Source organism: Pseudomonas sp. R37(2017) (assembly GCF_002113375.1).
Classification (GTDB): domain Bacteria; phylum Pseudomonadota; class Gammaproteobacteria; order Pseudomonadales; family Pseudomonadaceae; genus Aquipseudomonas.
Map to the genome: position 1 here is coordinate 1 of NZ_NEHO01000003.1, position 111517 is coordinate 111517.

Here is a 111517-nt window from a genome sequence, read left to right on the forward strand (position 1 = left end):
ACTCAGTAACCGAATTTCTTGACGACCATAGAGCGTTGGAACCACCTGATCCCATCCCGAACTCAGAAGTGAAACGATGCATCGCCGATGGTAGTGTGGTGTTTCCCCATGTGAGAGTAGGTCATCGTCAAGATTGAATTCCAAAACCCCTATCTGCGCAGGCAGGTAGGGGTTTTGTTTTTTCGCGTTGAAAAACAGGATGGGTCGTTGCACATTTTGCACAGTTATTTTCAGTTCATGGCACTAGAATAGGCCCAACTTCTTCAGAATCAGAGCCTTTATGCAGGATCCGGTTGACGCCGTTGGGCTGTCAGAATTACCACTAGAAAATCTGGTTGCTTGCCATGAGTGCGACTTGCTCATGCGTAAACCCGAACTCGCCCATGGCGAAAAAGCCGTGTGCCCGCGCTGTGGCTACGAGCTTTATGCCAATCGATATAACGTCGTACAGCGCAGTCTCGCCTTGGTCATTGCCGCTTTGTTGTTGTTTCTCCCGGCGAACTTTTTACCCATCATGCAACTTAATCTACTCGGGCAATCTTCGAACGACACTGTCTGGAGCGGCGTTGTCGCGCTTTTTGACACAGGCATGCAAAGCGTCTCGGTCATTGTGTTCCTGTGCAGCATGGGGATTCCGCTTCTCAAGTTGCTGTGCCAACTGACCGTTTTGTTGAGCATCCGTTTTGATGTCGGACGCAGCTACGGCTTGTTGCTCTATCGCATTTATCACCACATACGAGAATGGGGGATGCTCGAGGTCTACTTCATGGGCGTACTGGTGGCGATCGTAAAACTGGCAGATATGGCAGCCATCACCGTCGGCCTTGGCCTGGTGTGTTTCATTGGTTTGTTGCTGATACAAGTCTGGCTGGAGGTCGTAATGTCGCCTCACCAGATCTGGCAGGCATTATCAGGAGAGGATGCCCATGCGGGCGATTGATGCAGGCATTCTGATTTGCAAGGAATGTCATGAATTGAACAGGCAGGAAGCGGATACCGATGAACAAGTCTGTACGCGCTGCGGGGCGCTGGTGCATGCCCGCAGCCCGAATAGCCTGGTGCGCACCTGGGCATTGCTGATTACCGCCGCCATTATTTACATACCGGCCAATTTGTTGCCGATCATGACCATAAACTCATTAGGCAAAGGTTCGCCCAGTACGATCATGGCTGGTGTGATCGAGTTGGTGCACTACGGAATGATCCCCATTGCGGCCGTGGTGTTTATCGCCAGTATCCTGGTGCCCACCTTCAAGTTGGTTGGCATCGCCTTGTTGCTGTTTTCCGTGCAGCGCCGACAGCCACTTTCGGCCCGCCAGCGTATCTGGATGTACCGCTTCATCGAGTTCATCGGCCGTTGGTCGATGCTCGATATCTTTGTGATCGCCATCCTGGTGGCGGTCGTGAATTTTGGACGGCTTGCCAGCATTGAAGCCAATCTTGGTGCCATCGCTTTCGCCACTGTGGTGATTCTGACGATGCTTGCCGCTGTAACTTTCGATCCCCGACTGATTTGGGATAACACGGAGTCGGACGACGACCATGACTGATTTGCCTGTAGCGAAAACCCGACCGGCCTCGAACTGGTCTGCCATTTGGGTGTTGCCCCTGATTGCCTTGATCATTGGCGGCTGGCTCGGCTGGCGTGCCTACAACGAGACCGGCATCGAGATTCAGGTGCGTTTTGAGAGTGGCGAAGGCATTCAGGCCAACAAGACGGAAGTCGTCTACAAGGGCATGTCGGTCGGCAAGGTCAAAAGCCTCAAGCTCGACGATGAGGGCAGTTCCAAGGGGGTGATTGCCAGCATCGAGATGAACAAGGACGTGGAGCAATACCTGCGCACCAGCACACGTTTCTGGCTGGTCAAGCCGAGCGTAACGTTGGCTGGTATCACGGGCCTTGAGACGCTGGTTTCGGGCAACTATGTTGCGGTCAGTCCGGGTGAAGGCGAACCGGTTCGCAAGTTCAAGGCCCTGGCTCAGGAGCCGCCGCTCTCCGATGCCCAGCCAGGTCTGCACCTGACCATCAAGGCCGATCGCCTGGGTTCGTTGAACCGCGGCAGCCCGGTGTTTTACAAACAGATCAAGGTGGGGCAGATCAAGAGCTACGTGCTTTCCGAAGATCAGAGCACCGTTGAGCTCAAGGTTTTCATCGAACCGACCTACGCCAAACTGGTACGCAAACACACACGATTCTGGAACGCCAGCGGCATCAGCATCGACGCCAATCTGTCCGGTGTGAAAGTGCGCAGCGAGTCGTTGGCCAGCATCGTCGCCGGTGGCATCGCGTTCGCTACGCCTGAAAACCGCAAGGATAGTCCGCCTACCGACCCGAGCCTGCCATTCAGGCTCTACGAAGACTTCGATGCGGCGGCGGCCGGTATCCGGGTCAAGGTCAAGCTCAGCGACTTCGAAGGTTTGCAGGCCGGTCGTACACCAGTGATGTACAAAGGCATTCAGGTCGGCAATCTCAAGGCGCTGAAGGTCGATCCTGATCTGTCCGGGGCCACCGCCGAATTGACGATGGACCCGTTGGCCGAAGATTACCTGGTGGACGGTACGCAATTCTGGGTGGTCAAGCCGTCGATTTCCCTGGCCGGGATTACCGGCCTGGAAGCGCTGGTCAAAGGTAACTACATCGCTGTGCGTCCGGGCGACAAGGGCGCTGCACCGCAACGCGAATTCGTGGCACGGCCCAAGGCGCCACCACTGGATCTGCGTGCACCGGGCCTGCACCTGGTGTTGTTCACCGAAAACCTTGGTTCGCTGGAAGTCGGCAGTCCGGTGCTCTACAAGCAGGTCAAGGTCGGTTCGGTACAGAGTTATCAGTTCTCGCGTACCAAAAAGCAGTTGATCATCGGTGTGCACATCGAGAAGGAATACGAGGATCTGGTCAATGCCTCGACCCGTTTCTGGAATGCCAGTGGCATCACGCTCACGGGCGGACTGACCGGTGGGATTCAAGTCAAAAGTGAATCGCTGCAAAGCTTGATGGCCGGAGGTATTGCGTTCGAGACCCCGGAAGCCAAGGCACCACTGCAGAAGCGCATTCCACGTTTCCGCCTGTTTGCCAGTCATGACGACGCCACACAAAAGGGCGCGGTGATCAGCATCAAGGTAGACCGCGCCGACGGTTTGCGTACGGGCACGCCAATTCGCTTCAAAGGCCTGGATGTCGGCAAGATCGAGGACGTCGACCTCAGCGAGGACCTGCAATCGGTATTGCTGACCGCACGGATTACCGAAGTGCCGGAGCGCATCGCCCGGATCGGTAGTCAGTTCTGGGTGGTCAAGCCTGAACTGGGCCTGATCAAGACGTCCAACCTCGAAACGCTGGTGACCGGGCAATACATCGAAGTGCAACCGGCACCGAAGAATCTCGGGCCGCAGAACAGCTTTGTCGCTTTGCCCGCGGCGCCGGAAGCGGCCAAGCAGGAAGCGGGATTGAGTCTGGTACTGAGCGCCGCTCGTCGTGGTTCGCTGAAAGCCGGAGTGCCGGTGACGTATCGCGAAATCACCGTGGGCAAGGTGACGGGGTATGAACTGGGTCAGACCGCTGATCGTGTCCTGATCCATATCCTGATCGAGCCGAAGTACGCGCCACTGGTACGCAACGGCACTCGGTTCTGGAACACCAGTGGTTTCGACTTCGATGTTGGCCTGTTCAGGGGGGCGACGGTGCGTACCGAGTCCCTGGAAACGATGATTCAGGGCGGTGTTGCCTTTGCTACGCCGGACGGAGAGCGCATGGGCAGCCCGGCACTACCGCAGCAGACGTTTGCGCTGTTCGACAAGTTCGAAGACGAATGGCTGACCTGGGCGCCGAAGATTTCGCTGGGTAAATAGTCTGAGGGGTATGTGGCGTCTGTGATGACGCCTTCGTCGGAACGCCGCCCGGAGCAAGCCCGCTCCCACAGGGACTGGGTTGTTCCTGAAGAGACGCGATCAAATGTGGGAGCGGGCTTGCCCGCGAAGAGGCCCGGAAGTTCACTGCCAAGCTAAATGACACACCCATGAAAAAGGCCGCGATCCATTGGACCGCGGCCTTTTTATTACCATCAATCAGAACGAATCAGACTGCGTCCAACTCCGGCTCGTCCGCTTCGACATTCACCGTCGCCTTCACCTGGTCGTGACGACGAATGTACTTCCAGTCCGCCTCGTCGATGTAGATGCCGGCCGGGCCGCTGCCGCCTTCCAGGTCGATGGCGACACTGGCGCAGACCTGTGGCTTCACGCTCGCCAGGATGGGCACGAAGCCCAGTTGCAGGCTGGTTTCCAGCAGCGCGGCCTGGTTCTTCTCGTCGATGTCCGCTGCCTCGTCGAGGTAGTACGGCAAGCGCACGCGCCCGGCCAGGTCACGGTCCATCAAGTGCAGCAACAAGTACATGTTGGTCAGCGCCTTGATGGTCATGGTGGTGCCGTTGGACGCTGCACCGTCGATGTCGGTGTGGATCACCGGTTGGCCATTGACCTTGGTGATTTCGAACGCCAGTTCGAACAAGTCCTTGAGGCCGAGCTGGTTGTGGTTGGCCGCCACCAGGCGCGCCAGGTATTCCTTGGCCTCTTCGTTCTTGTTGTCCTGTTCCGCGCTCTGGCTCAGATCGAACACCGACAGGGTTTCGCCTTCCTCGTACTGACCGGCGCTGTGGATGATCTGGTCGATGTGCTTGAGCGCTTCCTTGTTCGGTGCGAGCACGATGCGGAAGCTCTGCAGGTTGGAGACCTGACGCTTGTTGATCTCGCGGTTGAACAGTGCCAGTTGGTGTTCGAGGCTGTCGTAGTCGCTGCGGATGTTGCGCAGGGTCCGGGCGATGTCCGTCACGGCGGCGCGGCGAGCCTTGCCCAGGGTCAGGGCTTCGTCGGTACGGTGCGCATAGGCGTTGATCAGCAATTGCAGGCGACGCTCCATGTCGTCTTCGCTGTCGAACTTGGCCACGCCCTTGAGGCGTACTTGAGCGTACAACGCCTCGATCTGGCCGTCGGCCCGCAGCAGGCCTTGCCAGCTGTCCTGATAGTCGTTGAGCAGTGGCAGCAGGTTGTCCATGGAGTCGTCGATCGGGTCCATGAACGGCGTGCCGAACGGCAGGTCCGCTGGCAACAATTGACGGCGGCGCAGGGCGTCGTCAAGGGTGCGTTGCTTGGCTTCCATGTCGCCGATCTGACGACCGACCAGTTGCAGCTTGGCCGACAGTTGCTGGACGCGCTCGGTAAAGGCATCGCTGGAACGCTTCAATTCGTCCTGCGCGGCCTCCATCTGCGCCATCTGTTCCAGCTTTTCGCCTTCCTCGGCGCTCAGGGTTTGCGCACGACGGAAGTCTTCCAGGGCTTTCTGCGCATCCAGCACTTGCTGGTACAGCACTTCGGTCTGGGTCTTGCTCGCGGCGCGGTCGGCGGCCACGGCTTGCTGGGTTTTCAGTTGCTTGAGTTCTTTGTCAAGGCGCTCTTTCTGATCGCGCAGGGCCGCGCGGTCAGCCAGGGCCTGCAAGGCCGGTGGTTCGATGTGCGAGATATCGATGGACAGGCCCGGTACTTCGAAGCGTTCGCCTTTGAAACCGTCGAGGATCAACTCCACGGATTTGACCCATTCGCCGTCGTCGTCGAGGGTGATGCCGTGTTCGCCCAGCGGCAGGCTGAACAGTGCGCTGTTGAACAGACGCATCAGGCGTTCGACGTCTTGCTGAGAAAATTCTTCGCGCAGGCGGGCGTAGCTGTTGTTGTCGGCGTGATCGAGTTGCTGCTTGACCGACTTCAAGCGTTTTTCCAGGTCACGCAGGCGTTCGTCCAGATCCTCGGCGCTGAACTGGCGGGACTGTGCCAGCGCACCGGCCAGTTCGTCGTGGGCGTCCTTGGCGGCCAGCAGTTGCTGTTCCAGTACCTTGACGTCATCGATCAGGGCAAAGCGGTGCTTGAGTACCGACAGCTCGCCGAGCCAGCGCTGGATGCCGGTGATTTCCCGTTCCAGACGCATCAGTTCTTGAGTACCGCCGCGCTGATCGTTTTGCAGCGCGTCTTGTTCGTTGCGGTAATGCTCGGCCTGAATGGTCAGCTCTTCCTTGCGCGCACTGGCATAGTCCGACCAGGTGCCCAGCAGCGAGTCGAGCAGCGGCGAGATCCGGTGCAGCTTGCCGCGCAAAATGTCGCGTTGTTTCACGCCGTTGGCCAAGGCTTCGACCAGCGGACCGGCGGCGACCAGTGAGTTGTAGTCCTGCTCCATGCGGCGTACGTCGCGGAACGCTTCTTCGCACGCGGCAATGTAATCGACGCTGCCGGAACGCAGGCTGTGTTCGAAAGCATCGAGGAACAGTTGCTTGAGCTTGGCCGCAGTGATTTCGCGCATGTGCAGCAGGTTGATGAACAGCGCGCGGAAGGTCTTCAGGCTCTGCTCGCTGGTGGAGCGCAGCGGGATCAGAGTCAGGTCCAGCGGGATCGAGGTGTGACCACCGACCAGCAGGCGGCGCAGTTCGTCCGGCTTGAGTTCGTAGGCTTTCAGGCCTTCGCGCTCAAGGTTGGTGAACAACTCCTTTTGACGCAGGCAGGTGTCGTTTTTCTGGTAGTGGGCCAGGTCCAGTTTGCCGGCATAGGCAAAGAACTGGTGACCGAAACCGCCACCCGGGCCGCGACCGACTACACCGATCACATGTGGGCCATGGGGCAGGTTCACTTCGACCAGGATGTAGCTGGTGTCCGAGGCGAAGTAGAAGCGCCGGGATTGCTCCAGGCTGTACTTGCCGAAGCTCATGTCCGACATGCGCGCCAGGATCGGGAACTGCAAGGCGTTGATCGAGGCGGATTTACCGAGGTTGTTCGCGCCGTACACCGACAGCGGTTCTTCCAGCGGGAACAGGCCGAGGCTGTAGCCCGCGGTATTCAAAAGGGCAAAGCGGCGGATGCCGTAACGTTCCTTGCTCATGCGTCGAGCTCCTGTTCTTCGGCGATGGCCCGGGCCAGGGCGTCTTCTTCGCTCTCGTCTTCAAACTCTGTCAAATCCAGCGGGTCGTCGGTCTGCAGCAGTTTTTCGTCACTGTCTTCGTCGATCAGCACGGGCACCGGCAACGGCAGGACGCTGTGCAGGCTGGCGGCCAGATCACGGTCCTGCTGCACCGACAGGCACACGTCGAGGAAGCGGTGCATCGGCGGCAGGAAACGGTAGATGCCGTTTTCTTCGCTGGCGAAACCGAGTTGGGTCATGCGGCGCATGATCTTTTCTTCGAGCTCGTCCTGGGTCTGTACTTCGGCCTGGATGAACAGGTCGCGGTACTTTTCCAGCAGCGACGGCAGTTCGTCGCGGCCGAGGCTGCCGCCATCGAGCACGGAGATCGGGTCGCGGCCCTGGTCGGCCAGGTGCTCGACGAGGATGAAGGTGAACAGCGCCAGACGCTGGGCGGTCTTGTTCACCGCCGCCGCCGCGAGGTCCGGAACGAAGTAGTAGAAGCCGCGGGTGTCGCAGACCAGTTCAAAGCCCAGGGCCTTGAACAGCGTGCGGTACTGGTCCTGGAAGTTCGACAACTGTGCGTACAGTTCCGGATCGCGGCGGCTGACGTGATAACCCTTGAACAGCTCGCGAAAGATCGGCGCCAGCTGGGACAGTTCGGATAGATCAAGATGCATGGGGAGTGCTCGCAGAATTCTCGGCGGCGTCATCGCTGACCGAAAGCAGGGCGAAGGAGCGCAGGCTGACCTGATGCTCGTGAGTATGGTATTCGCGACGTTCCAGACGCTCGCGCTTGAAACGTTTTTCCCGCGACAGGCGCGAGAACCAGTACAGCAATTCGTCGGTGGCGCCGTCCGGTTCCTGCTCCAGCAGCCAGGTCATCAGGTCCGGCATCGGCAAGGCGTCTTCACAGCGTTCGAGCATTTCCCGAACCGTGCGAGGCGCGCGGGGTGCATCACCACCCTTGTGGGTCTTGTGCGCCTTGGGGAAGCGCGCCGGTTTCGGTTCGAAGCGCGCCAGGGCGTAAACGTAGGCTTCGACCTGGCTGGCGCTGCCGAGGAAGGTGCTTTGCGGGCGGGTGAACATCGGCATGGCCGCTTGTGGCACGGCGTCGATGCCCTTGCGCCGGATCATCGACAGGGCCAATGCCGCGCCACGGGTCACGGCGTTGTGCCGGCGCGCTTCTTCCCGTAGCGGCAGCAGCAGTTCGCGGGCATGACGCAGAGTCAGTTGGGCGCTGGTCTGCATTTCGAGGATGCGCGCGTGGGTACGCAGCAGCATGTCATCGTCGACCAGATGGCCAAGGCGCTGCTGTTCGCTGAGCATCTTCAACAGGACGGTTTCGACCTTGCGCACGCCTTGTTCGAAGGCGCCGTCGGCGTTCACCAGATCAATCATCGGTTCGACGTATTCGTCCCAGGTCGCCAGCACTTCAGCGTAACGCTGGCGCAACGGAATCTGCCGGTCACTGGTTTTTGCCCGTTCGGCGACGGCCACCAGTGCCTGTTCGTCGTTATCGAGTTTTTTCAGTACATCGCGAACCCGCATGTCGAGCAGGCGCAACTGGCGCGCCAGGTCGTTGCCATCGCGAATCTCGAAGGCGTCCTGGATGTAACCGGCCAGGCGTTCGAGGTGGCGCAGGTAGGCTTCGATCTCCAGGCACAGGCCCAGGCGGTGTTCACGGCGCAGATAGGCGAGGAAGTCGTGAATCTGCGCATTGAGCTCGAAACGGTTCGGGCTTTTGGCCACGGGAACCAGGATATCGAGGCGAATCCACACGTCGAGCAGGCTGGTGATGTCCTGTGGCGTACTGTCGAGTTGCTGGGCGGCCAGTTGCGTGCGCAGTTCGTTCAGGCTCAGTGTGCCTTGGTCGAAGTGCTCGCACAGTGGCTCCAGAAGTGCCCAGTGTTCAGCGAGGGCGCGCAAGACGCGCTTGGGTTCGATCATCGGAATGGCCGGCTGGTTGGCGATTAAAAGCCGCGATTGTACTGCATCGGGGGCAATGCGATTCACTCTCGGGACGGGCTGTCGCATTCTTTCGGTAAAGCGCATCTGTCAAGGCTGTCGATCAACAGCAAGCGATCTTGTGCGAACGGCGGTAGAATCAGCGCACTTTAGTTATCCACAAGTGGCCGACCTTTGCTTATCGAGTCCCGTCGTCGCGCTTATCTGGCCGCCATGCAGGTGGTCAATTGGCTGCCGCGCACCGAATTGCCCTTTGCCGCGCCGTCGCGGCCCGAGCTGCTGGAGATCCCCCAGCCGGCTGAGGTCGCGCCTGTCGTGCCGGCTGTAGTGGTCGAGACACCCGTGGCTCCGGTGGTCAAGCCGTCCGAGCGGGTGAAGATCGAGGTGCCGCGGCCATCGGTGGCGAGCACTCGCAACGCTGCCAAACCGGTGGAAGAGGCCGAAGAGGCGCCGGTCGTGGTCAAGGCGCCTGTCGTGCCGCCGCCGCGTTTCGCCCTGCAATTGCTGCGGGCCGGGTGTTGCCTGCTGCTGGTGGAGTTACCCACAGGCGAATCCTTCCAGGCGCGCGATCCTGCTTACCTGCTGCTCAAGGACATGCTGCGCGCCGCCGGTCTGCCGGACAGCCCGCAGATTGTCGGCGAGCCGGTGCGCTGGCCGTTGCTGGTGCGTGGCACGATGGACCAGGGGCCGGAAGCGGCTCGTGACTTCGTGCAGGGCTTTCTCTCGGTGCGCATGGAAGAAGCGCCATGCGCCTGCCTGTGGCTGATCGGCCTGCCCGCCGTGCGGTTTGCCGGCGAAGCGGATGCCGAGGCGTTCAATCGCGAATTGCAGATCGAAGGCCTGGGCTCGGCCTGGGCAGTGCCGGGCCTGGAATTGTTAATGGAAGAGCCACAGCGCAAGGCTGCTGTCTGGCAAGCCATGCGTCGGCTGATGGCGCGCTGGAAAGAATCGAATGAGTGACGCAGTATCGTTTCGCCCGATGACCGAGGCGGACCTGGAAGCCGTACTGAAAGTCGAATACGCGGCCTACAGCCACCCCTGGACCCGTGGAATTTTCCTCGACGGTCTGGGCAAGTATCAGATCTGGCTGATGTTCGAAGGTCAACAGCAGGTCGGCCACGGTGTGGTGCAGATCATCCTCGACGAAGCACATCTGCTGAACATTACGGTCAAGCCGGAAAACCAGGGCCGTGGCCTGGGGCTGACTTTGCTTGAGCATTTGATGTCGATTGCCTACAAGGCCGACGCCCGGGAGTGTTTCCTGGAGGTGCGCGACAGCAATACCGCGGCGTTCAAGCTATATGAGCGATATGGTTTCAACGAAATCGGCCGACGTCGGGATTACTACCCGGCGGTGGGCGGGCGCGAAGATGCGGTGGTCATGGCCTGTACTTTGGTGGATTGAGCCTCAAAAGCTTCGCGAGCAGGCTCGCTCCCACGGAGATTTGTGTCGTACATAAAACCTGTGGGAGCGAGCCTGCTCGCGATGGCGATCTCTCAGACACTGAAATTCAACGTTTTTTGTCGAGAGGATCGCGCCGCGCCAGTTCCGCCTCGTCCAGGCCCTTGCCAGCACCAATATCGTCCTCATCGACGATGCTCAGGTCCCAATCCGCGCGGCTATCATTGCCCGCCTCATGGGCATCCCGTGCGCCGTCTTCACGGATCAGGGTTTCCGGGCTCAGGTCGTCGTCGGTAGGTTGATGGTCGCCGGTCGAGGCGCCAGTCAGGCCCGCTTCACGTCCGCGGCGGCGTGGCATCAGTTGTTCGCGCTCCTTTTCCGGTAGTTCGTCACCGATTCTGGCGCTGGGTTCTTCGACGTCGAAATCCAGCTCACGCACCGAGCCCATGCGGTCTTCGTTGTCATCGACGGGTTCCGGTTGCACTGCGTCGTACGGACGTCGTGAATCATTCATGGCAATTCCTCATACTGTAGGCCTTACTACGGTTGACCCAGGTGGGCACCGGGAATTCCACCGGCATGGAGCCCCGTATTCCGGATCAGGAAAGCATCTACATTTCACGCGTGACCCCGACGGACGGTTGTCAGTCAAAGCTGCGCATCATTCTTGAGGCTTCAGAGCATGAACGAATTACAAGATCTGATTGATAACAACGAGCGTTGGGCCGCTGCGATCAAGGAGGAAGATCCTGACTTCTTCGCCAAGCTGGCTCGCCAACAGACCCCGGAGTTCCTGTGGATCGGCTGTTCCGATGCCCGGGTGCCGGCCAACGAGATCGTCGGCATGTTGCCGGGTGATCTGTTCGTACACCGTAACGTGGCCAACGTCGTGCTGCACACCGACCTCAATTGCCTGTCGGTGATCCAGTACGCAGTCGATGTACTCAAGGTCAAACACATCCTCGTCACCGGCCACTATGGTTGTGGCGGCGTGCGCGCCTCGATGCAGGATCGTCAGTTCGGCCTGATCGACGGCTGGCTGCGCTCGATTCGCGACCTGTATTACGAAAAACGCGAAGAATTGGCCAAACTGCCGACGGAAGAAGAGCAGGTCGACCGTCTCTGCGAGCTCAACGTGATCCAGCAGGTGGCTAACGTCGGGCATACCAGCATTGTGCAGAACGCCTGGCACCGCGGGCAGAGCCTGTCGATCCATGGCTGCATCTACGGCATCAAGGACGGTCGCTGGAAGAGCCTGAACGCCACCATCAGCGGTTTCGAGCAATTGCCGCCGCAGTACCGCTTGCGTCCGTTCGAGCCGCTGTAAAACCCCTCAGCCCAGACTTTGCCGACGCCACTGTTGCAAAAACAGTTGGTCGTCGGCGTTTGAAACTTCGGGCGATCTACTGCCGTAAGCGACAGATTTGACCTCCGTTCATCGGGTTACAGCGGCGGAGCAGGTTTCGCCGTGGCTGGCGCAGGGGCCTTGAGCTGTTTGAGCTGGTTTACGATCGAAGCTGTCGCGCATTTGCCCACAGCCTGTTGGGGCGACAGGTTGCGGATCGAGGTGTAGAACAGCTCGCAGGTTTTTTCTTTCTGGGCCACTTGCCAGGTTTGTTTGCAGGTATTGAGCTCAACGTCCGGATTGCTGTCCGGTTGGCGACCCATGGCGGCTTGCCAGCACGCAGCACTCAAGTCCTGGCCCATGACTTTCAGGCCTGCCGCATCGGCCTTGGCCTGGGCGTCGCTGCCGGTATAGCTTGCCGGATCGGCGGCATACCAAATGTAGCTTGGGTGGTTGGAACCCAACACGGGGACTTTCACGCCGTTGTCCGGGGTGATCATAGCCAGGCTCAACACGTTCACCGTCTGCCCGTATTGCTCTTTGATCCAGTTACGTACCGGAGCGCCGAAGGCGACCGTTGGCAGGGCTGCGCCACTGGCGTTCAGGCTGACTTCCTTGACCATGGTGGTCTGGTAATCCTTGAAGTAGCCGTAGACGCCTTCGAGGTCCTTGCCCGCGTTGGACGGAGCGGCAATCGGGGCGATGTCGATGATTGTCTGGTAACCCGGTGTCTGCTCGGCCGGGATGCCGTTGGCGGTCAGGAGCGTGGCCCAGCGATCCGTGGTGGCGGACCTCAGGTAGTCCTGGGCCTGGGTCAGCGAATAGTCTGGCGGGAAGTGCAGCAGTTCGACGCTTTTGCGGTTTTCCAGGGCCATGCCCAGAGGCAGGAACAAGTACCAGTTATATGCCCATTTGCCATCGACATTCAGTTTGCTGGCGCCGTTGTAGGCCAGGTCACCGGCGTCGAGCAGTGCAGCCAAAGGTTTTTCATAGCCGTTGGGCACGCCGATGATTTCTGCGTGGAGCTGACCATTGTCGGTTTTGACCAACACCTTCGCGTCGCCATAGCCATCGCGCTGCACGCTCTGGGTCAGGTAATGCTCGACGGTTTGCTCCAGCGTCCAGTTGCGAAAGCAGATCACGTTGCAGTTGTTGGGGTAGGAGAAGAGGCGGGTAACGCGTTCGGCAGTGCCCAGTTTCAAATTGACATCGGCGTGGGCGGTGGTGCTCAGGGTGAGGGCTGCGAGAGTGAGTGCCGCGAGTTTGAACATGCTCAGATCCTTTTCAGCGTATAAATCCAGCAGAGACTGAAACAGACAGGGCAGAACAAAAAGGGCCGATATCAATATCGGCCCTTTTTTATGGTTACGGCATGACCGGCGGCAAATGTGCCAGCGTCGTTCCCAGTGCCCATAACAACACTAGCACCAGTGGCGTGTGTACCAGCAATTGAACGAACGAAAAGCCGATCAGGTCCCGCGCCTTCAACCCCAGCACGCCCAGCAGCGGCAGCATGTAGAACGGGTTGATCAGGTTCGGCAAGGCTTCGGCGGCGTTGTAGATCTGTACGGCCCAACCCAGGTGATAGTTCAGGTCATTGGCCACCTGCATCACGTACGGCGCTTCGATGATCCACTTGCCGCCACCGGACGGAATGAAGAAGCCAAGGATCGCCGAGTACACACCCATCAGCAGGGCATAGGTGTCGTGGGAGGCAATGCTGACGAAAAAGGTCGAAATGTGGTGCGCCAGGGTCTGCGTATCGGTGCCCTTTACTGTGGTCATCAGTGCGGCGATCGAGCCGTACAGCGGGAACTGGATTAACACGCCGGTGGTGGTCGGCACCGCACGGGATACGGCATCCAGAAGGCTGCGCGGACGCCAGTGCAACAAGGCACCCAGCATGATGAACAGGAAGTTGTAGGTGTTCAGCCCGGAGATCGCACTGATCGCCGGTTTGGTCGAAAACTCATGGAACAACCACCCGGCTGCCAGCAACACCAGCAGAATCGTCAGCAGCGGGCTGTATTCCAGCCATTCGCCGGGGCGGGTGCGTGGTTGCAGTGGCGGCAGGTTGAAACTCGGGTCGACACCACAGGCCTTGGCGTCACGTGCCGAATTCGGGCCGGGGGCGGTCGCGTAGGCAATGATCAGCGAGATGACGATCAGCGCCAGCAACATCACACCGGACTGCCAGAGAAAGATTGTCTGGGTGAATGGAATCACTCCAGTGATCGACAGAATCGATGGCGGCAGGCTCGCCGGGTTGGCCTGCAACTGTGCAGCGGACGACGACAGGCCCAGTGCCCACACAGCACCGAGACCCAGATAGGCGGCGGCACCGGCGGCGCGATAGTCCATTTTCAGGTCGGTACGACGGGCAAGGGCGCGTACCAGCAGGCCGCCGAACACAAGGGACAAACCCCAGTTCAACAACGAGGCGACCATCGAGATCAGTGCGACCCAAGCCACGGCGGAGCGGCCGTTTTTCGGAATTTTCGCCAGACGATCGATCAGTTTTACGGCGGGTGGCGAACTGGCGACCACATAGCCACCGATCACCACGAAGGCCATTTGCATGGTGAACGGGATCAGGCTCCAGAAGCCATCGCCAAAAGCCATCGCGGCATCGGTGGGCTTGGCACCCATGGCCATGGTGGCCAGGGCCACGATGATTACGGCCAGGGCGGCAAACACCCAGGAGTCGGGAAACCAGCGTTCGGCAAAACTTGAGCAGCGCAGGGCAAAGCGGGCGGAGCGGCTATCTTCGATATCGGCGGCCACGTGAGTACCTCGGATTTTTATGTTTGTTGTGGTCTGCGGGGCATCGGGGGCCTCGCTGGACAGACGGCAACATTAATTCAAGCGCGAGTTTTTTGCGGGGCTGATTCGTGGCTATGGGACTTTGGTCTAACGGGTTGTCCGCCAGCACGTTTGCGTAGACCATTGGCGCCTTGGTTTTTGCCTGTGCCAGAGTTCTTTTCATGACTAACACCGATTCGCGCCCGGCGCCGTTCAGCCGCTCGGACTACAAGACCCTGGGGCTCGCTGCCCTCGGCGGGGCACTGGAAATCTACGACTTCATCATCTTCGTGTTTTTCGCCCTGACCCTCAGTCAGTTGTTCTTCCCCCCGGAAATGCCCGAGTGGCTGCGCCTGCTGCAAAGTTTCGGGATTTTCGTCACCGGCTACCTGGCGCGACCGTTGGGCGGCATCCTGATGGCGCACTTCGCCGACCGGTTGGGGCGCAAGAAAGTCTTCAGCCTGAGCATCCTGATGATGGCGTTGCCCTGCCTGCTGATCGGGATCATGCCGACCTATGCGCAAATCGGATATTTCGCACCCTTGCTGCTATTGGGGCTGCGCGTCCTTCAAGGCGCGGCGGTGGGCGGCGAAGTGCCGAGTGCCTGGGTATTCGTCGCCGAGCACGCCCCCGTCGCCCATCGCGGTTATGCCCTGGGTTTCCTGCAGGCTGGGCTGACCTTCGGCTATCTGATCGGTGCATTGACCGCGACCTTCCTGGCGCAGGCATTCAGTCCAACGGAAATCCTCGATTACGCCTGGCGTTATCCGTTCCTGCTGGGCGGTGTGTTCGGCGTGATTGGTGTCTGGCTACGCCGCTGGCTCAGTGAAACCCCGGTGTTCATGGCCATGCAGGCGCAACGTGAGGCCGCCGGCGAACTGCCGCTGCGCACAGTCCTGCGCGATCATCGCCTGGCCATTTTGCCGGCGATGATCCTCACCTGTGTGCTGACCTCGGCCGTGGTGGTGTTCGTGGTCATTACCCCGACCATGATGCAGAAAACCTTTGGCATGACCGCCAGCCATACCTTCGCCTTGAGCGCACTGGGCATCGTGTTCTTGAACATCGGTTGCGTGCTCGCCGGGCTGCTGGTCGACCGCATCGGTGCCTGGCGTACGGTGATGCTCTATAGCCTGCTGCTGCCCCTGGGCATCGGCGTGCTGTATGCCTGCCTGATCATGGGTGGCGACTGGGTTGGCCTGGCCTACACCGTGGCAGGGCTGGCCTGCGGGGTGGTCGGCGCGGTGCCATCGGTGATGGTCGGCCTGTTTCCGGCGCGGGTTCGTGTCTCGGGCATCTCGTTCACCTACAACATTGCCTACGCAGCGTGGGCGAGTATCACACCGTTGTTGCTGATCGGCCTGATGCCGTGGAGCCCCTGGATCTGCGTGATGTTCAGCGCGGTGATGGGCGCGGTGGGCTTTGGCAGCGCGGCGTACTTCGGTACGCGGATGCCTAGAATTGCCGGTTGCTCTGTCGCTGGTGCGCATTGATCGAGCGCGCCCTGATTATTTTTGTAGGACAAGCCTGAAACACGCTTAAGTAAATGTTTCCAAGGCCGATGGTTAGGCTGCATATCGCTTTCTACCCCTGTCCATCGGTGCTTTCCCATGTTCAATAAACGCTTGAAGCAGGAGCTGTCGGCTCTTCGTGAAGAACTCTCCAGCCTCCAGCAAGTGAAGGAAAGTCTGGAAAGCGAGATGCTTGTACTGACCCTCGACATCGAAGGGCGGGTCCAGTCGGTCAATCAGAACTTTCTCGGCGAAATGCACTACAAGAGCGGCGACCTGATCGGACGACACATCGACGACCTCGTCCCGGATCACGTCAAGTCCGACGAATTCCAACAGCGCTTCAAGAACGCGTTGACCCGAGGCGAGCATTTCGCCGGCGCTGTGCGCCTGTTGCGCGGTACGGGCCAGGAAGCGTGGTTGCGTTCGATCCTGCAACCGGTGCGCTCGGCGGCCGGGCGGATCAAGCATTTTTCGATCTTCTCCAGCGACCTGACCCGCACCATCGAGGCCTCCCGCGAGCACGAGAACCTGATCGGCGCACTGGTGCGCTCCACGGCGGTGATCGAGTTCGACCTCGACGGCAATGTGCTGACCGCCAATGACCGCTTCCTCAGCGGCATGGGTTACAGCCTGGCGCAGATCAAAGGCAAACATCACCGCACCTTCTGCCTGCCGGAGGATTACAACAGTGCCGAGTACCAGAACTTCTGGCGTCGTCTGAACGCAGGCGAGTACGTGGCCGGCCGTTTCAAACGGGTCGACAGCCATGGTCGTCCGGTCTGGCTGGAGGCGTCCTACAACCCGGTGGTCGATGCCAACGACAAGCTCTACAAAGTGGTGAAGTTCGCCACGGTGATTACCGATCAGGTCAATCAGGAACAAGCCGTCGCCGAGGCGGCCAACATTGCCTACAGCACCTCGCAACAAACCGACCAGAGTGCCCAGCGCGGTAACGCCGTGGTGACCCAGGCCGTGGACGTGATGCGTGATCTGGCCAAGCATATGCAAACCGCCGGCGACGGCATCGAAGCCTTGAACGAGCAGTCTCTGGTGATCGGTACCATCGTCAAGACCATCAGCGGCATTGCCGAGCAGACCAACCTGCTGGCGCTCAACGCGGCCATCGAAGCGGCGCGTGCGGGCGAGCAGGGGCGAGGGTTCGCCGTGGTGGCGGATGAAGTCCGGCAACTGGCTTCGCGGACCAGCCAGGCCACCGACGAAATCGTCCTCGTGGTGCGACAGAACCAGGACATGGCGCGCAACGCCGTGGCGCTGATGACTGATGGCAAGCTTCAGGCCGAGCAGGGCCTGGCACTGGCGGCGGAAGCGGGTACGGTGATTGTCGAGATCCAGGACGGCGCGCAGAAAGTGGTCAATGCGGTGGGGCAGTTTGCCAATCAGTTGGTGAGTTGAGTCCAGCGTTTTGTCTGAAGCATGAAAAGGTCGCCATCGGCGATCTTTTCATTTCAGCGTGTTTTATCCCGTTACAATCGGCTCTTTTCCCCAGGAGCAGACTTCCATGAGCGTTTCCCACCGCCGTCCGGTTCCCTTGGCCAAGGCCTATCGTCTGCTCAATCATGGCCCGACTGTGCTGGTCAGCGCAGCCCACGGTGGCCAGCGCAATATCATGGCGGCAGCCTGGGCCATGCCGCTGGATTTCGAACCGCCGAAAATTGCCGTGGTGCTGGACAAGTCCACCTGGACTCGCCAGTTGCTGGAAGCTTCGGGCACTTTTGTACTGAACGTACCTTGCGCGGCCCAGGCCGACATTGTGCAGACCGTCGGTTCGACTTCCGGCCTGGAACTGACCCAGGGCCAGGGCCGGGACAAGTTCGAGACCTATGATTTGCAGACCTTCACCGGTGAATCGGTCGATGCGCCGATGCTCGAGGGCTGCGTGGCCTGGTTGGAATGTCGTTTGTTGCCGGAGCCGAACAATCACCAACAGTACGATCTGTTCCTGGCCGAAGTGATTGCCGCCCAGGCCGACGAACGCGTGTTCAGCGAAGGGCGTTGGCACTTCGAAGGGCAAGATGCCTTGCGCACCTTGCACCATGTGGCGGGCGGGCACTTCCTGACCATTGGTGAGCCGGTGGACGGCAAGACGTTGCAGGCGTAGGCCGGCCAGCACTCAAATCCACACATCATTCTCGGCCGTGCGCTCACCACCCTCGCTGCCGGTGTTGAGCACACCCTTGGGTTCGATCAGCAGGAGTTTTACCTCTTGCTCTGCACAGGGTTTGTGCTCGACGCCTTTTGGCACCACGTACATTTCCCCTGCGCTCACCAGCACGTGGCCATCGCGAAAATCGATGCGCAACTGGCCTTCGAGCACGATGAAGGTTTCGTCGGTATCGAGGTGGTCGTGCCAGATAAAGTCCCCCAGCAGTTTCACCACCTTGAATTGGTAGTCGTTCATTTCGGCGATGACCCGGGGCGACCAGTGGGAATCGATCTGGCTGATTTTTTCAGCGAAGTTGAGGCTTTTGTAAGCGTTCATGAAACAGCTCTCGCAGTGGTTGGTAACCCCACGATAGCCAGCGACTCAATGCACTTCTTGAACGATTGTGCGTGGCTCAACGACGCTGCATGTTCATCCAGCGAGCCGGTGACAGGCCATAGGCTTTGCCGAATTGCCGCGTCATGTGGCTCTGGTCGGTGAAGCCGGCGGTCAGCGCGGCACTGACCAGGCTCTGACCCTGAATCAGCAGCGCACGGACCAGGTCCAGGCGCCGCATGGTCAGGTAGCGATAGGGGCTGGTGCCGAACAACAAGCGAAAATCCCGGGACAGGCTCCAGCGATCCCGACCACTGTGCTGCGCCAGTTCATCCAGGGTTATGGTGCGATCGAGGGCACTGTGAATGTATTCCCGCGCACGCTGCGCGGCCACGTAGTCGAAACCCGAGCGTTTGCCCGGCGCACCGGAAACCGTGCTCATGGCTTGAGCCAGGTCGAACAGCGCATCCTGCTCCTCCAGTGGATCGAGCGGGCAATCCAGGCTGCGCAGCAACGCGCCCGTGGCGGCAAACAGGCGGGGATCGTTCGACAGTCCGGTCTTGATGAATGGCAGAGGTTGCCCGCCGAGCATCTGCTGGATCAGCGCAGGCTCGATGTACATCATCCGGTACTGGAAACCGGACTCGGTGCCGGCCTCGCCATCGTGGGCTTCGTCCGGATGCAGCACGATCGTTGCGCCTGGCAGGCTGTGACGCCAGCCGCCGCGATACTGAAAGCTCTGCACCCCGGCCAGGGTGTGGCCGATGGCATAGGTGTCGTGGCGGTGAAGGTCGTAGCCATGTCCGGCAAAAAACGCCTCGAAACGCTGCAGCCCGCCGACGTCGGGCGCGCGAAGGAACCAGTCATTGCGAGGCGGACGCTTGGCCATGGTGATGATCGTCTTGAGCTTGATGGGCAACACGGTAACCCAGCCGAGGCTTCTCTGTCTTCTGATCGGAAGGTGGCTTGTCCGCTAGAAAACCAAGGGCAAATACTGCACTGTGGGGCGCATTCGCTACAGGTTGTCTTTTATTTGTCAGGATGAGGCCAGGTCATGAGCAAGTTGCGCGTGGGGATCATTTTCGGCGGCCGTTCGGCCGAGCATGAGGTGTCGTTGCAGTCGGCGAAAAACATTGTCGACGCGCTGGATCGTTCGCGCTTCGAGCCGGTGCTGATCGGCATCGACAAACAAGGCCACTGGCACCTCAACGACCCTTCCAACTTTTTGCTGAACCAGGAAAACCCGGCGCTGATCGCCCTCAACCAGTCCAATCGCGAACTGGCCGTGGTGCCGGGCAAAGCCAGCCAGCAACTGGTGGAAACCTCCAGTCAGGAACTGCTCGGTCACGTCGATGTGATCTTCCCGATTGTCCACGGCACCCTGGGTGAAGACGGTTGCCTGCAAGGCTTGCTGCGCATGGCCGATCTGCCGTTTGTCGGCTCCGATGTGCTCGGTTCGGCCGTGTGCATGGACAAGGACATCAGCAAACGCCTGCTGCGCGATGCCGGACTGGCGGTAACGCCCTTCGTGACCTTGACCCGCGCCACGGCGGCGCACACCGGGTTTGCCGAGGTGCGGGACAAGCTGGGCTTGCCACTGTTCGTCAAACCGGCGAACCAGGGCTCGTCCGTGGGCGTGAGCAAGGTCACTGATGAGGCCGAATACACCACGGCGGTGGAACTGGCGTTAGGTTTCGATACCAAGGTGTTGATCGAATCTGCCGTCAGCGGCCGCGAGATTGAGTGCGCGGTACTCGGCAATGAAGACGCCGTCGCCAGTGGCTGCGGCGAGATCGTGGTGCGCAGCGGGTTCTATTCCTACGACAGCAAATACATCGACGACACGGCTGCCGAGGTGGTGGTGCCGGCCAATATCAGCGTCGAGGCCAGCGAACGCATTCGCGCCCTGGCCGTCGAAGCGTTCCAGGTGCTGGGCTGCTCCGGGCTGGCCCGCGTCGATGTGTTCCTGAAAGACAATGGCGAAGTGCTGATCAACGAAATCAACTCTCTGCCCGGCTTCACCCGCATCAGCATGTACCCGAAACTGTGGCAGGCCACCGGCATGACCTACAGCGAACTGGTGACGCGCCTGATCGAGCTGGCGCTGGAAAAGCACCAGGTTCGGCAAGGGTTGAAGATCAGTCGATAAGCGCAGTAGTGCATCGTCCGTATTGTCGGTGGATAAGCTTGCAAGAGCCGACCCCGGTCAAGCGTGCTTGACCGGTTTGATCAGGCTCTGTGCGGGTATCCCGAACAGCTCGTGCAGTTTCCAGATCATCGGAAGCGTCAACGCTCGCTTGCCATTGAGTACTTCATAAACACGATTTGTGCGGCCGATGGCGGGTGCAAGATCGGCGGCGGACAGCCCGGACTGCTCCATTCTGAACTTGATTGCATCGATAGGATTGGGCAAGTCGACGGGGAAGTGCTTCGACTCATACGATTCGATCAGCGTAATCATGATGTCAAAGTAGTCTCCCTCGGGAGTGCCAACTTCCGGTTCATTCTCAAACAGTGCAGACACGCTCTTGAGAGCGGCGCGGTAATCCTCTTCGGTGCGAATTGGATGAATGTTCATGGGTTACTCCATTTCGACGTTATCAGCGTCGACCGTGTCGTACTGTTTGTAAGTGCCGACAAATTTTATGTACACGGCGCCAAAGCGATAAGCCACGGCGAATATCAGCCTGTGGAAGAGCATAAACTCTAACCAGGAAGCGATGGATTGCGGGTAGGAAAGAGCAGCGCAGGAGAGGCGACCTGGACTCTTTACCTATAAAAAGGGCCTACCCACCGGTAAGCCCTTTCTCATTCCCGCGTATGACTCAATCCCCCAGCGCTTGCCCCTCACGCCGTGGATCGGCACCGCCTGTCAGCGACGCTTTCCCCTGGGCGTCCTTGACCCGAACGATCGCCTGGGTGCCGCTGGTCATGTCGATCTCGCTCACGCTATGCCCTTTGTCCTTCAGCGCCTGAATCAGCGTCGGGCTGAACTGCCCCTGTTCCAGTTCGGTCGGGCCGTTGCGGCTGCCGAAGTTGGGCAGGTTGATGGCGGCTTGGGCATCGAGGTTCCAGTCGAGCAGGCCGATGGTGGATTTCGCCACGTATTCGATGATTTGCGAGCCGCCGGGGGAGCCCACCGTGGCGAGGAATTCGCCGCTCTGGCGGTCGAAAATCAGGGTTGGGGCCATGGATGAGCGCGGGCGTTTGCCGGGCTCGACGCGGTTGGCGACTTTCTGCCCGTTTTCCTCGGGAATGAACGAGAAGTCGGTCATCTCGTTGTTGAGCATGAACCCCTGAACCATGATGTGGGAGCCGAATGCGGACTCGATGGTGGTGGTCATCGACACGGCGCCACCGGCGTCATCGACGGCCACCACTTGCGAGGTGGAAATCCGCAGCGGCGAACGATCCGGCGCGTAGGCCACCTGAATCCCGGGCGGCGTGCCAGGTTTGGCCATGCCCATGCTGCGTTCGCCGATCAGGGCGGCGCGGCTGGCGAGGTAAGTCGGGTCAACCAGGCCTTTGACCGGCACCGGCACGAAGTCGGTATCGGCGACAAATTGTGCGCGGTCGGCATAGGCCAGGCGTTCGGCTTCCGAGATCAGGTGCACGGCTTGCGGGTCGGGTTCGATGCCGGCTGGAGCGGTGGTCCTGGCCGGCTTCAGCGGCGCCAGCGCCAGGCGCTTGTCGCGAGCCTCCAGGGCTTGCAGCGTGCCGAGGATCTGCGCCACGGCGATCCCGCCCGACGACGGTGGCGGCATGCCGCAAACTTGCCAGCGCTTGTAGTCGGTACACAGGGGCGCACGTTCCTTGGCCTGGTAGTGGGCGAGGTCGCTCACGGACAGGCTGCCGGGGTTGGCGTGACCCTGAACCCTGGCTGCGATTTCCTCGGCGACCGGGCCTTTGTACAGGGCATCGGCGCCTTCATGGGCGATGCGACTGAACACATCGGCCAGCGCCGGGTTCTTCAGGTTTGTCCCGACCGCTTTCGGGCTGCCATCGGCATTACGAAAATAAGCCATCATTTCCGGCGAGCGCTGCATGGAGGAGTCCGCAGCGATCAGCTGATGCAATCGAGGTGAAATGGCGAAGCCTTGCCCGGCGAGTCGGATGGCCGGTTCAAACAACTGCGCCCAGGGCAGGCGTCCGTGTTTTTGATGGGCCAGTTCCAGGGCGCGCAATACGCCAGGCGTACCCACGGAGCGACCACCAATCTGTGCCTGGTTGAAGCCCATCGGTTGCCCGTTGGCTTGCAGGAACAGCTTCTCGGTGGCGCCGGCCGGGGCGGTTTCACGTCCGTCGTAGGTGCGCACGGCCTTGCCATCCCAGAGCACGATCAACGCACCGCCACCAATGCCCGAAGACTGTGGCTCGACCAGCGTCAATACCGCTTGCATGGCAATCGCGGCGTCGATGGCCGAGCCGCCCCGGCGCAGCATCTCCCGCCCGGCTTCGGCCGCCAGCGGGTTGGCTGCTGCTGCCATGTATTTTTCGGCGTGCTGGGTGCGCAGGTCGGTTCGGAACCCGGAAGCGCTTTCCGGTGCGAGCGGCAGCGTTGGCACCGTAGCGTTGTTGCATGCGGCCAGGCTCAAGGCACTGGCGAGCAGAACCAGGGCTGGCAGGCGATAGCGGCGCAAAGGGAAGGTTGAGAACACGTGGGGTACTCCATCCGTTGGATCTGCGATCAGTGGACTTTATCGGCCGACCAGAAGGGACGCAAACCGGGTCCTGCGGCATCGATGTTTTTGTCCTTCATCAATTGCAGGATTTTCTGTAGGGTCGATGCCAACAGGCAGGCCAGAAAATCAACAAGAGGCAGACATGCAAACCGAGTTCCCCACCCAGCCCAGTTATCGCACCCAGCGTGAACAGTTCCTGGCCGCCGCGACCGCGGCAGGCGCAACGCTGACTGAGTATCCGCACCCGCTCAACGGCCCGTTCGACGAACAACTGAGCACCGATGTGGCGGTGTTGGGTGATCCGGGCGCCAAGCGGCTGCTGGTCGCGTTGAGCGGCACCCACGGGGTCGAAGGCTTCTACGGCTCGGGTTGCCAGATCAAATGGCTGCAGGAGTTGGGTGGGCGCTCCCTGCCAGCGGATGTCGCCGTGGTCATGATCCATGCCATCAACCCCTGGGGCATGGCATGGCTGCGCCGGGTCAACGAAGACAACATCGACCTGAACCGCAATCACCTGGATTTCCAGCGCCCGCTGCCAGACAACCAGGCCTACAACGCGCTGCATGAAATCTATGCCTGCCCGCAGTTGCAGGGGCCGGATCGTGAGCGTGCCGATGCCTTGCTCGACGAGCAAATCCGCCAACACGGCTGGTCGGCGGTGATGTCGATTGTCGAGGGCGGTCAGCATGGGCATCCCGATGGCCTGTTTTTCGGCGGGCTGGCGCCGAGCTGGTCGAACCGCACGCTGCACCGGATCGTGCAAAAGCACGTGGCCCATGCCGAGGTCGCCATGTGTTTCGACTTGCACACGGGCGCTGGCGAGTACGGTCATCCGATGTTGTTGACCATCACCGAGTCCGCCTATCCGGCATTGCCGGATGCGCAGGCGATTTATGGACCGTGGCTCTACAGTCTGCAAACCGGCGCCGGCACGGTGAGCGAAACCGGTGTGGCGGCAACGGCCACCGGCTACACCTCGCAGGCGTTGATCGATGCGCTGCCGCAGGTACGGCTGATGCCTTTCGTCATTGAGTGCGGCACGTATCCCGGGCCGGATGTTCACCGGCATCTGCGCGATGACCACTGGCTGCATCTGCATGGCGACCCGAGTGATGCAACAGGGCGGGGGATCAAGTTGAACCTGCTGGAACAGTTCTATCCGGCGGATAGCGATTGGCAAGCGATGGTCTGGTTGCGCACGTGGCAAATCTGGGAGCGGGCGTTGTCGGCATTGCCGATGGTTCGCGTCTGATCGAGGCGCGCAAGCGGTGCAGGGGTTCCCTGTCACCGCCGCGCAATTTTCACGAGGCATAAAAAAACGGCTTACCTTGCGGTAAGCCGTTTTTAGTACTTGGTGGCTACACAGGGACTTGAACCCCGGACCCCAGCATTATGAATGCTATGCTCTAACCAACTGAGCTATGTAGCCAAGTGGCGCGCATTATTCACCGGTAACGGGGACGCGTCAAGCATAAATCTAAAATATTTCTCTGCGCTTTCAACCGTTTATCAAAATCTATCCTTTGAGCAGGGGTGAAGGGCAGCGCTGGAACCAGCGACTGGCCTGTTCATAGGCGTGCGCCAATTGCAGGACAGCGAAGTCGGCCTGGTGTCTGCCGATGATTTGCAGGCCCATGGGCAGGCCGCTTGCGCTGAAGCCGACCTGGACGTTCGCCACCGGGCAGCCGGACAAGGTGCCGGGAATGACCACTTCCATCCAGCGGTGATAGGTGTCCATGCTCACGCCTTCAATGGACGCGGGCCACGCCTGGGTTTTGTCGAACGGGAACACCTGGGCGCTGGGCAGCAGCAGGTAATCGTACTTTTCGAACATTCGCGAGATCGCCCGATACCAGTCGCTGCGCATCACCGACGCGGCAAACACCTCGGTGGCCGAGAGTTTCAGGCCGTTTTCGACTTCCCAGCAGGCTTCCGGCTTCAGCAGCGCACGCTTTTGCGGGTCGGCATAGGTCGCCCCCAACGAGCCGGCGACCATCCAGTGCCGCAACGTCCGCCAACTGCTCCAGAGCTTCTCTGGGGCGAATTCGGACTGTACGGGCTCGATATGGCAGCCCAGGCTTTCGAAGTCGCCAAAGGCCTTTTCGCACAGCGAGAGGATACCTTTCTCCATCGGCAGGTAGCCGTTGAAGTCGCCGAGCCAGCCCAGACGCGTGCCTTTGAAGTCCCGGTCCAGCGGTGCCGCAAATGGGCTCCCGGGCTCGGCAATGGACAGCGGCGCCCGCGCATCGGCCCCGGCCTGTACCGACAACAGCAATGCAGCATCGCGCACGCTGCGCGCCATGGGGCCCTCGTAGCCGAGTTGGTCAATGAACAGGTCGGCACTGTCATCGAAGGGCACACGGCCCTGGGAGGGGCGGAAGCCGAAGATGTTGTTGAAGGCCGCCGGGTTGCGCAGCGAACCCATCATGTCGCTGCCGTCGGCCACCGGCACCAGGTGCATGGCCAGTGCCGCCGCCGCACCGCCACTGCTGCCGCCAGCGGTCTTGCTCGGGTCGTAGGCGCAGCCGGTCGCTCCGAAGATCGGGTTGTAGCTTTGCGAGCCGAGGCCGAATTCCGGGGTGTTGCTCTTGCCGATGATGATGGCGCCTGCCGCTTTGATCCGCTCGACCATGATGCCGTCACGCCCGGGGATGAAGTCCTTGTACAGCGGCGAACCCAGGGTGGTGCGGATGCCTTGGGTCAGGGACAGGTCCTTGATGGCGTGGGGCAGGCCGTGCATCCAGCCACGGTATTGGCCGCTGGCCAGTTCGGCGTCGCGGCTATCCGCCTGGGCCAGCAGGTCTTCCGGCGCTTGCAGGCTCACCAGCGCGTTGACCTGCGGGTTGAAACGTTCGATATGGGCAAGATAAGTCTGCATCACTTCCCGGCAGGAAACCTGACGCAGGCGGATACGTTCGGCGAGCTCGTGGGCCTGCAACAGGACCAGTTCGCTGATGTTGTTAGAGTTCATTGCAAGCGGCCTTTCAGACGGCTGGAAAAACGCCCCGCGATTGCGTCGGGGCGGTAGAGGTCAACGCATCAGGTTGGTCCAGAGACGGTCGGCCAGGCGGATCGCGCCTTCGCCGCAGGTCTTGCTGAATACCACCTGTGTGCCTTCGGGAATGTGCAGTTCCGGTGCGTCCTTGAGGCCCGCATCGAGGAACGGCTCCACGCCTTTGATCGGGCTCTGGTGCTTGAGGAAGTTCTGGGTCATCGCCGCGTTTTCAGGCTGGCTGAGGAACGCGATGAAGGCCTTGGCATTCGCCGGGTTCTTGCTGCCGGTCGGGATGACCATGTTGTCGACCCAGGCCAGCACACCTTCCTTCGGGTACAGGTATTTCAGGCTCGGTTTCATCTCCCGGGCGCGCATCGACGAACCGCCCCAGAAGGTCGACATGTCGATTTCACCCGAGGCGAGGTTTTCGCGGATCGAGCCCGCCTTGGAGCTGTAGGTTTTGACGAAGGGTTTCTGCGCCTTGAGCAGGGTCAGGATTTGCTGCATCTGCTTCGGGTCTTCGCTGCACAGCGGGATGTTCAGGTACAGGCTGGCCATGTCCACCACGTCACTGACCGAGTCGAACAGGTTGATCCGCCCTTGCAGCTCGACCGGTGGCTCGTAGAGCACCTTGAGGCTGTCGGTGGGGCCCTTGTAGCGCTCGGTGTTGAGTACCACGCTGGTGGTGCCCCAGATGAACGGCACGGAGTAGGCGCCTTCCGGGTCCCAGGTAGGTTTCTTCAGGTTGTCGACGACGCTGGCGTAGTAGGGCTCGTTGACCGGGTCGAAACGTTCCAGCAGTTTTTCCTTGATCAGGATCGGAATGAACTGGTGGGACGGGATTGCCACGTCGTAACCGGCACCGCCCTGTTTCAATTTGGCCAGCAGGGTTTCGTTGGAGTCGTAGGAGTCGACGGTGACTTCAATGCCGGTCTGTTTCTGGAACTTGGCGAGAATCTCCGGCGAAAAGTAGCCGCTCCAGCTCACCACGTTGAGTTTTTCCGCGGCCTGAACGCTGCCGGCCATGGTCAGCGGCAAAGTCAGGAACAACGAAGTGCCGATGCTTTTAATCCACTTGCTCATGCTATTTCCCCACAGTACGTAGAAGGTTCAGGATTTCTTTTTGCCCAGCAGAAAGGAAAGGCTCACGAACAGCACCGAGACGCCCAGGATCAGGGTCGACACGGCGTTGACGTCGGGTGTCACGCCCATGCGCAACAGGCCGAAGATGAAGATCGGCAGGGTCGTGGTGCCCGCCTGGGAGACCATCATCGAGATCACGAAGTTATCCAGCGACACGATGAAGGCCAGCATCAGCCCGGAGAAAATCCCCGGCATCAGCAGCGGCAGGGTGACCTTGCGGAAGGTCCGCCACGGGCCGGCATAGAGGTCGGCCGAGGCTTGCTCCAGGGACAGGTCCATGTCGTTCAGGCGAGCCCGAATCGGCAGAAAGGCAAACGGAATACAGAACACCGTATGCGCGATGATCAGGTTGCCGTAGCCCAGGGACAGACCGATGGTGGAGAACAGCGCCAGAGTGGCGACGCCGACCACGATTTCCGGCAGCACCAGGGGCAACATGATCGCGCCCATGGACAATTGCAGGCCCTTGAACTTCGCACCCCGTGAGGTGCCGAGGGCGGCGAGGGTGGCAATGGCCGTGGCGACCATGCTGGCGCAGACCGCGATCAACAGGCTGTTGCCGGCCGCCTGGCGCAGGGCCTGGTTGGCGAAGGCCGCGCGATACCAGTCGAGGCTGAACCCGGTCCACACCGTTGCCGATTGGTTGGCGTTGAACGAGAACACCACCAGCACCACGATCGGCGCGTAGAGGTACAGGTAGAACAGGAAACTGAATCCGCCGAAACCGGGGAAGTCCTGTACGCCCAGCGTATTGCGTTTGAACAGGTTGATCATCACGCACCTCCTTTGGCGATGCGCTGGCGCTCGGCACGCAGGGCATAGATCGTCAGAACCAACATCACCGCCGCCATCAGCACCAGCGAAAGCGCCGCACCGAAAGGCCAGTTACGCGCATCGCTGAACTGCCGGAAGATCAGGTTGCCGAGCATCATTCGCGTGCCGCCGCCGAGCAGTTCCGGGGCGATCATCGCGCCCAGGCAAGGCACGAAGGTGAGGATGGCGCCGGCTAGAATTCCCGGCCTGGCGATCGGCAGCACCACCTTGCGCAAGGTGCGCACACGCCCGGCGTAGAGGTCCTGAGCGGCCTCGAGCAGGCGGATGTCCATTTTTTCCAGGGTGGCGTAGATCGGCAGCACGACGAAGGGCGCGTAGGTATAAACCAGCCCCAGCAGCACCGCACCGTCGGTGTAGAGCAGTTGCAATGGTTGGTCGATGACCCCGAGGCCCATGAGGCTGTTGTTGATCACCCCGGTGTTGCGCAGCAGCAGAATCCACGCATAGGTGCGGATCAGCAGGTTGGCCCAGAACGGTACGGTGATCAGGAAAATCAGCAGGCCACGGCGATGGGCCGGTTGCATCGCCAGCCACACTGCCACCGGAAAGCCGATCAACAGGGTGATGAGCGTGGTCAGCCCAGCGATGCCGATCGAGCGCAGGGCAATGATCAGGTAGGAGTCGGCGAAGGCCAGGCTGTCGTCCAGTTGCCGTTCGAACAGCAGCGAGGTATAGGCATCGCTGCTGAATACTTTGTTCACCCCACCGTAGGGGTTGGCTTCCATCAGCGAATAGCCGATGACGATCAGGATCGGCACGATCAGAAACAGGCCGATGGCGATCAGTGCCGGGCTGACGCCGAGGAAACTCTGGAAGGCCCGCCGACGTTCCAGCGTGTTGGCAATCGGTAAAGCGTGCATGGCAATTCCTCGTGCTCAATCGTGCAGGACGCTGGCGCTGCCCTGGTCGAACAACAGACCGGCCTGGCTTCCTGGTGCGAAGCGTTTGCTCTGGTCGACGCAGTTGGGCGTGCGCACGGTGAGGCGCGAACCGTCGCTCAGGCTGACCTGGTATTGCAGGTCGGTGCCGAGGTAGATCTGCGCTTCGATCCGACACGGCAGAGCGTGTTCAGTGGTGGCTGGCACCAGATGCAAACGCTCGGGGCGCACGGACAATGCAACGCTGGCACCGACCCGTACATCGCTGCAGGGCTGCGCGGGCAGCGGATGTCCGGCGGGACCGGCGAACCAGGCCAGGCCGTCTTCGACGCGGGTGACCGTGCCTTCGATGAAGTTGGTTTCGCCGATGAAGTCGGCGACAAAGCGATTGCGCGGGCGTTCGTAGATGTCTTCCGGGCGGCCGACCTGCTGCACTTCGCCTTCGGACAACACGGCGATGCGGTCGGACATGGTCAGGGCTTCTTCCTGGTCATGGGTGACGAAGATGAAGGTGATGCCGGTTCGCGCCTGAATGGTTTTCAGCTCTTCGCGCATGGCCTGGCGCAGCTTGAGGTCCAGCGCCGAGAGCGGTTCGTCGAGCAGCAACACTTTCGGGTGCGGTGCCAGGGCGCGGGCCAGGGCGACGCGCTGTTGCTGACCGCCGGACAGTTGCGTCGGCTTGCGGTTGGCGAAGCGCTCCATCTGTACCAGAGCGAGCATCTCGCGCACCCGTTCGGCCATTTGTGTTTTGTTCAGGATCTTGCCCATCGGGTGGGACTCAAGCCCGAAGGCCAGGTTCTCGGCGATGGTCATGTGCGGGAATAGCGCGTAATGCTGGAACACCGTGTTGACCGGACGCTGGAATGGCGGGCGGTCGGCGATGTTTTCGCCGTAGAGCAGAATCTCGCCTTCGGTAGGGAATTCGAACCCGGCGATCATCCGCAGGAGGGTGGTTTTGCCACAGCCCGAAGGGCCGAGAAGGGTGAAGAACTCGTTGTCGCGAATGTCCAGGTCGATGCTTTTCAGCGCCACCGGGCCAGTCTTTGGATCACCGTAGACTTTGCGCACTGAGCGGATGGACACCGCCAGCGTTTGCAGCGAATGCAGGGCATTCATGCGTTACCTCCGATTCCCCCATCGTCCGCGAGCGCTGCAGGCAGCCGGGTCGTCGGACCATGGATTTTATTTTTCTGGGCAGGATCGAGATTGCGTTCGGGTGTTGTAACCAGCTGTTTTTTGTTCTGCTGTGGATCGATTATCAGCGAGGGGTTGCGGGGGCGAAACTTCAATTTTAACATAGGGGCTGTTAAAAAATTTAACAGCAAAAGGCGCCCGGAAACCATGCCCGACCACCGTTTGCCGCCACTCAACGCGGTGCGTGCCTTTGATGCCGCGGCCCGATTGGGCAGCTATGTCGAAGCCTCCAAAGCCCTGCACGTGACCCAGCCGGCCATCGGCCGCCACGTGAAGTTGCTGGAGGACTGGCTGGGCATTCAACTGTTCGAGCGTACCTCCCGCGGGGTCAACCTGACGCTGGCGGGGGAGAAGTACCACCGCAAGATCGCCGCAGCCTTGCAGCTCATCATCGAAGCGGGAAAAGAGGCGCAGCCCAAACACGCCGAGCGCTGGCTGCGCATCATGGTGGTGCCGGGGTTCGCCAAGCGCTGGCTGATGCCGCGCATCGAGGCCATGCGTCACCTGCGCCCGGGGTTGAAATTTGCCATTGAACCCAATTCCACCTTCACCGAAGTCGACGGTAAAAGCGCTGACCTGGGCATCGTCTACGGGTTGGACGGCCAATATGCCCACTCGCGCACCAGCCTGATTTGCCCTCGGGTGTTTCCGATCTGTTCCCCCGACTACCTGGCCGGCGTCGAGCCCATCGGCAGCCCGGCGGACCTGGTGAAGCACAACCTGATCCATGTCGATGACGGCGAGTGGTGGAACCTGTGGTTTGCCGCCAACGATCTCGACATCCACCTCAATTCGGACATGCTCTACGTCAACAACGACCACGCATTGTCGGTGGCCGAGAGCGGGCAGGGCATTGCGCTGGCCAACGAAGTGCTGGTGCGCGAAGAACTCCATAGCGGCAAGCTGGTGCGGGTGGTGGACGCGCAAGTGAAGTTGGAAAGTTATCGGGTGCTCACGCCATCCGCCGAGCTCTCGGCGGATGTGACGTGGTTTATCGACTGGCTCAAGACCGAGCTGGAGCAGGACTTCCCGGAAGCGGTGATCCGCGCCTGAGAAAGCCTGCCGGACTCAACTCAAGCGAAAGCGCCCGGTGTTGTCGCTCAGGGCTTTGCTGCCATGGCTCAGGGTGTCCGCGGCCTGGTTCACCGCGCGGGCGCCTTCGAGCAAACGCACCGCCGCTTGATCGACCTGCTGGATATTGCCGCTGACCTCGTCGGCGGTACTGGCCTGTTCTTCAACCGCCGTGGCGATTTGCGCCAGGGTATCGGTGACGCTCTGCACGGCACTGGCGATTTCCCCGAGTCGTTCACCCAGGCCTGTCACGGCCTGAGCATCGGATTGCGCCTGGCCACAGGCCGCTTCCATCAGGCTCACGGCTTCGTTCACGGTGTTGCGCAAGCTATCGACTGTGCCGGCAATCTGCGCGGTCGACGATTGTGTCCGTTGCGACAGGCTGCGCACTTCATCCGCCACCACCGCAAAGCCGCGCCCTTGCTCTCCCGCCCGCGCGGCTTCGATGGCGGCGTTGAGAGCCAACAGGTTGGTCTGCTCGGCGACGCCGCGAATGGTATCGACCACCAATTGAATCTGCTGTCCCTGCTCACTGACCCGGCCCAGCGCTGCTGCCGTTTCATTCAGGCGTTGGTTGAGTTGCTGGATGCTCGCGGTGGTGCGTTGGCTGTCGCGGCTGCTGTCGGCGGCAATGCGCCGGGTGTGCTGGGCACTGCCAGAGGCCTGTTCGCAACTGTGGGCCACTCCTTGTGAGGTGGCGGCCAGTTGCGTCGCCGCCGCAGCGATCTGGCTGATCTGCAACTGCTGAGCTTCGACTTCACCCAGGGCATCGCTGGAATGGTGATTGAGGGTTTGCACCGCGTGGCTCAATTGCAGGGTTTCGTGGTCGACGCCTTGCAGGCTGGTGCGCAGTTGCACCACGGCGACGTTCAGCGCGGTGCTGATCACCGCCAGTTCGTCCCGACCCTGGACCGGCACTTGCAGGCTCAGATTGCCGTCGCGCAAGGCTTCGGCCAGTACCGTGATGCCGCTGGCGCTGCGGCGGATCGAGGCCTGCAAGCAGATGAACAGATACAGGGCGGCCAGCAGCAGGCAACCCAGCACGGCGGCCACCACAATGAACTGGCGGATGGCCGAGTCGTGGTAGTAATCCAGACGTTGATCCAGCGACACCAGCGACTGTTGACGCAACGAGGCGAGGTCAGTGAGCAGGGCGTCGAGACTGCGTTCGAAATCTTCCGGCTTGAGGTTGATGCTACCGCCGAAAACGCCGTCATCCAGTACCTTCAAGCCTGCGTCGAGACGCTTGAGGCTGTCATGGTACTGACCGGCCCAGGTGTGCAGGGCGCTGGGCAAACGTGCTTCGAGCAGGCCCGCGGTTTTCACCAACTGCTCTCGCGCATCGCCGATGCGGCTGCGCAAGTCGCGCAGTTGCAGACGGCTTTGCAAGGTGAACTGCCCGGACACTACCGAAGCCTGGCCCACTGCCGCCAGGCGGCCGACTCGCTCGATCAGGTCGGGCGCATGCTGGGTGGAAATCTGCGTCAGTAAATAAGTCTCAAGCCACGGCGCCAGCGTCAGGCGATTGTCCATGACGATCTGCTCGCGCAAGGCTTGCAGGGCGCTCAAGGCATTGGTGAAACGATCGTAACCATCCGGCCACCAGCCGACACTGCTCAGGCTTTTTGAGTCGAGGCCATCGAGGACGGTTTGCAGGGCCTGGTAACGGGTCAGCGTCTCACCTTGTGCACTTTCTTTTTGCAGGGCATTGCCCAACTCGACAGTGGCCTGGTTGACGGCGGGTTGAATCGCATCGAAGGCGGTCATCGCGGCGAGCGTGGCAGGCGTTGGCTGGCGATTGGTTTCCGTGGCGCGCCAGCGGGCGGCGCGATCACGCTGGGCGGCGAGCAGGTCATCCAGCGCATCAAGCGCCAACAGTTGCCGCACCCCGGCGCGTTCGCCGGAAATCAGGCTGAGTTTGTCGCGATAGTCCTGGCCGATCATCCACAGACTGCCCGCCAGCGGCAGGATAAACAGCAGAAACAACAGCTGGAATTTGCGGGCAAAACCAAAACGTCCCAGCAGCCCGATCCCTGGTGATAAAAAAGCCTGCATGCCCCATGACTCCTCTGGGCACCACGCACTATTGGCGTGCGTCGGAGGCTGTTGTACCGCCGACTCGTGCCGTCTTAAAAGGCCTCGAAAGTTCACCCTTGCCCGCTCTGTAGGCCGACTCTGTGGCGAAACTTCCCATTGTCGGCCTCCTTTGTAAGGAAGCCGCGTTCAAGCAGGCAAGGAAGGCAAGATTCAGACCATGGCTTTGCGCCATCAACGTCGTGACGATGAAAGTCGAAGTCGTTAGCAGGCTAAGGGGATGGCGTTGCTGTACTGAAAAATGGCACATTGGCGCACCTGCCTGTTTGTACCCATCTGTCGTACGGAAAATTCCATGGCTATCAGCAACGCCCAGACCGGTTCAGTGCCGGCGTCCGTTACGCCCCAAAGCAGTCCGTTGGTGATGCGCATCATCGGCGCGGTGGCGCTGGCGCATTTGATCAACGACCTGATCCAGTCGGTGCTGCCGTCGATCTACCCGATGCTCAAGGCCAACTATGGCCTGACATTCACCCAGGTCGGCCTGATCACCCTGACGTTCCAGTTGACCGCCTCGCTGCTGCAGCCGTGGGTGGGTTACTACACCGATCGACATCCCAAGCCGTGGTTGCTGCCGGCGGGTACGGTCTGCACCTTGATCGGGATTGTGATGATGTCGGTGGTCGGCAGCTTCCCGTTGATTCTGCTGGCGGCGGGGCTGATCGGCATCGGGTCTTCGACTTTCCACCCGGAAGCGTCCCGCGTGGCGCGACTGGCTTCGGGCGGGCGCTTCGGGTTGGCACAGTCGACCTTCCAGGTCGGTGGTAACGCAGGCTCGGCGTTCGGACCGTTGCTGGCGGCGGCGATCATCATTCCCTACGGTCAGGGGCACGTGGCGTGGTTCGGCCTGTTCGCGGTGTTTGCGCTGTTCGTCCTCTATCGGATCAGCCGCTGGTACGCCAACCACTTGAACCTGTTCAAGCTCAAGCAGGGGCAGGCCGCGACTCATGGCCTGTCCAGGGGCCGAGTGACCAGCGCGCTGGTGGTGCTCGGGTTGCTGGTGTTCTCCAAGTATTTCTACATGGCCAGCCTCACCAGCTATTTCACGTTCTACCTGATCGAGAAGTTCGACCTGTCGGTGGCCAGTTCGCAGTTGCACCTGTTCCTGTTTCTCGGCGCGGTAGCGGCGGGGACGTTCTTTGGCGGACCGATCGGCGACAAGATCGGGCGCAAGGCGGTGATCTGGTTCTCGATCCTCGGCGTTGCACCGTTCACATTGTTGCTACCCCATGTCGACCTGTTCTGGACCAGCATCCTCAGCGTGGTCATCGGCTTCATCCTGGCCTCGGCGTTCTCGGCCATCGTGGTGTACGCCCAGGAACTGGTACCGGGTAATGTCGGGATGATCGCCGGGGTCTTTTTCGGTTTGATGTTCGGTTTTGGCGGGATTGGCGCGGCGTTGCTGGGGCATCTGGCGGACATCCACGGCATTGAGTACGTGTACTACCTGTGTTCGTTCCTGCCGCTGTTCGGGGTGCTGGCGATTTTCCTGCCGCGTACGAAGAAGTCTTGATCCAACACCGTCTCCCTGTGGGAGCGGGGGTGGCGAATGGACGTTTGAGCCAAACGAAAGCACCGTCGTAGCGGCGGTTTGGCAGCGCAAAGCTGCAGGCTCTATTCCTCTTCGATAAGGACCTCCAATCGCCCGGACTTTACCGCCTTTACCAGGGCCGCATGATCCTGCTCCGTCTGATCGGCGTAAGCGAGGGCAAAGTCGCCCACCGCCTCATCGAAGCTATCGCTGTTGCCCAGGTAACCCGTAATGGTCGCGCTATCACCGGACTTTGCATGGGCGCGAGCCAAGGTCAAGCCGCAGTGTCCGGCATAGCGCTTGAGTTGTGTGGCTGAAACACCCTCGATAGGCACAGACATTTTCATGTCGCGCATCTGGCGGACGTAGTAATCATGTCCGGCCCGGCCTTTCGTCCAGCCCAGGAAAATGTCACTGGAGGACTGCATGAGCCGCTGGCCCATGACGACGCGCTGCCCCTGGTTCGTATACTGGCTTTTCCCCGCATAGGGTTCGAGAACCGACCGACAGGATTCCTTGAACTGAAGCAGCAGGGGGTGGTTTTCTTCGGAAAACAGCAATCCGATGAAGCAGCGGGTGCCGACACTGCCAATACCCACGACCTTCACGGCCGCGTCCACAAAGCGATAGCGATCCAGCAGGACGCGACGTTCATCGGAAAGCGTCGAACGGTATTCTGCCAACGCCTGGTGGGCGTTTTTCATGAAGTGTGGGGCGTCGACGTGGAACAGGATCGGCGGCTGATCGACTATTCGGGGTTGCCCGGCAACCTCCTTGGTAATCTTGGGGAAAACGTTTTCAACTACTCGTGCACGGGCTTTATCGGCAAGTTGCTGGCGACTCTTTTTCAGCTTCTCATCGGGCGCCATCTCAATCAGGGTGTCCATGTCCAGGCGCGAATACCAGACCTCCAGCGGGCTCTTCCTGGAGTAGTTGCGCAGGTTGTCCCGATAGGCGCGCACACAGGCCACCGCAGCTTCTCGTGATTGGTCGTCGGACAGTCTGTTGTCGCGTCCGGCGACCACAAAACTGGCGGCCAGCCGTTTGACGTCCCACTCCCAAGGCGCCGGGAGGGTCTCGTCGAAGTCGTTGAGGTCGAATACCAGGTTGCGCTCCGGCGTGGCGAACAAGCCGAAATTCAAGAGGTGGCAGTCGCCACAGGCTTGCACCTGCACGCCGATGTTTGGTGTTCTGGCCAGATCATGGGCCATGAGCGCCGCCGAGCCTCGAAGGAAGGTAAACGGGCTACGGAGCATGCGGCCGTAGCGAATCGGCACCAGTTCCTGAAGCCGGTCCTTGTTCGATTGTTCGAGGATCGCAATCGGGTCCCTGCTCTTGGCCTTTGGTGTCCAGGCGGCGTGGCTGCTGCGCGGCACGCTATCGCGTAGCAACTTCCCGGCATTCACGCGCTCTTCACGGGAGCCGATTAGCGGTGCGGCCTCGCCTGCCTTGTTGGCTTTGGTCTTCGCTTTGCTGGTTGTTTTCTTGCGGGTTGTCATGATCTCGCTCCGTCCCTCCCCGCAGCGGCGTCACTCGCCACAAGAGTCGGCCATTGGCGCTCTGGCGCATGCGCGGCTCCCGTGTCGGTCCTCCCAAGTAAAGTTGAACTTGCGGCTTTATGCACGCTGCTGGCGCAGTTATCTCGGGCGGTCGAGCGCGTTTCTCGGAGTGCCGATCCTGTTGGCGAGGGGCGTTGAGGTGTTAGTCGATGAGTCGGTCCTTACATCACTGCGTAACGTGGCCTCGACCGGAGCGCGGACCCCAGGAAGTACAAGTACCGGGGGCATTCTTCACGCGATTGCTTGGTTTGGGCGCGTCAATGTCATGACTGCTCACGCGTACCTGGGAAAGATCATTTTCTATAACGCTTGCGACCCTGGCCCCTAAACTTATCTATTGGGATGGGGTTCTGTTGGCGTGTATTCCCGCGTGTGGTCGGCTTCGAATGGCCTGGTGTCGCAGGGCATCGTAGCTGCCGTGTACCCCTCACCTAAAAGAGTCGCTAAAGGCTCAGGGCGACAGCGTCGATCATCGCAGTAGCGGAGCCACTACCGTGTCGGAGCGCCATCATGTTGAAGAACCTGCCGCTGAATCTTCCCTCTCTGGCTCATCGCGCAACGCACCTGCGGCTGACCATTGCTGGTCTGGCGGCGCTTTTCTGGGCGTTGTCGATCAGTCCGGTCCCGGCTGCCGATGCGGTGAAATCCCCAGAGGCGCCGCAATCGGACATGCTCACCGTCGATCCGAATGAGGTCCAGAAACCGTGGACGGGTGACCTTGACGGGATGAAGCAGCGCAGGGTCATTCGGGTCCTCACGGCCTATAGCAAGACCTTTTACTTTACCGACAGGGGTGTCCAGCGCGGCGCCACCTACGATTTGTTCAGTCTGTTCGAGAGGGACTTGAATAAGCAGATGGCGGCTGCGAAGTCGGGAGCCGATAAACACCTGAAGGTCCAAGTGGTCTTTGTCCCGGTCCGGAGAGACCAACTGTTCACGGCGCTGATTGCCGGCAGAGGTGATATCGCCGCCTCCAACCTCACCATAACCCCTGCAAGACGGGAGTTGGTGGACTTCTCCGTGCCGGGGTACACCAATATCAGCGAAGTGATCCTGTCCGGTCCCGCCTCACCCAAGGTATCCACCATTGATGACCTGGCGGGAAAGGATGTCTTCGTTCGCAAGTCTTCCAGTTACTACGAGAGTCTGGTCGATCTCAACAAGCGCTTTGTCGCCGAGAACCGGCCCCCGGTCAACATCAAGCTGGCCCCCGAGGAGCTGGAGGACGAGGATTTGGTCGAGATGCTGAATTCCGGGCTGCTGTCGCTCATCGTCATGGACAAGCATAAAGCGGGCTTCTGGAAGCAGATCTTCCCTGCGGTAACGGTCCATGAAGGGATCGCCATACGCACGGGCGGGGAAATTGCCTGGGCCCTGCGCAAGGGGAGCCCGCAACTCAAAGCCGCTCTCGATGAATTTGTCACGCGTAATCGGCAAGGCAACCTGACGGGAAACATGATCCTGATTCGCTACCTGAAAAACGCCAAATACATCAAGGATGCTGCGTCCGAGGCCGAGCGGAAGAAATTCCTCGATCTGATCACGTTCTTCAAGCAATACGGCGACAAGTACAGCGTGGACTGGTTGCTGATGGCGGCCCAGGGATACCAGGAGTCGCAGCTCAATCAGTCCGTAAAAAGCCCTGTCGGAGCTATCGGCGTGATGCAGGTCATGCCGGCAACTGGCAAGGAATTGAAAGTTGGCGATATCCGGAAAACCCAGGCGAACATCGAAGCCGGGGTCAAGTACATGCGCATGATGATCGACCGGTACTACGGTGACGAACCGATGACCGAGCTGGACAAGGTATTGTTCACCTTCGCGTCGTACAACGCCGGCCCGGCCAGGGTGGCGCGGCTACGCGAAGAAGCTGCAAAGAGCGGGCTGGATCCCAATGTCTGGTTCCATAACGTCGAGTATGTCGCTGCCGACCGCATTGGAGCGGAGACGGTGACTTACGTCAGCAATATCTACAAGTACTACATCGCCTACCGGTTGATCATGGACGCACGGGAAGCGAAGCAAAAAGCTGCGGAGCAAGTCACGGCTCAGCCTGAATAGGGTGGTGTGTTTCGCCGGTGCATGCAGCGCGACAGCCGGGCCTTGGCGGGCATGCCTGACCCTGGCGGCATCGAGCATTGCCAATGCTCGTTCGTCAGCGTGTGCGCGTCGCCGTCGCGGACTGGTCGTTCGCAATCATTTGGCGATGCCGCGCAATCCACTCCGTAGGAGGCAAGCCAAATCGGGCACGGAACCAACGAGAGAAATCGGCTCCGCGCCGATGGACCGCAAGGCTGCGGGGCCGCTCATGGCTGAAGCTGATCTTGACGGGCTGAAAGGCGTCGCGCATCAGCATCCGCATCGCCCTGATCACGATGCCGACTGACTGTTCGGTCGCTTGCTGCCAGAGACCGTGCCGCTGGAATTGCATCTCCATATGCAGCAATGTGAATTCTTCCGCTGCCTCGATGCGCGGCTGCACCCCCAGCGTTATGCAAGCGGGTATAGCGTACCAAGGCCTGCATTACGGCGCGCAGGGTCGGTTCGCGCTGCGTGTCAGGTTGCCCATGGATTCACCTTTGTCCCAAATTCACAAGCAATTGTCCTGTTATGCAAAACCTGAAAGGCATCGCCTTGTCCAGACTATGAACTCACGAATCAGTGAGGACCACCATGAACATGAGCCGCCCCCCTGTCACTCTGGCACAACTGGACGCTGACGACCCTGATGCCTTCACTCACCGGTTTGCGGAAGTAAACGGGATCCGGATGCACTATGTCGAGGAAGGCCAGGGCCCGCTGGTGATCCTGCTCCACGGCTTTCCCTACCTTTGGTACATGTGGCGGCGCCAGATTCCTGCTCTGGCTGCGGCCGGCTTTCGGGTGGTTGCGCCGGATCAACGTGGATTCGGGAGGACTGATCGCCCCGATGCTGTCGAGGCCTACGATATCAGTCAGTCGGTCGGCGACGTGGTGGGACTGATGACGGCCCTGGGTGAGACGTCGGCAGTGATCGTGGGACACGACTTGGGGGCGTGGGTCGCACAGGCGGCAGCCATGCTGAGGCCGGATTTATTCCGGGCCGTCGTGATGCTCAATACGCCAGTACCGCCGCGCGGCAAGGTCAAGCCCACAGTCGCCTTGCAAGAGATGGCTAAGGGGAGGGTCTATCACCATCTTTACTTTCAGGAACGCGGTAAGCCGGATCGCGAACTGGCCAGTGATACCCGCAAGACGCTGCGCAGCGTTTTCTATTCGGTCTCCGGCAGTGCTGTCGGCGCTGAGCGCTGGCAGCTGTTCCTCGAAGCTGGGGAGCCGATTCTCAACGCCTTCACCGACCCGAAGGAGTTTCCGTCATGGCTGAGCCCGCGGGCGATTGACTATTACGTCGCCGAATACACGCGCAGCGGTTTCACCGGCGCCCTGAACCACTATCGCTGCCGTGATCGCAGTTGGGAGATCACTGCCTTTCTCGACGGCGCCGTAGTGCGCCAACCGAGCCTTTTCATTGGTGGCGCCGCCGACCCTTCCGGCGAATCAGCCGCAGTTCGTGGCGTCTATGACCAGCTTGAGGCGTACCTTCCTGCGCTGTGGAAGAAGGTATTGCTGCCCGGCATAGGCCACAGTGCCGCAGAAGAGGACGCCTCCCAGGTTAATGACTTGATCCTTCAATTCCTGGAGCATGTGCACACCCGGCAAACGGCGTAATCCTCGCCGATGGGCGTTTTAATCTAACCCCTGCAAGCCGAGGAATGAGAAGCCGTTTCGCCCCGAACAGGTCAATCGCCGCCAATACTCACTGGCGGTAATTGGCCGGTTTCTGCCTGTTGCGACCGGCAGAAACCAGCCCGATGCTGTCACCTGCGCTTGAAGTCGCCGATTACACGTTGAAGCGGAAGTGCATCACGTCGCCATCTTTGACGATGTAATCCTTGCCTTCCAGTCGCCATTTACCGGCTTCCTTGGTACCGGCTTCGCCCTTGTACTGGATGAAGTCGTTGTAGGCGATCACTTCGGCGCGGATGAAGCCCTTCTCGAAGTCGGTGTGGATCACGCCAGCGGCTTGTGGCGCGGTGGCACCGACACGGACGGTCCAGGCGCGGACTTCTTCGACACCGGCGGTGAAGTAGGTCTGCAGGTGCAGCATTTCGTAGCCAGCGCGGATCACGCGGTTCAGGCCAGGCTCTTCGAGGCCCAGGGCTTCGAGGAACATGTCTTTTTCTTCGCCGTCGTCGAGCTCGGCGATTTCCGCTTCGATCTTGTTGCAGACCGGAACGACCACGGCGCCTTCTTCGGCGGCGATGGCCATGACCACGTCCAGGTGCGGGTTGTTCTCGAAGCCGTCCTCAGCCACGTTGGCGATGTACATCACCGGCTTGGTGGTCAGCAGGTGGAAGCCCTTGATGATCGCCTTTTCTTCGACGCTCATGTTCTTCATCAGGCTGCGTGCAGGCTTGCCTTCGGTGAAGTGCGGGATCAGTTGTTCAAGCAGGGCTTTCTGCGCGACCGCATCCTTGTCGCCGCCCTTGGCGTTGCGCGCGACTTTCTGCAGTTGCTTCTCACAGCTTTCGAGGTCGGCGAAGATCAGCTCCAGGTCGATGATCTCGATGTCGCGTTTCGGGTCGACGCTGTTGGAGACGTGAATCACGTTCTCGTCTTCGAAGCAGCGGACCACGTGGGCGATGGCATCGGTTTCACGGATGTTGGCCAGGAACTTGTTACCCAGGCCTTCACCTTTCGATGCGCCGGCAACCAGGCCCGCGATGTCGACGAACTCCATGGTGGTCGGCAGGATGCGCTTTGGATTGACGATGGCTGCCAGGGCATCCAGGCGCGAGTCCGGCATCGGCACGATACCGCTGTTCGGCTCGATGGTGCAGAAGGGGAAGTTCTCGGCCGCGATCCCGGATTTGGTCAGAGCGTTGAACAGGGTGGACTTGCCGACGTTAGGCAGGCCGACGATGCCGCAATTGAATCCCATGGTGTTTCCCCTCGGATAAGAGTCAGGCCTTCTGGCTGTGCAGGTTTTTCATCGCGCGGTTCCATTCCCCGGCGAGAATATCCGGCAGCACGCCGAGGGCGAAGTCGATGCTGGCATCGAGTTTTTCCTGTTCGGCGCGTGGCGCACGACCCAGGACGAAGTTTGAAACCATACTGGCAACGCCCGGGTGGCCAATGCCAAGCCGCAAGCGATGAAAGGTATTCTGATTGCCCAGTTGCGCAATGATGTCGCGCAACCCGTTGTGACCGCCATGACCGCCGCCCACTTTGAGTTTGGCGACGCCCGGAGGCAGATCGAGTTCGTCGTGCGCCACGAGGATTTCTTCAGGCTTGATGCGGAAGAAACCGGCGAGGGCCGCTACGGCCTGGCCGCTGCGGTTCATGTACGTGGTGGGAATCAGCAGACGAACATCCTGACCCTGGTGCGAATAGCGCCCGGTCAGGCCGAAATACTTGCGGTCCGCCACAAGGTTCACGCCTTGTGCGTTCGCGATGCGCTCAACAAAAAGGGCCCCTGCGTTATGCCGGGTCTGTTCGTATTCAGCGCCTGGATTTCCCAGGCCAACGATCAGTTTGATGGCAGTCACGATAGGGGCCCTTCTTTGGAGTGGTGGATAACATCGCCGCAATCAGGGAGAGCGGCGAAAGTGGACGAAAATTGCTCATTTACCATGATGTAAACTCCGCGTTCTCGCCCGCTTTCTCGCTACGTTCCAGTCCGCGATGTTATTTGATCACTCCGGCGTACAGAGTGAATTACTCTGCAGCGCCTTCTGCAGCTTCTGGAGCAACACGTGGAGCGTGAACGTTGGCAACAGCCAGGTCGTTACCGTGAGCCAGAGCAACAAACTCAACGCCTTTAGGGGCTTTGAGGTCGGACAGGTGAATGATCGAGCCGACTTCGGCGTTAGCCAGGTCGACTTCGATGAACTCAGGCAGGTCCTTGGCTTCGCAGGAAACTTCGATCTCGTTGGCAACGTGAGAGATTTCGCCGCCTTTCTTGACTGGAGCTTCTTCGTTGATGAAGTGAACCGGTACTTTGGCGGTCAGCTTCTGGCCAGCGACAACGCGCACGAAGTCAGCGTGCATGATGAATTGCTTGGCTGGGTGACGCTGCATGGCCTTGATGATTACGTTCTGCTTGGCGCCGTCGATGTTCAGCTCGATAACGTGGCTGAAGGCAGCTTCGTTTTCGAACAGCTTGGTGATTTCCTTGGTCAGGATGGTCACGGATTCAGCAGGCTTGTTGCCACCGTATACAACGGCAGGGATGTTCAGAGCGTGACGCAGGCGGCGGCTCGCACCTTTCCCCAGGTCAGTACGCGCTTGAGCGTTCAGAGTAAAATCAGTCATTTTGTATCTCCAAAATAGCCATCACCGATTGGCGTTTGCGACCAGCGCCAAACACGGTATGGGCAAAAAAGCCCCGCCCCGACAGGAATGCCGGGGCGGGGCGCTTTTCGTCAACGAGACATTTCGAGAAGGGCAGGGCCCTTAGCGGAACATCGCGCTGATCGATTCTTCATTGCTGATGCGGCGGACCGCCTCGGCAACGACCGGTGCGATATCCAGTTGGCGGATACGCGCACAGGCTTGTGCTGCAGCGGACAGAGGAATGGTGTTGGTTACCACCAGCTCGTCCAGCACGGAATTTTCAATGTTTTCGATCGCCCGACCCGACAGCACAGGGTGCGTGCAGTAGGCGAAAACCTTGGCTGCGCCATGCTCTTTCAGGGCCTTGGCCGCGTGGCACAGGGTGCCGGCGGTATCGACCATGTCATCGACCAGAATACAGGTGCGCCCTTCGACATCACCGATGATATGCATCACTTCAGAGTGATTGGCTTTCTCACGGCGTTTGTCGATGATCCCGAGATCCACGCCCAGGGATTTGGCAACGGCACGTGCACGCACGACGCCACCAATGTCCGGGGACACGATCATCAGGTTTTCGAAGCGCTGATCTTCGATGTCATCCACCAGAACCGGGGAGCCGTAGATGTTATCTACCGGAATATCGAAGAAACCCTGGATTTGGTCAGCATGCAGATCAACCGTGAGAACACGGTCGATGCCGACTACGGTAAGCATGTCAGCCACGACTTTCGCGCTGATAGCCACACGTGCGGAACGCGGACGGCGATCCTGACGGGCATAACCAAAGTAAGGAATAACAGCAGTGATACGAGTAGCCGAGGAGCGGCGGAAGGCATCAGCCATCACTACCAGTTCCATCAGGTTATCGTTGGTCGGAGCGCAAGTCGGCTGAATAATGAAGACGTCTTTACCGCGGACGTTTTCATTGATCTCGGCTGTGATTTCGCCGTCGGAAAACTTGCCGACAGAGATGTCACCGAGAGGGATATGCAGCTGACGTACGACACGCCGAGCCAGATCGGGGTTAGCGTTCCCCGTAAAGACCATCATCTTGGACACGCGCAGTACCTGAAGGCTGAGGGTAACCTGGATGAGTATAGGAAAATGGCAGGGGCGGCTGGATTCGAACCAACGCATGGCAGGATCAAAACCTGCTGCCTTACCGCTTGGCGACGCCCCTGTATCTGTTGCACGATTACCCGGTAATCGATTCCTTTAGAGCAGACCTTTAAGCTTGCGATGCAACATCGAAACGTTGCTTCCTTTTGCTACAAAACCTGTAAGGGTCTCTGTAAGAAGGGCCGAGACTTTATCAGCTTCAGCTTTGCTTGGGAAGCCCCCAAACACACAACTTCCAGTTCCGGTGAGTTTTGCTTCGGTAAATTTACCTAGCAAATTCAAAGCGTTACGTACCTCTGGATAACGCCTTGTTACCACCGGCAAGCAGTCATTTCGACTGTTTCCCTTGGGAACGGGGCGCACTTTAATGGGAGGAGTGTTACGTGTCAACAACGGATCTGAAAAAATTTCTGCCGTACTTACAGAGACTTGCGGCACCAGCACGAGATACCACGGTTCTTCCGGGTCGACAGGGGTGAGTTTCTCGCCAACGCCTTCGGCGAAAGCCGCATGGCCTCGCACGAAAACCGGGACGTCTGCGCCCAGCGTCAACCCCAGGCCGGCCAGGCGATCTTCATCCCAGCCCAATTGCCATAGATGATTCAAACCAAGCAATGTCGTTGCGGCGTTCGAGCTGCCGCCACCGATACCGCCGCCCATCGGCAGGATTTTTTCAATCCAGATATCGATGCCCAGCGAACAACCGGATTGCTCCTGAAGTTTTTTCGCGGCCTTGACGATCAGATTGCTGTCGTGGGGAACGCCCGGGAATTCGGTGTGCAGTCGGATGATGCCGTCATCGCGCAGGGCATAGGTGATCTCGTCACCGTAATCGAGAAACTGAAACATGGTTTGCAGTTCGTGGTAGCCGTCTTCGCGGCGACCCAGAATGTGCAGCATCAGGTTGAGTTTGGCTGGAGACGGCAAAGTCAGGCGATTGGCTGGCATGTCATGACCCCAGTTTGCGCGGTTGCCAAGCCTTGATCACCAGTGTGACGTCAAGGTCGGTGCCATGCAGTTTGATTCGCTCTGGCAGCCAGTAACCGTTTTGCTGGGTGTAGTCGGTGTATTCGACCTGCCAGCCATCCTGCTCGAGGTTGGCCAGGCGACTGGAGGCATCCAGTGTCAGGCGACTTTTGCTGTCGGGCGCCGGGAGGCCACGCACCCACCAGGCCAGGTTGGACACTGGCAGTTTCCAGCCAAGCTGTTCTTCGAGCAGCACTTCCGGATTCGGCGCGTCGTAACGCCCCTGGTTGGCGACTTCCAGCGACACCTTGCCCGGACGTCCGGTCAGGCGAGCCGCACCGCGACCCAGTGGGCCGGACAGGCGTATGTCGTAGTAATCCTGGCGTTGCAACCAGAACAGCGTGCCGCTGCCCGAGTCTTTCGGAGCGCGAATGCCGATCTTGCCGTCGATCTGCCAGCCATCGAGGCCGGTCAGTTGCTGTTTGTGCTCGCGCCATTGGGTGGCGTTGCCATGACCCTCGACCGATTCGCGGGGACCCAGGCCGGCGCAACCGGCGAGCAGGGCGATAAAACTGAAAACGATGAAATGGCGCAAAAACATAATCTTAAAGAGTCTCGGATCCGGTCAGGCGTTTGATGGTGCCGCGCAGGGTCGGGCTGTCGGGTTGTTCCTTGAGGAACTTGCCCCAGACTTGTCTGGCTTCACGCTGTTTGCCGTTGGCCCACAGCACTTCACCCAGGTGAGCGGCGACTTCCTGGTCGGGGAAGCGATCCAGTGCCTGACGCAGCAGGCGTTCGGCTTCGTCGAGATTGCCCATGCGGTAATTCACCCAGCCAAGGCTGTCGAGTACCGCCGGATCTTCCGGACTGATCTGGTGCGCCTGTTCGATCAGGGCCTTGGCTTCGGCATAGCGCGTAGTGCGGTCGGACAGGGTGTAGCCAAGGGCGTTCAAGGCCATGGCATTGTCCGGATCGCGCTTGATGATCAATCGCAGGTCTTTTTCCATCTGCGTCAGGTCATTGCGTTTTTCCGCCTGCATGGCGCGGGTGTAAAGCAGGTTCAAGTCGTCGGGGTATTGCTGCAAGGCTTGTTGCAGAACATTCCAGGCCTTGTCGCCCTGATTGTTGGCGGACAGGGTTTCGGCTTCGATCAGGTACAACTGAATCGCATAATCCGGCTGTTGGTCGCGTTCCGCCGCCAGCTTGCGTTGCGCTTCGGCGGTCTTGCCGTTGCTGATCAGGATGTCGGCCTGGCGCAATTGCGCCGGCAGGTAGTCGCTGCCCGGGCCAACCTTGGCGTATTCGATCAGGGCGCCTTGCGGGTCGTTTTGCTCTTCGGCGATGCGGCCGAGATTCAGGTGTGCCGAGTCGACGTGGCTATCCCGGTCGATCAGGTCTTCCAGATAGCCCTTGGCCTCATTCCAGGCCTTGGCTTCCAGGCAAACCAGTGCCAGGGAATAACGCAGTTCGTCGTCTTCCGGATATTGCTGAACCAGGCTCGAGAACTCGGCCTTGGCGTCGTCCATGCGGTCCTGTTCAACCAGCATGCGCGCATAAGTCAGGCGCAGGCGCTTGTCATCCGGGTATTTCTTGATGCTTTTCTGCAGCAGCGGCAGGGCTTCGTCGCCACGATTCAGGGTTTGCAACAACCGCGCACGCAGCAGGATCGGCGCGATTTCGCCGTCTTCGGGCGGATTGTTTTCCAGCAGGGTCAATGCGCCTCTGGCGTCGCCGTCCTGTTGCATCAGCAACGCCTTGCCGAAAATCAACTGGCTGTTGTTCGGATGGCGTTGCAGCAAACGGTCAAAGCTTTTCATCAAGCCGTTGCGGGTGTCCTGGTCAGTGTCGGCCGCGGACAGCGCGAGGAAGTCGAAATGGGTGTCGCCCTTGCCTTGCAGGACTTTCTCCATATAGGCCATGGAGTCGTCATAACGCCCGGCGCGTGCCAGTTGCACGGCGGCGGCGCGTTGCGCTTCGAGGTCGTCGGGAGCGTTCCTTGCCCAGATCAGCGCAGTGTCCAGGGCTGCCTGATCGGCACCCAGATATTCGGCGATACGGAATGCCCGCTCGGAAATGCCCGGATCCTGAGTATTGATGGCCTGGGTCACATAGTTGTCCAAGGCAATGTCGAAACGATTGCGCTGGCCAGCCAATTCGGCGCTCAACAGGCTGAAAATGGTGTCCTCGCTGAACGAGCTGTAGACCTTGGGCTTTTCAGGGGCCGGGGTGCTGCCCTCCACCGACGGCGTACCGTCCGACGAGACGGGTGCCAAGGCCTGGCAGCCGCTGAGGAAGACAAAAGCGAGGAGCAACGCGGAAGATCTATTCATATGGGAAGAGGGCGACTAACCTGCGGTCGGATCATCATGACACAAGCTTTCGGCCAAACATAACCGGCCCGGCAATTTACCTGCCAGCCCGATAAATGACTCCGGGTGGCCCCGTAAACGAGAACCGCTCGCAACGCTGGCTCCACCTACAGGGGCGATAGACATCGAGTAGTTGTTCTGATTCCGTCGAAGTAGGACAATTGCCGGCTTCACGTCACCATCAGCGACTTTGAATGGCCTTCCTTGCACTCGGTATTAACCACAAGACTGCTTCAGTAGACGTCCGCGAGCGCGTGGCTTTTACCCCTGAGCAGCTGGTTGAGGCCTTGCAGCAGCTCTGCCGACTCACCGACAGCCGCGAAGCTGCGATCCTCTCCACCTGCAATCGCAGTGAACTCTATATAGAACAGGATCACCTGTCGGCGGACATCGTGCTGCGCTGGCTGGCCGAATATCATCATTTGAGCTTCGACGAGCTGCGCGAAAGCGCCTATGTGCATGAAGACGATGCGGCAGTTCGTCACATGATGCGGGTCGCTTCCGGGCTCGACTCGCTGGTGTTGGGTGAACCGCAGATTCTCGGCCAGATGAAGTCGGCCTATGCCGTGGCCCGCGAAGCCGGCACCATCGGGCCATTGCTCGGGCGCTTGTTCCAGGCCACGTTCAATGCGGCCAAGCAGGTGCGCACCGACACCGCCATCGGTGAGAACCCGGTGTCGGTGGCGTTTGCCGCGGTGAGCCTGGCCAAGCAGATTTTCAGCGACCTGCAACGCAGCCAGGCGTTGTTGATCGGCGCCGGCGAGACCATCACCCTGGTTGCCCGCCATCTGCATGACCTCGGTGTAAAGCGTATCGTGGTCGCCAACCGCACCCTGGAGCGCGCCAGCATTCTGGCCGAACAGTTCGGCGCACATGCAGTGCTGCTCTCGGATATCCCGGCGGAGCTGGTGCGCAGCGATATCGTCATCAGTTCCACTGCCAGCCAGTTGCCGATTCTGGGCAAGGGCGCGGTGGAAAGCGCCTTGAAACTGCGCAAGCACAAGCCGATCTTCATGGTGGATATCGCCGTTCCACGCGACATCGAGCCAGAAGTCGGCGAGTTGGACGACGTTTACCTCTATAGCGTCGACGATCTCCACGAGGTGGTTGCCGAGAACCTCAAGAGCCGTCAGGGCGCAGCCCAGGCAGCCGAAGAGATGGTTTCGATCGGCGCCGAAGACTTCATGGTCCGCCTGCGTGAATTGGCGGCAGTGGATGTGCTCAAGGCCTATCGTCAACAGAGCGAACGCCTGCGCGACGAAGAATTGCAAAAGGCCCAGCGCCTGCTGGCCAACGGCAGCAGTGCCGAAGAGGTGCTGGTGCAATTGGCCCGCGGGCTGACCAACAAACTGTTGCACGCACCGAGCGTGCAGTTGAAAAAGCTCTCTGCCGAAGGTCGCCTCGATGCGCTGGCGATGGCCCAGGAACTCTTTGCCCTCGGTGAGGGCTCATCGGATAGCTTTTCGGATAAAAAACCGCAATGAAAGCGTCACTGCTCAATAAGCTGGATGTCCTCCAGGACCGTTTCGAGGAATTGACCGCCCTGCTGGGCGATGGCGAGGTCATTTCCGATCAGAACAAGTTCCGCGCCTACTCCAAGGAGTACGCGGAAGTTGAGCCGATCGTGGGCGCCTTCAAAGAACTGCTCAAAGTGCAGGATGACCTCGAGGGTGCCCAGGCATTGCTCAAGGACAGCGACCCGGATCTGCGTGAAATGGCCGTGGAAGAAGTCCGCGAGGCCAAGGAACGCCTGGTTGCGCTCGAGGCCGACCTGCAGCGCATGCTGTTGCCCAAGGACCCGAACGACGGGCGCAACGTGTTCCTCGAAATCCGCGCCGGTACCGGCGGCGATGAAGCGGCGATTTTCTCCGGCGACCTGTTTCGCATGTATTCGCGTTACGCCGAGCGTCGTGGCTGGCGGGTGGAGATCCTCTCGGAAAGCGAGGGTGAACATGGCGGCTATAAAGAGGTGATTGCCCGGGTCGAGGGCGACAACGTCTACGGCAAGCTGAAATTCGAATCCGGCGCGCACCGCGTACAGCGGGTTCCGGCGACCGAATCCCAGGGGCGTATCCACACGTCGGCCTGCACCGTGGCGGTATTGCCCGAGCCGGATGAACAGGAAGCCATCGAGATCAACCCGGCCGACCTGCGCATCGATACCTATCGCTCCTCCGGCGCCGGTGGCCAGCACGTCAACAAGACTGACTCGGCGATCCGTATCACGCACTTGCCGTCCGGCATCGTGGTCGAGTGCCAGGAAGAACGTTCGCAGCACAAGAACCGTGCCCGGGCGATGTCCTGGTTGTCGGCCAAGCTGAACGATCAACAGACCTCCGCCGCGGCCAACGCCATCGCCAGTGAGCGCAAGTTGCTGGTCGGTTCCGGTGATCGCTCCGAGCGCATCCGTACCTACAACTTTGCTCAGGGCCGGGTCACCGACCACCGGGTCAACCTGACCTTGTATTCCCTCGACGAGATTCTCGCCGGTGGCGTCGAGGCGGTGATCGAGCCGCTGCTGGCCGAGTACCAGGCCGATCAATTGGCAGCGATAGGTGAGTAAATGACGATCATTGCCAGTTTGTTGCGCGCCGCCGAACTACCCGACTCGCCGACGGCGCGTCTGGATGCCGAACTGTTGCTGGCGGCGGCACTGGGCAAGTCCCGCAGTTTTCTGCACACCTGGCCGGAACGCATCGTGCCGAGCGAAGCGGCGCTGACGTTCGCCGAGTATTTACAGCGCCGCCGCAGCGGTGAGCCGGTGGCCTACATTCTCGGCCAACAAGGATTCTGGAAGCTCGATCTGGAGGTCGCGCCGCACACGCTGATCCCACGCCCGGACACCGAACTGCTGGTGGAAGCTGCGCTGGAATTGTTGCCGGCCACTGTGGCCAGGGTGCTCGACCTCGGCACCGGCAGTGGTGCGATTGCCCTGGCCCTGGCCAGTGAACGCCCGGCGTGGAACGTCACTGCCGTGGATCGCGTGCTGGAAGCCGTGGCCCTGGCCGAACGCAATCGCCAGCGTCTGCACCTGAACAATGCCAAGGTACTGAGCAGTCATTGGTTCAGTGCCCTGGAAGGTCAGCGTTTTCAGCTGATCATCAGCAACCCGCCGTATATCGCGGCGGCCGATCCGCACCTGGTCGAGGGTGATGTGCGCTTCGAACCGGCCAGCGCCCTGGTGGCCGGTGTCGACGGGCTCGACGATCTGCGCCTGATCGTCGCCCAGGCGCCAGACCATCTTGACGCAGGCGGTTGGCTGATGCTCGAGCATGGCTATGATCAGGCCGAGGCCGTTCGCGATTTGCTGCTGACCCGCGGTTTTGTAGAAGTCCACAGCCGCACCGATCTGGGCGGTCATCAACGCATCAGTCTGGGGCGCCTGCCGTGCTGAATGATCAGGAGTTGTTGCGTTACAGTCGGCAGATTCTGCTGCAACACATCGATATCGACGGTCAGTTGCGGCTCAAGGACAGCCGCGTACTGATCGTCGGCCTTGGTGGCCTCGGCGCGCCGGTGGCGTTGTACCTCGCCGCTGCGGGTGTTGGCCAATTGCATCTGGCGGACTTCGATACGGTCGACCTGACCAACCTGCAGCGCCAGATCATTCACGACACTGACAGTGTCGGCATGACCAAGGTCGATTCGGCGCTCAAGCGCCTGAGCGCGATCAATCCTGAAATTCAACTGATCGCCCATCGTGCCGCGCTGGACGAAGATTCCCTCGCTGCCGTGGTGGCGGGGGTGGATCTGGTGCTCGATTGCTCCGACAATTTCTCTACCCGTGAAGCGGTTAACGCCGCTTGTGTGGCGTCCGGCAAACCTTTGGTCAGTGGCGCAGCGATTCGCCTCGAAGGGCAGTTGTCGGTGTTCGATCCGCGTCGCCCGGAAAGCCCGTGCTACCACTGTTTGTATGGGCACGGCAGCGAAGCCGAATTGACCTGTAGCGAGGCCGGCGTGGTTGGGCCGCTGGTGGGGCTGGTCGGCAGTCTGCAAGCGCTTGAAGCGCTGAAGTTGCTGGCCGGATTCGGTGAGCCGCTGGTGGGGCGCCTGCTGTTGATCGACGCCTTGGGTACACGCTTCCGTGAGCTGCGGGTCAAGCGCGATCCGGGTTGCAGCGTCTGTGGGGCGAAACATGCGTGAAGCGCCGATTGGCGTGTTCGACTCCGGTGTCGGCGGGCTCTCGGTACTGGCCGAGATCCAGCGTTTGCTGCCCAATGAGTCGCTGATGTATGTCGCCGATTGCGGGAATATTCCCTATGGCGAGAAAACCCCGGCGTTTATCCAACAGCGTTGCAGCGTGATGGCCGACTTCTTTCAGCAGCAGGGCGCCAAGGCCCTGGTGCTGGCCTGCAACACGGCGACGGTGGCTGGCGTCGCCGACTTGCGTCGCGACTATCCGGAATGGCCCATCGTCGGCATGGAACCGGCGGTCAAGCCTGCCGCCGCCGCCACCCGCAGCGGCGTGGTGGGGGTGCTGGCCACCACCGGCACCTTGCAGAGCGCCAAGTTCGCCGCGTTGCTCGACCGTTTCGCCACGGACGTGAAAGTGATCACCCAGCCGTGTCCGGGGCTCGTGGAGCTGATTGAAAACGGCGATCTGCACAGCCCCGAACTGCGTCAGCTGTTGGCCGGGTATGTCGAACCCCTGCTGGCCGCTGGTGCGGACACCCTGATTCTCGGCTGTACCCATTACCCCTTTCTCAAGCCGCTGCTGCGGCAGATGATCCCCGAGGACATCAGCCTGATCGATACCGGTGCCGCCGTCGCGCGGCAACTGCAGCGGCTTTTGGCCGAAGGCGAGTTGCTCGCCCAGGGGCCGGCCCGAGAAGCGCAGTTCTGGACCAGTGCCGATCCGCTTCATTTCAGAAATATCTTGCCGATACTGTGGAATACCGCTGGCGTTGTGCGAAGCTTCAACAGGTAGAAGCCTGTCCGGGGGGAGAACGAAAAATCGGGGTGAACTTCTGATAAATCGCTGACTTCTATAGTTTTGCGGGGCTTGGTAACAAAAAAAACCATACGAAATCGTTCGGAAAAGGAAGTTTCTAGTGAAGCGACTATTCTGCTTGGCCGCGATTGCGGCCGCACTGATGGGGCACACTTTTACCGCGCAGGCGGCAGGTGTGGAATTCGCGGTTGGTCAGACCAGCGATTCGACCATGACGTATCGACTGGGCATGCAGTTCGATTGGGACCAGAGCTGGATGCAGAGTGACGTGGGGCGTGTGACCGGCTACTGGAGCGGCGCCTACACCTATTGGGAAGGCGACAAGACCTCGAGCAACAACAGCCTGTCGTTCTCCCCGGTGTTCGTTTACGAATTTGCCGGCCAGAACGTCAAACCGTTCGTTGAAGCGGGCATTGGCGTGGCGGTGTTCTCCAATACCCGACTCGAAGACAACAACATCGGCAGTGCTTTCCAGTTTGAAGACCGGATCGGTTTTGGCCTGCGCTTCAACGGCGGCCATGAAGTCGGGATCCGTGCGACGCACTATTCCAACGCCGGGCTCGCCAGTTCCAACGACGGTGTAGAAAGCTACTCGCTGCATTACACGTTGCCGTTGTAAGCGCCAACGCTGCACTAAATGTGGGAGCGAGCCTGCTCGCGAAAGCGGTTTAACATTCACCATTTATAGTGATTGTCAGACTGCATTCGCGAGCAGGCTCGCTCCCACATTTGTATTTGGGTGACTTCAAAACTAGCGATATGCCGTCGAAATCCCCTGGCGTTCGTCGATGCACTCCGGTGCGCCCATCTCGAACTCCCGGCAGATCAGTGGGCGTTTTTCGTAGATGGTGCACATCATCGTGTTGCGATCCAGTGCGGCGCACCAGCCGTCCTCCAGGCGCAGCATGACTTCCCCGCCCCAGTCATCGGTATCGATGAAGCGTTCAGGCACACCCGTATCGGTGATCAGCATGACTTCGAGCTGACAGCAGCAGGCAGCGCAGGTCGAGCACGTGACCTCGGGCTCCGCGATTTGCGTATGGGGGATGGTTTTCATGGCGTGCAGTGTAAGGCAGTCACCGGGGGCAGTGTGAAGGGGCTGACGGACGCTCGAGTATTGGAACGTCCGGGATACCGCCGCCAATGAGGGCGATTTTCAGGGTTGATCCTTGACCGGTGGCTGGCTGCGTACCATGGGTTTTCCGATCTCCAGTTTCACTTGGTCCGGCTGTTTGGAGAGCGGCCAGAGGGCGCCCATGAATGCCGCCGGGAAAGCGATTTCCAGCGGGCGGTCCTTGAGTTTTTCGAATATGTGCCGTGCGGCTTTTTCCACCGGCCAGCTCAAAGGCATGGAGAAATCGCTTTCCCCTGTCAGTGGCGTTTCGACAAAGCCAGGGCTGATCACCGTGAGTTCTATGCCCTCCGGGGCCAGGTCGATGCGCAGGGACTCCAACAGATTACGCAGCCCGGTCTTCGAAGCACCATACGCTTCTGTCTTGGGCAGCGGCAGATAAGTCACCGTACTGGCCATAGCCACCAAATGCGGTGCGGTGCCGGCACGCAGCATAGGCAGGGCCGCGTCGATGCAATAGCTGCTGGCCAACAGGTTGGTGCGCAGCACATGCTCGACAATTGATTCATCGAACTGCTTGGCATCCACGTACTCGCAGGTGCCCGCGTTGAGTATCACGGTGTCCAGCGAGCCCCAGTCCTCGGCAATCTGCTCGCCGATCTCGCGTACGGTCTGGCTGTTGGTCAGGTCTCCGGCGAGCACCAGCACCTGTCCCGGATAACGTTGCGACAAGACCTTGAGCGGTTCCACCGTGCGTGAGCTGACGGCCAGGTGCGCACCGGTTTTCAGGATTTCTTCGGCCAGGGCGGCACCAATGCCATTGCTGGCACCAGTCAGCCAATATCGTCGTGGGAGTGTGCGACTCATCCCAATCTCCTTTTCAACCGGGTCATTGCCCGGTCCAATACGGGTAAATGTTCATAAAGCAGAACTCCGGCATCGAGATAATCCCGATGGCGGTAACTCATGACCCAACGGCGGCGTATTGCCGCGAGGGAAGGTTTTTGAATGCCGTCAGCGCGCGCGCGCGGGAGCTGCTCAAGTCGACGATCGGTGAGGGGTAATCCACCGCACCGAACAGGCCGCCGAGATTGGCAGGGTTGTGCACGTCTTTTTTATTCAGCTCTGCCAGTTCCGGCAGCCAGCGTTTGATGAATACGCCTTCGGGGTCGAATTTTTCCGACTGGCTCAACGGGTTGAAAATCCGGAAGTAAGGCGCCGAGTCGGTGCCGGTGGAGGAACTCCACTGCCAGCCACCGTTGTTCGCCGCCAGGTCGCCATCGATCAGGTGACGCATGAAAAAGCGTTCGCCTTCGCGCCAGTCGATCAGCAGGTTTTTGCTCAGGAACATCGCTACCACCATGCGCAGGCGGTTGTGCATCCAGCCGGTTGCCAGCAGTTGGCGCATCGCGGCGTCGATGATCGGCAAGCCGGTGCGCGCCTGTTGCCAGGCGACCAGTTCTTCGGGGGCATCACGCCAGGCCAGTGCTTCGGTTTCGGGGCGAAACGCGCGGTGCCGGGACACCCGTGGGTAGCCCACCAGGATGTGTTTGTAGAACTCGCGCCACAACAACTCGTTGATCCAGGTGACGGCGCCGCTGTTGCCGCTGTCGAACTCACCTTGATTGCTGTTCAAGGCGGCGTGCAGGCATTGGCGGGGCGAAATCACCCCGGCGGCCAGATAGGCCGAGAGCTGACTGGTACCGGGCTTTGCAGGGAAATCGCGTTCGCTTTGATAGTGATCAATCTGCGTATCGGCAAAATGCTCGAGGCGATGCCTGGCTTCCGTTTCGCCAGCCGGCCACAGGCTGCGCAACGTGTCATCGGGCGTTGCGAAACCCTCGATGCTGTCGGGGATTGCATCGCTGGCAATGTTCAGCGGCGCTTGTTTTTGCGGTGCGCGGACCAGGCTGGGCAGCGAGTGGTGCAGTCGTTCGTAGCAGACTTTGCGAAACTGGCTGAAGACCTGAAAGTAAGTGCCGGTCCGGGTCAGCACACTACCGGGCTTGAACAGCAATTGATCGAGGTAGCGGTGAACCTCGATACCTACGGCCTTTAACGTCCGGGTGACCGCTGCATCCCGGCGGGATTCATGGATGCCGTATTCCTCGTTGAGGTACAGCGCGCTGACCTGCCACTGTCGGCACAGGTCCAGCAGTACGCCTGGCGCGTCCTCCCAGCGCGGTGCCCGGCGGATCAGCAGGGGAATGTTCAGTCGACCCAGTTCTCGGCTCAACTCGCGCAGGTTACGCAGCCAGAAGTCCACTTTGCAGGGCGCATCGTCGTGTTCCAGCCATTGTTCCGGGCTCAGCAGATATACCGCCACGCAGGGGCCGCGAGCCGCGGCGGCCGAGAGGGCGGTGTTGTCATGCAGGCGCAAGTCGCTGCGTAGCCAGATCAACTGCATTTTGGTATCCACGCGATTCATTTAAATCAGCCCGCGCTGAACGAGTGCCTGATGTGCCGACAACGGATCTTCGGCCAGGTACAAATCAGCGATCTCGGAAGTACTTGCGGACAACTCTGTCTGGTGGATGCAGACCGTTGGTCCGGCAATCATTTTTGGGCAACCGACGCCTTTGAAAAGTTTCGTCAGTTGCGCAAGGTTAATGGCCTTGCTTGAGTACAGCAGAACCCCACGGGGTTGCAGCAGTTCGACCGCCAATGCCAGTTCGCCGACAGGCAGTGGCCCGTCGAAGACCTCCACCGGGCAATCCGCACTGCTGACAAGCCAGGCTGTCAGCCATAGATGCGGTTCCATGGGCAGGTCCGAGTGGTTGATCAACAGCAGTGGCGCAGTGCGCAACTGACGATTGTTATGGTAGATGCGTGCGCCGAATTTGCTGCGTAACCAGGCACAAAAAAAGCGCTGTTCCATCTGAACTCCGAACTGGCCTTGCCAGCGATGCTCCAGGGCGGCCAGCAAAGGCATCAGCAACTGCTCGCACAGGGTGCGTGGCGGATACAACGCCATGGCCTGATTGACGCTGTCATCCAGGGCGCGCTCCTGCAATCCGCTGACAGCCTGCAGCAATGTTTGCAGCAAGATGTGCCAATCGTTGTCGACGCACTCGCTGAAGGCTTGTGGCGTATCGAGCAATTGCTTGACCTGGCTGACGGCAACGCCACGGTTGAGCCAGGTGAGGATGGCCTGGATCCGTTGTACATGGTCGACTGAGAACAACCGATGCCCCTTGGGTGTGCGATGCGGCACGATCAGGCCATAGCGGCGCTCCCAGGCGCGCAGGGTCACGGCATTGACACCCGTTTGCCGCGCCACTTCACGGATCGGCAACCAGCCTTCTTCCAGCGCCTGTTTCAAGTCATCGCCGAGGCCTTCGCGGGCGCTGGTGTCGAGTGCTTTTTTCATTAGATGGCGTTTCGCAGGCTGAGGTTTTCCGGGTGCGGTTGCAGGTAAGCCTGTTGTGTTATGTACGGATCGGGGTGTTGGCGAAAGTGATGTTTAAGCAGCGTCAGCGGCACCACCAGCGGCACGATGCCCTGGCGGTACTGGCTGATCACGTGCTGCATTTCCTGTTTGTCTTCGCGACTGATGGCCTGTTTCAGATAGCCACTGAGGTGTTGCAGGACGTTGGTATGGGTGCGGCGGGTGGCGCATTTTTTCAGCGCCGACATCAACTCGCTGAAATAGCGCGGGCCAAGTTCCTCTGGATCGGTATGTCCCATGTTGCCCAGCAGGCGCCCCAGGGTTCTGTATTGCACCGGGTTGTGGGCCATCAGCAGGTACTTGTAACGCGAGTGAAAGTCCGTGAGGCCGTGCCGGGTCAGGCCTTCCTCGCGTAGTTGCTGCCAGGCGCTGTAGGCGAACACGCGGGTGAGGAAGTTTTCCCGCAGCACCGGATCGTTGAGCCGGCCATCTTCCTCTACCGGCAAGTCCGGGCGTAGCAGGCAAAAGGCCCGGGCGTAGATGCCGCGACCGCCACCGTCAACCCGTGCACCGTTGGCGTGGTAGACCTTGACCCGCTCCAGGCCGCAGGACGGGGAGTTGTGCATGAAAATGTAGCCGCAGATATCCCCCAACTGCACTGCCATCTCCCGGCCGTAGGTAGCCAGCGGTTGAGTCACGTCAAGGTTGTGATCGAGGGTGCCCACGGCTTCGGGTCGGTCTGCACTGCCCACCAGCCGAATCGGTTGGCGGGGTACGCCCAAGCCAATGGCCACTTCCGGGCACACCGGGATGAAATCGAAGTAATCAGCGAGGGTGCGGCTGCACAAGCGCGATTCCTTGTGCCCGCCATTGTAACGCACGTCGAGCCCCATCAGGCAGGCGCTGATGGCGATTTTCGGTTTGGCGGGGGCGTGGAGCATAGGAGCACCTCGAATCAGAACCTGTACAAACATTTAGGTCTGTACAAGATAACTTCATCATAGATTCGAAGTTATACGAGTCAATTTTTTTGTATAAGTTTTTGATGGGCTGCTGTCCAGGGCGACAGCAGCGATTTGTTCGGATCGATGCGCTTTACTGCAGGTGCTCGTGCAAGCGACGGGCGGCTTCCTGGCCGCTGAGCCAGGCCCCTTCGACGCGTCCGGACAGGCACCAGTCGCCACAGGCGTACAGCCCCAGGTCGGCATCGGCCAGGGTGCCCCATTCGTGATTGCTGGCGGGGCGGGCGTAGAGCCAGCGGTGGGCGAGGCTGAAGGTCGGTGCGGGCATGGAATCGTGCAGCAGTTCGGCGAAGGCACCATGCAGCTGTTCGATCACGGCTTCCTTGGGCAGGTCAATGTGCTGGCGACTCCAGGCGCTGGTGGCGTGCAGGACCCAGGTATCGAGGGTGTTGTCGCGCCCGGGTTTGCTGCGGTTGCGCGCCAGCCAGTCGAGTGGGCTGTCCTGGACGAAGCAGCCCTCGATGGGGGTTTCCAGAGGCGTTTCGAAGGCCAGGGCGACGGCCCAGGTCGGGTCCATTTTCACCCCGGCGGCGGCTCCGGCGAGTTTCGGTGCTGTTGCCAGCAAAGCCGTTGCCTGTGGGGCTGGCGTGGCGATGACCACGTGGCTGAATGGTCCGTGGGTGAAGCCCTCGGCGTCCTGCAGATGCCAGTGTTCCTCACCGCGATAGACCTCGGTGATCCGACAGGCGAAATGCACTTCAAGATCGCCGAGCAGGGCGCGGGTGATGGCACTCATGCGGGGCGTGCCGACCCAGCGGGTCTGCTCGTCCGGCGACAGGTTGAGTTGGCCGCCATGGTAGGTATACAGCTGCGGCGCCCACTCGGCGACCCAGCCCTTGGTCTGCCAGCGCTGGACTTCAGTGACAAAGCGCCGGTCACGGGCGGTGAAATATTGCGCGCCCATGTCAAGAGCCCCCGCATCGCTGCGCTTGCTCGACATGCGTCCGCCGCTGCCGCGGCTTTTATCGAACAATTGAACCACGTGCCCGAGGTCAGTCAGGGCCTGGGCGGCGGAGAGTCCGGCAATGCCGGTGCCAATGATTGCGATAGGTACAGTCATAGGGGCCTCGTTTACCTTTCTGTACAGACTACGCCGGGGTTCAAACCTGTACAATATTGTCTTTTGGTATAACTTTTAGCGTTCTCGTTCTGGCAGCTTGGCCTATTGTTAAACACAGAGCCTGCTCGATACCAAAGATCCCTGCTTATAAAAATAGACTAACGGACAGGGTAAAACGCCACGCGAGGAAGAAGTCATGCACATATTGCTGACCGGCGGTACTGGTTTGATAGGACGTCAGCTTTGCCGGCACTGGTCTGGCCAGGGATATCGCCTGACGGTCTGGAGTCGCCGGCCTGAAAAAGTCGCGAAAACATGTGGTGCCCAGGTGCGTGGAATCGCCCGGCTGGAGGACCTGGGGCAGGAACCGGTGGATGCGGTCGTCAATCTGGCCGGTGCGCCGATTGCCGACCGGCCCTGGACGCACAAGCGTAAAGCCTTGTTGTGGAGCAGCCGCATCACCCTGACCGAAACCCTGCTGGCGTGGCTCGAAGGTCGCGAGCAGAAACCCCGGGTGTTGATTTCCGGTTCGGCTGTCGGCTGGTATGGCGATGGCGGCGAGCGTGAACTGACTGAAGATTCGCGGCCGATCAGCGAGGACTTCGCCAGCCAGTTATGCATCGCCTGGGAGGAGACTGCGCAGCGGGCCGAAGCGCTGGGCATTCGTGTCATTCTCATCCGGACCGGGCTGGTGCTGTCGGCCGAAGGCGGCTTTTTGTCGCGGCTGTTACTGCCATTCAAGCTGGGTCTGGGAGGGCCGATCGGCAACGGCCGGCAATGGATGCCATGGATTCACATCGACGATCAAATCGCCCTGATTGATTTTCTTCTGCATCGCAACGAGGCCGGCGGTCCTTATAATGCGTGCGCGCCCAAACCGGTTCGCAACCGCGAGTTTGCCAGGACGCTGGGCAGTGTGCTGCGTCGCCCGGCGTTCATGCCAATGCCGACCTTTGCATTGAAGGTGGGGCTTGGCGAATTGTCGCTGTTGCTGCTGGGCGGCCAACGGGCTACCCCGGTGCGTTTGTTACAGGCCGGTTTCACTTTCAAGTTCACGGATTTGCGCGCGGCTTTGGACGATCTGTCCGGTCGCCTTTGAAATAGGACGTTGCATGACCGATCACGCGTTGCTTCTGGTCAACCTGGGCTCACCTGCCTCCACCTCGGTGGCTGATGTGCGCAGCTACCTCAATCAGTTTCTGATGGACCCGTACGTGATCGACCTGCCATGGCCGGTGCGACGGCTGCTGGTGTCGCTGATCCTGATCAAGCGTCCCGAGCAGTCGGCCCATGCCTATGCCTCGATCTGGTGGGACGAGGGTTCGCCGCTGGTGGTGCTCAGCCGCCGCCTGCAACAAGCGATGAGCCGTCAATGGCAGCACGGCCCGGTGGAACTGGCGATGCGTTACGGCGAGCCGTCGATTGAATCGACGCTGGAGCGCATGGTTGCCGCGGGGCACAAGCGAATTACGCTGGCGCCGCTCTATCCACAGTTCGCCGACAGTACCACCACCACGGTCATCGAAGAGGCCAGGCGCGTGGTGCGCGAGAATAAGCTCGACGTGCAGTTGTCGGTGCTCCAGCCTTTCTACGATCAACCGGAGTACCTCGATGCGCTGGTGGCCACGACCCGGCCGCATTTGCAGCAGGGCTTCGATCACTTGCTGATGAGTTTTCACGGCTTGCCGGAACGGCATCTGAAGAAGCTCAACCCCGGTCACAGCTTCGACGGTGGCGGTGACTGCTGCGCCGGTGCGCCGCCAGAAGTGGTCGCCACCTGTTATCGCGGCCAATGCCTGCGTACGGCGGCAGAGGTGGCTAAACGCTTGGGGTTGTCAGAGGGCCAGTGGTCGGTGTCGTTCCAGTCGCGCCTTGGACGCGCCAAATGGATCGAACCCTACACCGAAGCGCGCCTCGATGAGTTGGCCAAAAGCGGCGTGAAAAAGATTCTGGTGATGTGTCCGGCGTTCGTTGCCGATTGCATCGAGACTCTGGAAGAGATTGGTGATCGCGGCAAGGAGCAGTTCCGCGAAGCGGGAGGCGAGGAGTTGGTGCTGGTGCCGTGCCTCAACGATGACCCACATTGGGCGCGGGCGTTGAGTGCGTTGTGCGAAAGGGCGCCATTGGCGCTTTAAAAGCTTCGCGAGCAGGCTCGCTCCCACCATTTGGAATACATTTCCTCCTGTGGGAGCGAGCCTGCTCGCGAAAGCTATTTCATTAACAGCAAAGCTCTTGAGGCATTACAGCAGCGGCTCATTCGTCTTCTTGTGCTTCCAGCTGTCATTGCCCGGCAGGATCAGGTTCAAGCCGATCGCCACCACCGCGCACAGTGCGATGCCTTTGAGGCCGAAATCGTCCGGTCCGGTGCCGGTGCCGATCAGCACGCCGCCGATCCCGAATACCAGGGTCACCGAAACAATCACCAGATTGCGTGCCTCGCCCAGATCGATCTTGTGGCGGATCAGCGTATTCATCCCCACCGCCGCAATCGAACCGAACAACAGGCACAGGATTCCGCCCATTACCGGCACCGGGATGCTTTGCAGCAGTGCGCCGAATTTGCCGATGAACGCCAGGCTGATGGCGAAGATCGCCGCCCAGGTCATGATTTTCGGGTTGTAGTTCTTGGTCAGCATGACCGCGCCAGTCACTTCGGCGTAGGTAGTGTTGGGCGGGCCGCCGAACAGACCGGCCGCCGTGGTGGCAAGGCCGTCGCCGAGCAGGGTGCGGTGCAGGCCGGGCTTCTTCAGGTAATCACGACCGGTCACGCTCCCCACGGCAATCACGCCGCCGATGTGCTCGATGGCCGGGGCCAGGGCCACCGGAACGATGAACAGAATCGCCTGCCAGTTGAATTCCGGCGCGGTGAAGTTCGGAATGGCGAACCACGGTGCCGCAGCAATCTTCGCGATATCGACCACGCCGAAGTAGAACGACATGCCAAAACCCACCAGCACGCCGGAGATGATCGGCACCAGGCGGAAGATGCCCTTGCCGAATACCGCAACGATCAGTGTGGTCAGCAGTGCGGGCATGGAGATCATCATCGCCGTCTGGTAATGAATCAATTCACTGCCGTCGCCGGCCTTGCCCATGGCCATGTTGGCGGCAATCGGCGCCATGGCCAGGCCAATCGAAATGATCACCGGCCCGATCACCACTGGCGGCAACAGGCGGTCGATGAAACCGGTGCCTTTGATCTTCACCGCCAGGCCGAGGAAGGTGTAGACGAAACCGGCCGCCATCACGCCGCCCATGGTCGCGGCCAGGCCGAACTGGCCCTTGGCGAGAATGATCGGGGTGATGAAGGCGAAGCTCGATGCCAGGAACACTGGCACCTGGCGCCCGGTGACGATCTGGAACAGGATTGTCCCCAGGCCGGCGGTGAACAGCGCCACGTTCGGGTCGAGGCCAGTGATCAGCGGCATCAACACCAGGGCACCGAAGGCCACGAACAGCATCTGTGCACCCGACAGCACCGTGCGCCAGAGCGGATCGTTGAACTCTTGCTGCATGGTCACGCGTCCTTCTGCTTGGTGCCGAAGATCTTGTCACCGGCATCGCCCAACCCCGGGATGATGTAACCGTGTTCGTTCAGTTTTTGATCAATGGACGCGGTGTAGATGATTACGTCCGGGTGAGCTTTTTCGACCACCGCGATGCCTTCTGGCGCGGCGACCAGCACCATGGCGCGGATGTCCTTGCAGCCGGCCTTTTTCAGCAGGTCGATGGTGGCAACCATCGAGCCCCCGGTGGCGAGCATCGGGTCGATGATCATCGCCAGGCGTTCGTCGATCTCTGGCACCAGTTTCTCGAGGTAGGTGTGGGCCTCGAGGGTTTCCTCGTTACGGGCCACGCCCACGGCGCTGACCTTGGCGCCCGGGATCAGGCTGAGCACGCCTTCGAGCATGCCGATGCCGGCGCGCAGGATCGGCACCACGGTGATTTTCTTGCCGGCGATTTTCTCCACCGATACGGTGCCGCACCAGCCTTCGATATCGTAGGCCTCCAGCGGCAGGTCTTTGGTGGCTTCATAGGTCAGCAGGGCGCCGACTTCCTGAGCGAGCTCGCGGAAATTCTTCGTGCTGATGTCTGCGCGGCGCATAAGGCCAAGTTTATGACGGATCAGCGGGTGGCGGATCTCATGGATGGGCATGGGGAAAGGCTCCGGCGGCGGGCAAAAAAACCGGCCTAGATTAATCTATCCGAGGGTGTTGTCCTATAGACATACAGTACGTTAGTCCACAAACGCTTGATCTGACCGAGCGGGATGCGTACCTTTGCCCGCTTTTCCTGTTTCCGCCACCCCTTGGAGAGCGCCATGTCCGCTGATCTCGAGCATATCCGTCAAATCATGCGAGAGGCTGACTGCCTGTACACCGAAGCTGAAGTCGAGGCGGCCATCGCCCGCGTCGGTGCACAAATCAACGAACAAATGGCCGACAGCAACCCGGTGGTGTTCTGCGTGATGAACGGCGGGCTGATTTTCTCCGGCAAGCTGCTGACCTATCTGCAGTTCCCGCTGGAGGCGTCCTACCTGCACGCCACCCGCTATCGCAACGAAACCAGTGGCGGCGACCTGTTCTGGAAAGCCAAGCCGGAAGTGTCTTTCATCGACCGTGATGTGTTGATCATCGACGACATTCTCGACGAAGGTCACACCTTGGGCGCGATCATCGACTTCTGCAAACACGCTGGCGCACGTAAAGTGCACACCGCCGTGCTGATCGACAAAGACCACGATCGCAAGGCCCGTCCTGACCTCAAGGCCGACTTCGTCGGTTTGCCGTGCGTCGACCGCTACATCTTTGGTTACGGCATGGACTACAAGGGCTACTGGCGCAACGCCAACGGAATTTTCGCCGTTAAAGGAATGTAATAAATGGATACGCCTCGCTTTCTGGATCAGACGTTGTTCGCCGAACTGGCCGGGAAAGCCGCGGCCAATCCTCGTGGGCGTCAGCATCACAACTTCCATCAGATGGAAGATGCTTGCCATCGCATGGCGGTGGGGTTGCAGCCGTCCACGTATATCCCGCCTCACCGGCATCTGGGCGACAACAAGGCCGAAACCCTGTTGGTCCTCAAGGGGCGGCTGGGTGTGTTGATCTTTGATGAGACCGGTGCGGTGCTGAGCAAGACCGTGCTTGAGGCTGGCGGCGACTGTGTTGGCGTGGACCTGCCAACCGGTGTGTTCCACGGTCTGGTGGTGCTGGAAGCCGACAGCCTGATGTTCGAATGCAAGGCCGGTCCTTATCGCCCGGTGGGTGAAGGCGAACTCGCGCATTGGGCGCCGCGCGAAGGCGAGCCCGGTGTTGCCGAGTACCAGGCCTGGATGCGCGCGCAGTTCGATTGATCCGCCCTTCTGTAGGAGCGGGTGCCCGCTTGCGGCATGCTCGCGATGGACGCAAGAACACCACGGGGTATCAGTCACCCCGCGTAATCGTTGACGACCATCGCGAGCGTGCTCGCTCCTACAGGAGATGTGTACGACGTTACGCCGCCCCCGGAGCCCGTCATGAGCCCTTTGATCCGCTGCTGCGCCGCTCTATTGCTCACTTTCAGCCTGCCCTTGGCCGCCGCCCCTGCGCCGATGCATGCGCAATTTTTGCCACCGGATGACCTGACCCTGCGTGACGCCGAGCCCGAGCAGCAACAGTTGCTGCAAGTCACCGAGTATTCGGTGGTGGTCGGCAATCAGCGTCAGTCCAATCAGCAGCCGATTCCGGTCACTTCGCCGTTGTTGATCCGCCTCAAGGGCAAATCCCTGAACAAGGGAGCGACGATCAATCAAGTGTTGGTCAACTTCGATGGCGAGAGCAAGAGCCTGAAAAAGCCGGTCTACGACGATCAGAGCAAGACTCTGGCGCTGTATTACCCGCTGGCTCAGTACCGGGTGATCATCGATCTGTTGCGCAATGACACCGTGTATTGCCAGTTCCTCAGCTACGCCAACGGCCATATCTGGGCTGATCTGCACACCGGCAGCGTTCGTCCGCGTTGAGCCTTGAGCCCACGCGGGGGTAAACTGCCCGCCCCGTGAAATGTCTGCGAGCTGGAGCCGGCAATGCGTAAAGATAAAAAACAAGTGATTGGTGACGAGATCGGCGATGAGCAGATCAAGTTGTTCCTCGATTTCGAACCGGTCGACGCGACTTCTCCGTCTCTGCACAAGCTGGTCAAGGCCTACCGTGGCCTGCGCATCGACGATTTCGAGCGTTTCCTGACGTTTTTCGTCGAGGCGGGTTACGACGTGAATGGCAAGGATGAGCACGGCAATGACTTCGTTGCCCTGATCAAGGATCAGCGCAATGCACCGGATTACATCGAACTGATCGAAAAAATTCGCGGTTGAGTCAATCTCAGCCATAAAAAAACGCCCCGTCCTCAGTGAGGGCGGGGCGTTTTTCATGAGGCCGAATCAAGCGTAGCTTTCGGTCTCGCTGCTGGCTTCAACCAGTTCCAGGGCAACGTTGTTCTGCGTGTTGATCTTGCGATACAGCGCAGCGTCGGCTTCCAGAGCCTTTTCCCGGGCCGGGAAGATCTCTGCCAGCTTGGCAGCCCATTCGCCCTTGGCCTTGGTCGGGAAGCATTTTTCGATCAGCTCGAGCATGATCGAAACGGTCACCGAGGCACCTGGCGAAGCGCCGAGCAGTGCCGCCAGGGAACCGTCCTTGGCCGCGACCAGTTCGGTACCGAATTGCAGGACGCCGCCTTTTTTCGGGTCTTTCTTGATGATCTGCACCCGTTGGCCGGCCACTTCCAGGCGCCAGTCTTCGGCTTTCGCTTGCGGGTAGAAGCGACGCAGGGATTCCAGGCGCTGCTCCATCGACTGCATCACTTCGCTGACCAGGTACTTGGTCAGGTCCATGTTGTTTTTTGCCACCGCCAGCATCGGGCCGATGTTGCCGGCGCGAACCGACATTGGCAGGTCCATGAAGGAACCGTGCTTGAGGAACTTGGTGGTGAAACCGGCGTACGGTCCGAACAGCAGGGACTTCTTGCCATCGACCACGCGGGTGTCCAGGTGCGGCACGGACATCGGTGGCGAGCCCACGGCGGCCTGGCTGTACACCTTGGCCTGGTGGTGCTTGACCACTTCCGGGTTGTCGCAGCGCAGCCACTGGCCGCTGATCGGGAAGCCGCCGAAGCCCTTGCTTTCTTCGATGCCCGAAGCTTGCAGCAGCGGCAATGCCGCGCCACCAGCGCCGAGGAAGACGAATTTGGCGTCGACTTCACGGGTGTTGCCGCTGTTGACGTCCTTGATGCTGACGGTCCAGCCGCCATTGCTGCGCTTGAGGCCGGTCACGCGCTTGCAGTACTTGACCTGGGCATCGGGTGCGCTGGTCAGGTGCTTGAGCAACTGGTTGGTCAGGGCGCCGAAGTTGACGTCGGTGCCATTGATCACGCGGGTGGCGGCGAGGGTTTCGCCAGCGTCGCGTCCAGGCATCATCAATGGCATCCACTCTGCCATCTTGGCCTTGTCTTCGGTGTATTCCATGTCGGCGAAGGCGTGGTGCTTGCTCAGCACCCTGAAGCGCTCCTTGAGGAAGGAAACGCCGCTGTCGCCCTGCACGTAGCTCAGGTGCGGAACAGGACTGATGAAGGATTTGCACGAGCCGAAGGTGCCTTTTTTGGTCAGGTACGACCAGAACTGCTTCGACACCTCGAACTGGGTGTTGATGTGCACGGCTTTCTTGATGTCGACGGTGCCATCGGCAGCCTGCGGCGTGTAGTTCAACTCGCACAGACCGGCGTGACCGGTACCGGCGTTGTTCCACGGGTTGGAACTCTCCGCGGCACCGGAATCCATCAGCTCGACGACTTCCAGCTTGATCGCGGGGTCGAGCTCTTTGAGCAGTACCGCAAGGGTGGCACTCATGATGCCGGCCCCAACCAGTACTACGTCGACTGCTTCGTTATGCGCCATTTAACGCGTCTCCAAAATCTGCAGCACCAAATTGTCGGCATGGCTGCCAGGAGTGACGGGGCGTATCAGTGTTGCCCCAGGTACCCATGGCAGGATCGCCATGTCCGAATCTTCGCAATTTATCGCAACTTCGACGGACGCTACCTGCCGGGCCTATGAGCCATATGAACTCATTTCAGCGTGCGGGAGGCAATTCGACTTATGGTCGATACATCCGTTTGTGCAACCAAATCCGTAGCGGACAGGCTTCAGGCTCCGGTGTTCGAGGAATACTCGGTCCTGTGTCGTTGGGCTGTTGTAGACGCTAATGGTGCATGTTCAGACGCAAAACTATTCATTTGCTCGCCACACTCTTGTGAAGTTGTGAAAACCCGTTTTTTTCACGCTCTTTTGAAGACGTGAACCTCAAAAAGGGCTGTCCCAGCCTGGCACCGTGCCCGGATGGATTGCCGCCATGGGATGCAGGACGGGCAAAACGGGCAAACAGCTCAGTGACCGAGCGTAATGACAGCTCTGCAGATTCGCGAAAAGTGGAGTTTTTGCTCAACAAAACAGCAAGCGCGCCAGCTTCACTCGATCTGTGTGGGCGGCTCTCTGTGGGCGGTGCGGGGTGTCGATACAAGCGTATTGACGATGCTGCGAGGCCCGATCAGGAGACGTCCTTATAATCGGGGGGAGATTGTATCTAAGAAACGCAGGGAAATGGTCGTGTTTAATGACTTTTATTAGGTGTTTGGTCAGGTTGTCAGCGCTTGTTGCGCGCGCGAGCGTGGCTGCTGCTGTTGCGAAACGATGCGGACACCGGCCGGAAGCGGCTGGTTCAGCCAGTTCAGGCGGATCTCTTCGACCTCGACCCAGCCGTCGCCCATGGGCTGGAGACTGCACTGTTTGAAGGCCTGGCAGTGGCCGTTGCGGTCGAGCAGGGCGAAGCAGCGGTGCAGTGGGCGTGGCGCGAACAGAGAGATCAGATGGCGCATGGCGAAGTACCGTGTGGGTGACTGCCGAGAAGATTGCCTTCAGGCCGTTACGTGCAAGTGTAGGAGTGGTGACATCTGTGTGACAGGAACCGCTTTCCCAGGGGGGTGTCAGAGTATTCATCAAACACTGTGAGGTGCTGGTTCCCCGCAGTGGCGCACCGCTATACTGCCGGCCTGTTTGTGCCTGATTCTGGAGAGAAGAGCATGTTGCAACGCCTGTTGTTCGGTTTGATCACTGTGACCAGTTTGACCCTGGTTGGCTGCGCCAACAGCCCGCAACAACTGAGCCCGGAACCCAAACTGACCGCCCAGTTGGCCCCGGTCGGCCATGGCCAGCCCGTCGTGGTGCGTGTAGTGGACGGTCGTCCGTCACCGACGCTGGGCACCCGTGGCGGCCTGTACCCGGAGACCAGTGCAGTCACCGTGCAGAGCGCGCAGATCCTGCCGAAGCTGCAGGCCCAGGCTGAAGCTGCCGTGCGTCTGTTGGGCTTTACCCCGACGAACAATGCCATGAATGCACCGCAACTGACCGTGACCCTCACAGAGTTGAAGTACCAGTCGCCCAAGGAAGGCATGTACGTGACCGAAGCCACCATCGGCGCAACGTTCCGCTCCGATGTACAGAACGCCAACCGTCGCTACAGCGGCCGTTATGGTTCGTCCCTGGACCAGCGCTTCGGTATGGCGCCGAACCAGGAAACCAACACCAAGCTGGTCGGCGATGTGCTGAGCGATGCGTTGACCCGCCTGTTCAAGGACCCGACCGTGGGTCAGATCCTCGGCGAGTAACGCGCCTTCCTGTAGGAGCGAGCATGCTCGCGATGAGGCCGTCACATTCAACATCATTGTTGTCTGTCTGGCCGCCATCGCGAGCATGCTCGCTCCTACAGGGGATCAGTGGTGTCAGGCTGCTTGCGAGTAGAAGTCCAGCACGCTCACACCGGTCAGCAGGTCCGTTTCCGGCAAATCCGCATGTTGATGCCCGCCCAGGGCGCAATACACCAGCCAATGGCGGTCTTGAACGTTGAAGGCGAGGCTGCCGACGAGAGCTTGCTGCTCTTCGCTGGGGGTGATGAGGTAAAGACGATCCTGATTTTCGGCGTGGAGCATGACGTAGTCCGTGTCGGTTTCGAGGTGCGCATGGTCGCCGATTCAGATGACGAAGCCATGACGCAGGGCAGCCATTGATCATTTGCTTTGTTATTTGTCGGAAACAGAGGGCAAGTGCACAGGCTTTCGGTAGAATCCGCGCCGCGGTCGCCGGTCGGCACCTGCCACCTGTTTTACTTGAGGTTTGTGATGTCGCTGCACTTGATGACGCTGTTTACCGCCCATCCCGCCAAATTGATCAATCTGCTGGCCTTGCTGTTTGCCTTCCCGGGCGGCTGGTTGCTGCACAGCACCCGTCGTCGCGAACTGCGCGCGCTGGCCAGTTTGCAGGCAAAGCGCCAGAGCAGCCCCAACGTAGAGCCCACGCTGGACTGGGTGACCTTGCGCACGAACCGGTTTTTCTACATCTTCGGTTTCGCCTGCATGGGGATGGCGCTGCTGGTGTCCTGGATCAGCACTCAGGTCTGAATCTGAAATAGACCCTGTGGCGAGGGGGCTTGCCCCCGTTGGGCTGCGAAGCGGCCCTGAAACCTACGAGGGTTTCCTGCCCACATTGCTCGCCTGTCGAGTCGACGACGGCTTCGCCGCCGAACGGGGGCAAGCCCCCTCGCCACAAAAAGGGCCGTTTTTGTATCCAGCGAAAGCCGCTTACAGCGGCAACCCTGCCTTCACCCGGTACTGATTGCGCACCGGCGTCGCATATTGCAGCACCAGGAATGGACGATGCTCTTCAGGGCAGGCGTCCAGGCGGCGTTGCCATTCTTCCTGGGCCTTGGCCAGTTCCTCGGCCGGGAACACTTCGGCGGCTTTCGGTACCTGCAGTTGCGGATCAGCGTCTTTCCACTGCGCATAAGCCAGGTAGTGCACCGGGAACAAGCGATAGCCGCTGAGGATTTGCTTGTCCATCTCGACCGCCAATTGCTTGGTGTCCTCGAACAGTTCGGTGATCGGCGCGGCAAAGTTCACATGCACCCGGCCCTTGTAGCCGGTAATGCCCTTGGCGATGCTCACGTCATCCTCGCCTGGCGCCTTGGTGTAGCTGCCGGTGGTCGCGCGGATGTAAAGCTCGCGGGCCTTGGCCTGATCGCACGGGTCGTACTCGTAGCTGATCGAAACCGGGGTCAGGTTCAGCGACTGGATGACCTCGCCGAACGGCTCGTCCTTGCGGCTCATGTGGAACATCTTGAGGATCGCCGATTCGGTACGGTCGTCACCGTCCTTGGCGCGTCCTTCGGCCTGGGCGATCCAGATCGAGGCGCAATCGTTGCGGATCGAATGGTTGATGTACGCCGACAACAGTTGGTAAGCCGCCATTTTCTCCCGGCGACCGCTGATCGAGCGGTGCACGATGAAGCTCTTGTTCAGGCGCATCAGGTCGCTGACGAAAGGCTTTTGCAGCAAGTTATCGCCAATGGCGATGCGCGGGGTCGGCAGGCCTGCGTGGTACACGGCGTAGTTGACGAAGGCCGGGTCCATCACGATATCGCGGTGGTTGGCGATGAACAGGTAGGCGCTGCCGGACTTGAATTGCTCCACCCCGGTATAAGTGACGCCGTCGGTGGCGCGTTCGATGGTGTGGTCGACGTAATGCTCGACTTTGTCCTGTAGCGTGGCCACGGAGGTAATGCCGGCAAACTCACGGCGCAGCCGATGGGCTATAAGTGGTTTGAGTGCCCAGCCTAAAGCGCCGGCGAAGCGCGGGAAGCGGAAGTGGGTGAGGATATCTAGAAACGCCTTGTCGCCGAGCAGTCGTGCCAGCACTGCCGGGACTTCACTGTCGTCGTAAGGTCGGATGGCATCGAATTCGCCCATCATGCTCTCTTGTTAGAAACGGCTAGGGTAAGTAAAGGTTCTGATCGAAAACCGGCGGGGCACGGTCTGAAAAAGTAGCCAGACAAAAATAGCCCTGCAAACAGACCGGCGATTATACGCACAAGTCACCTGGGAGACCGCGATGCTGGAAGACGCGTTTTATGAATGTCCGTACTGTGGTGAGGAAGTCGAGACGACGGTGGATTTGTCCGGTGGCGATCAGACCTATATCGAGGACTGTCAGGTGTGCTGCCGGCCGATCACCTTCGTGTTGCAGGTTCATGAAGAGGAATGGCATCTCGAAGTGTTCAGTGAAAACGACTGAGGGGCGTGTATGCAGCGCATCTACGATCCGGAGAACTTGATGGAAGGCGAGTTGCTGCAAGGCATGCTCGCCAGCGAGGGCATTGAGGCGCATCTGGTGGGCCGTGATCTGCTTGGCGGTTCCGGGGAGTTGCCGATCTATGGTCTGCTTGGGCTGTCGGTCGAGAACGACCAGGCCGAATACGCCCGCGAGCTGATCACCGCGTACAATGCTGCGCTGCCGCTGCCCGGCGATGAACCGGACAGCTTTCCCGGCACGCTGGTCTGTTAGGCTGGCGTTCGTTTGATCAAGAGTTGTGTTGCCCCATGTGTGGACGTTATGCCCTGTTTCGCTGGAACCCCGCCTTTGCTGCGCTGCCCGGTTTTCCCGCCGATCAGCAGGCGCAGTGGAACATTTCTCCCAACGATTCGGTGTTGATGCTGCGGGCCGGGCCTGACGGCCAGCGTATGCTGGCCCGTGCCCGCTGGGGCCTGACGCCACCCTGGCTGACCGACCTGTCTCGTACTCCGGCCCACGCCCGCGCCGAAACCGTTGCCGAGCAACCGATGTTCCGTGAAGCCCTGCGCTTGCGCCGCTGCCTGTTGCCGGCCAATGGTTTCTACGAATGGCGCGGCACGACGCGCAAGCGCCCGTACTGGCTGACACCGGGGGAGGGCTCGTCATTGTTCTTTGCGGCGATCTGGGAAGCGTATCCAGTGCAGGAGCAGGTCTGGCTGAGTACCGCCGTGATAACCCAGCCGGCGGCGAGCCAGCGGCGCCCGTTGATTCTTGATGAGGCGGGGCAGGCGGCGTGGCTGGATCCCGAGACGCCATTGCATGCGTTACAAGCCTTGCTGGCCAGCGAGCCTGCCGCATTGCGCGAACGGGTGCTGGCCAACATGGTGAATGATCCGAAGCTCAATGGCCCGGAGTGTCTCACTCCGGGTTGATTCGGCGCCAGTTCAGGCCCCTTCGCGAGCAGGCTCGCTCCCACAGGGATTTGTGGTGTTCACAAAACCTGTGGGAGCGAGCTTGCTCGCGATGGGGCCTTGGGATCAAACCCTGAACTGATTGATCAACCGCCGCTGCTGCTCGGCCAGCCTGGTCAAGTCCGCACTCGCCGCGCTCGACTCATCCGCGCCGCCGGCCACTTCGTTGGCCACCTGGCCGATGTTGATCACGTTGCGGTTGATGTCATCGGCTACGGCACTTTGCTCCTCGGCCGCGCTGGCAATCTGGGTGTTCATGTCGTTGATCACCGATACCGCCTGAGTGATGGTCTCCAGGGCTTCGGCGGCCTTGGAAGCGTGCAACACGCTTTCATCCGTGCGGTTCTGGCTGTCTTCCATGACTCGTACCACATCCCGCGTGCCTTGCTGCAGTTGCTGGATCATGGCCTGGATTTCTTCGGTGGCCTTTTGTGTCTTCTGCGCCAGGTTGCGCACCTCGTCGGCCACTACGGCAAAGCCGCGGCCCTGTTCACCGGCGCGGGCGGCTTCGATGGCTGCGTTCAGGGCCAGCAGGTTGGTCTGCTCGGCGATCCCGCGAATGGCGGTGAGGATGGCGTTGATGTTTTCGCTGTCCTTGGCCAGGGTTTGCACCACGCCGACGGCCCGGCCGATCTCCACGGCGAGGGCGCCAATCGAGTTCGAGGTGTCGCGCACGATCTGCATGCCCTGGCTGGCGGCCTGATCGGCATGACTGGCGGCCTGCGCGGCCTGGGTCGCATTGCGTGCCACGTCCTGGGCGGTGGCGGTCATTTCCTGCACGGCGGTGGCCACCTGATCGATCTCGGCCATCTGCTTGTGCACACCGGTGTTGGTGCGGATGGCGATGTCGGCGGTGTGTTCCGACGAATCGCTGACGCTCTGCACCGACGTCACCACTTGAGTGATCATCGCCTGCAACTTGGCCAGGAAAGTGTTGAAGCCTTTGGCGATCGAGCCCAGCTCATCGGCGCGGTCGCTGGTCAGGCGCCGTGTCAGGTCACCTTCGCCCTGGGCGATATCGTTGAGCATGGCGACCATTTGCTTAAGTGGGCGAGCGATACCGTGGCCCACCAGCCAGATCACCAGCAGACCGATACCGGCAATCACCAGGCCGACCATCGCCATGCCGAAGGTGTCGGATTTGCGTTGTGCGTCCAGGTCGGCCTGGAGTTTTTGCAGGTCGGCCATGACCGCGTCCAGCGGCAATTGCAGCATCAGAGTCCAGCGGGCGTCGGTCTGGCCGATGCCGAAAGGCAGGTACAACTCGATCCGGCCCTGGGCCTTGTCGACCGTGTAGGTAACTTCGCCGCGCTTGAGATTGGCCATGTTGGCGATCTGCTTGCTGTCGAGGATGTCGCTGACTTTCTCGCCGAACTTGCTCGGGTCCTTGGTGTAGGCAACGATCCGGCCATTGCCGCCGATCAGGGCCATTTCACCGGCGCCGCTGTAGAGTTTCTGGTTGGCGCCCAGGAGCATTTCCTGGATGAAGTTCACCGACAGGTCGGCGCCGACGATGCCCTGGAAGACGCCGTTGAGCATGATCGGCTCAATAAAGGAGGCGAGCATGACGATCTTGTCGCCGACCTTGTAAGGCGCCGGATCGATCACGCAGGATTTCCTGGTTTCTTTCGAGCACAGGTAGTACTCGCTGGCGCGCACGCCAGTGGACAGGGTTTTCTGGTCGTCGACGTCCACCAGTTTGTCCAGGCCCAGGGTGCCGTCGTCGTTGCGGAACCACCACGGCAGGAAGCGTCCGTTGCTGGCGTCGATGCCGACCACCTGGGTGCCGACATAGGCCGCATCGTTGTGATCCAGTGCGTCTTTTTCCCAACCGATGTAAGTGCCGAGGATTTTCGGATTCTTGACCACGTTTTCCTTGATCAGGCCGATCAGTTGCTCGCGGCTGAGACTCAGGGCGGGCTGGCCATCGGCGCCCGGTGTGCCGATCAGGGCATTGACCCGTACGAGCCCGCCGGCAATCAGCAGGGGAGCTTCGAGTTCGCGCTGGATCTGGCTGACCTGGGTTTGTGCCAGGGATGTCAGGCGTTGTTCGATGACTTGCTCGAATTGGGCCTGCGTCCGCTCCTGGACCATGTCTTGCGTCCGGGCGCCGGAAAACAGTGCGTACACCACCAGCGCTGCCACGACACTAAGGACAATGGCGCCGGCAAGTGCCGCCACGGAAAACTGGATCGACTTGAACTTCATGGGGGCTCCGCGCGGAAAAGGACGTCTGGCCAGGTGTATCGGCAGGGAGTAGCGCGGGCATGAGCGCGGCTGCTTGAAATGACTGTCATTGCATGCCGGATGTCGTAATTGAACACATGCACGGTGTGATGGGGGTGGGTTGCCGTCGAATGTGAATTTTTTCTACGGCGATGAGAGCTTTGTCCGAATTGTGCGTCTTACGACCACTGTATCTGGCGTCGATACATTTCCACGCCTAGGATACGCGGCATGTTTTCAGGGAATTTTTCGATGAACAAGATTTTGGTTGTCAGTGCACTGAGCGCCGCGCTGCTGCTCACCGGTTGCCAGTCGGTCCATACCACCAGTGGCGGCGCTGTGGGTGTCGAGCGCACGCAGTACATGTTCAGCATGTTGTCTGCGCAAGAGGTCGACCAGATGTACGCCCAGTCCTATCAGAAGACAGTGGGCGAGGCGTCCAACAAAGGTGTGTTGGACAAGACCAGCAACGAAGCCCGGCGGGTTCAGGTGATTGCCGACCGGCTGATTGCCCAGGCGCCGAACTTCCGTCCGGACGCGGCCCAGTGGAAGTGGGAAGTCAACCTGATCAAGAGCGATGAGCTCAATGCCAACTGCGGCCCTGGCGGCAAGATCATCTTTTATACCGGACTGATCGACACCCTGAAGCTGACCGACGATGAGATCGCCGCGATCATGGGCCATGAAATCGCCCATGCCCTGCGCGAGCACGGACGTGAAGCGATGTCCAGGGCTTATGGTATCGAAATGGCCAAGCAGGGCGCCGGCGCCTTGTTGGGATTGGGGCAGGACACCATGGCCCTGGCCGATACCGTGGCCAACTACGGCATGACCTTGCCCAACAGTCGCGCCAATGAAAACGAGGCGGACCTGATCGGTCTGGAACTGGCCGCCCGCGCCGGTTACAACCCGAATGCCGCGATTACCCTGTGGAACAAGATGAGCAAGGTCTCGGAAGGTGCGCCACCGGAGTTCATGAGCACTCACCCGGCGTCGTCGAGCCGTATTGCGGCGTTGCAGGCGGCGATTCCGAAAGTCATGCCGCTGTACGAGCAGGCCAAGAAGTCCTGACATCCCCCTGTAGGAGCGAGCATGCTCGCGATGGAGGCCCGAACAACGCTGGCATCCAGACTGCCCGCGTTATCGTTGACGACCATCGCGAGCTTGCTCGCTCCTACAGAAGCATCTAGATCAAACCCACCCGCTGCTCTGCATCGCCTTGTACACCGCGACAATCGCCAGGATGAAGAACGCCGACGCCGCCAGTCGGCGGATCAGTGTCAATGGCAATTTTTCGGCGGCAAAGTTACCCGCCAATACCACCGGTACGTTGGCAATCAGCATGCCGGCGGTGGTGCCGATGATCACCAGCCACAACTCTGGATATTGCGCAGCCAGCATCACGGTCGCGATCTGCGTCTTGTCGCCGATTTCCGCCAGGAAGAACGCGATCAGCGTGGTCAGGAACGGCCCGAACTTGCGGGCGGTACTGGCTTCGTCGTCATCCATCTTGTCCGGCACCAGGGTCCACAGGGCGGTCGCGGCGAAGCTCACGGCAAGGATCCAGTGCAGCATCGTATCCGAGAAGAAACTGCCGACCCAGGCACCGACTGCACCGGCGGCTGCGTGGTTGGCCAGGGTCGCGGCGACGATACCGGCGATGATCGGCCAGGGCTTGCGAAAGCGGGCAGCGAGAATGAGCGCGAGCAGTTGCGTCTTGTCGCCGATTTCGGCCAAGGCAACGATTGCGGTAGGTACGAGCAGTGAATCCAGCATCAGGGGTTTTCCTAAGGGGCGGGTCGACACGGCTATGACACGTACAGCCTTCCCGCCCCGGGTAAGGTGTGCGTGTCATAGGTCTTGTCAAACCCTGCGATCCATCTGGTGTGGATGCTTGGGTCGCATACGCCATGGTCTTTTGACCAAGTATGTTGACGCATGCCGGACGAGCGTGGCGCTCGTGGGAGACTACTCCCCTAGGACGGAGCGGATTCTGCCTAGGCAAAATCCATTCGGCAAGCCTTCATTTTCAAAAAAGTCTCAACCGCGTCTGGCCTGGTAGATTCTGAAACCCTGTCCTTCGGCCTTGATCGCGCATGCGCCAAGATGCTCTTCGATCAGCGGTTGATACTTCAGGAAGCTATTCGCTACAAGGCGAAGTTCGCCGCCGTTTTTCAGATGTTTGCTTGCTTTTCGCAGCAAGTTCTCCGTTGCGAAATAGTCGGTGTGCACGCCGGTATGGAACGGCGGATTGCTCAGGATCGTACTCAAGCCCATCGGCGCGGCATCGATTCCGTCACCGGTAATCACCTCGGCTTCCAGACCATTGGCAGCCAGGGTCAGGCGACTGCTGGCGGCGGCAAAGGCGTCCACATCCAGCAACGTGACCTGGTTGTGTGGGTAACGACGTTTCACCGTCGCCCCCAGAACTCCGGCGCCGCAACCGAAGTCGAGCAAGTGACCGCCGGGCAGCTTGTCCAGATGCTCCAGCAGCAGCGCGCTGCCGCGATCCAGGCGACCATGGCTGAAAACCCCCGGCAGGCTGATGACCTTCAGCGGGCCTTCGGCCAATGGCAGTTCGTAAGTCTGAGCCAGACTTTCCAGCGGTTTGGCTTCAGGTGCGTTGGCTACGGTGACCAGCCAGAGCTGGCAGTGTCGCGCGCTGTCGAGTTTGCGTGGCTTGCCGAATGGATTGAGTTGTTTGGCGGCACCTTCGATGCCGCTTTTTTTCTCGCCGACCAGGTACAGCTCGCGGCCTGCCAGCCGCGAGGCGAGGGCGTTGAGGATGTAGTCGGTCAGGTCCCTGGCCTTGGGCAGAAACACCACGGCGGCTTCGAAACCACGCTCCGGCGCGGTTACGCCAAAATGACTGCGCCCGGCGAAGCGGGCGTCCAGCGCGGCATGATCGCCGGCGTGCCAGCACCAGCCGTGGGCGTCGGGCAGACGGCCCAGCAGGTCGTCGGCGGGCAAACCGGCCAGCAACACCGAACCCTGGAATAACTCGGCCTGACGAAGCAGTACTTCACTGCGCGGATCCATAACTGCTCCCGTGAAAAAAAGTGCCGCAGTTTATCAACTGACGACCCGCAGCGCCTCACCGCTGAAGTACCCCAGTGCGTTTTCGGTTACTTGAGCAACGATTCGCTGGCGCGCTTCGCGGCTGCCCCAGGCATTGTGCGGGGTGACGATCAGGCGCGGGATGTCGTGGGCCAGCAGCGGATTGCCGTTGACGGGAGGTTCGACGCTCAGCACGTCTGTGGCTGCGCCGCCCAGATGCCCGTTGCGCAAGGCGTCGGCCAGGGCCTGTTCGTCAATCAAGCCACCGCGTGCGGTGTTGACCACGAATGCGCCTGGCTTCATCGCAGCCAGTTCACGGGCGCCGATGAAGTGGCGGGTATGTTCGTTGAGCGGGCAGTGCAGGGTCAGGGCGTCGATTTGCGGCAGCAGTTCATCCAGCGGCAAACGGTCCGGCCGCGCGGGGCGCCCCGGAATCTGCCCCAGCAGCACGCGCATGCCGAAGGCTTCAGCCAGGCGGGCGACAGCACCCCCCAGTTCGCCGTGACCCAGCAGGCCGAGGGTTTTGCCTTCGAGTTCGACAATCGGGTAGTCCAGCAGGCAGAACTGTTTGGCCTGCTGCCAGCGGCCTGCGTCGATGGCTTTCTGATAATCGGCCAGGCGCGTGGCCAGGTTGAGCAACAGCATGATCGTGTGCTGTGCCACCGACGGTGTGCCGTAGCCCTGGCAGTTGCACACGGTGATTCCGTTGGCGCGGGCAGCGGCGAGGTCGACGTTGTTGGTGCCGGTGGCGGTGATCAGGATCAGCTTGAGATCAGGGCTGGCGGCCATGGCGGCGGCATCGATCAGGATTTTGTTGCTGATGGCGACAGTGGCGCCCTTGAGGTGTTCGATGACTTGATCGGGCAAGGTCTGGGCGAACAATTTCAACTCGCTGAAACAACTGCGCAACGGGTTGAGGTCAAGGTCGCCGAGGTCCAGGGACGGGTGGTCGAGGAAAACGGCGCGGCGGGTATTCGTCATCAACTGTACCTTTTGTGCATTGAACTGAACGCGTAATCTGCTGAGCCTACCAGATGAAATAAATAGTTACGCTTGGCCTGAAGGAGCCCCACATGTACTGGACAGAGTTCTTGACCGTCGCCCTGATTCACTTGCTGGCCGTGGCCAGCCCCGGCCCGGACTTTGCCGTGGTGGTACGTGAAAGTGTTACCCACGGTCGCCGCGCGGGCACATGGACCGCAATGGGCGTGGGTACGGCGATTTTCCTGCACGTGGGGTACTCGCTGCTGGGTATCGGCCTGATCGTGTCCCAGTCGATCGTGCTGTTCAATGCCTTGAAGTGGGCCGCCGCCGCTTATCTGCTGTACATCGGCTACAAGGCACTGCGCGCGCAACCGGCCAGGCCTGTGGCGGACGATCTGCACAAGGAGGCCGGCGAGCGCACGGCCCGTGGTGCCTTTGCCTCGGGTTTCGTCACCAACGGGCTCAACCCGAAAGCCACATTGTTCTTCCTCTCGTTGTTCACCGTGGTGATCAATCCGCACACGCCGCTGGCCGTGCAGGCCGGTTACGGGGTTTACCTGGCAGCCGCGACAGCCGTCTGGTTCTGCCTGGTGGCGATGTTGTTCAGCCAGCAGCGCGTACGCGCCGGTTTCGCGCGCATGGGGCACTGGTTCGACCGGACCATGGGCGCCGTGCTGATTGCGATTGGCGTAAAGCTGGCTTTTACCGAGATGCATTGATTTCGCAGGCGCGGCAGACAGCGAATCCCTGCAGGTGCTGGCTCAATGCCAGCATTTGTGGCGCTCTGCAAATCATTCCTTTGGCTGATTTGGCTGACGATCAAGGGCACTAAAGTGCGTACTTTCAGCCACGACCGTGCAGTCAGATTAAAGGGATTATTATGTTGCAGACTCGCGTTATCCCCCCAGCCGAAGGCGCTTACCAGTATCCGCTGCTGATCAAGCGGCTGCTGATGTCCGGTGCCCGTTATGAGAAAACCCGCGAGATCATCTACCGCGACAAGTTGCGCTACAGCTACCCGACCCTGATCGAGCGGGTGGCCCGCCTGGCCAACGTGCTGACCGCGGCCGGGGTCAAGCCCGGTGACGCCGTGGGTGTGATGGACTGGGACAGCCATCGCTACCTGGAGTGCATGTTCGCCATCCCGATGATCGGCGCGGTGATCCACACCATCAACGTGCGCCTGTCGCCGGAACAGATCCTCTACACCATGAATCACGCCGAGGACCGCTTTGTGCTGGTCAACAGCGAGTTCGTCGGCCTCTACAAGGCCATCGAGGGGCAACTGACCACGGTCGACAAAACCCTGTTGCTGACTGACCTGCCGGAAAAAACCGCGGACCTGCCGAACCTTGTCGGCGAGTACGAACAACTGCTGGCCGCAGCGAGCCCGCAGTACGACTTCCAGGATTTCGACGAGAATTCGGTCGCGACCACGTTCTATACCACCGGCACCACCGGCAATCCCAAGGGCGTGTACTTCACCCATCGGCAACTGGTGCTGCACACCATGGGGGTGTCGACCATCATGGGCGCGATCGATAGCGTGCGCCTGCTGGGCACCAACGACGTGTACATGCCGATCACCCCGATGTTCCACGTGCACGCCTGGGGTTTGCCGTATGTGGCGACCATGCTCGGGCTCAAGCAGGTGTATCCCGGCCGCTATGATCCGGAGTACCTGGTGGAGTTGTGGCGCAAGGAAAAAGTCACGTTCTCCCATTGCGTACCGACCATTTTGCAGATGGTCCTCAATGCCAGGGCCGCGCAGAACGTCGACTTCGGCGGCTGGAAAATCGTCATCGGCGGCAGCGCCCTGAACCGTACGTTGTACGAGGCGGCCAAGGCCAAGGGCATCCAGTTGACCGCCGCCTACGGCATGTCGGAAACCGGGCCGCTGGTGTCGTGCGCGCACTTGAACGATGAGTTGATGGCCGGCACCGAAGACGAACGCACCACCTACCGCATCAAGGCCGGCGTGCCCGGGCCGCTGGTGGAGGCGGCGATCGTCGACACCGAGGGCAACTTCCTGCCCGCGGACGGCGAGACCCAGGGTGAACTGGTACTGCGTGCACCCTGGCTGACCGAAGGCTATTTCAACGAGCCGCAGAAGGGGGCCGAACTCTGGGCCGGCGGCTGGTTGCACACCGGCGACGTGGCGACCCTGGACAGCATGGGTGTGATCGACATTCGTGACCGCATCAAGGACGTGATCAAGACCGGTGGCGAGTGGGTCTCTTCACTGGACCTGGAAGACCTGATCAGCCGTCATGTCGCGGTACGTGAGGTAGCAGTGGTGGGGATCCCCGATCCGCAGTGGGGCGAGCGACCGTTTGCCCTGCTGGTGCTCCGTGAAGGTCATGCAATCGGGGCACGGGAGCTCAAGGAACACCTCAAGCCCTTTGTGGAGTTGGGGCACTTGAGCAAGTGGGCGATTCCAAGTCAGATCGCCCTTGTTACTGAAATTCCCAAGACCAGCGTCGGCAAACTCGACAAGAAGCGCATTCGTGTCGACATCAGCGAATGGCAGGCGACCAACAGCACCTTCCTCTCGACGCTTTAAGCGCCGTCCGGCGTGCCCGAAAGGGCACGCCGGCCCCACCAAGCAAGCGCTTGGCTTGTCAAATCGAAATTTTCAGCCATTCTTGCCGTGCCGATGAAGTCGGACTGGCGAAAGGACTGTTCCAGAGTGGTTGGCAGTTGCAAATCACACTTTAGAGGGATCAAGCGCTATTACCTGCTGGCTATAGTCCGCTCAAGGATTTTTAAGAACGGGGCAACCGCACAAACCGGGGCGATGCAACTTTGGAATGACTTTGGGACGCCATGGCTCCCGGTTATCCACAGCGTTTTTAGAAGTGCTCATGCCATAACAATAAAATGCACATGGAGTAGCGTCGATGACATCAGTAAACCAGTTCTGGCGCCGGGCGAAACTGCCCCTGGCCGTCAGTCTTGCCTCTACGCTCGCCGGGCCAGCATTCGGCGTCAGTTTCAACATCGGTGAAATCGAAGGTCAGTTCGACTCATCCCTGTCGATCGGTGCCAGTTGGTCTACCGAAAGTGCCAACAAGAACCTCATCGGTGTAAACAACGGCGGCAAGGGTCTGTCCCAGACTTCTGATGACGGTCACCTGAACTTCAAGAGTGGGGAAACCTTCTCGAAGATCTTCAAGGGCATCCATGACCTTGAACTGAAATACGGCGATACCGGTGTTTTCGTCCGTGGCAAATACTGGTACGACTTTGAACTGAAGGACGAAAGCCGTCCGTTCAAGGACATCAGCGACGATGGCCGCAAGGAAGGCGCCAAGTCCGCCGGCAGCGAGATCCTCGACGCCTTCGTCTACCACAACTACGCCATTGCCGATCAACCAGGCTCCGTGCGCCTGGGCAAGCAGGTCGTGAGCTGGGGTGAAAGTACCTTCATCGGTGGCGGCATCAACTCGATCAACCCGATCGACGTGTCCGCATTCCGTCGGCCGGGTGCCGAGATCAAGGAAGGCCTGATCCCGGTCAACATGTTCTATGTGTCCCAGAGCCTGACCGAAAACCTCTCGGCCGAAGCCTTCTATCAAATTGAATGGGACCAGACCGTCGTCGATAACTGCGGCACGTTCTTCTCCCAGCCGGACATCGTTGCCGACGGCTGTAACGACAACCTGCGCGTGCTGGCCAAGCGCTCGCAGATTCCGGCCATTGCCCTGGGGCCTTTGGCCGCCAACGGCGTCGACGTCAACAATGAGGGCGTTCTGGTGCGTCGAGGCCCTGACCGCGATGCCCGTGACAGCGGTCAGTGGGGCGCGTCCTTCAAGTACATGTTCGATCCGCTGGACACCGAGTTCGGCGCCTACTTCATGAACTACCACAGCCGTGCGCCGATCTTCAGCGCAACCGGCGCGCCGCAATCGGTCTACAACACAGCCGCGGGACTCCCGGGCCCGTTCGCCGCGCTGGCGCCATTGCTGGTGGCGGGTAATTCGCAGTACTTCATCGAATACCCGGAAGACATCCGCCTCTACGGCCTGAGCTTCTCCACCACCCTGCCTACCGGTACGGCGTGGAGCGGTGAGATCAGCTACCGTCCGAACGCTCCGGTGCAGCTCAACACCACCGACATCCTGTTCGCCGGTGTCCGCCCTTTAGGCAATAACAACCCGAACAACCCGTTGACCAACGCGTCGCTGCTGTCCGCTGCACCGGGTACCGACCTGCACGGCTATCGTCGTAAAGAAATCACCCAGTTCCAGACCACCCTGACGCACTTCTTCGACCAGGTCATGGGCGCCAGCCGTCTGACCCTGGTGGGTGAGGTGGGCGTGACCCACGTCGGTGGCCTGGAAAGCACTTCGGACGTTCGTTACGGCCGCGACCCGGTCTACGGCCCGGGTGAGTTGCCGGCTTCTGGCGCACTCGATACTTGCGTTGCGCTCAACACCAGCACCATCAACGGTGCCGGCCCGGGTACTCCGACCAACAACCGCAGCCGCAACTGCACCGACGAAGGCTTCACCACCGCGACTTCGTGGGGCTACCGCGGTCGCGCCATCTGGGAATACAACGACGTGTTTGCCGGTGTGAACCTCAAGCCGAACGTTGCCTGGTCCCATGACGTGAGCGGTTACTCCCCTGGCCCTGGCGGCAACTTCGAGGAAGGCCGCAAAGCGGTGAGCCTGGGTGTCGATGCCGAGTACCAGAACACCTACACCGCGAGTCTGGCTTACACCAACTTCTTCGACGGCAAGTACACCACCGTGGATGACCGCGACTTCGTTGCGCTCAGCCTCGGCGTGAACTTCTAAGCACAGTACTTTCAGGACGAACGCATAAATGAAAATAACAAAGAGTCTGTTCCACGCCGGTGTTCTGGGTCTTTCGCTGCTGGCGACCAGCGTCATCGCGGCAGTTCCCCAGGCCGAGGCCGACAAGCTGGGCAAGAGCCTGACCCCGATGGGCGCCGAAATGGCGGGTAACGCCGACGGTTCGATCCCGGCCTGGAAGCCGATGGCGAAGAATGCCGGTACGGTCGACAGCAAAGGTTTCCTGTCCAACCCGTTCGCCAGCGAAAAACCGCTGTTCACCATCACGGCGCAGAACGTCGACCAGTACAAGGACAAGCTCGCCCCGGGCCAGTACGCGATGTTCAAGCGCTACCCGGAAACCTACAGGATGCCGGTCTATCCGTCCCATCGCGGTGCTACCGTGCCGGATGACGTATTCGCCGCCATCAAGCGTAACGCCACCAATACCAACCTGGTGTCCGGCGGCAACGGTCTGGAAAACTTCGAAACCGCCATACCGTTCCCGATTCCGAAAAGTGGCGTGGAGGTCATCTGGAACCACATCACCCGCTATCGTGGGGGCAGCGTGACCCGCCTGGTGACCCAGGCCACGCCGCAGCCGAACGGCTCGTTCAGCCTGGTGTACTTCCAGGACCAGTTCGTGTTCCGCGACAAGATGAAGGACTACGACCCGAAAAACCCGGGCAACATCCTGTTCTACTTCAAGCAGAAAGTGACCGCTCCGGCTCGTCTGGCCGGTGGTGTGCTGTTGGTTCACGAAACCCTCGACCAGGTCAAGGAACCGCGTTCGGCGTGGGTCTACAACGCCGGCCAGCGCCGTGTGCGCCGTGCCCCGCAAGTGTCCTATGACGGTCCGGGAACCGCGGCTGACGGCCTGCGTACTTCCGACAACCTGGACATGTTCAACGGGGCGCCGGATCGTTACGACTGGAAGCTCGAAGGCAAGAAAGAGATGTACATCGCCTCCGACAGCTACAAACTCGACGACCCGAGCCTCAAGTACACCGACATCATCAAGGCCGGCCACATCAATCAGGATCTGGCGCGTTACGAACTGCGCCGGGTGTGGCATGTGGTGGCCACCTTGAAGGAGGGGCAGCGTCACATCTACGGCAAGCGTGACTTCTACATCGACGAAGATACCTGGCAAGCCGCGGTCATCGACCATTACGACGGTCGTGGCCAACTGTGGCGTGTAGGTGAGGCGCATGCCGAGAACTACTACGACAAGCAAGTACCGTGGTATGCCCTCGAGGCCCTGTATGACCTGCAATCGGGTCGTTACCTGGCGCTGGGCATGAAGAACGAAGAGAAGTCGGCCTATGACTTCGGCTTCACTGCCACCACCAGCGACTTCACCCCGGCCGCCTTGCGTCAGGATGGTGTTCGCTAAGGTGAGCTGAGTAGAAGTTGCACCCTCTGAAAACGCCCCGACTGGTTCGGGGCGTTTTTTTTTGCTTGCAGACTTTTTGTAGCCATTTGTAGCAATTACCTTCATTCCCTATCCGTTTACGGCTAGTCTGCGGACATCTGCAACGCCGCCACCCGCAATTCAAACAAGAGCCGGCTATGACTGATCTGTCTACACCCCCAGGTTCTGCACACGTTGCTGTCGCGACACTCGACGGGCGCTTCTTCCGCCCGCCGTTGCCCGACGGCCATGTGCTGCGTCCACGTTTGTGCGAGCGCCTGAGTGCCGGGCTCGGCGGCAGGTTATTGCTGGTCAGCGCGCCGGCAGGGTTCGGCAAGAGTTCGCTGGCGGTGGAGTTTTGTCAGGGCTTGCCGGCGCACTGGCAAAGCCTCTGGCTGGGGTTGAGCTCACGCGACAGTGACCCCGGACGTTTTCTCGAACGCCTGCTCGAAGGCCTTCAGGACTATTTCCCGCACCTGGGCAGGCAGTCCCTCGGGCTGTTGAAAATGCGCCAGCGCCATCAGCCATTCGCCTTCGAAGAATGGCTGGACGGCCTGCTCGACGAGTTGGCCGTGCACTTGTCTGCAGCAGCGCCATTGCTGCTGGTGCTGGATGATTACCATTTGGCCCAAGGGCCGGTGTTGGACCGCTGCCTGCAGTTTTTCCTCAATCATCTTCCCGATGGCTTGCTGGTGATGGTCACCAGTCGCCAACGTCCCGACTGGCATCTGGCGCGGCTGCGGCTGTCGCGGCAACTGCTTGAGTTGCATGAACAGGATCTGCGCCTGACCCACGACGAGGCCTTGAGCCTGCTCGACCGACACAGCAGTTCCTTGCGTGGTGAGGCGCTGGAAAACCTGATCCAGCGCAGCGAAGGTTGGGTTGCGGGGTTGCGCTTCTGGCTGCTGGCGGCCTCGGAGGCGGGCACCGATGGCGCACTGCCGCAATCGTTGCACGGCGGGGAAGGGCTGATCCGCGATTACCTGCTCGAAGAAGTCATCGATTGCCTGCCCGCCGAAGTCCAGTCGTTCCTCTACGACACGGCGCCCCAGGAGCGTTTTTGCAGCGAGCTGTGCGATGCCGTTCGCGATGCCCATGACAGCGCAGAGATCCTGCGCTTCCTGCTCGCCCACCAGGTGTTCCTGGTGCCGCTGGACGAACATGGTCACTGGTATCGTTACCACCACCTGTTTTCCGATCTGTTGCGCATGCGTCCGGCTTCCCAGTCGATGGTACCGGCCGCGAGCCTGCACCTTCGCGCCTGTCGCTGGTTCAATGCCCAGGGACTGCTCGATGAAGCCGTGGAGCAGGCCCTGCGTGCCGGTCATCTGGACGTCGCGGCAAACCTGGTGCAGAACCTCTCCGAAGAACAACTGCTGGCCGAGCAGAATGTCGGCATGTTGCTGCGCTGGAAAATGGACTTGCCTGACAGCCTGCTGATCAGCACGCCGCGACTGATCGTTCTCTATAGCTGGGCACTGGGGATGGCTTGCCAACTGGATGCCGCCGAGGAGCTGGCCAGCCATCTGAGCCGCTTCCTGCCGGCTCCGTCGGCCACCGCACAGAAATCCATGCTCGCTCAATGGCTGGCTTTGAGCGGCATCATCGCCCGTGGGCGCGGTAACCGCGAACAGACGCTGCGGTACTGTCGCGAGGCGTTGGAAAGTCTTCCGTCCAAACGTTACGGCCAGCGCCTGATGTGCCTCTCGACCCTGTCCAACCTGGCGATTGCCGACGGTGATCTGTGGCGGGCTCGGGGGCTGAACCGCCAATCGCTGGAGCTGGCGCAACGGGTCGGTAACCCGTTGTTCGAGGCCCTGGCCCATTACGACCGCGCCCGTGTGCTGCAAGCGCGCGGGGAAATCTGTCGGGCGCTGGAGGAGGTCCGTCAGGGCCTGCAACGCTTGCAGAGCCTGTCTGCGCAGCGCCTGTATGCAGTTCGCGCCCGATTGACCTTGTACGAGGGTTTTTTACTGGCCCTGCGCATGCAGCCACAGTCGGCGCGGGTGCGATTGCAGGCCGGGTTGAGCGAGGCACGTGCCTGTCGTGACATCAGCGTGCTGATCGGCCACTGCGTGATTGCCAGGCTGGAGGGCAGCAGCGGCGAGTTCGCCAAGGCCTTTGCGGAACTGGCCGAAGCCGAGCGGTTGATGCACATCTGGGATGTGCCGCCGATCTACTACCTGGCCATGATCACCCTGGTCAAATGTGAGCTCTGGCTGGCCCAGGGGCGCACCGACCTGGCTGAAGCCTGGCTGGCGCGTCTGGGGCAGACCTACAACGGCGAGAACGGGGCGGCTCCACCGGAGTTTCATCCGCAATTACCGCTGCATATCGAATTGCAGCAGGCCTTGCTGGAAGTCATCCAGGGCCAACCGATGCTGGCCGAAGGGCGTTTGAATGTGCTGCTTGAGCTTGGCCAGCAAAGCGGTCGGCAGATGCTCAGTGTCATGGCGTTGACCCAAAAAGTGACGTTGTTGCTGGGCGGCGGGCGGGAACCGGAAGCCCGCAAGGTACTGGCTCAGGCACTGGACGCCGCCGGCGGAGGGGTGCTGCAACCCTTTGAGGGCCTGCTGGCCGAGCACCCGGACTGGCTGCGCGGGCAACTTCAACTCGGTTCACCAACTCCCATTTCCCTGAGTCTCAGTGAAAAACTGCCGGCATCGGCTAGCCGGCCCGGCTCGGAGCCCTGCGCGGCCGCGGAGCAGCTCAGCACGAGGGAGTTGGCTGTCCTGCGATTGATCGCCCAAGGCTGTTCGAACCAGGAAATCAGCGATCAGCTGTATATCTCCCTGCACACGGTCAAGACCCACGCCAGCCATATCAACAGCAAGCTCGGGGTCGAGCGGCGTACGCAGGCGGTGGCGCGGGCCAAGGAGCTTGGGGTCCTGGGTTAAGGATTTTTCACGTTACTTGTCGCGGTCATTGGCTGGATACTCAAGTATGCGAAAATCGCTCGTCCCCGTTTACCGAGCAGGCCTCCCGATGTCCCAGCAACCCACCCTCATCCGCGAAACCTTCCCCGTCGGCCCTTTGCAGTGCAACTGCACGATCATCGGCGATCCGGTGACGAAAAAGGCCATCGTTGTCGATCCGGGTGGCAATCATGAGCTGATCCTGGCGCGTCTCGACGCTCTGGGGCTGAAAGTGGTCAGCATTGTTCACACCCACGCCCATCTCGATCATTTCCTGGCTTCCGGTCAACTCAAGGAGAAAACCGGCGCGACACTGCATCTGCACAAGGAAGACCAGTTTCTGTGGGACAACCTGGAAATGCAGTGTCAGATGTTCGGCGTTCCTTACACCCCGGTGCCATCCCCGGACCGTTGGCTGGCCGATGATGAAGAACTGGCCTGCGGTTGCGGCGTGGCGTTGCACACGCCGGGTCATACGCCGGGCTCCATGAGCTTCTGGTTTGCCGAGGCCAAGTTGTTGGTTGCCGGCGATACGCTGTTCCGTCGCGGTGTCGGACGTACGGATTTGTGGGGAGGCGACCAGGCCACTATCGTGCGTTCGATCAAGCAGCGTTTGTACACCCTCGACGAAGAGGCGACGGTGGTGGCCGGGCATGGTCCGGACACCCGTCTGGGGGATGAAATGCGCGAAAACCCGTTTGTACGGGCCTGATTTGTAAACGAGCGGAATTTTTTTTCCAGGAAGCGATCTAACGCCGCCAAAGGCTGATGCCTTGTTTCGTCGCACCACAGAATGCAAAAAGTAGGAGCTTTACATGTTCACCACGCGTCGTTTGATTATTCTCGCTACGGCTGTGGCCGTTTTGTCCGGCTGTGCCTCGCCCAACCCTTACGGAGGTCAAGGCCAGGCTCAGGGGCAGGCGGATAGCGGCTCCGAAGGCATGAGCAAGACCGCGAAGTATGGTGGCCTCGGCGCTCTGGCCGGTGCGTTGGCCGGTGCTGCCATCAACCACGATAACCGTGGCAAGGGCGCGCTGATTGGTGCCGCGGTGGTCGGTGCTTCCGCTGCGGGCTACGGCTACTACGCCGATCAGCAAGAGAAAAAGCTGCGTGCCAGCATGGCCAACACCGGTGTTGAAGTGCAGCGCCAGGGCGACCAGATCAAGCTGATCATGCCGGGCAACATCACGTTCGCTACCGATTCGGCGAACATTGCCCCAAGTTTCTATCAGCCGCTGAACAACCTGGCTGGCTCGCTCAAGGAGTTCAACCAGAACCAGATCGAGATCGTCGGCTATACCGACAGCACCGGCAGCCGTCAGCACAACATGGACCTGTCCCAGCGTCGTGCCCAGAGCGTGGCCACCTACCTGACCTCGCAAGGTGTCAGCGGTGCCAACCTGAGCGCTCGTGGCGCCGGTCCGGATAGCCCGGTTGCCAGCAACGGCGACGTCAATGGCCGGGCGCAGAACCGCCGTGTAGAGGTCAACCTCAAGGCGATTCCGGGCCAGCAGTATGGTGCCCAGCAGTAAGGCCAGGTTAAGCAGTACCCTTGATTGCCTGATTGAACCCCAGGCGTAAAAAAGCCCGCCCGATCCTCTACGGATCGGGCGGGCTTTTTTTGTCGTCAGTTCCGGCCCCATCGCGAGCAAGCTCGCTCCCACAGGGGTGAAGTCGTACACAAAATCTGTATTCAAAGCATAATCCTGTGGGAGCGGGCTTGCCCGCGATGGGGCCAGAGTGGGCACCGGAGATACAGGGTCAGAAATAAAAAAGCCCCCGGACAATCACGTGTCCGGGGGCTTTTGCCATGCGCGAAGCTGATTACTTCTTCAGGCCGTAATGCTCATCGAGCATGCCCGGCGCGTTCGGGGCTTTCGGTGCGTAGTCGCGAGGTGGCTCCTGATCGCGTGGTGGCGTCAGGCGCTCCCGTGGAGCCTGCGCCGCGTCGGCGTGCAGGGAAGCCAGCAGGCGTTGGCGGGTCTGCTCGTCCAGGGCCAGACGGTTGGCACCCTCGGCGAGGTGGTCCTGCACTTCCTGATAGCTCTGAGTCAGTTTCTTGACCAGTGTCGCGGTGCTGTTGAAGTGGGTCACCACTTCGTTCTGATAACTGTCGAAACGTTCCTGAATATCGTCCAGTTGACGCTGCGTGCGGCTGGGCGCGGCGTTCGGTGCAACGCGAGCGATCAGGAACCCAATGGCGACACCCACAACCAGGGCAAGAGTCGGTAACAACCAAACTAAGAGCGAGTGTTCCACGAGTCCTTCCTCTATAAACGGCTTTGCTTTACGTTAACGGCTCGAACCTGCGCTGTATACCGCGATTCACTCGCAATAGACAGCCACAGACAATTTGCTAGACGAGTCGACCCGATTCGAGGTCACGGAGTTCCTTCCTTGCTTATGCGTGAAACCCCTGTAGTGATTGATGGCCCGGTTGGTCAGATTGAAGCACTGTATCTGGATAATGAGCAGCCTCGCGGCCTGGCGCTGATCTGTCATCCGAACCCGGTGCAGGGCGGCACCATGCTCAACAAAGTGGTTTCGACCCTGCAGCGCACCGCGCGAGATGCCGGTTTGATCACTTTGCGTTTCAACTACCGTGGCGTTGGCGCCAGCGAAGGCACCCACGACATGGGCACGGGTGAAGTCGATGATGCCCAGGCCGTGGCCGCGTGGTTTCGCGCCAGACACCCGGATTTGCCGCTGACCCTGTTCGGTTTCTCTTTTGGCGGTTTTGTTGCCGCAAGTCTCGGCGGACGTCTGGAAGCGCAGGGCGAGCAGCTCAAACACCTGTTCATGGTTGCGCCGGCGGTCATGCGCCTGAGGGATCAGGACCAGTTGCCGCAGCATGGCGAACTGACCCTTATTCAGCCGGAAACCGACGAAGTCATCGATCCACAAGTCGTTTACCAATGGTCCGACAAGCTCGAACGTCCCCATGAGCTGCTGAAAGTGGCAGAATGCGGACACTTTTTTCATGGCAAGCTGACCGATCTCAAGGATCTGATCCTGCCGCGTCTCTCGAATTGATTGCAGTCTGACAAGCGATTACCCATGACGACTCGTACCCGTATCCTCACCGGCATCACCACCACTGGCACGCCGCACCTGGGCAACTACGCTGGCGCCATCCGCCCGGCGATCGTCGCCAGCCGCGACAGCAATGCCGATTCGTTCTACTTCCTGGCCGACTACCACGCCCTGATCAAGTGCGATGACCCGCTGCGCATCCAGCGCTCGCGTCTGGAAATTGCCGCGACCTGGCTGGCCGGTGGCCTGGATGTCGAGCGCGTGACTTTCTACCGCCAGTCCGACATCCCGGAAATCCCTGAGCTGACCTGGCTGCTGACCTGCGTCGCTGCCAAGGGCCTCCTCAATCGGGCGCACGCCTACAAGGCTTCGGTGGACAAGAACGTCGAGACCGGTGAAGACCCGGATGCCGGCATCACCATGGGCCTGTACAGCTACCCGGTGCTGATGGCCGCGGACATCCTGATGTTCAATGCGCACAAGGTGCCGGTCGGTCGCGATCAGATCCAGCACGTGGAGATGGCGCGGGACATCGGCCAGCGCTTCAACCACCTGTTTGGCCAGGGCAAGGAGTTCTTCACTTTGCCTGAGGCGTTGATCGAAGAGAGCGTCGCCACATTGCCGGGCCTGGATGGCCGCAAGATGTCGAAGAGCTACGACAACACCATTCCACTGTTCAGCAGCGCCAAAGAGATGAAGGACGCGATTTCGCGGATCGTCACCGACTCCCGCGCGCCGGGCGAAGCCAAGGATCCGGATAATTCACATCTGTTCACTCTGTTCCAGGCCTTCGCCACCCCGGCGCAGGCCGACGAGTTCCGCAGTGATTTGCTGCAGGGCCTGGGATGGGGCGAGGCGAAGAATCGCCTGTTCCAACTGCTGGAAAGCGAGTTGGGTGAGTCGCGCGAGCGTTATAACCAGCTGATCGAGCGCCCGGCGGATCTGGAAGACATCCTGCAACACGGTGCGAAAAAGGCCCGTGCGGTAGCGACCCCCTTCCTCAATGAACTGCGTGAAGCCGTGGGCCTGCGTTCCTTCGTTGCCCAGGCTCAAGTGGCGACGGCCACCAGGAAAAAAGCCGCGAAAGCTGCTCGTTTTGTCAGCTTCCGTGAAGACGACGGCAGTTTCCGCTTCCGTCTGCTGGCGGCCGATGGCGAACAACTGCTGCTGTCGCGCAATTTCGCCGATGGCAAGACCGCCGGTCAGGTGACCAAGCAGTTGCAGGCGGGCCAGGATCTGGATGTGCGCAGTGAAGAGAAGGGCTTCAGCGTCTGGCTTGAAGGCGAGTGCGTTGCCGACAGCCCGGCCTTCGTCGACAGCGCTGCGCGTGATGCTGCCATCGAAGCTTTACGCATAGCCCTGACGCCGGTTCAGGAATAAACAACGGCCCGGCCCAACCAAGGGCCGATTGCCATTCTTCGGGGCCGTCGCTAAAGTGTCGGCCCGTTTTTGTTGCCTTGCTAACGAATTATGACGCCCCTAGAACGATATCAAGCTGATCTGAAACGCCCGGAATTCTTCCATGACGCCGCGCAGGAAACGGCTGTGCGTCATTTGCAGCGCCTGTACGACGATCTGGTCGCGGCCGAGCAAAACAAGCCGGGCCTGCTGGGCAAGTTGTTTGGCAAGAAGGATCAGGCCCCGGTCAAGGGCCTGTATTTCTGGGGTGGCGTAGGTCGCGGCAAGACTTACCTGGTGGACACCTTCTTTGAAGCGCTGCCGTTCAAGGAAAAGTCCCGCACTCACTTCCACCGCTTCATGAAGCGCGTGCACGAAGAGATGAAGACCCTGGGTGGCGAGAAAAACCCGCTGACCATCATCGCCAAGCGCTTCGCCGCCGAGGCCCGGGTGATCTGCTTCGATGAGTTCTTCGTTTCCGACATCACCGACGCCATGATCCTTGGCACCCTGATGGAAGAACTGTTCAAGAATGGCGTGACCCTGGTCGCGACCTCGAACATCGTACCGGACGGCCTGTACAAGGACGGCCTGCAACGCGCGCGCTTCCTGCCGGCCATTGCGCTGATCAAGCAGAATACCGAGATCGTCAACGTCGACAGCGGCGTCGACTATCGTCTGCGTCACCTCGAGCAAGCCGAGCTGTTCCACTATCCGCTCGACGAAGCCGCCAACGAAAGCCTGCGCAAGAGCTTCCGTGCACTGACGCCGGAATGCACGGCAGCGGTTGAAAATGACGTGCTGATGATCGAAAACCGTGAAATTCGTGCCCTGCGCACTTGCGATGACGTGGCCTGGTTCGACTTCCGCGCACTGTGCGACGGTCCGCGCAGCCAGAACGACTACATCGAACTGGGCAAGATCTTCCACGCCGTGTTGCTGAGCGATGTTGAACAGATGAGCGTCACCACCGACGACATCGCCCGACGTTTCATCAACATGGTCGACGAGTTCTACGACCGTAACGTGAAACTGATCATTTCCGCCGAAGTCGAGCTCAAGGATCTGTACACCGGCGGGCGCCTGACTTTCGAATTCCAGCGTACCCTCAGCCGTCTGCTGGAAATGCAGTCCCACGAGTTCCTGGCGCGGGCGCATAAGCCGTAAGCCAATTCGACGCACAAAAAAGGCCTGCAATCGCAGGCCTTTTGTTGTTTTGAAGTCAAATGTCTTCGTTGAGATACCGCGCAAGCTCGTGCTGTCGTTGGCAACCGAGCAGCAGCCAAAGCAGAATCCGGGCTTTTCGCGGACATAGAAAACCCGCCATCGATGCGCCCTTGCGGATCAAGTCCATTTCACCGCCACCAAAACCGTAAGAGGCATGTGCGGTAGAGCCGGAACCGGTTCGGGTCGCAATGATCACGGGGATTCGTTTGGCAATATGCTCGATCATTGCCGCCCAGCGCTGCGAGATGTGGCCGGCACCGAAACCGCCGATCACCAGCCCGTCGTAATCGAGTGCGAGAATATTCTCCAGTAGCAGGGTGTCGGCTGACAGTGAGGCCTCAAACAGCGCAACCTTCTGTGTAGTCTGTTGCGGCAGCGGTAATACCGTGCGCGGCCCCGGCGGACGCAGGTAGCGAACACGGTCTTCCAGCAATAGGCCCGCGGGTCCCACGACCGGAGAGGAAAATGCCTGCAATGCCAGCGAATCGGTTTTACGTACGCTGCACGCTTGATGGATCTGTCCGTTCATCACGACCTGGACGCCACGTTGCCGGCTGTTCTGCGACAGGGCGGCGCGACATGCATCCAGCAGATTGGCCGGTCCATCGGCACCTGGCTGCGCTGCGGAACGCATGGCACCGGTCAGCACCAAGGGGGTGTCGTAGGGCCACAGGTAATCCAAAAACACCGCGGTTTCTTCGAGGGTGTCGGTGCCCTGGGTTATCACGACCCCAACAGCGCCCTGTTTGACTTGAAACTCAGCCCAGGACAATACGTTCAGCAAAAACTCGAAATCCAGGGACGCACTGGGAAGAAGACTGAGGGTTTCGACGGTGATTACGGCCAGCGTCGTCAGTTCCGGTAAGGAAGTCAGCAGGGTTTCGCCGCTGACGGTCGGGATGACGCCTTCACCGGCCTTGCTCGCTTGCATGCTTACCGTGCCGCCAAGTGCCGCGATGGACAGTTTGGGCAGGTCCATGGGATACCTCGCTTGTTTGTAATGAAAAATGGCTGTATCCGTTTCTGAGGCTGCGATACAGCCGGATGGCTGGGTTATTAATCAGCGATCAGAAAACCGATCAGCGGCACGATCAGCAGTGTGCTGATTGCCATCGACAGTACATTGGCGATGTAGGCGTGCATGTCGGCCGGTAATTTCCTGGCAATCGCACAGGCCAGCGGTGGTGCGAGCAAGGCCCCCAGTAGTGCACTCGAGACGATAATCTGCCAACTGCCGCCATAAGCCAGGATCGCTGCGGGCACCACTGAAACCAGCGGGATGTAAGTGGGATACCAGCCGTGCAACATCCATTGTCGACGCCAGATCAGCACACCGATGGCCGAGGCCAAAGCCTGCGCGCCGATGATGTGCAGCAGCAGGCCCGATCCATACGCGGGGCTTGAAGGGTTGAAGCTGTAAGCCAGCAATGCACCCAATATCAGGCCAAGGCTGGCCAGTTCATTGCCGAAGAACGGTGCTTCGGAAAAATCCGCCAGAATCCGGCGCAGGCTCCAGATGACACCATAGTCGGGCGCCTTCGCGGGAGTGATCGAGGCGGGTGGTGTTTGCGACGACCTGGATTTCACCAGGTTCGGCCAATAGCGGCAGAACAGAAACGCCAGTACGCTGGCAACCGCCATGCCTAGCACATTGCCAATCACTGCTGGCAAGGCCAGCGGTTCGCACACGTAGTTGACGATCAGCAGGCACATCGGTGTGACGAGTACGGCGCCCATGAGTGCGCCGTTGATCGTGACCCTCCAGCCTCCGCCAAACATCAGCACCATTGCCGCTGGCAGCGAGACGAATGCTACGAACGTGGGTTGCCAGGTTGTGGCTGTCACCGTCCAGCCCCACAGTAAATTACTCAGCAGCAGCCCGAGCAACGAACTGGTGACCAGCCAGGGCCAAAGTCCCGTTCCATAGGAGATGGCAAACCCTTGCCAGGGTTTTCCCGTTCGATTCGCCCAGTAAGCCAAATAAGCGCCCGCCAGCAGGCCGATCGAGGCGAACTCGTGCTTGTAGAAAGCCACCTCGCTGATGTCACCCAACACCCAACGCAACCAGGCACTCGGTTCGGGTAGCTGCGATACCATGTCGCCATATCCAGGCCAATGCGCTCCCCAGAAGGTTCGGTTGCTGAATGAAAGCCAGGCGATCAGCAGTGTCGCGCCGATCATTAGCAGGACGACGGCTGCATCAATCGGTGATTTGCGCGACGGTTGGTTTTTGTCGGTTGTAACTTCCATGAGATAGGCCTCCTGATCAACGTGGGAGGCAGGGGTGTTGGGTGTAGCCGAGCATCTGATCGTAAAGATCGGCCCGGCGATCGCGATGCAGATCGTTCAGGTTGTTCCAGATGGGCGCACTGCGGGAGCTGGTCAGGTCAATATCGGCAAACAGAATTTCCTGCCTGTCTGCCGAAGCCACGGCGCCAATCGGCCAGCCGTTGGTTCCGGCAATCAGTGAGCAACCCAGGTAGCGCGCGCCGCGCTCCTCGCCGATCCGGCTCGCAGCAGCGATAAATACGTTGTTGACGTGAGCGGCGGTCATCGTCAGATACGACGCCATGCACTTACCGGCATCGTCGAACAGCGGCGACGGTGTCCAGACCCAGTTGTTCAGGCTGCAAATGATGTCCGCGCCTTGCTGGGCGAGGATCCGTGGCACCTCCGGAAACCAGATGTCCCAGCAGATCAACAGCCCGATGCGGCCGATTGGTGTGTCGAAAACCGGGAAGCCCAGGTCGCCAGGGGTGAACCAGAGCTTCTCCAGATTCCACAAATGGGCTTTGCGGTACTTACCGATAAAACCGTCTGGTCCCACCAGAACGCCGGTGTTGAAGAGTTGCATGCCGTCGCGTTCGGTCAGCCCGGCCACGAGGTAAACATTGTGTTCGCGGGCGAAGTCGATCCAGCCCTGCACGCTTGGCCCCTCGGGAACCGCTTCGGCATGGGCGAAGGCATCCTGTCGATTGCTGAAAAAATAGCCGGTATTGGAAAGCTCGGGCAGAACGATGAGATTGGCACCGCCGTTGACCGCTTCCTGTGCCAGTTCCAGACTCTTGCGCAAGTTGGTCTCATGATTCTCGACGCCGACCTGAGGGTCGAATTGCACGACTGCTACGCGAACGGGGCTGGTTGGCTCGCTCATTCCTGATGACCTCTTTTTATTGTTATTCACGCTGTTTCAGTGGCGTGCCAATAAAAGGTGAAGTCGCAGGTGGGCGTCAGTCAGCCGCTTCCGTTCAGGTTGTAGTCTGTTTCCGATAATCTGAACCAGATTGCCAGGGCGCCCGGAAACCCTGTAGGAGCGAGCACGCTCGCGATGGACGTCAACGATAACGTTGAATGCCTGATACCCGGCGGTGTCTGGGCTTCCATCGCGAGCATGCTCGCTCCTACAGGGAGGGGTTATGCCGCCTGCTGAAACTGCTGCCGATACTGGTTCGGCGACAGCTCCGTGTGCTGTCGGAACAGTCGTGCGAAGAAGCTCGCGTCGTCGTAACCAACCTCATAGCTGATGGTCTTGATGCTCTTGCGGCTGCCGGACAGCAAGCCCTTGGCGGTTTCGATGCGCAGGCGTTGCAGGTAGTGCAGTGGCTTGTCACCGGTGGCGGTCTGGAAGCGGCGCATGAAGTTGCGGATGCTCATGCCGTGTTCGCGGGCGACGTCTTCGAAGCGGAATTTGTCGGCGAAGTGTTCTTCGAGCCAATGCTGGATTTGCAGGATGATCACGTCCTGGTGCAGTTTCTGCCCGCCGAATCCAATTCGTCCTGGGGAATAGCTGCGCTGCACCTCATACAGAATGTCCCGGGCGACGGCCTGGGACACATTGGCGCCGCAGAAACGCTCGATCAGGTAAATGTACAGATCGCACGCCGAGGTGGTGCCGCTGGCGCAGTACAGGTTGTCGGCGTCGGTCAGGTGCTTGTCCTGATTGAGCTGCACCTGGGGGAAGCGTTCGGCGAAGGCATTGAAGAAGCGCCAATAGGTGGTCGCTTCCTTGCCATTGAGCAGCCCGGCTTCGGCCAGCCAGAACACGCCGGTGGCCTCGCCGCACAGTACGGCGCCGCGCGCATGTTGCTGGCGCAACCACGGCAGGACTTGCGGGTAACGTTTGCACAGATTGTCGAAATCGTCCCAGAACGCGGGCAGAACGATGATGTCGGCGTTTTCCAGTCCGCCATCCACGGGAATCAACACGTCGCTGAAGGTATTGACCGGTTTGCCATCGGGGCTGACCAGGCGGGTTTCGAACGCCGGTGTCAGGCCCTGGCCCAGCTGTTTGCCGTAGCGCAGGCTGGCGAGGTGGAAGAAATCCTTGGCTTGCATGAGGGTGGAAGCGAAAACCCGGTCAATGGCCAGGATGCTGACGCGCCGCAATGGCGTGGAGGCTTGGTTAGACATAATTCAACTTTATTTTTATAGGGGGAAGTGGTCACCAGACGGCTGGATCGTCTTATTTTTTGTCGGGTGTGTCCAGTGTCCTGTATTGGAGGCGAGGCATAGTCTCTAAAGGTCAACTCCTTCTAAAAACAAAGAAAAGGTGCCGCATGATCCCCAGAACCCTGTTCAGTTCCGAGCACGAACTCTTCCGTGACAGCGTGCGAACGTTCCTCGAAAAAGAGGCGGTGCCGTTCCATGGGCAATGGGAAAAACAAGGCTATATCGACCGCAAACTGTGGAACAAGGCAGGGGAGGCGGGGATGCTTTGCTCGCACTTGCCGGAAGAGCACGGTGGCCTGGGGGCGGACTTTCTCTACAGCGCGGTGGTGATCGAAGAGGTGGGCCGCCTGGGCCTGACCGGCATCGGTTTTTCCCTGCATTCGGACATCGTGGCGCCCTACATCCTGCACTACGGCAGCGAGGCGTTGAAGCAGAAGTACCTGCCAAAACTGGTGTCCGGCGAGATGGTGACCGCGATCGCCATGACCGAGCCGGGTGCCGGTTCCGATCTGCAAGGGGTGAAAACCACGGCGGTGCTCGATGGCGATGAGTACGTGATCAATGGCTCCAAGACCTTCATCACCAACGGTTACCTGGCCGATCTGGTGATCGTCGTCGCCAAGACCGATCCAAAGGCCGGTGCGAAGGGCACCAGTTTGTTTCTCGTAGAGGCCAATACGCCAGGCTTCGACAAGGGCAAGCGCCTGGAAAAGGTCGGGATGAAAGCCCAGGACACCTCGGAGCTGTTCTTCCAGGATGTGCGGGTACCCAAGGAAAACCTGCTGGGCCAGGCCGGGATGGGGTTTGCCTACCTGATGCAGGAGTTGCCTCAGGAGCGTCTCACCGTGGCCATTGGCGGGCTGGCGTCAGCCGAAGCGGCGTTGCAATGGACGCTGGATTACACCCGCGAGCGCAAGGCGTTCGGCAAGTCGATCGCGGACTTCCAGAATACCCGGTTCAAGCTGGCGGAGATGGCCACGGAAATCCAGATCGGCCGTGTCTTCGTTGACCGCTGCCTGGAACTGCACCTGCAAGGCAAGCTCGATGTACCGACGGCGGCGATGGCCAAGTACTGGGGGACCGACCTGCAATGCAAGGTGCTTGACGAGTGTGTGCAGTTGCACGGTGGTTACGGGTTCATGTGGGAATACCCGATCGCGCGGGCCTGGGCGGATGCACGGGTGCAGCGGATCTATGCCGGGACCAATGAAATCATGAAGGAGATCATTGCGCGGTCGCTTTGATTTGAGTTGGCAGGTCCGGCGTCATCGCGGGCAAGCCCGCTCCCACAGGTACGGCGTAATACTTGTGGGAGCGAGCCTGCTCGCGAAGCTTTTCAACTGTCAGTCAAGGCGCCGGGTTCGGGTGATCCTTGTGAATCGCCTCGATCCCCTCCAGCACTTCCTCCGACAGCTTCAAGTCGAAACTGGCGATGTTGCTCTCCAGTTGCTCCATCGTGGTCGCGCCAATGATGTTGCTGGTCACGAACGGCTGCTGCGTCACGAACGCCAGGGCCATTTGCGCCGGGTCCAGGCCGTGCTCGCGAGCCAGGGCCACGTACCGGCTGCAGGCAGCTTCCGATTGTGGGTTGAAGTAGCGACTGAAGCGGCTGTAGAGGCTCAGGCGGCCTTTTGGCGGGCGGGCTCCACCTTCGTATTTGCCAGACAGGAAGCCGAACGCCAGCGGCGAATAGGCGAGCAGGCCGCATTGTTCGCGGATGGCGATTTCCGCCAGGCCGATTTCAAAGCTGCGGTTGAGCAGGTTGTAGGGGTTCTGGATCGATACGGCGCGCGGCCAGCCTCGGGCTTCGGCCAGGGCCAGGAAACGCATGGTGCCCCACGGCGTCTCGTTGGACAGGCCGATGTGGCGGATCTTGCCGGCCTTGACCTGTTCGTCCAGAGCTTCGAGGGTGTCCTCCAGGGGAGTCAGGTTGGCCTCGATCTTGTGCTTGTAGCCCAGTTGTCCGAAGAAGTTGGTGCTGCGCTCCGGCCAGTGCAACTGGTACAGGTCGATGTAATCGGTCTGCAGGCGCTTGAGGCTGGCATCCACGGCTTCGGTGATGTGCTGTCGGTTGTGCCGCAGGTTCTTGTCGCGGATGTAGTCGATGGTGTTGCCGGGGCCGGCGATCTTGCTGGCCAGGATCCAGTCGGTGCGGTCGCCGCGGCTCTTGAAGTAGTTGCCTATATAGCGCTCGGTGGTGGCGTAGGTTTCGGCCTTGGGTGGCACCGGGTACATCTCGGCGGTATCGATGAAGTTGATCCCGGCACTCTTGGCCCGCTCAATCTGAGCGAAGGCGTCTGCCTCGCTGTTTTGCTCACCCCAGGTCATGGTTCCGAGGCAGAGGGCACTCACGTTCAGATTCGTACGGCCTAGCTGGCGATAGTCCATCGGGTGCTCCTTGGGCAAAACAATCATAAAAGCAGGTTGAATTATTTTTCGCAATCTGCATAATTGCGCACCTCTTTCTGCAGTGGAAGTGATGCGCCGCCGCCGAAGAATCTTGCCGTTGAACGGACGCGCCGACCCGAGCCCCCGAAAGCGTCTGTATCCGGCTGCCTTTGACTTGTCAAAGTAAGCACTATTCAGTAAGATCCGCCGTCTAAATTTACAGGCGGCCCCTGAGGCTATAAAGAATGAAAACTTTTACTGCTAAACCGGAAACAGTAAAGCGCGACTGGTTTGTCGTCGACGCTGCTGGTCAGACCCTGGGTCGTCTGGCCACCGAAGTCGCGAGCCGTCTTCGTGGCAAGCACAAGCCTGAGTACACTCCTCACGTTGACACCGGCGACTACATCGTCGTAATCAACGCCGAGCAGATCCGTGTTACCGGTGCTAAAACCACCGACAAAATGTACTACTCCCACTCCGGTTTCCCGGGCGGCATCAAGTCGATCAACTTTGAAAAGCTGATCGCCAAAGCCCCTGAGCGCGTGATCGAGACCGCGGTAAAAGGCATGCTGCCTAAGAACCCGCTGGGTCGCGACATGTACCGTAAGCTGAAAGTCTATGCGGGCGCTGCACACCCTCATACTGCTCAGCAGCCCCAAGAACTGAAGATTTAACGGAATAGTTCATTATGTCGGCGACTCAAAATTACGGCACTGGCCGTCGCAAGACCGCAACCGCACGCGTTTTCCTGCGTCCGGGTACTGGTAACATCTCCATCAACAACCGTTCGCTGGATAATTTCTTCGGCCGCGAAACTGCCCGCATGGTAGTTCGTCAGCCGCTGGAATTGACCGAGACTGTCGAGAAGTTCGACATCTACGTCACCGTGATCGGCGGTGGTGTAAGTGGTCAGGCTGGCGCAATCCGCCACGGTATCACCCGCGCTCTGATGGACTACGACGAGACTCTGCGCAGCGCCCTGCGTAAAGCCGGCTTCGTAACCCGCGATGCTCGTGAAGTTGAACGTAAGAAAGTCGGTCTGCGTAAAGCGCGTAAGCGTCCGCAGTACTCGAAGCGTTAATTCGCTTTCACGTTCAAAAAAGAACGCCCAGTTTCCTCACGGAGCTGGGCGTTTTTTTATGTCTGCGATTTATCAAAGAATTGCGCTGTGACAACTTGCCACATCCGTAGACGCCCTATACTACAAGGCTCAGGGGTGATGGGCTCCGGTAATTACCTTGTCAGGATTGGGGCTTTTCATTACCATTCGGCAAAATTTTTATAAGTACATAGATTTACTTAGTAGATGCCTGATTTAACAGGCCACAAAGCTGATGGGAGAGGACTGAATGAGCAATGACGGCGTGAATGCAGGCCGGCGTCGCTTCCTGGTGGCAGCCACATCCGTGGTGGGTGCTGCAGGAGCGGTGGGGGCTGCGGTCCCGTTCGTGGGGTCATGGTTTCCCAGTGCCAAGGCGAAAGCCGCAGGTGCACCGGTGAAAGTGAATGTCAGCAAGGTCGAGCCAGGCCAGCAGATGATTGCTGAGTGGCGCGGTCAGCCGGTGTTCATCGTCCGCCGTACACCGGAAATCCTGGGGAATCTGAAGAAGATCGAGGGCCAGCTCGCTGATCCGACCTCCAAGAACTCGACACAACCGACTTACGTTGATCCGGAAATCCGTTCGATCAAGCCCGAGGTTCTGCTGCTGATCGGTATCTGCACGCACCTTGGTTGCTCGCCGACCTTCCGTCCTGAAGTGGCGCCTGCGGATCTGGGGAAAGACTGGGTAGGCGGTTATTTCTGCCCTTGCCACGGTTCCCACTACGATCTGGCTGGCCGCGTCTACAAGGCGCAACCTGCGCCTTTGAACCTGCCAGTTCCCCCGCATTCCTATGAGACCGATGAGATCATTGTCATTGGCGTCGATACGGAGAAAGCGTGATGAGCAAGTTCATGGATTGGGTTGATGCGCGCTTTCCCGCGACCAAGATGTGGGAAGACCATCTCAGCAAGTATTACGCTCCGAAAAACTTCAACTTCTTCTACTTCTTTGGCTCCCTGGCATTGCTCGTTCTGGTCAACCAGATCGTTACCGGTGTCTGGCTGACCATGAGCTATAACCCGTCGGCGGAAGAGGCGTTTGCCTCCGTCGAATACATCATGCGCGACGTCGAGTACGGCTCGATCCTGCGTCTGCTGCACTCCACCGGCGCTTCGGCGTTCTTCATCGTGGTCTATCTGCACATGTTCCGTGGCCTGCTCTACGGTTCGTACCAGAAACCGCGTGAGCTGGTGTGGGTCTTCGGCATGCTGATCTACCTGGCGCTGATGGCCGAAGCCTTCATGGGCTACCTGTTGCCATGGGGCCAGATGTCCTACTGGGGTGCCCAGGTAATCATCTCGCTGTTCGGTGCGATTCCGGTCATCGGCAACGACCTGACCCAATGGATTCGTGGTGACTACCTGATTTCCGGCATTACCCTGAACCGCTTCTTCGCCTTGCACGTGGTTGCCCTGCCGATCGTTATCCTTGGTCTGGTGGTGTTGCACATCCTGGCGTTGCACGAAGTCGGCTCGAACAACCCGGACGGCGTGGACATCAAGAAGCACAAGGACGAAAACGGCATACCGCTGGATGGCATTGCTTTCCACCCGTACTACACCGTGAAAGATATCGTCGGCGTGGTGGTGTTCCTGTTCATCTTCTGCTCGATCGTGTTCTTCTTCCCGGAAATGGGCGGTTACTTCCTCGAAAAACCGAACTTTGAAGTGGCGAACGCCTTCAAGACCCCTGAGCACATCGCTCCGGTATGGTACTTCACCCCGTTCTACGCCATCTTGCGCGCGGTTCCGGACAAGCTCTTCGGTGTAATCGCCATGGGTGCGGCCATTGCTGTTCTGTTCGTCCTGCCATGGCTCGATCGTAGTCCGGTCAAGTCGATGCGCTACAAGGGCTGGCTGAGCAGGATCTGGCTCTGGGTGTTCTGCATTTCGTTCGTGATCCTGGGTGTGTTGGGCGTATTGGCTCCAACCCCTGAGCGTACGTTGCTGTCGCAGGTATGTACCTTCCTGTACTTCGCCTACTTCATTTTGATGCCGTTCTACACCAGGCTCGAGAAGACCAAACCGGTTCCGGAAAGGGTGACTGGCTGATGAAAAAACTATTTGCCGTATTGATGCTTGCTGCGCTGCCAGTGTTCGCTTTCGCAGCTGAACACGGTGGTCCCGAGCTGGAAAAAGTCGATATCGATGTTTCCGATAAAGCAGCCATGCAGGATGGTGCGCGTACATTCGCCAACTACTGCATGGGTTGCCACAGTGCCAAGTTCCAACGTTATGAGCGTGTTGCCGACGACCTGGGCATTCCCCATGAGTTGATGATGGAGAAGCTGGTGTTCAACGGTGCCAAGATCGGTGACCACATGAGCATCGGCATGCAGCCGGCGGACGCCAAGGCCTGGTTTGGCGCTGCGCCGCCAGACCTGACCCTGGTTGCCCGTGTTCGCGGTACTGACTGGCTCTACGGTTACCTGAAGTCGTTCTACGAAGATCCTGCGCGCCCATGGGGTGTGAACAACAAGGTCTTCCCGAACGTGGGTATGCCTAACGTCCTGGCTGGCCTGCAAGGTCGTCAGGTGGTGGGTTGCAAACAGGTTCAGATCGTCGAAAACGGCAAGAAGCAGTTTGATCCGTTGACCGGTACGCCTTTGACCCATGAAGCGTGCGATCAACTGACCATTGTGCCGAAAAGCGGTGCACTGACCGAAGAGCAGTTCGATGAGAAGGTCAAGAATCTGGTAACCTTCCTGGCTTACTCGGCTAACCCGGTTAAGCTGCAACATCAGCGCATCGGTACGTACGTATTGTTGTACCTGGCGTTCTTCTTCGTATTTGCTTACCTGCTCAAGCGCGAATACTGGAAAGACGTGCACTGATAAAGCTTCAAGCTATTGCTGTTAATCGCGCGCGCCCAAGGGCGCCTCTGAAGATGTAGCGAAACTGGTTATGCAGTCGCTGCGGGAGGCGCCCTCTGGGCGCGCTCGTTTTTCCGCGTTCGATAATTTCTACAAGCGAGGAGGATCGCCATGGGCGTGACCAATCGGTTGGCCTGTTACTCCGACCCCGCCGACCACTATTCCCACCGAGTGCGCATCGTACTGGCAGAGAAGGGTGTCAGCGCCGAGATCATTTACGTGGAAGCTGGAAGCCAGCCACCTAAACTGATTGAGGTGAACCCTTACGGCAGCTTGCCCACCCTGGTCGATCGCGACCTGGCGTTGTGGGAGTCGACTGTGGTGATGGAATATCTGGATGAGCGTTACCCGCACCCGCCGCTACTGCCGGTTTATCCCGTGGCGCGTGCCAACAGTCGCCTGCTGATGCACCGCATTCAGCGAGACTGGTGTGGTCTGGTGGATCTGATTCTGGATTCTCGGACCAAGGAGGCGGCCCGTGCCGTGGCTCGCAAAGAGTTGCGCGAAAGCCTGACGGGCGTGTCGCCGCTGTTCGCCGATAAACCGTTTTTCCTCAGTGAGGAACAAAGTCTGGTGGACTGCTGCCTATTGCCAATACTCTGGCGATTGCCGATTCTGGGTATAGAACTGCCGCGGCAGGCCAAGCCGCTGCTTGATTATATGGAGCGCCAGTTTGCGCGAGAGACTTTCCAGGCGAGCTTGTCTGGTGTTGAACGCGACATGCGCTAAGGCTTAAGGAGCCGCTATGAACTCCAGTCGACCTTATCTGGTCCGCGCGCTCTATGAGTGGATTGTGGACAACGATTGCACCCCACACATGCTGGTCAATTCCGAGTACCCGTCGGTACAGGTGCCGCAGGGGTTTGCCAGTGACGGGCAGATCGTCCTGAACGTATCGCCACAAGCTGTGCGTCACTTGCACATGGATAACGAGGCGGTCAGTTTCGAAGGGCGCTTCGGTGGCGTACCGCACACCTTGTACGTGCCTATTGCATCAATCCTGGGTATCTACGCCCGGGAGAATGGTCAGGGCATGGTGTTCGATCTGGAATCGCCATTGGACGAGGACGATGATATCGAGCCGGATGACGATCTTCCGCCGCCGGACAGTGAGCCACCGCGTCCCAGCGGTCGTCCGAGTTTGAAGGTGGTGAAATAAAAAAAGGGTGATCCGCAAGGATCACCCTTTTTTTTCGCCATCTTCAAACGATGTAGGAGCGAGCCTGCTCGCGATCAGTCGATGTACTCGAACAGTTTCACAATCTTCTGTACGCCGGAAACGCCTTGCACCAGGTTGGTCGCCTGCGCCGCTTCCTGTTTGGTCACCAGGCCCAGCATGTAGACAATGCCGTTTTCAGTGACGACCTTGATGCGTGAACCGGGGATGTTCGCGTCGGCGAGCATCTGGGTCTTGATCTTGGTGGTCAGCCAGGTGTCGTTCTGGCGTGCCAGCAGGGAAGAGGGCGGCAGGATTTGCAGTTCGTTGTGCACCTGCTTCACGCGCTGGACAGCGGCAGCGGCCTGTTCGGCCTTGGCCTTGAGGTCTGCGCGTGGCGTTTGCCCGGCGAGCAGCACGACACCGTTGAAGCTGGTGACGACGATGTGCGAGTCCTTGTCCAGGGCCGGGTCGGCCTTGGCGACGTTCACGCCAACCTTGGTGTCGATCAGGGAGTCGTCGATCTTGCTGCCCAGTGTGCGAGTGCCGCGGTCATCTTCAATCGGTGCCTCACGGCTGGCAGTCACCAGCGAGGTGCAGCCGCTGATGCCGAGGCACAGGGTCAAGGCCAGTAGGCCAAGGCGATTAGGGGTCATTCTTCACTCCCGAACAATTGGCTGTCGATCAAGTCGCAAAGGCAATGGATCGCCAGCAGGTGGACTTCTTGAATACGAGCGGTGACGTTGGCCGGTACGCGAATCTCGACGTCTTCGGGCAAAAGCAGCGACGCCATGCCGCCGCCGTCACGTCCCGTCAATGCTACGACAATCATTTCGCGATCATGTGCGGCCTGGATCGCTTGAATTATGTTGGCCGAGTTGCCGCTGGTGGAGATAGCCAGCAACACGTCGCCCGGTTGGCCGAGTGCACGGATCTGTTTGGAGAAGATTTCGTTGTAGCTGTAGTCGTTGGCGATCGAGGTGATCGTCGAGCTGTCGGTCGTCAGAGCGATGGCTGGCAGGCTCGGGCGCTCGCGCTCAAAGCGGTTGAGCAGCTCGGACGAGAAGTGCTGGGCGTCGCCTGCAGAGCCGCCATTGCCACAGGAAAGCATTTTGCCTTCGTTGAGCAGGGCGTTGACCATGACCTGGCTGGCTTGCTCGATGTGCGGTGCAAGTACTTCCATCGCCTGTTGCTTGGTGTCGATACTGGCCTGAAAAAGCTGGCGAATTCGCGATTGCATGTCCATCTGTGTGACCTTAAGTAGCGCGGCTGTTCGGCACGTGAATGTGCAGCCCGCAAAGCAAAGAGCAAAAGTGTTGGGTGATAGTGTCCGGTTCGCAATGCTGGCGATCAGCCGTCGAAGGCATTCTGTAGCCAGTTCATCTGATCGAGATTGCTGTCGATGGCAATCACGTCGAAGCGGCAAGGGGAATTGGCCCAGCGCGACTCGCACTGAAGAAAATATTGCGCGGCGAAAATCAGTTTCTGCCGTTTGCGCTCATCGATGCTATCGAGCGCGCCACCCCATTGAGTGTTTTTTCGGTAGCGGACTTCAACGAATACTACTGTATCGCCATCTAGCATGACCAGATCAAGCTCGCCGCGTTTACACAACCAGTTCTGCGCCAGCAGGCGCAGACCCTGTTGTTGAAGGTGCTCGAGCGCATGGCGCTCGGCATCCTTTCCGCTTTGCTGGCGTGACCTGTCAGGCATCAGCGAGGGGTGTCCGGCAGGCGTTGAACCTGGCCGTTGCTGAATTCGGCCCATGGCAACTGACGCACGACTCGCTGGGTCTGAGTCATGCCAAGGCTGCCCGATTCACCGTCGATGCGGCTGTCCGGCAGGGACTTGAGCTGGCCCAGGCGTGGCGCCAGACGATAGGCGTCCACGCCCATGGCGTACAAGCGCCCAAGGCTGCCGGCGGCTTGTGGCCACTGGGCAGTGACCTGGCGGCGCAGAGGGTCGCTGGTGTCCAGCAACCATGGCGTCTCGCAGAAGCGGATGCCGTTCATGTCGTTGTATTGGTTGACGTCACCGCTGGCGCTGAACACGTGGGAGGTGGCGTAGACCGGTACATCGCCCGCGTACTGGAAGTTCAGGGTCGGTTTGATCTGTTGGGCCTGTTGCGGCGTTGCGGCAAGGAAGATGAATTCGATGTCCTGGCGGCGCGATGGCTGGGCGGCTACTTGTGAGCCGACAGTGCTTTGCAGGCTCTTGGCGCGACCTTCGCTCTGGCGCAGTTGGAACATGTCGGCAATCTGCTGGGCCAACTGGACCGGTTGATCGACGCGTTCGGTGGCAACGATGGTGCCGCCATTGGCTTGCCAGTCCTGGCTGAATGCCCTGAGCACGCGGTCGCCCCATTCGCCTTTCGGCACCATGATGGCGGCGCGATGCAGGCCGTCGGCACGAGCGCGACGCGATACTTCGCGGGCTTCGTCTTCAGCGGCCAAACCGAACTGGAACAACTGCGCCGGGCCTTGATCGCCCTCGCTGTAGTTCAGTGCCAGGGTGGTGATCGGCAATTGCGGGCGAGTGCTCAGCTGCTTGACCAGCGGCTTCTCCAGCGGACCGACAACCAGTTGCACGCCATCGGCCTGGGCCTTGCGGTAGAACTCGTCCATGGAAGTCAGGCGCGAGCTGTCATAGAACTCGATGGCGGGTGGTTTCTGCCCGGCCTGTTGTGCCTGGTAGTGGGCGGCCATGAAACCGTCGCGCAGCGCTTTGCCCACCGAGGCCAGTTGGCCGTCCTGAGGCAGCAGCAGGGCGATTTTGCCCAGGGGCTGACTGGCCAGCTCCTTGAGTTGGGTCAGCGGCTGCGGTAGCTGAACGGCTGCCGGATGTTTCGGATGCTGTGCGCGCCAGTTGTCGATGGCGGCCTGTTGCTGCTCCAGGGTCCCGGCGGATTTCACCGCCAGTGCCAGGGCCATCCAGCCGCCGAGATCGTCGGTGTTGTTCGGCTGCAACTGCTCGGTCGGCAGCGAAGCGATCAGGGTCCAGATGGCTTCGTGGTTTTTGCTCGCGGCTTCGCCCTTGAGCATCGGGGCGATGAAAATGCGCTCGCGAGCGGCGGCAAGGGTCTGGCCGTCTGCTTCAAGGGCGCGGGCGTGAACAGTGCCGGTACGAACCTGTTGTTCGACGGGCAGCTCGCTCAAGCGTTGCATGCTTGGATGGCTCAAGGCGGTCAGCGCAGCTTTGGGCTGGTTGCGGGTCATGGCCAGTTCAGCCGCCAGCGTGCTGGCGAAAACCTGTTGGCCCGGCTTGAGCTGTTCGACTGGCACCTGTTGCAGGATTTGCGCGGATTGGCTGGCATTGCCCTGGTGATAGGCCAGGTCGGCAGCGCTCAAGCGCAGCAGCGCGGCATCTTCCGGTGATTTGCTTTGGGCGGCCTTCTCAAGCAGTTGCTCGATACTGGCGTCCGGTGTCCGTGGAAGCTCGCCAAGGCTGGAGGAGGGCGAGCTGGCGCAAGCCGCCAGCAAGGCAGCGAGGCAGAGGGCAGATAACAGCCGCAGGCAAGCGATCATGTAAGCGTTCCTGATACTCGATCAAATTAGCGGGGAATTGTACCCAAGCACTGGCCGGGGCGCGATGTTAGTGGCGTGAATCGATCAATTTAGCTGGTGTAAATGTTGCGCTGGCGCACAAACGCTCACCGATGGCAGGTTTTCCTGTGCCTATCGTGAGTCTCGCTACGCGCTACAATGGCGACTTTTACCGATCATGAGGTGTGCGCTTTGACTGCTCCAGGTGCTTTGAATTCAGCTGCTGGCTCGCTTTATGTGGTGGCGACGCCCATCGGCAACCTGGATGACATCAGTGCGCGGGCGCTGAAGATTCTGCGTGAGGTGGCCTTGATCGCAGCGGAGGATACCCGCCATTCCCAGCGTTTGATGCAGCACTTCGGCATTTCGACGCCATTGGCGGCCTGTCATGAGCACAACGAGCGGGACGAAGGTAGTCGCTTTATCACGCGTCTGCTTGCCGGTGACAACGTGGCGCTGATCTCCGATGCCGGGACGCCGCTGATTTCCGATCCGGGTTATCACCTGGTGCGCCAGGCCCGGGCGGCAGGCATCAATGTAGTGCCGGTTCCTGGAGCCTGCGCATTGATTGCGGCTTTGTCGGCGGCGGGGCTGCCTTCCGATCGTTTCATTTTCGAAGGCTTTTTGCCGGCCAAGGCTGTGGGGCGGCGAGCGCGTCTCGAGCAGGTAAAGGAAGAGCCTCGTACATTGATCTTCTATGAGGCTCCGCATCGCATCCTTGAGTGCCTGCAGGACATGGAGTTGGTGTTCGGCCCCGAGCGCCCGGCATTGCTTGCCCGTGAGCTGACCAAAACGTTTGAAACCCTCAAGGGATTGCCGCTGGCAGAGCTTCGCGAGTTTGTCGAGTCGGATGGAAATCAGCAGCGCGGCGAGTGCGTGGTGTTGGTGGCAGGCTGGTCTGCCCCCGAGGAAGAGGGCGCCGTCAGCAGCGAGGCGATGCGCATTCTCAACCTGCTGCTCGAAGAAATGCCGCTCAAGCGTGCGGCGGCTTTGGCAGCGCAAATTACCGGCGAGCGAAAGAATGTGCTGTATCAGATCGCGCTGGATAGACAGAAGGGTGAGTGAAACCCGACGCACAGGCGTGCTCAAAGGCGCTTGGCCCTTGTTCTTCGGGCGCTCTGCCGGTAACCTTCGCGGCGGAGAGTCGATCGGACAGTCGCTGCCCTCTATGAAAATTAGGGGGGGGAGGAAAGTCCGGGCTCCATAGGGCGAAGTGCCAGGTAATGCCTGGGAGGCGTGAGCCTACGGAAAGTGCCACAGAAAATAACCGCCTAAGCGCTTCGGCGCCGGTAAGGGTGAAAAGGTGCGGTAAGAGCGCACCGCACGTCTGGCAACAGTTCGTGGCTAGGTAAACCCCACTTGGAGCAAGACCAAATAGGGTCCCAAGGCGTGGCCCGCGCTGGGACCGGGTAGGTTGCTAAAGATGTCCAGTGATGGCCATCGTAGACGAATGACTGTTCAAGACAGAACCCGGCTTACAGATCGACTCTCCACCTTTTTCACTCCTCTGCTTAAATCAGTGAGCAGAGTGTTGGTGATAGCGGTTTCCCTCCTTTCGAAGTCGCAAGGAGGCGCGGTTGGGTGGTAGCTGGTAGCCCATGGTTGTGGGGCTCGTATAAACTCGACGCAGTAACAATTTCCCTCCTTACACAATCGTCAGCAGAACCTCTTTTGTAATACCGAAAAAATCTTACTCTTAATAAATCACTTTAACTTCCGAGCGCAGCCTCCTGTGCTGGTTCAAGTTGTTGGACAGTTTCATCTGCCGGATTCTCGTTGCCCCTCCGTTAATGCTCCTAAATCTCAGTTCTGTAAGGGTTTTCCTTTAATCCGCGCCTTGACGGTGTGGTGGGCGCATTCCTATAGTGTGCGTAAGTGGCGGAAAGTGGCATGAAGTGGGTTTTTTGAGCTCAAAACGCTAGAATTTGGAGAAACGCTGACGTGTTTCGCGGAGCCAACGCTATCAGTCTCGATGCAAAGGGCCGTCTCGCCATGCCGAGCCGGTACCGTGACGAGCTCGATTCGCGGAGTTCCGGTCAATTGATCGTAACAATTGATGCCGTTGATCCTTGTTTGTGTGTTTACCCCCTCGATGAGTGGGAAATTATTGAAACCAAACTGCGCGCACTGCCTTCGCTTCGCGAAGAGAACCGCCGCCTGCAACGTTTACTGATTGGTAATGCCGTCGACCTCGAGCTCGACGGCAGTGGTCGTTTTCTGGTTCCGCCGCGTCTTCGTGAATATGCCAAGTTGGATAAGCGCGCGATGTTGGTAGGCCAACTGAACAAGTTCCAATTGTGGGACGAGGATGCCTGGAACGCGGTTTCTGCCGCCGACCTGGCTGCTATTCAACAACCGGGCGCGATGCCTGACGAACTGCGTGATTTGATCCTGTGACTATTGATAGCGGCTTTAACCACATCACCGTACTGCTTGACGAGGCCGTCGAGGCTCTCGCTGTACGTCCTGATGGCTGCTATCTGGACGGCACGTTCGGACGCGGTGGGCACAGCCGGTTGATCCTCAGCCAGCTCGGTCCCGATGGTCGGTTGCTCGGCTTCGATAAAGACCCACAAGCGATTGCCACAGGGCAGACGCTAGCGGCCGAAGACGGCCGCTTTGTCGTTGTGCAGCGCAGCTTTGCCGAGCTCGGTGCCGAAGTGGTCGAACGCGGCATGAGCGGCAAGGTCAGCGGTGTGTTGCTCGACCTGGGCGTGTCTTCGCCGCAGCTCGACGACCCAGAGCGCGGTTTCAGTTTCCTCAACGACGGTCCGCTGGACATGCGCATGGATCCATCCCGTGGCATCAGCGCTGCCGAATTCGTCAACACCGCGCCCGTGGAAGAAATCGCTCGGGTGTTCAAGGAATATGGCGAAGAGCGTTTCTCCGGTCGCATGGCCCGTGCAGTGGTCGAGCGTCGCGACATCAAGCCATTCGAACGCACCGGTGACCTGGCAGAAGTCTTGAAAGTTGCCAACCCGGCGTGGGAAAAGGGCAAGAACCCGGCAACCCGTGCATTCCAGGGCTTGCGTATCCACGTCAACAACGAACTGGGTGATCTGGAAAC

The 111517-nt window shown here is 60.0% G+C and carries 104 protein-coding genes, 2 tRNA genes, 1 rRNA gene, 1 other RNA gene, 5 pseudogenes and 1 riboswitch (1 of these 114 cut by a window edge); of the genes and pseudogenes, 57 read left to right on the top strand and 56 right to left on the bottom strand.

From position 1 onward, the window contains the following. Positions 1 to 17 precede the first annotated feature (17 nt). The 4 genes from rrf (at position 18) to CAG47_RS05810 (ending at position 3846) form a co-directional block, all read left to right on the top strand. Positions 18 to 133, top strand: a 5S ribosomal RNA gene (gene rrf, locus CAG47_RS05795). A gap of 147 nt (positions 134 to 280) precedes the next feature. Further along, positions 281 to 940, top strand: a complete 660-nt coding sequence (locus CAG47_RS05800; protein ID WP_085723968.1) for a paraquat-inducible protein A — start codon at positions 281 to 283, stop codon at positions 938 to 940. Then, complete coding sequence (locus tag CAG47_RS05805; RefSeq protein ID WP_085723969.1) at positions 927 to 1550, top strand: paraquat-inducible protein A; 624 nt, start codon at positions 927 to 929, stop codon at positions 1548 to 1550. The genes CAG47_RS05800 and CAG47_RS05805 overlap by 14 nt, the downstream gene beginning before the upstream one ends. After that, entirely contained in the window at positions 1543 to 3846 is a 2304-nt protein-coding gene (locus CAG47_RS05810) for an intermembrane transport protein PqiB (protein WP_085723970.1), read from the top strand. The genes CAG47_RS05805 and CAG47_RS05810 overlap by 8 nt, the downstream gene beginning before the upstream one ends. A gap of 226 nt (positions 3847 to 4072) precedes the next feature. Here CAG47_RS05810 and mksF read toward each other — a convergent pair whose 3' ends face one another. Genes mksF through mksB form a run of 3 tightly spaced genes read right to left on the bottom strand, consistent with a single transcriptional unit; the run spans position 4073 to position 8881 of the window. After that, positions 4073 to 6913, bottom strand: coding sequence for an Mks condensin complex protein MksF (mksF, locus tag CAG47_RS05815; protein ID WP_085723971.1), 2841 nt, complete (start codon positions 6911 to 6913; stop codon positions 4073 to 4075). Further along, on the bottom strand, positions 6910 to 7611 hold the full coding sequence (mksE, locus tag CAG47_RS05820; RefSeq protein ID WP_085723972.1) for an Mks condensin complex protein MksE: 702 nt from the start codon (positions 7609 to 7611) through the stop codon (positions 6910 to 6912). The genes mksF and mksE overlap by 4 nt, the downstream gene beginning before the upstream one ends. Further along, entirely contained in the window at positions 7601 to 8881 is a 1281-nt protein-coding gene (gene mksB / locus CAG47_RS05825; protein ID WP_177408917.1) for an Mks condensin complex protein MksB, read from the bottom strand. The genes mksE and mksB overlap by 11 nt, the downstream gene beginning before the upstream one ends. 231 nt (positions 8882 to 9112) lie before the next feature. Between mksB and CAG47_RS05830 the strand changes: the two genes are divergently transcribed. Then, positions 9113 to 9859 carry an energy transducer TonB gene (locus CAG47_RS05830; RefSeq protein WP_085723974.1) on the top strand — a complete coding sequence of 249 codons (747 nt, stop codon included), beginning with the start codon at positions 9113 to 9115 and terminating at the stop codon, positions 9857 to 9859. After that, positions 9852 to 10304: a ribosomal protein S18-alanine N-acetyltransferase gene (gene rimI, locus CAG47_RS05835; protein WP_085723975.1), complete on the top strand. Its 453-nt coding sequence runs from the start codon at positions 9852 to 9854 to the stop codon at positions 10302 to 10304. Before CAG47_RS05830 ends, rimI begins: the two co-directional genes overlap by 8 nt. 106 nt (positions 10305 to 10410) lie before the next feature. Here rimI and CAG47_RS05840 read toward each other — a convergent pair whose 3' ends face one another. Beyond that, positions 10411 to 10815, bottom strand: coding sequence for a serine kinase/phosphatase (locus tag CAG47_RS05840; RefSeq protein WP_085723976.1), 405 nt, complete (start codon positions 10813 to 10815; stop codon positions 10411 to 10413). A 168-nt stretch (positions 10816 to 10983) separates the two neighbouring features. On the opposite strand from CAG47_RS05840, the gene can reads away from it, so the two are divergent. After that, positions 10984 to 11628: a carbonate dehydratase gene (can, locus tag CAG47_RS05845; protein WP_085723977.1), complete on the top strand. Its 645-nt coding sequence runs from the start codon at positions 10984 to 10986 to the stop codon at positions 11626 to 11628. A gap of 116 nt (positions 11629 to 11744) precedes the next feature. Here can and CAG47_RS05850 read toward each other — a convergent pair whose 3' ends face one another. After that, positions 11745 to 12917, bottom strand: coding sequence for a hypothetical protein (locus tag CAG47_RS05850; RefSeq protein WP_085723978.1), 1173 nt, complete (start codon positions 12915 to 12917; stop codon positions 11745 to 11747). Between the two features lie 94 nt (positions 12918 to 13011). Further along, positions 13012 to 14430 carry a short-chain fatty acid transporter gene (locus CAG47_RS05855; RefSeq protein ID WP_085723979.1) on the bottom strand — a complete coding sequence of 473 codons (1419 nt, stop codon included), beginning with the start codon at positions 14428 to 14430 and terminating at the stop codon, positions 13012 to 13014. A gap of 200 nt (positions 14431 to 14630) precedes the next feature. Between CAG47_RS05855 and CAG47_RS05860 the strand changes: the two genes are divergently transcribed. The 4 genes and pseudogenes from CAG47_RS05860 to CAG47_RS05870 all read left to right on the top strand — a co-directional run bounded on the left by CAG47_RS05860 (position 14631) and on the right by CAG47_RS05870 (position 18081). Beyond that, positions 14631 to 15941 (top strand): MFS transporter, encoded by a 1311-nt coding sequence (locus CAG47_RS05860; RefSeq protein ID WP_085723980.1) that lies wholly within the window; start codon positions 14631 to 14633, stop codon positions 15939 to 15941. Positions 15942 to 16148: 207 nt separating this feature from the next. After that, a pseudogene (locus CAG47_RS29280) lies at positions 16149 to 16787 on the top strand (PAS domain-containing protein); the annotation flags it as partial. 150 nt (positions 16788 to 16937) lie between these two features. Continuing rightward, positions 16938 to 17375: pseudogene (locus tag CAG47_RS29285) on the top strand (methyl-accepting chemotaxis protein); the annotation flags it as partial. 106 nt (positions 17376 to 17481) lie between these two features. Beyond that, complete coding sequence (locus CAG47_RS05870) at positions 17482 to 18081, top strand: flavin reductase family protein (protein WP_085723982.1); 600 nt, start codon at positions 17482 to 17484, stop codon at positions 18079 to 18081. A 12-nt stretch (positions 18082 to 18093) separates the two neighbouring features. On the opposite strand, the gene CAG47_RS05875 is transcribed toward CAG47_RS05870, so the two are convergent. Together CAG47_RS05875 and CAG47_RS05880 are read right to left on the bottom strand one after the other, a co-directional pair. Next, on the bottom strand, positions 18094 to 18462 hold the full coding sequence (locus CAG47_RS05875) for a cupin domain-containing protein (protein WP_085723983.1): 369 nt from the start codon (positions 18460 to 18462) through the stop codon (positions 18094 to 18096). A gap of 76 nt (positions 18463 to 18538) precedes the next feature. After that, positions 18539 to 19348, bottom strand: a complete 810-nt coding sequence (locus CAG47_RS05880; protein ID WP_085724334.1) for an AraC family transcriptional regulator — start codon at positions 19346 to 19348, stop codon at positions 18539 to 18541. 165 nt (positions 19349 to 19513) lie between these two features. Here CAG47_RS05880 and ddlA point away from each other — a divergent pair, with 165 nt between their 5' ends. Continuing rightward, a complete protein-coding gene (gene ddlA / locus CAG47_RS05885) occupies positions 19514 to 20608 on the top strand; it encodes a D-alanine--D-alanine ligase (RefSeq protein ID WP_085723984.1) in 1095 nt (364 codons plus the stop codon). A gap of 57 nt (positions 20609 to 20665) precedes the next feature. On the opposite strand, the gene CAG47_RS05890 is transcribed toward ddlA, so the two are convergent. The 3 genes and pseudogenes from CAG47_RS05890 to ggt all read right to left on the bottom strand — a co-directional run bounded on the left by CAG47_RS05890 (position 20666) and on the right by ggt (position 23117). Beyond that, positions 20666 to 21037 (bottom strand): type II toxin-antitoxin system HigA family antitoxin, encoded by a 372-nt coding sequence (locus CAG47_RS05890; RefSeq protein WP_085723985.1) that lies wholly within the window; start codon positions 21035 to 21037, stop codon positions 20666 to 20668. 3 nt (positions 21038 to 21040) lie between these two features. Beyond that, positions 21041 to 21151, bottom strand: a pseudogene (locus tag CAG47_RS05895) (type II toxin-antitoxin system HigB family toxin); the annotation flags it as partial. A 133-nt stretch (positions 21152 to 21284) separates the two neighbouring features. After that, a complete protein-coding gene (ggt, locus tag CAG47_RS05900; RefSeq protein ID WP_085723987.1) occupies positions 21285 to 23117 on the bottom strand; it encodes a gamma-glutamyltransferase in 1833 nt (610 codons plus the stop codon). A gap of 166 nt (positions 23118 to 23283) precedes the next feature. On the opposite strand from ggt, the gene CAG47_RS05905 reads away from it, so the two are divergent. Then, on the top strand, positions 23284 to 24393 hold the full coding sequence (locus CAG47_RS05905) for a DUF2817 domain-containing protein (protein ID WP_085723988.1): 1110 nt from the start codon (positions 23284 to 23286) through the stop codon (positions 24391 to 24393). A gap of 100 nt (positions 24394 to 24493) precedes the next feature. Here the strand turns inward: CAG47_RS05905 and CAG47_RS05910 are convergent. The 6 genes from CAG47_RS05910 to CAG47_RS05935 all read right to left on the bottom strand — a co-directional run bounded on the left by CAG47_RS05910 (position 24494) and on the right by CAG47_RS05935 (position 30107). Further along, a tRNA-Met gene (locus CAG47_RS05910) sits at positions 24494 to 24570 on the bottom strand. Positions 24571 to 24657: 87 nt separating this feature from the next. Then, positions 24658 to 26112 carry an amidase gene (locus CAG47_RS05915; protein ID WP_085723989.1) on the bottom strand — a complete coding sequence of 485 codons (1455 nt, stop codon included), beginning with the start codon at positions 26110 to 26112 and terminating at the stop codon, positions 24658 to 24660. A 60-nt stretch (positions 26113 to 26172) separates the two neighbouring features. After that, positions 26173 to 27219 (bottom strand): extracellular solute-binding protein, encoded by a 1047-nt coding sequence (locus CAG47_RS05920; RefSeq protein ID WP_085723990.1) that lies wholly within the window; start codon positions 27217 to 27219, stop codon positions 26173 to 26175. Between the two features lie 27 nt (positions 27220 to 27246). Next, positions 27247 to 28053, bottom strand: coding sequence for an ABC transporter permease (locus CAG47_RS05925; protein WP_085723991.1), 807 nt, complete (start codon positions 28051 to 28053; stop codon positions 27247 to 27249). Further along, positions 28053 to 28973: an ABC transporter permease gene (locus CAG47_RS05930; protein WP_085723992.1), complete on the bottom strand. Its 921-nt coding sequence runs from the start codon at positions 28971 to 28973 to the stop codon at positions 28053 to 28055. Before CAG47_RS05930 ends, CAG47_RS05925 begins: the two co-directional genes overlap by 1 nt. Positions 28974 to 28988: 15 nt before the next feature. Beyond that, positions 28989 to 30107, bottom strand: a complete 1119-nt coding sequence (locus CAG47_RS05935; RefSeq protein WP_085723993.1) for an ABC transporter ATP-binding protein — start codon at positions 30105 to 30107, stop codon at positions 28989 to 28991. A gap of 225 nt (positions 30108 to 30332) precedes the next feature. Between CAG47_RS05935 and CAG47_RS05940 the strand changes: the two genes are divergently transcribed. Then, positions 30333 to 31238, top strand: a complete 906-nt coding sequence (locus tag CAG47_RS05940; protein ID WP_085723994.1) for a LysR substrate-binding domain-containing protein — start codon at positions 30333 to 30335, stop codon at positions 31236 to 31238. Positions 31239 to 31253: 15 nt separating this feature from the next. On the opposite strand, the gene CAG47_RS05945 is transcribed toward CAG47_RS05940, so the two are convergent. After that, complete coding sequence (locus CAG47_RS05945) at positions 31254 to 33311, bottom strand: methyl-accepting chemotaxis protein (protein ID WP_085723995.1); 2058 nt, start codon at positions 33309 to 33311, stop codon at positions 31254 to 31256. A gap of 334 nt (positions 33312 to 33645) precedes the next feature. Between CAG47_RS05945 and CAG47_RS05950 the strand changes: the two genes are divergently transcribed. Further along, on the top strand, positions 33646 to 34863 hold the full coding sequence (locus CAG47_RS05950; RefSeq protein WP_085723996.1) for an MFS transporter: 1218 nt from the start codon (positions 33646 to 33648) through the stop codon (positions 34861 to 34863). Between the two features lie 101 nt (positions 34864 to 34964). Here CAG47_RS05950 and CAG47_RS05955 read toward each other — a convergent pair whose 3' ends face one another. Further along, positions 34965 to 36380, bottom strand: coding sequence for a DUF2252 domain-containing protein (locus CAG47_RS05955; RefSeq protein WP_085723997.1), 1416 nt, complete (start codon positions 36378 to 36380; stop codon positions 34965 to 34967). A gap of 570 nt (positions 36381 to 36950) precedes the next feature. On the opposite strand from CAG47_RS05955, the gene CAG47_RS05960 reads away from it, so the two are divergent. After that, positions 36951 to 38501: a lytic transglycosylase F gene (locus CAG47_RS05960; RefSeq protein WP_085723998.1), complete on the top strand. Its 1551-nt coding sequence runs from the start codon at positions 36951 to 36953 to the stop codon at positions 38499 to 38501. 94 nt (positions 38502 to 38595) lie between these two features. Here CAG47_RS05960 and CAG47_RS05965 read toward each other — a convergent pair whose 3' ends face one another. Further along, on the bottom strand, positions 38596 to 38922 hold the full coding sequence (locus CAG47_RS05965) for a hypothetical protein (protein ID WP_143515809.1): 327 nt from the start codon (positions 38920 to 38922) through the stop codon (positions 38596 to 38598). Between the two features lie 191 nt (positions 38923 to 39113). On the opposite strand from CAG47_RS05965, the gene CAG47_RS05970 reads away from it, so the two are divergent. Further along, a complete protein-coding gene (locus CAG47_RS05970; protein ID WP_218190671.1) occupies positions 39114 to 40148 on the top strand; it encodes an alpha/beta fold hydrolase in 1035 nt (344 codons plus the stop codon). A gap of 172 nt (positions 40149 to 40320) precedes the next feature. Here CAG47_RS05970 and ychF read toward each other — a convergent pair whose 3' ends face one another. From ychF to CAG47_RS06010, 8 genes are all read right to left on the bottom strand, one after another. Beyond that, positions 40321 to 41421, bottom strand: coding sequence for a redox-regulated ATPase YchF (gene ychF, locus CAG47_RS05975; protein WP_085724000.1), 1101 nt, complete (start codon positions 41419 to 41421; stop codon positions 40321 to 40323). Positions 41422 to 41443: 22 nt separating this feature from the next. Continuing rightward, the gene (pth, locus tag CAG47_RS05980) at positions 41444 to 42028 is read right to left on the bottom strand and encodes an aminoacyl-tRNA hydrolase (RefSeq protein WP_007973893.1); all 585 of its coding nucleotides are present in this window, start codon (positions 42026 to 42028) and stop codon (positions 41444 to 41446) included. A 169-nt stretch (positions 42029 to 42197) separates the two neighbouring features. Continuing rightward, entirely contained in the window at positions 42198 to 42794 is a 597-nt protein-coding gene (locus tag CAG47_RS05985; protein WP_085724001.1) for a 50S ribosomal protein L25/general stress protein Ctc, read from the bottom strand. Positions 42795 to 42935: 141 nt separating this feature from the next. Further along, a complete protein-coding gene (locus CAG47_RS05990) occupies positions 42936 to 43877 on the bottom strand; it encodes a ribose-phosphate pyrophosphokinase (RefSeq protein WP_003171603.1) in 942 nt (313 codons plus the stop codon). Positions 43878 to 43923: 46 nt separating this feature from the next. Next, a tRNA-Gln gene (locus CAG47_RS05995) sits at positions 43924 to 43998 on the bottom strand. Between the two features lie 35 nt (positions 43999 to 44033). Then, a complete protein-coding gene (gene ispE / locus CAG47_RS06000; RefSeq protein WP_085724002.1) occupies positions 44034 to 44885 on the bottom strand; it encodes a 4-(cytidine 5'-diphospho)-2-C-methyl-D-erythritol kinase in 852 nt (283 codons plus the stop codon). 1 nt (position 44886) lies between these two features. After that, on the bottom strand, positions 44887 to 45504 hold the full coding sequence (gene lolB / locus CAG47_RS06005) for a lipoprotein insertase outer membrane protein LolB (RefSeq protein WP_085724003.1): 618 nt from the start codon (positions 45502 to 45504) through the stop codon (positions 44887 to 44889). Between the two features lie 4 nt (positions 45505 to 45508). Continuing rightward, positions 45509 to 47233, bottom strand: a complete 1725-nt coding sequence (locus CAG47_RS06010) for a tetratricopeptide repeat protein (protein WP_085724004.1) — start codon at positions 47231 to 47233, stop codon at positions 45509 to 45511. Positions 47234 to 47466: 233 nt separating this feature from the next. Between CAG47_RS06010 and hemA the strand changes: the two genes are divergently transcribed. The 6 genes from hemA (at position 47467) to CAG47_RS06040 (ending at position 52842) form a co-directional block, all read left to right on the top strand. Beyond that, positions 47467 to 48756, top strand: a complete 1290-nt coding sequence (gene hemA, locus CAG47_RS06015) for a glutamyl-tRNA reductase (protein ID WP_085724005.1) — start codon at positions 47467 to 47469, stop codon at positions 48754 to 48756. Next, the gene (prfA, locus tag CAG47_RS06020) at positions 48753 to 49835 is read left to right on the top strand and encodes a peptide chain release factor 1 (RefSeq protein WP_085724006.1); all 1083 of its coding nucleotides are present in this window, start codon (positions 48753 to 48755) and stop codon (positions 49833 to 49835) included. The genes hemA and prfA overlap by 4 nt, the downstream gene beginning before the upstream one ends. After that, positions 49836 to 50666, top strand: a complete 831-nt coding sequence (prmC, locus tag CAG47_RS06025) for a peptide chain release factor N(5)-glutamine methyltransferase (RefSeq protein ID WP_085724007.1) — start codon at positions 49836 to 49838, stop codon at positions 50664 to 50666. Then, the gene (locus tag CAG47_RS06030; protein ID WP_085724008.1) at positions 50660 to 51415 is read left to right on the top strand and encodes a molybdopterin-synthase adenylyltransferase MoeB; all 756 of its coding nucleotides are present in this window, start codon (positions 50660 to 50662) and stop codon (positions 51413 to 51415) included. Before prmC ends, CAG47_RS06030 begins: the two co-directional genes overlap by 7 nt. Further along, positions 51408 to 52199, top strand: coding sequence for a glutamate racemase (gene murI / locus CAG47_RS06035; RefSeq protein ID WP_085724009.1), 792 nt, complete (start codon positions 51408 to 51410; stop codon positions 52197 to 52199). The genes CAG47_RS06030 and murI overlap by 8 nt, the downstream gene beginning before the upstream one ends. Positions 52200 to 52323: 124 nt before the next feature. Continuing rightward, positions 52324 to 52842: an acyloxyacyl hydrolase gene (locus CAG47_RS06040; protein WP_085724010.1), complete on the top strand. Its 519-nt coding sequence runs from the start codon at positions 52324 to 52326 to the stop codon at positions 52840 to 52842. A 132-nt stretch (positions 52843 to 52974) separates the two neighbouring features. Here CAG47_RS06040 and CAG47_RS06045 read toward each other — a convergent pair whose 3' ends face one another. The 7 genes and pseudogenes from CAG47_RS06045 to CAG47_RS06075 all read right to left on the bottom strand — a co-directional run bounded on the left by CAG47_RS06045 (position 52975) and on the right by CAG47_RS06075 (position 58765). Continuing rightward, positions 52975 to 53280, bottom strand: a complete 306-nt coding sequence (locus tag CAG47_RS06045) for a YkgJ family cysteine cluster protein (protein WP_085724011.1) — start codon at positions 53278 to 53280, stop codon at positions 52975 to 52977. A gap of 99 nt (positions 53281 to 53379) precedes the next feature. After that, positions 53380 to 54162, bottom strand: a complete 783-nt coding sequence (locus CAG47_RS06050; protein WP_085724012.1) for an SDR family oxidoreductase — start codon at positions 54160 to 54162, stop codon at positions 53380 to 53382. Then, positions 54159 to 54257: pseudogene (locus tag CAG47_RS28645) on the bottom strand (transcriptional regulator); the annotation flags it as partial. The pseudogene CAG47_RS28645 and the gene CAG47_RS06050, both read right to left, overlap by 4 nt. A gap of 2 nt (positions 54258 to 54259) precedes the next feature. Then, positions 54260 to 55702, bottom strand: coding sequence for a deoxyribodipyrimidine photo-lyase (gene phrB / locus CAG47_RS06060; protein ID WP_085724336.1), 1443 nt, complete (start codon positions 55700 to 55702; stop codon positions 54260 to 54262). A 21-nt stretch (positions 55703 to 55723) separates the two neighbouring features. Continuing rightward, the gene (locus CAG47_RS06065; RefSeq protein ID WP_085724014.1) at positions 55724 to 56665 is read right to left on the bottom strand and encodes a MerR family transcriptional regulator; all 942 of its coding nucleotides are present in this window, start codon (positions 56663 to 56665) and stop codon (positions 55724 to 55726) included. After that, positions 56665 to 57624: a DUF523 and DUF1722 domain-containing protein gene (locus CAG47_RS06070; protein WP_085724015.1), complete on the bottom strand. Its 960-nt coding sequence runs from the start codon at positions 57622 to 57624 to the stop codon at positions 56665 to 56667. The genes CAG47_RS06065 and CAG47_RS06070 overlap by 1 nt, the downstream gene beginning before the upstream one ends. Positions 57625 to 57778: 154 nt before the next feature. Beyond that, positions 57779 to 58765, bottom strand: coding sequence for an NAD(P)/FAD-dependent oxidoreductase (locus tag CAG47_RS06075; RefSeq protein WP_085724016.1), 987 nt, complete (start codon positions 58763 to 58765; stop codon positions 57779 to 57781). 196 nt (positions 58766 to 58961) lie between these two features. Between CAG47_RS06075 and CAG47_RS06080 the strand changes: the two genes are divergently transcribed. Both CAG47_RS06080 and hemH read left to right on the top strand, forming a co-directional pair. Then, positions 58962 to 59864: a TIGR01777 family oxidoreductase gene (locus tag CAG47_RS06080; RefSeq protein ID WP_085724017.1), complete on the top strand. Its 903-nt coding sequence runs from the start codon at positions 58962 to 58964 to the stop codon at positions 59862 to 59864. A 13-nt stretch (positions 59865 to 59877) separates the two neighbouring features. After that, positions 59878 to 60900, top strand: a complete 1023-nt coding sequence (hemH, locus tag CAG47_RS06085) for a ferrochelatase (RefSeq protein WP_085724018.1) — start codon at positions 59878 to 59880, stop codon at positions 60898 to 60900. Positions 60901 to 61005: 105 nt separating this feature from the next. On the opposite strand, the gene CAG47_RS06090 is transcribed toward hemH, so the two are convergent. Beyond that, positions 61006 to 62280, bottom strand: coding sequence for a uracil-xanthine permease family protein (locus CAG47_RS06090; RefSeq protein ID WP_085724019.1), 1275 nt, complete (start codon positions 62278 to 62280; stop codon positions 61006 to 61008). Positions 62281 to 62282: 2 nt separating this feature from the next. Continuing rightward, positions 62283 to 62921, bottom strand: a complete 639-nt coding sequence (upp, locus tag CAG47_RS06095; protein WP_008016648.1) for a uracil phosphoribosyltransferase — start codon at positions 62919 to 62921, stop codon at positions 62283 to 62285. Between the two features lie 165 nt (positions 62922 to 63086). Between upp and CAG47_RS06100 the strand changes: the two genes are divergently transcribed. From CAG47_RS06100 to CAG47_RS06115, 4 genes are all read left to right on the top strand, one after another. Beyond that, positions 63087 to 63644: a hypoxanthine-guanine phosphoribosyltransferase gene (locus CAG47_RS06100; RefSeq protein ID WP_008016649.1), complete on the top strand. Its 558-nt coding sequence runs from the start codon at positions 63087 to 63089 to the stop codon at positions 63642 to 63644. A gap of 3 nt (positions 63645 to 63647) precedes the next feature. Next, positions 63648 to 64121, top strand: a complete 474-nt coding sequence (locus CAG47_RS06105; protein ID WP_085724020.1) for a WbuC family cupin fold metalloprotein — start codon at positions 63648 to 63650, stop codon at positions 64119 to 64121. A 162-nt stretch (positions 64122 to 64283) separates the two neighbouring features. Next, complete coding sequence (locus CAG47_RS06110) at positions 64284 to 64769, top strand: hypothetical protein (RefSeq protein ID WP_085724021.1); 486 nt, start codon at positions 64284 to 64286, stop codon at positions 64767 to 64769. 63 nt (positions 64770 to 64832) lie between these two features. Then, the gene (locus tag CAG47_RS06115; RefSeq protein ID WP_085724022.1) at positions 64833 to 65120 is read left to right on the top strand and encodes a PA4642 family protein; all 288 of its coding nucleotides are present in this window, start codon (positions 64833 to 64835) and stop codon (positions 65118 to 65120) included. Between the two features lie 66 nt (positions 65121 to 65186). Here the strand turns inward: CAG47_RS06115 and mqo are convergent, their stop codons facing one another. Next, positions 65187 to 66695: a malate dehydrogenase (quinone) gene (gene mqo, locus CAG47_RS06120; RefSeq protein ID WP_085724023.1), complete on the bottom strand. Its 1509-nt coding sequence runs from the start codon at positions 66693 to 66695 to the stop codon at positions 65187 to 65189. A 737-nt stretch (positions 66696 to 67432) separates the two neighbouring features. Beyond that, positions 67433 to 67672 (bottom strand): hypothetical protein, encoded by a 240-nt coding sequence (locus tag CAG47_RS06125; RefSeq protein ID WP_085724024.1) that lies wholly within the window; start codon positions 67670 to 67672, stop codon positions 67433 to 67435. 204 nt (positions 67673 to 67876) lie between these two features. Between CAG47_RS06125 and CAG47_RS06130 the strand changes: the two genes are divergently transcribed. Then, on the top strand, positions 67877 to 68461 hold the full coding sequence (locus CAG47_RS06130) for a YajG family lipoprotein (protein ID WP_085724025.1): 585 nt from the start codon (positions 67877 to 67879) through the stop codon (positions 68459 to 68461). Positions 68462 to 68575: 114 nt separating this feature from the next. On the opposite strand, the gene CAG47_RS06135 is transcribed toward CAG47_RS06130, so the two are convergent. Further along, positions 68576 to 68782 (bottom strand): hypothetical protein, encoded by a 207-nt coding sequence (locus tag CAG47_RS06135; RefSeq protein ID WP_085724026.1) that lies wholly within the window; start codon positions 68780 to 68782, stop codon positions 68576 to 68578. Positions 68783 to 68971: 189 nt separating this feature from the next. Between CAG47_RS06135 and CAG47_RS06140 the strand changes: the two genes are divergently transcribed. Further along, complete coding sequence (locus CAG47_RS06140; RefSeq protein WP_085724027.1) at positions 68972 to 69250, top strand: hypothetical protein; 279 nt, start codon at positions 68972 to 68974, stop codon at positions 69248 to 69250. Positions 69251 to 69430: 180 nt separating this feature from the next. On the opposite strand, the gene CAG47_RS06145 is transcribed toward CAG47_RS06140, so the two are convergent. Further along, entirely contained in the window at positions 69431 to 70597 is a 1167-nt protein-coding gene (locus tag CAG47_RS06145) for a 1-acyl-sn-glycerol-3-phosphate acyltransferase (protein ID WP_085724028.1), read from the bottom strand. A gap of 139 nt (positions 70598 to 70736) precedes the next feature. On the opposite strand from CAG47_RS06145, the gene CAG47_RS06150 reads away from it, so the two are divergent. Genes CAG47_RS06150 through CAG47_RS06160 form a run of 3 tightly spaced genes read left to right on the top strand, consistent with a single transcriptional unit; the run spans position 70737 to position 71848 of the window. Next, positions 70737 to 70919, top strand: a complete 183-nt coding sequence (locus CAG47_RS06150; RefSeq protein WP_085724029.1) for a CPXCG motif-containing cysteine-rich protein — start codon at positions 70737 to 70739, stop codon at positions 70917 to 70919. Positions 70920 to 70928: 9 nt separating this feature from the next. Then, entirely contained in the window at positions 70929 to 71189 is a 261-nt protein-coding gene (locus tag CAG47_RS06155; protein WP_008016661.1) for a putative signal transducing protein, read from the top strand. A 35-nt stretch (positions 71190 to 71224) separates the two neighbouring features. Continuing rightward, a complete protein-coding gene (locus CAG47_RS06160) occupies positions 71225 to 71848 on the top strand; it encodes an SOS response-associated peptidase (protein WP_085724030.1) in 624 nt (207 codons plus the stop codon). Positions 71849 to 71953: 105 nt separating this feature from the next. Here CAG47_RS06160 and CAG47_RS29290 read toward each other — a convergent pair whose 3' ends face one another. Together CAG47_RS29290 and CAG47_RS29295 are read right to left on the bottom strand one after the other, a co-directional pair. Beyond that, the gene (locus CAG47_RS29290) at positions 71954 to 72796 is read right to left on the bottom strand and encodes a methyl-accepting chemotaxis protein (RefSeq protein ID WP_371917181.1); all 843 of its coding nucleotides are present in this window, start codon (positions 72794 to 72796) and stop codon (positions 71954 to 71956) included. 12 nt (positions 72797 to 72808) lie between these two features. Beyond that, positions 72809 to 74095 (bottom strand): annotated as a pseudogene (locus CAG47_RS29295) (HAMP domain-containing protein); the annotation flags it as partial. A gap of 270 nt (positions 74096 to 74365) precedes the next feature. Here CAG47_RS29295 and CAG47_RS06170 point away from each other — a divergent pair. Beyond that, positions 74366 to 75184: a M48 family metallopeptidase gene (locus CAG47_RS06170; protein WP_085724032.1), complete on the top strand. Its 819-nt coding sequence runs from the start codon at positions 74366 to 74368 to the stop codon at positions 75182 to 75184. Between the two features lie 120 nt (positions 75185 to 75304). Here the strand turns inward: CAG47_RS06170 and CAG47_RS06175 are convergent, their stop codons facing one another. The 3 genes from CAG47_RS06175 to CAG47_RS06185 all read right to left on the bottom strand — a co-directional run bounded on the left by CAG47_RS06175 (position 75305) and on the right by CAG47_RS06185 (position 78151). After that, a complete protein-coding gene (locus tag CAG47_RS06175; RefSeq protein WP_085724033.1) occupies positions 75305 to 75889 on the bottom strand; it encodes a TMEM165/GDT1 family protein in 585 nt (194 codons plus the stop codon). A gap of 90 nt (positions 75890 to 75979) precedes the next feature. After that, positions 75980 to 76102: riboswitch (yybP-ykoY riboswitch) on the bottom strand. 51 nt (positions 76103 to 76153) lie between these two features. Next, positions 76154 to 77152 (bottom strand): class I SAM-dependent methyltransferase, encoded by a 999-nt coding sequence (locus tag CAG47_RS06180; RefSeq protein WP_085724034.1) that lies wholly within the window; start codon positions 77150 to 77152, stop codon positions 76154 to 76156. A 33-nt stretch (positions 77153 to 77185) separates the two neighbouring features. Beyond that, complete coding sequence (locus CAG47_RS06185; protein WP_085724035.1) at positions 77186 to 78151, bottom strand: 2-hydroxyacid dehydrogenase; 966 nt, start codon at positions 78149 to 78151, stop codon at positions 77186 to 77188. Positions 78152 to 78243: 92 nt separating this feature from the next. Between CAG47_RS06185 and CAG47_RS06190 the strand changes: the two genes are divergently transcribed. From CAG47_RS06190 to CAG47_RS06220, 7 genes are all read left to right on the top strand, one after another. Continuing rightward, positions 78244 to 78873 (top strand): LysE family translocator, encoded by a 630-nt coding sequence (locus CAG47_RS06190; protein ID WP_085724036.1) that lies wholly within the window; start codon positions 78244 to 78246, stop codon positions 78871 to 78873. A gap of 161 nt (positions 78874 to 79034) precedes the next feature. Next, positions 79035 to 80717 (top strand): fatty acid--CoA ligase, encoded by a 1683-nt coding sequence (locus CAG47_RS06195; protein WP_085724037.1) that lies wholly within the window; start codon positions 79035 to 79037, stop codon positions 80715 to 80717. Positions 80718 to 81054: 337 nt separating this feature from the next. Beyond that, the gene (locus CAG47_RS06200; RefSeq protein WP_085724038.1) at positions 81055 to 82956 is read left to right on the top strand and encodes a DUF1302 domain-containing protein; all 1902 of its coding nucleotides are present in this window, start codon (positions 81055 to 81057) and stop codon (positions 82954 to 82956) included. A 28-nt stretch (positions 82957 to 82984) separates the two neighbouring features. Further along, positions 82985 to 84349, top strand: coding sequence for a DUF1329 domain-containing protein (locus CAG47_RS06205; RefSeq protein ID WP_085724039.1), 1365 nt, complete (start codon positions 82985 to 82987; stop codon positions 84347 to 84349). Between the two features lie 176 nt (positions 84350 to 84525). Continuing rightward, positions 84526 to 87264, top strand: coding sequence for a LuxR C-terminal-related transcriptional regulator (locus tag CAG47_RS06210; RefSeq protein WP_085724040.1), 2739 nt, complete (start codon positions 84526 to 84528; stop codon positions 87262 to 87264). 88 nt (positions 87265 to 87352) lie between these two features. Then, entirely contained in the window at positions 87353 to 87994 is a 642-nt protein-coding gene (locus CAG47_RS06215; protein WP_085724041.1) for an MBL fold metallo-hydrolase, read from the top strand. A gap of 103 nt (positions 87995 to 88097) precedes the next feature. Continuing rightward, complete coding sequence (locus CAG47_RS06220; protein WP_085724042.1) at positions 88098 to 88814, top strand: OmpA family protein; 717 nt, start codon at positions 88098 to 88100, stop codon at positions 88812 to 88814. 292 nt (positions 88815 to 89106) lie between these two features. Here CAG47_RS06220 and CAG47_RS06225 read toward each other — a convergent pair whose 3' ends face one another. Continuing rightward, positions 89107 to 89541 (bottom strand): YhcB family protein, encoded by a 435-nt coding sequence (locus tag CAG47_RS06225; protein WP_007998221.1) that lies wholly within the window; start codon positions 89539 to 89541, stop codon positions 89107 to 89109. 144 nt (positions 89542 to 89685) lie between these two features. On the opposite strand from CAG47_RS06225, the gene CAG47_RS06230 reads away from it, so the two are divergent. From CAG47_RS06230 to zapE, 3 genes are all read left to right on the top strand, one after another. Next, positions 89686 to 90315 carry an alpha/beta hydrolase gene (locus CAG47_RS06230; protein WP_085724043.1) on the top strand — a complete coding sequence of 210 codons (630 nt, stop codon included), beginning with the start codon at positions 89686 to 89688 and terminating at the stop codon, positions 90313 to 90315. 24 nt (positions 90316 to 90339) lie between these two features. Beyond that, positions 90340 to 91695, top strand: a complete 1356-nt coding sequence (locus CAG47_RS06235; protein WP_085724044.1) for a tryptophan--tRNA ligase — start codon at positions 90340 to 90342, stop codon at positions 91693 to 91695. Between the two features lie 90 nt (positions 91696 to 91785). Further along, positions 91786 to 92880, top strand: coding sequence for a cell division protein ZapE (gene zapE / locus CAG47_RS06240; RefSeq protein WP_085724045.1), 1095 nt, complete (start codon positions 91786 to 91788; stop codon positions 92878 to 92880). A gap of 55 nt (positions 92881 to 92935) precedes the next feature. Here zapE and CAG47_RS06245 read toward each other — a convergent pair whose 3' ends face one another. From CAG47_RS06245 to CAG47_RS06260, 4 genes are all read right to left on the bottom strand, one after another. Then, on the bottom strand, positions 92936 to 93919 hold the full coding sequence (locus CAG47_RS06245; RefSeq protein ID WP_085724046.1) for an asparaginase: 984 nt from the start codon (positions 93917 to 93919) through the stop codon (positions 92936 to 92938). A gap of 77 nt (positions 93920 to 93996) precedes the next feature. Beyond that, positions 93997 to 95190: a hypothetical protein gene (locus CAG47_RS06250; protein ID WP_085724047.1), complete on the bottom strand. Its 1194-nt coding sequence runs from the start codon at positions 95188 to 95190 to the stop codon at positions 93997 to 93999. Between the two features lie 16 nt (positions 95191 to 95206). Then, positions 95207 to 96094 carry a nitrilase family protein gene (locus tag CAG47_RS06255; RefSeq protein WP_085724048.1) on the bottom strand — a complete coding sequence of 296 codons (888 nt, stop codon included), beginning with the start codon at positions 96092 to 96094 and terminating at the stop codon, positions 95207 to 95209. A gap of 260 nt (positions 96095 to 96354) precedes the next feature. Next, complete coding sequence (locus CAG47_RS06260) at positions 96355 to 97275, bottom strand: GlxA family transcriptional regulator (RefSeq protein WP_177408923.1); 921 nt, start codon at positions 97273 to 97275, stop codon at positions 96355 to 96357. A gap of 221 nt (positions 97276 to 97496) precedes the next feature. Between CAG47_RS06260 and CAG47_RS06265 the strand changes: the two genes are divergently transcribed. Further along, positions 97497 to 98633 (top strand): acyl-CoA dehydrogenase family protein, encoded by a 1137-nt coding sequence (locus CAG47_RS06265; RefSeq protein ID WP_085724050.1) that lies wholly within the window; start codon positions 97497 to 97499, stop codon positions 98631 to 98633. A 103-nt stretch (positions 98634 to 98736) separates the two neighbouring features. On the opposite strand, the gene CAG47_RS06270 is transcribed toward CAG47_RS06265, so the two are convergent. Continuing rightward, positions 98737 to 99777, bottom strand: a complete 1041-nt coding sequence (locus tag CAG47_RS06270; RefSeq protein WP_085724051.1) for an NADP(H)-dependent aldo-keto reductase — start codon at positions 99775 to 99777, stop codon at positions 98737 to 98739. Between the two features lie 245 nt (positions 99778 to 100022). On the opposite strand from CAG47_RS06270, the gene rplM reads away from it, so the two are divergent. From rplM to CAG47_RS06305, 7 genes are all read left to right on the top strand, one after another. Beyond that, a complete protein-coding gene (gene rplM / locus CAG47_RS06275) occupies positions 100023 to 100451 on the top strand; it encodes a 50S ribosomal protein L13 (RefSeq protein WP_085724052.1) in 429 nt (142 codons plus the stop codon). Between the two features lie 14 nt (positions 100452 to 100465). Continuing rightward, the gene (rpsI, locus tag CAG47_RS06280; protein ID WP_003228056.1) at positions 100466 to 100858 is read left to right on the top strand and encodes a 30S ribosomal protein S9; all 393 of its coding nucleotides are present in this window, start codon (positions 100466 to 100468) and stop codon (positions 100856 to 100858) included. A gap of 268 nt (positions 100859 to 101126) precedes the next feature. Then, positions 101127 to 101720 carry a ubiquinol-cytochrome c reductase iron-sulfur subunit gene (gene petA / locus CAG47_RS06285; RefSeq protein WP_085724053.1) on the top strand — a complete coding sequence of 198 codons (594 nt, stop codon included), beginning with the start codon at positions 101127 to 101129 and terminating at the stop codon, positions 101718 to 101720. Beyond that, positions 101720 to 102931 (top strand): cytochrome bc complex cytochrome b subunit, encoded by a 1212-nt coding sequence (locus CAG47_RS06290; RefSeq protein ID WP_085724054.1) that lies wholly within the window; start codon positions 101720 to 101722, stop codon positions 102929 to 102931. Before petA ends, CAG47_RS06290 begins: the two co-directional genes overlap by 1 nt. Further along, entirely contained in the window at positions 102931 to 103713 is a 783-nt protein-coding gene (locus CAG47_RS06295) for a cytochrome c1 (RefSeq protein ID WP_085724055.1), read from the top strand. The genes CAG47_RS06290 and CAG47_RS06295 overlap by 1 nt, the downstream gene beginning before the upstream one ends. Positions 103714 to 103863: 150 nt before the next feature. Further along, the gene (locus CAG47_RS06300; protein ID WP_085724056.1) at positions 103864 to 104481 is read left to right on the top strand and encodes a glutathione S-transferase N-terminal domain-containing protein; all 618 of its coding nucleotides are present in this window, start codon (positions 103864 to 103866) and stop codon (positions 104479 to 104481) included. A gap of 16 nt (positions 104482 to 104497) precedes the next feature. Further along, positions 104498 to 104911 carry a ClpXP protease specificity-enhancing factor gene (locus CAG47_RS06305; protein WP_085724057.1) on the top strand — a complete coding sequence of 138 codons (414 nt, stop codon included), beginning with the start codon at positions 104498 to 104500 and terminating at the stop codon, positions 104909 to 104911. 74 nt (positions 104912 to 104985) lie between these two features. On the opposite strand, the gene CAG47_RS06310 is transcribed toward CAG47_RS06305, so the two are convergent. The 4 genes from CAG47_RS06310 to CAG47_RS06325 form a co-directional block, all read right to left on the bottom strand. Beyond that, entirely contained in the window at positions 104986 to 105564 is a 579-nt protein-coding gene (locus CAG47_RS06310) for a BON domain-containing protein (protein ID WP_085724058.1), read from the bottom strand. Continuing rightward, positions 105561 to 106154, bottom strand: coding sequence for a phosphoheptose isomerase (locus tag CAG47_RS06315; protein ID WP_007972584.1), 594 nt, complete (start codon positions 106152 to 106154; stop codon positions 105561 to 105563). The genes CAG47_RS06310 and CAG47_RS06315 overlap by 4 nt, the downstream gene beginning before the upstream one ends. Before the next feature lie 104 nt (positions 106155 to 106258). After that, positions 106259 to 106621, bottom strand: a complete 363-nt coding sequence (locus CAG47_RS06320; protein WP_085724059.1) for a YraN family protein — start codon at positions 106619 to 106621, stop codon at positions 106259 to 106261. Continuing rightward, positions 106621 to 108432, bottom strand: coding sequence for a penicillin-binding protein activator (locus tag CAG47_RS06325; RefSeq protein ID WP_085724060.1), 1812 nt, complete (start codon positions 108430 to 108432; stop codon positions 106621 to 106623). Before CAG47_RS06325 ends, CAG47_RS06320 begins: the two co-directional genes overlap by 1 nt. Before the next feature lie 177 nt (positions 108433 to 108609). Here CAG47_RS06325 and rsmI point away from each other — a divergent pair, with 177 nt between their 5' ends. From rsmI to rsmH, 4 genes are all read left to right on the top strand, one after another. Then, a complete protein-coding gene (rsmI, locus tag CAG47_RS06330; RefSeq protein ID WP_177408919.1) occupies positions 108610 to 109515 on the top strand; it encodes a 16S rRNA (cytidine(1402)-2'-O)-methyltransferase in 906 nt (301 codons plus the stop codon). A gap of 75 nt (positions 109516 to 109590) precedes the next feature. Beyond that, an RNA gene (gene rnpB / locus CAG47_RS06335) (RNase P RNA component class A) lies at positions 109591 to 109944 on the top strand. Between the two features lie 447 nt (positions 109945 to 110391). Continuing rightward, complete coding sequence (gene mraZ, locus CAG47_RS06340; RefSeq protein WP_007917012.1) at positions 110392 to 110847, top strand: division/cell wall cluster transcriptional repressor MraZ; 456 nt, start codon at positions 110392 to 110394, stop codon at positions 110845 to 110847. Continuing rightward, positions 110844 to 111517 carry the 5' portion of a 16S rRNA (cytosine(1402)-N(4))-methyltransferase RsmH gene (gene rsmH, locus CAG47_RS06345; RefSeq protein ID WP_085724062.1) on the top strand. 274 nt of this gene lie beyond the right edge of the window, so only the first 674 of its 948 coding nucleotides appear in the window; its start codon is at positions 110844 to 110846; the stop codon falls past the right edge of the window. Before mraZ ends, rsmH begins: the two co-directional genes overlap by 4 nt.

Excerpts from the sequence above, each read along its gene's own strand:
- CAG47_RS06245 (WP_085724046.1), bottom strand. The coding sequence starts at position 93,919 with ATGGACCTGCCCAAACTGTCCATCGCGGCACTTGGCGGCACGGTAAGC.
- CAG47_RS05880 (WP_085724334.1), bottom strand. The coding sequence starts at position 19,348 with ATGGCCAAGCGTCCGCCTCGCAATGACTGGTTCCTTCGCGCGCCCGAC.
- CAG47_RS06230 (WP_085724043.1), top strand. The coding sequence starts at position 89,686 with ATGCGTGAAACCCCTGTAGTGATTGATGGCCCGGTTGGTCAGATTGAA.
- mksE (WP_085723972.1), bottom strand. The coding sequence starts at position 7,611 with ATGCATCTTGATCTATCCGAACTGTCCCAGCTGGCGCCGATCTTTCGC.
- CAG47_RS06170 (WP_085724032.1), top strand. The coding sequence starts at position 74,366 with ATGAACAAGATTTTGGTTGTCAGTGCACTGAGCGCCGCGCTGCTGCTC.
- CAG47_RS29290 (WP_371917181.1), bottom strand. The coding sequence starts at position 72,796 with ATGATCACTCAAGTGGTGACGTCGGTGCAGAGCGTCAGCGATTCGTCG.
- CAG47_RS05805 (WP_085723969.1), top strand. The coding sequence starts at position 927 with ATGCGGGCGATTGATGCAGGCATTCTGATTTGCAAGGAATGTCATGAA.
- CAG47_RS06315 (WP_007972584.1), bottom strand. The coding sequence starts at position 106,154 with ATGGACATGCAATCGCGAATTCGCCAGCTTTTTCAGGCCAGTATCGAC.
- CAG47_RS06140 (WP_085724027.1), top strand. The coding sequence starts at position 68,972 with ATGTCGCTGCACTTGATGACGCTGTTTACCGCCCATCCCGCCAAATTG.
- CAG47_RS06250 (WP_085724047.1), bottom strand. The coding sequence starts at position 95,190 with ATGGAAGTTACAACCGACAAAAACCAACCGTCGCGCAAATCACCGATT.
- CAG47_RS05915 (WP_085723989.1), bottom strand. The coding sequence starts at position 26,112 with ATGAACTCTAACAACATCAGCGAACTGGTCCTGTTGCAGGCCCACGAG.
- CAG47_RS05970 (WP_218190671.1), top strand. The coding sequence starts at position 39,114 with ATGAACATGAGCCGCCCCCCTGTCACTCTGGCACAACTGGACGCTGAC.
- CAG47_RS06075 (WP_085724016.1), bottom strand. The coding sequence starts at position 58,765 with ATGACTGTACCTATCGCAATCATTGGCACCGGCATTGCCGGACTCTCC.
- zapE (WP_085724045.1), top strand. The coding sequence starts at position 91,786 with ATGACGCCCCTAGAACGATATCAAGCTGATCTGAAACGCCCGGAATTC.
- hemH (WP_085724018.1), top strand. The coding sequence starts at position 59,878 with ATGACCGATCACGCGTTGCTTCTGGTCAACCTGGGCTCACCTGCCTCC.
- CAG47_RS05840 (WP_085723976.1), bottom strand. The coding sequence starts at position 10,815 with ATGAATGATTCACGACGTCCGTACGACGCAGTGCAACCGGAACCCGTC.
- CAG47_RS06255 (WP_085724048.1), bottom strand. The coding sequence starts at position 96,094 with ATGAGCGAGCCAACCAGCCCCGTTCGCGTAGCAGTCGTGCAATTCGAC.
- CAG47_RS05940 (WP_085723994.1), top strand. The coding sequence starts at position 30,333 with ATGCCCGACCACCGTTTGCCGCCACTCAACGCGGTGCGTGCCTTTGAT.
- hemA (WP_085724005.1), top strand. The coding sequence starts at position 47,467 with ATGGCCTTCCTTGCACTCGGTATTAACCACAAGACTGCTTCAGTAGAC.
- ispE (WP_085724002.1), bottom strand. The coding sequence starts at position 44,885 with ATGCCAGCCAATCGCCTGACTTTGCCGTCTCCAGCCAAACTCAACCTG.
- CAG47_RS05905 (WP_085723988.1), top strand. The coding sequence starts at position 23,284 with ATGCAAACCGAGTTCCCCACCCAGCCCAGTTATCGCACCCAGCGTGAA.
- CAG47_RS06320 (WP_085724059.1), bottom strand. The coding sequence starts at position 106,621 with ATGCCTGACAGGTCACGCCAGCAAAGCGGAAAGGATGCCGAGCGCCAT.
- CAG47_RS06145 (WP_085724028.1), bottom strand. The coding sequence starts at position 70,597 with ATGATGGGCGAATTCGATGCCATCCGACCTTACGACGACAGTGAAGTC.
- petA (WP_085724053.1), top strand. The coding sequence starts at position 101,127 with ATGAGCAATGACGGCGTGAATGCAGGCCGGCGTCGCTTCCTGGTGGCA.
- rpsI (WP_003228056.1), top strand. The coding sequence starts at position 100,466 with ATGTCGGCGACTCAAAATTACGGCACTGGCCGTCGCAAGACCGCAACC.
- rimI (WP_085723975.1), top strand. The coding sequence starts at position 9,852 with ATGAGTGACGCAGTATCGTTTCGCCCGATGACCGAGGCGGACCTGGAA.
- mksF (WP_085723971.1), bottom strand. The coding sequence starts at position 6,913 with ATGAGCAAGGAACGTTACGGCATCCGCCGCTTTGCCCTTTTGAATACC.
- CAG47_RS06180 (WP_085724034.1), bottom strand. The coding sequence starts at position 77,152 with ATGGATCCGCGCAGTGAAGTACTGCTTCGTCAGGCCGAGTTATTCCAG.
- rsmI (WP_177408919.1), top strand. The coding sequence starts at position 108,610 with ATGGCGACTTTTACCGATCATGAGGTGTGCGCTTTGACTGCTCCAGGT.
- ddlA (WP_085723984.1), top strand. The coding sequence starts at position 19,514 with ATGAGCAAGTTGCGCGTGGGGATCATTTTCGGCGGCCGTTCGGCCGAG.
- CAG47_RS06090 (WP_085724019.1), bottom strand. The coding sequence starts at position 62,280 with ATGCAGCAAGAGTTCAACGATCCGCTCTGGCGCACGGTGCTGTCGGGT.
- CAG47_RS05870 (WP_085723982.1), top strand. The coding sequence starts at position 17,482 with ATGAGCGTTTCCCACCGCCGTCCGGTTCCCTTGGCCAAGGCCTATCGT.
- CAG47_RS06325 (WP_085724060.1), bottom strand. The coding sequence starts at position 108,432 with ATGATCGCTTGCCTGCGGCTGTTATCTGCCCTCTGCCTCGCTGCCTTG.
- CAG47_RS05925 (WP_085723991.1), bottom strand. The coding sequence starts at position 28,053 with ATGATCAACCTGTTCAAACGCAATACGCTGGGCGTACAGGACTTCCCC.
- CAG47_RS05920 (WP_085723990.1), bottom strand. The coding sequence starts at position 27,219 with ATGAGCAAGTGGATTAAAAGCATCGGCACTTCGTTGTTCCTGACTTTG.
- CAG47_RS06205 (WP_085724039.1), top strand. The coding sequence starts at position 82,985 with ATGAAAATAACAAAGAGTCTGTTCCACGCCGGTGTTCTGGGTCTTTCG.
- upp (WP_008016648.1), bottom strand. The coding sequence starts at position 62,921 with ATGCCCATCCATGAGATCCGCCACCCGCTGATCCGTCATAAACTTGGC.
- CAG47_RS05875 (WP_085723983.1), bottom strand. The coding sequence starts at position 18,462 with ATGAACGCTTACAAAAGCCTCAACTTCGCTGAAAAAATCAGCCAGATC.
- prmC (WP_085724007.1), top strand. The coding sequence starts at position 49,836 with ATGACGATCATTGCCAGTTTGTTGCGCGCCGCCGAACTACCCGACTCG.
- CAG47_RS05945 (WP_085723995.1), bottom strand. The coding sequence starts at position 33,311 with ATGCAGGCTTTTTTATCACCAGGGATCGGGCTGCTGGGACGTTTTGGT.
- CAG47_RS06150 (WP_085724029.1), top strand. The coding sequence starts at position 70,737 with ATGCTGGAAGACGCGTTTTATGAATGTCCGTACTGTGGTGAGGAAGTC.
- ychF (WP_085724000.1), bottom strand. The coding sequence starts at position 41,421 with ATGGGATTCAATTGCGGCATCGTCGGCCTGCCTAACGTCGGCAAGTCC.
- rplM (WP_085724052.1), top strand. The coding sequence starts at position 100,023 with ATGAAAACTTTTACTGCTAAACCGGAAACAGTAAAGCGCGACTGGTTT.
- CAG47_RS06270 (WP_085724051.1), bottom strand. The coding sequence starts at position 99,777 with ATGGACTATCGCCAGCTAGGCCGTACGAATCTGAACGTGAGTGCCCTC.
- CAG47_RS06290 (WP_085724054.1), top strand. The coding sequence starts at position 101,720 with ATGAGCAAGTTCATGGATTGGGTTGATGCGCGCTTTCCCGCGACCAAG.
- CAG47_RS06105 (WP_085724020.1), top strand. The coding sequence starts at position 63,648 with ATGGATACGCCTCGCTTTCTGGATCAGACGTTGTTCGCCGAACTGGCC.
- CAG47_RS05830 (WP_085723974.1), top strand. The coding sequence starts at position 9,113 with ATGCAGGTGGTCAATTGGCTGCCGCGCACCGAATTGCCCTTTGCCGCG.
- CAG47_RS06190 (WP_085724036.1), top strand. The coding sequence starts at position 78,244 with ATGTACTGGACAGAGTTCTTGACCGTCGCCCTGATTCACTTGCTGGCC.
- CAG47_RS06185 (WP_085724035.1), bottom strand. The coding sequence starts at position 78,151 with ATGACGAATACCCGCCGCGCCGTTTTCCTCGACCACCCGTCCCTGGAC.
- prfA (WP_085724006.1), top strand. The coding sequence starts at position 48,753 with ATGAAAGCGTCACTGCTCAATAAGCTGGATGTCCTCCAGGACCGTTTC.
- CAG47_RS06080 (WP_085724017.1), top strand. The coding sequence starts at position 58,962 with ATGCACATATTGCTGACCGGCGGTACTGGTTTGATAGGACGTCAGCTT.
- CAG47_RS05935 (WP_085723993.1), bottom strand. The coding sequence starts at position 30,107 with ATGAATGCCCTGCATTCGCTGCAAACGCTGGCGGTGTCCATCCGCTCA.
- CAG47_RS05960 (WP_085723998.1), top strand. The coding sequence starts at position 36,951 with ATGTTGAAGAACCTGCCGCTGAATCTTCCCTCTCTGGCTCATCGCGCA.
- CAG47_RS06195 (WP_085724037.1), top strand. The coding sequence starts at position 79,035 with ATGTTGCAGACTCGCGTTATCCCCCCAGCCGAAGGCGCTTACCAGTAT.
- CAG47_RS06235 (WP_085724044.1), top strand. The coding sequence starts at position 90,340 with ATGACGACTCGTACCCGTATCCTCACCGGCATCACCACCACTGGCACG.
- CAG47_RS05860 (WP_085723980.1), top strand. The coding sequence starts at position 14,631 with ATGACTAACACCGATTCGCGCCCGGCGCCGTTCAGCCGCTCGGACTAC.
- CAG47_RS05950 (WP_085723996.1), top strand. The coding sequence starts at position 33,646 with ATGGCTATCAGCAACGCCCAGACCGGTTCAGTGCCGGCGTCCGTTACG.
- CAG47_RS06125 (WP_085724024.1), bottom strand. The coding sequence starts at position 67,672 with ATGCGCCATCTGATCTCTCTGTTCGCGCCACGCCCACTGCACCGCTGC.
- CAG47_RS06100 (WP_008016649.1), top strand. The coding sequence starts at position 63,087 with ATGTCCGCTGATCTCGAGCATATCCGTCAAATCATGCGAGAGGCTGAC.
- CAG47_RS06115 (WP_085724022.1), top strand. The coding sequence starts at position 64,833 with ATGCGTAAAGATAAAAAACAAGTGATTGGTGACGAGATCGGCGATGAG.
- CAG47_RS05955 (WP_085723997.1), bottom strand. The coding sequence starts at position 36,380 with ATGACAACCCGCAAGAAAACAACCAGCAAAGCGAAGACCAAAGCCAAC.
- CAG47_RS06210 (WP_085724040.1), top strand. The coding sequence starts at position 84,526 with ATGACTGATCTGTCTACACCCCCAGGTTCTGCACACGTTGCTGTCGCG.
- phrB (WP_085724336.1), bottom strand. The coding sequence starts at position 55,702 with ATGCAGTTGATCTGGCTACGCAGCGACTTGCGCCTGCATGACAACACC.
- CAG47_RS06155 (WP_008016661.1), top strand. The coding sequence starts at position 70,929 with ATGCAGCGCATCTACGATCCGGAGAACTTGATGGAAGGCGAGTTGCTG.
- CAG47_RS06010 (WP_085724004.1), bottom strand. The coding sequence starts at position 47,233 with ATGAATAGATCTTCCGCGTTGCTCCTCGCTTTTGTCTTCCTCAGCGGC.
- CAG47_RS06135 (WP_085724026.1), bottom strand. The coding sequence starts at position 68,782 with ATGCTCCACGCCGAAAATCAGGATCGTCTTTACCTCATCACCCCCAGC.
- CAG47_RS06110 (WP_085724021.1), top strand. The coding sequence starts at position 64,284 with ATGAGCCCTTTGATCCGCTGCTGCGCCGCTCTATTGCTCACTTTCAGC.
- murI (WP_085724009.1), top strand. The coding sequence starts at position 51,408 with ATGCGTGAAGCGCCGATTGGCGTGTTCGACTCCGGTGTCGGCGGGCTC.
- CAG47_RS06310 (WP_085724058.1), bottom strand. The coding sequence starts at position 105,564 with ATGACCCCTAATCGCCTTGGCCTACTGGCCTTGACCCTGTGCCTCGGC.
- CAG47_RS06300 (WP_085724056.1), top strand. The coding sequence starts at position 103,864 with ATGGGCGTGACCAATCGGTTGGCCTGTTACTCCGACCCCGCCGACCAC.
- CAG47_RS05930 (WP_085723992.1), bottom strand. The coding sequence starts at position 28,973 with ATGCACGCTTTACCGATTGCCAACACGCTGGAACGTCGGCGGGCCTTC.
- CAG47_RS05985 (WP_085724001.1), bottom strand. The coding sequence starts at position 42,794 with ATGACTGATTTTACTCTGAACGCTCAAGCGCGTACTGACCTGGGGAAA.
- CAG47_RS06130 (WP_085724025.1), top strand. The coding sequence starts at position 67,877 with ATGTTGCAACGCCTGTTGTTCGGTTTGATCACTGTGACCAGTTTGACC.
- lolB (WP_085724003.1), bottom strand. The coding sequence starts at position 45,504 with ATGTTTTTGCGCCATTTCATCGTTTTCAGTTTTATCGCCCTGCTCGCC.
- CAG47_RS06175 (WP_085724033.1), bottom strand. The coding sequence starts at position 75,889 with ATGCTGGATTCACTGCTCGTACCTACCGCAATCGTTGCCTTGGCCGAA.
- CAG47_RS06295 (WP_085724055.1), top strand. The coding sequence starts at position 102,931 with ATGAAAAAACTATTTGCCGTATTGATGCTTGCTGCGCTGCCAGTGTTC.
- CAG47_RS06160 (WP_085724030.1), top strand. The coding sequence starts at position 71,225 with ATGTGTGGACGTTATGCCCTGTTTCGCTGGAACCCCGCCTTTGCTGCG.
- CAG47_RS05890 (WP_085723985.1), bottom strand. The coding sequence starts at position 21,037 with ATGAACATTCATCCAATTCGCACCGAAGAGGATTACCGCGCCGCTCTC.
- CAG47_RS06065 (WP_085724014.1), bottom strand. The coding sequence starts at position 56,665 with ATGAAAAAAGCACTCGACACCAGCGCCCGCGAAGGCCTCGGCGATGAC.
- CAG47_RS06045 (WP_085724011.1), bottom strand. The coding sequence starts at position 53,280 with ATGAAAACCATCCCCCATACGCAAATCGCGGAGCCCGAGGTCACGTGC.
- CAG47_RS06220 (WP_085724042.1), top strand. The coding sequence starts at position 88,098 with ATGTTCACCACGCGTCGTTTGATTATTCTCGCTACGGCTGTGGCCGTT.
- CAG47_RS06050 (WP_085724012.1), bottom strand. The coding sequence starts at position 54,162 with ATGAGTCGCACACTCCCACGACGATATTGGCTGACTGGTGCCAGCAAT.
- mqo (WP_085724023.1), bottom strand. The coding sequence starts at position 66,695 with ATGGCGCATAACGAAGCAGTCGACGTAGTACTGGTTGGGGCCGGCATC.
- CAG47_RS06260 (WP_177408923.1), bottom strand. The coding sequence starts at position 97,275 with ATGCAAGCCAAGGATTTCTTCCACCTCGCCAGCCTGCGCTACGGCAAA.
- mksB (WP_177408917.1), bottom strand. The coding sequence starts at position 8,881 with ATGATCGAACCCAAGCGCGTCTTGCGCGCCCTCGCTGAACACTGGGCA.
- CAG47_RS05810 (WP_085723970.1), top strand. The coding sequence starts at position 1,543 with ATGACTGATTTGCCTGTAGCGAAAACCCGACCGGCCTCGAACTGGTCT.
- CAG47_RS05800 (WP_085723968.1), top strand. The coding sequence starts at position 281 with ATGCAGGATCCGGTTGACGCCGTTGGGCTGTCAGAATTACCACTAGAA.
- CAG47_RS05850 (WP_085723978.1), bottom strand. The coding sequence starts at position 12,917 with ATGTTCAAACTCGCGGCACTCACTCTCGCAGCCCTCACCCTGAGCACC.
- CAG47_RS06215 (WP_085724041.1), top strand. The coding sequence starts at position 87,353 with ATGTCCCAGCAACCCACCCTCATCCGCGAAACCTTCCCCGTCGGCCCT.
- can (WP_085723977.1), top strand. The coding sequence starts at position 10,984 with ATGAACGAATTACAAGATCTGATTGATAACAACGAGCGTTGGGCCGCT.
- CAG47_RS06305 (WP_085724057.1), top strand. The coding sequence starts at position 104,498 with ATGAACTCCAGTCGACCTTATCTGGTCCGCGCGCTCTATGAGTGGATT.
- CAG47_RS06200 (WP_085724038.1), top strand. The coding sequence starts at position 81,055 with ATGACATCAGTAAACCAGTTCTGGCGCCGGGCGAAACTGCCCCTGGCC.
- CAG47_RS06265 (WP_085724050.1), top strand. The coding sequence starts at position 97,497 with ATGATCCCCAGAACCCTGTTCAGTTCCGAGCACGAACTCTTCCGTGAC.
- CAG47_RS06070 (WP_085724015.1), bottom strand. The coding sequence starts at position 57,624 with ATGCTCCACGCCCCCGCCAAACCGAAAATCGCCATCAGCGCCTGCCTG.